The sequence below is a fragment of the Timaviella obliquedivisa GSE-PSE-MK23-08B genome (assembly GCA_019358855.1).
Lineage (GTDB): Bacteria > Cyanobacteriota > Cyanobacteriia > Elainellales > Elainellaceae > Timaviella > Timaviella obliquedivisa.
Genome location: JAHHII010000001.1, coordinates 1 through 115,343 on the forward strand (window position 1 = coordinate 1; position 115,343 = coordinate 115,343).

Below are 115,343 nucleotides of genomic sequence, written 5' to 3' on the forward strand. Positions count from 1 at the left end.
CCTGGCAGCGGGTGAGGCGGCTCCTGTGGCACTGACTGCTCCTGCTATCCAGGGCTAGAGTCTAGCTGGAAGTTAGTTCGAGACATTGGAAAAGCGCTCCTTCACAGGGGCGCTTTTTTAGGGCTTTGAGCTATTCTCTTACTTTTACATCTACATCAAAAAAGTACTGCCACTTCTTAAGTAGCAGTACTTTAATTTTTTAGGTACAAATGTCTTGTGTATTTTTTAACGCTGAGCAAGAGAGCCGTCCTATGGAGCAGCTACCTAGAGCTTTGCAGTATGGATTGATTTCTCAGTATCTTGATAGAGACATGGAGCAAATCGTATCTAGACGCTAAAGACTAATAAATTTCTAATCGAAATAGAACAGTGTCACGACTTTGCGCTGATCTTCTGCATCCCCACAGGTTTTAAGAAGAGTTGTGCTGTCATGAAAGGCAAAGCAGATCAACTGTTGACATCGAGTCACAATTTCCTGATTGCAAAGGGCGCTGGCTTCTCCCAAAGATAAGCTGTCATTCCCAGGGTTTTCGACTAAGTGTATAACTTGTTCTAACTGTTCGCGCGACTCGCGGGGTTGGCGCTCTAAACTCTGAGGCAGAATGACAGTTAACAAATTCGGGTCAGCTCGCATGGCTCCCCGAATTGCAGCCGAATTAGCTCCAGTTGCGCCCGATGTTAGAAGCTGGTTGCCAGCTAGAACTAGCGCGTAACTCATAAGCTCAATGAGATGTTGATGAGTGATAGGAACATGGCGCGTTCCTAGCAAAGCGATACGCTTTGAGCTAGTTTGCTGGATTGCAGCCAGTTCTTGCAAGAATTCATCAACTCTAGGCAGATCTACAGATTGACTCAAAGAAGGATAGTCTCTATTGCCACGACGACGATATTTTAGCAGGTGTTAGGGGTCGTAGATCAGCAAATATCGTGACATTGTCCTTTAGAGAGGTCTTGTTTATGATTAAACCTGCAAGTATCTTCGAGAAAATTAGTCTCGGAGCTATTTTCTTGTGAGGGGGTAGCGTCAATATCTTCTAGCAGTTCAACCTCGGTCTGCACTTGAGCAAGGGATTTTAAGGGAACGCAGATATCTGCGATCGCGGACGAATTGGAGTTGCTGAAATTAACAGGCTGAAAGCAGTGAGTGGACTGACAAAGGAAAAAAGTGAAGATAAGACTGCCTAGGCGGATGCGATCGCCATCTTTCAGTAAAGTGGCTCCTTGAATCAGTTCACCATTAACGAGAGAACCATTGCTGCTCCCCAGGTCTGTCAAATAAAACCCTTGCTCTTCCACATACTGCACTGAAGCATGACATCGTGACAGACGGCGATCGGGCAAGGCAATACTGACTTGGCAAGAGTCACGCCCAATGAGCCAGGTATTTTGGGGTTGTGTTGTCGCTTGAGTCCTACCGTGGAGCAGATTAGTAACAATTGAAATCTGATCACCAATGACCATACCTTGAATATAAGGAGTCGTAATTCGTCCAAATGAGCGAGTTCCAGAACTTTCTAAGCCTAAGATTTCGTCTAATAATCCTCGGTGATTTTCATATAGTCTGAGAAATATTTGATAAAGCCCCAGCCGATCCTGTAATCCTGAACGAATCGACGTATCCATGGAGCTAATACTAGAGGCAGAATCTGAAGAGGCGGAATCTAAGGAGTCTTGGGAGTTAATCAAGCCTGGGTGGGCACAACCGAAAGGCAGTCTATTTATATGGGTCATGTCTATCTAGATTTTTATTGATGCGTTCACTAGAAGCTAAGTACCCGCTAGGTACCCACACAAGAACTAGATTAGGTGTTTTCCGTATTAATTAAGAACCGCATGATTACGGGAAGACAACCAACAATCGGTCACAGCGCCTCAGATCCGTACAGCTTCTAGACATGGCGCAACAGCTTCTAGACATGGCGCAAGAAATCTAGTAACTCTCGGTTTACTGTTTGAGGTGCCTCTTGCTGAACCCAATGACCGCACTGAGGCAAGATCTTTAGCCGGAATGGGGCGGTTATTAGCCGATCGATTCCTTCAGTCAGCTTAGTACTGAGGAATTGATCTTCTTCTCCCCATAGAACAAGAGTAGGGGAAGTAATGAGGGTAGGCGATCGCCCCCAGCTACTCAACCAAGATTGAGGAGCCAACAGCGAGCGGTAATACTTGAGGGCAGCAGTCAGCGCTCCTGGTTTTTCTAAAGCCGCCTGATACATTTCTGTATCTTGTGTTGTAAATGCGCCCTTACGGACAGATTGTCCTTGCAGCAGATTCTTGATAAAACCGCTCAAGTTGCGCTGAATGAGCCATTCTGGGAGGACTGGAACCTGGAACGCTAGCATATACCAACTGCGTTGAATCTGATCAAAGTTACTGAGTACTTCTTGCCTAAACCGTTCTGGGTGGGGAGCGTTGAGGATGGCAAGGCGATCGAGTAGATTCGGAAATTTCTGGGCGAAATGCCAAGCGATCGCTCCACCCCAATCATGACCAACCACATGCGCTTTGAGATAGCCTAAGCTGTGAATCAATCCTTGAACATCGGTTGTCAGTGTATCAATGTCATAACCGCTTTCAGGCTTATCAGAATCGTTGTAGCCCCGCAGGTCAGGTACAACGACTTTGAAATGTTTGGCTAAAGCCGGAATTTGATGCCGCCAAGAGTACCAAAATTCGGGAAAGCCATGGAGGAGAACAACCAATTTGCCTTCACCTTGAATCACACAATGTAGACGGATATTGTTGGTTTCAATGAAGTGATGTTGCCAACCCAATTGATCTGCTGCGGTCATAGAATTAGGAAAAGTGAGAAAAATCTTCGCTACTAATACAAATCATAGATTAAGTTCATTAGCTGACAGGCTACTTGCTGGTGTAGATTCCACGCTGCCGGAGTTGTTGGACAAAGAAATCTTCTAGGGTAGGACGTGACAAATTCATGCCGATTAATTGCGCACCCATCAAGTCCAAACTAGCGATAAAGTCCTGAGGGTTGCCCTTAAGATGTCCCTGCCAGTGATTCTCTTGAAACTCTAGGTCAGGTATCCATTGGCGTAATACATCCGATTTTCCACCTTTAATTTTGACTTGGTACAGATCCGCGTTACCGAGAAGCTCTTGAAGTGAGCCGATGCAGAGCATTTCGCCCCTAGCAAGGATAGCAACCCGATCGCAAATTTTTTCGACATCCGATAGCACATGGCTATTAAAGAAAATTGTCTTTCCTTGCCCCTTTAGCGAAAGAATAATTTCTCGAATTTGGTAGCGTCCTAAGGGGTCAAGTCCAGACATCGGTTCATCAAGAAAAACCACTTCTGGATCATTAATTAATGCTTGCGCCATGCCGATTCGTTGCAACATCCCTTTAGAGTACTGGCGGAGTTGCTTTTTACGAGCAGCAGACTGCTCTAAGCCCACCAATTCTAGAAGCTCTGGAATTCTTTTTTTCTGAATAGATGCAGAAATTTGGAACAATCCCGCAACATACTGCAAAAACTCCCATCCGGTCAGATAATCGTAGAAGTAGGCATTTTCGGGTAAATAGCCCACCCGTTGTTTGACCGTTCGATCGCCCAAAGCTTGACCCAACAACAGCCCTTTACCTGAAGTCGGACGGGTAATTCCGAGCAAGCACTTCAGTAGAGTCGTCTTGCCAGCGCCGTTGGGACCCAGCAGCCCAAAAGTTTCACCTTGAAAGATTTGTAAGGTGCAGCCTTGCAATGACACCATTTTTTGATTCATCCAAAAGCCTGTGCGGTAAACCTTGCGCAGTTCGTAGGTTTCAACAACAGTAGGACGATCGCTCGTGGCAGGTAAAGCGGAGGAAGGGATAATGGCATTCATATCGTTGGAGGAAACAGACGGGTTATCCGAAGTTAATTATCCAGATTTTGCCCATTTTTTGTGTCAGGCTAAAACTATAAGAGTGAAGAAAATTAACAATGTAGTGCCTAAAAATATTATGGATCGTTCAAAAATTGTTGCAGTGTTGACTGGGGCGATCGCTATCATTCTAAGCCTTGCTTACCTCTTACTAGTTCAGCTTTTAGACTTTCGAGGCGAAATGGTACCTGCCCCAATGTCAGCCCAGCCTGCTTTATCCGAGGTAGCCCAAGTAGCTGACTCCGGAACCATTCTGCTTACGTTAGATTGAAAAAAACGCAAAGGATATTGATATGAGTGCCGCAACTATCTCTGCAAATCCGCTTCTAGTTGGTAAAGGCTTGCCACCGTTCGAGCAAATTCAAACCGAGCAAGTGATCCCAGCCATCACACAGCTTTTATCTGAATCTGAGGATAGCCTTTCTCAATTGGAAGCCAACTTCATGCCCACCTGGCAAGGATTAGTTGAGCCGTTAGAAGAAATTGTCGATCGCCTGAGCTGGAGTTGGGGCGTGGTTGGACACCTAATGAGCGTTAAAAACAGCCCAGAGTTGCGCGAAGCTTACGAAACTATGCAGCCCGCAGCGGTTCAGTTTTGGAACCGCATGAGCCAAAGTCAGCCCCTCTACGAAGGCTTTAAAGCACTCCGCCACAGCGAAGAATGGCACAAGTTGGAAGAAAGTCAGCAGCGCATCGTTGAAACTTCATTACGAGATGCCGAGCTTTCGGGCGTGGGCTTAACAGGCGATGCCAAGGATCGCTTTAATGCTATTCAGCTTGAACTCGCTGAGCTTTCTACTCGCTTCTCTAACCATGTTCTAGATGCAACTAAAGCCTTCAGCATGACCTTGACTCAACCCGACGACATTGCTGGATTACCTCCTAGTGCCGTTGGCTTGGCGGCACAGATGGCAAGGGCAGCGGGCGATGAGAATGCCACCCCCGATGCAGGGCCTTGGCGCATTACGCTCGATATGCCTAGCTATATGCCCTTCATGCAACACAGCCGTCGTCGCGACCTTCGCGAAAAGTTGTACAAAGCCTTTGTCAGTCGGGCTTCATCGGGTGAGTTCGACAATTCTCCTTTAATCGAGCAGATATTGACCTTACGTCAGGAAAAGGCGAAGCTTTTAGGCTTCAATAGCTTTGCAGAGGTTAGCTTGGCTGAGAAAATGGCTCCTAGTGTAACTGCTGTTGAAACGCTGCTAGAGCAACTGCGGCAAGCCAGTTATGAGGCAGCAAAGCAAGATTTGGCAGACCTTCGAGAGTATGCTCGGTCGAAAGGTGCAGCCGAGGGCAATGACCTCCAGCACTGGGATCTTGCCTTCTGGGCAGAGCGACAACGGGAAGAAAAGTTCGACTTTAATGCTGAAGAATTGCGTCCTTACTTTCCTTTAGATCAGGTTTTAGAGGGGTTGTTTGCGCTGTCCCAGAAAATCTTTGGCGTTGTGATTACCCCCAAAGATGGGCAAGTTCCAATCTGGCATCCTGATGTACGCTACTTTCAGGTGGCGAATCAGCAAGGAGAGGCGATCGCCTCTTTCTACCTCGACCCTTACAGTCGTCCTGCTGAAAAACGGGGTGGAGCCTGGATGAACGACTGCATCAGTCGCACCAAAATGACTGATGGTAGCGTGCGCCTGCCTGTAGCATACCTTGTCTGCAACCAAACTCCGCCCGTAGACGACAAACCGAGTCTAATGACCTTTGGCGAAGTCGAAACCTTGTTTCATGAGTTTGGGCATGGTTTGCACCATATGCTAACCCGCGTAGACTATTCCATGGCAGCCGGAACTCGCAATGTAGAATGGGATGCGATCGAGTTGCCCAGTCAGTTCATGGAAAACTGGTGCTATCATCGGGCGACGCTCTTGAGCTTGGGCAGACACCATCAAACAGGTGAGCCCTTGCCTGATCATTACTACCAGAAGCTGCTAGCAGCCCGAACTTACATGAGCGGCAGTGGGATGCTCCGTCAAATTCACTTAAGCTGGGTAGATTTGGAACTGCACTCTGGTTATCAGCCTGGAGGCAAAGAAACGGCAGCAGACGTGCGGCGGCGATTAGCTCAAACTACTATGGTGCTTGATCCGCTGCCCGAAGATGCGTTCCTGTGTGCCTTTGGTCATATTTTTGCTGGTGGATATGCAGCAGGCTATTACAGCTACAAGTGGGCTGAGGTGTTAAGTGCCGATGCTTTTGCAGCATTTGAAGAAGCAGGGCTGGAAGATGAGGGGGCGATCGCTCAAGTGGGGCAGCGCTACCGGGATACGGTTCTGGCTTGGGGCGGCGGTAAGCACCCCATGGAAGTTTTCAAAGCTTTTAGAGGGCGCGAACCTGATACTCAAGCTTTACTCCGGCATAATGGGCTGGTCGCTGCATAGGAGCATCAAGAAGCCATCGTGAACGCATCAACCGTCGTTGTCCTGGGTGCAGGAGCCTGGGGATCTGTTTTAGCTACCCTTGTGACCCAGGCAGGGCACCAGTCGAGGCTGTGGTCGCGTCGTGGTGAATTGAGTCTAGCAGAAGCGTTGATGGATGTTGATGTCGTAGTGTCTGCCATTTCCATGAAAGGGGTGGCAGAGTTGGCAGGGCAAGTCCAGGAGATTGGCTTGCCCGCCCATACCATTCTGCTGAGTGCAACTAAAGGGCTTGATCCGGCGAGCGGTCGAACCCCCTCGCAAATTTGGCAAGCGACGTTTCCCCATCATGCGATCGCGGTTCTGTCGGGTCCTAATCTCTCTAAAGAAATTGAGCAGGGATTGCCCACCGCAACAGTAGTTTCGAGCCGAGATATCGCTGCGGCTGAGCAGGTGCAAGCCGTTTTTTCATCAGAAAAATTTCGGGTGTACACCAATCAAGACCCTCTAGGGACAGAACTAGGCGGAACCCTAAAAAATGTGATTGCGATCGCCGCTGGAGTCTGCGATGGTCTGAACCTGGGCACCAACGCCAAATCTGCTCTGCTTACCCGTGCCCTAGCTGAAGTGATCCGTATTGGCACACACTTGGGCGCACAGCCCGAAACCTTCTTTGGATTATCTGGCATGGGCGACCTGCTAGCCACTTGTAGCAGCCCCCTCAGCCGTAACTATCAAGTTGGCTTTGGACTTGCTCAAGGCAAGTCTCTGGAACAAACTCTTGCCACACTCCAAGGCACAGCAGAGGGAGTCAGCACAACGAATGTTCTGATTAACCTCGCAGAACATCAGGGTATTGCAGTCCCAATTTCTTGGCAGGTTTACCAGCTTCTAAACGGAAAAATTACTGCACAACAGGCAGTCGAAGCCCTAATGGAGCGGGAATTGAAGCCAGAGGTCAGAGGTTAAGCCAATTCAGCTAACTTTGCTTTCACGGTCTGAATGTCTTGCCACATCAGCCATTTTGGCTGCCCCTTCTCCCGTGACTGGTTTCGCAATAAATAAGCCGGGTGGAATACGGGCATACAAAGGCGACCTTCCCACTCAATCCATTCTCCCCGAATTTTAGTAATGCCTCGCTTATCGCCCAAAAGTCCTTTTACTGACGATGCACCCGATAGCAAGATCACCTTCGGATTGACCATGCGGATTTGCTCCATTAAGTAAGGACGACAGGTATTCATCTCTGCATCCGACGGAGCACGATTGGCAGGCGGACGGCACTTAACAATATTGGCGATGAACACGTCTGCCTCAGTTAATTCTACTGCAGCCAAGATTTTGTCTAAAAGTTGCCCTGACTTGCCTACAAAAGGAATGCCCGTCTCATCCTCATTCTGCCCAGGTCCTTCACCAATAATCATTAAATTTGCATCGGGATTCCCTCTCCCAATCACTGCGTTAGTGCGCGTTGCACCCAAATCGCAGCGCTGACAGCGGTTGCAGTGCACTTTAATCTCATCCATTGAGGTGTAGGTGCCTGCTAGAATAGGCAATTTTGCGTTAATGGGAATGAGGTCAGGGTCAAAATCTTTTCCTGGCACAAGGGCGGGCAAATCTGCCGCGCCGAATAAAGCCATTTGGTCTTCGGTAGACATGAGGCAAATAGAGAGTTGGGATTGTATCTTAAAGCATCTGGTGGGCTGAGTCCAACTGCCCACAGGAGATATCCTAAGCTAGACCTGCGAGAGAGGCTAGGATAATCAGCGATGTTGTATTGCACTCAATAAAAAACCGACAGATTCCAAAAGGTTTCTGTCGGCAAGTCGTGTGTTCCCTGTTGATGACTCGGCTAGAGTTGAGTCTCTTACATTATGTGGTTCTAACTTAAGAGAAGTGGCGATCTTGATCAGAGTTTTCTGTGATTATGATCACAGGCTCTAATTAAACAGTACCAATGCTTTCAGGAAACGAACGACCCAACTTAAGATATGACCTAAGATGACTGATGTTCGGTTGTTTGGCGCGATCGCCAGTGGGGCTGTTAAGAGGCAGCTACCTCGTCTGATAGGACGTTTGCAGGGAGTTCTAAGCAGTATCCTGCCCCATAGACCGTTTTGATATATCGAGGATGGCGCGGGTCTGGCTCTAACTTAGTCCGGAGATGCCTGACGTGAACACGAATAGTCTCAATATCATCATTGGGATCATATCCCCAGACTTCCTTTAAGATTTCGCTGGGAGAAACGGTCTGCCCATGGCGTTGAAGAAGACAATGGAGTAGCTCAAACTCTAAGTGAGTCAGCTTAACCGTATTAGAAAACCAGATTGCCTCAAGGCGTTCGGGCACCAAAGTTAAGGGGCCAAAGCTCAAGATTTCGGAGTGCTTAGCGGCTTGGGGAATGCGATCGGTGCGTCGGAGCAGAGCCCGAATTCTTGCAAGCAGCTCTTCAACTTCAAAAGGTTTAGTTAGGTAATCATCCGCTCCTGCGTTAAAGCCTTCTACTTTGTCCTTCGTTTGACCCAAAGCAGTCAGCATCAGGACAGGAATTTCAGAAGTGCGCTCGTCTCGTCGGAGTCTTTGGCAGACCGTAAAGCCATCGACCTTTGGCAGCATTAAATCTAGCATGATCAGATCTGGTAAAAGCTGGAGCGCTAATGCTTGTCCCTTGATGCCATCCTCGGCTTGGCTGACATCGTACCCAGCCATTTCTAGGTTTACGGCAACAAGTTCTGAAATTGCTGAGTCATCGTCGATGACAAGAATACGAGGCATCTTTTAATTCTTAGATTGAGTGATGGAATGAATGACAAATCGCAGTAGGGAGCTAAAATTTGCGGGCTATGAGGCTTTTGTGCCGTTTGGTTAAGAAGAGACAACAAATATTTAGATTTCTTGAACGATTGGAACTGATTGTAAATCTAAATTCTTTATATAGGAATGGCGATAGGATAAATTCGGGAGCACTTTTAAAGATTTTATTTAAGATTGATTAGTAATAGCTATGAGTCCTATACTCGCCAATTTAAGTATTTATTAGTCATCACTATTTAATGGAACCTTGGAGAAATGGACTATCTCAAGCATTCAGCGCGTTTATTTTTTAGAATGAGGCGTTGTAGGACATTTTTTTACACAGCAGATGAGGTAAGGTTTTTAAGGATTGAGAAATCTTTTTAGTTCTTTTGAGCAATGGTAAAGAAACGAGGCGATCGACATAAGATTATCTAATAGTACTATTCACTTAATAAAAATTTACAATGCTTTATCTTTTAGGATGATAGGGAGAGTAGAGCGCAAGAATCAGAATCTGTTGTTTACAGAATTAGGAGGGTGGATATGGTAGCACTTGCAGAACGTTCCCAGACTCGGTTGACCCTGCAAACCGTGGGCATTGCGGAAGAAACGCTTGCCATTCGATCGCTGGACTGGGATCGCGATCGCTTCGACATTGAATTTGAGCTACAAAACGGTACCACCTACAATTCCTTTTTAATCCGGGGCGAGAAAGTTGCACTGATCGATACTTCCCACGAAAAGTTTCGTCAGCTTTATTTGGACACCCTGACCGGGCTAATTGACTTAACTCAAGTTGACTATCTTGTTGTGAGTCACACTGAGCCTGACCACAGTGGCTTAATTAAAGACATTTTGCAGCGATCGCCCCAAATTACTCTAGTTGGCACTAAAGTTGCGATTCAGTTTTTGGAAGATTTGTTGCACCAATCATTTGAACGAATGGTAGTGAAAAATGGCGATCGCATCGACCTAGGCAACGGTCACGAGCTAGAGTTTGTCGCTGCGCCCAATCTTCACTGGCCCGACACGATGCTCACCTACGACCACAAAACCCAGGTGCTTTACACCTGTGATGTTTTTGGGTTGCACTTTTGCGATGATCAGCTTTACGACGAAAATTTAGCCCTCATTAATGCCGACTATCAGCTTTACTACGACTGCTTAATGGGGCCTAACGCTCGTTCGGTGCTGGCTGCCCTGAAGCGTATGGGAGACTTGCCCTCTTACTGTACGATCGCCACAGGGCATGGTCCGCTCTTGCATCACCATATTCCCGAACTGGTGGAGCGTTACCGCGATTGGAGCCAAGCCCAGGCAAAGGCTGAAACGATGGTAGCGCTGTTTTATGCAGCAGATTATGGGTACGGCGACGAGTTGGCACAGGCGATCGCCCATGGAATTGCTAAGACTGGGGTTGCTGTTGAGCTTATTGACCTCAAAGCCACTGATCCACAAGAGGTGATCGAAATGGTGGGTTTGGCAAGTGGCATTGTCATTGGAATGCCTCCTCAATCGGCGGCGAGAGCTGCCCTGAGTACGCTCTTAGCAGCAGTTAATCCTAAGCAAGTTGTGGGTTTGTTTGAGTCGGGCGGTGGCGATGATGAGTCGGTGTATCCGTTGCGGAACAAGTTTCAAGAAATTGGCGTGCGGGAAGCATTTGCACCTATTTTGATCAAGGAAACGCCGGGGAACGCAACTTATCAATTATGTGACGAAGCAGGTACGGACTTGGGGCAGTGGTTAACGCGCGATCGCACGGTCAAGCAAATGAAAGCGCTAGACAATGAGTTGGACAAAGCATTAGGACGATTAAGCGGCGGTTTATACATTATTACGGCTGAAAAGGGCGGTGTATCGAGCGCAATGCTTGCGTCTTGGGTATCCCAGGCAAGCACAAAGCCTCTGGGTTTGAGTATTGCTGTGGCAAAAGATCGGGCGATCGAGTCGTTTATGCATGTGGGCGATCGCTTTATCCTCAACGTTTTAGAGGAAGGCAACTATCAACTGCTAATGCGGCATTTCCTCAAGCGGTTTGCCCCAGGAGCCGATCGCTTTATGGGCATCAAAACCTATCCTGCTGCCAACGGTTCGCCTATCCTTGCCGATGCTTTAGCGTATGTAGAATGCGAGGTCGTGAGCCGGATGGAATGCCCTGATCATTGGATTGTTTACAGCACAGTAGATGCGGGGCGAGTCTCTAAAGCAGATGGGTTAACGGCTGTTCATCATCGTAAGGTAGGCAACCATTACTAATTAAACTAGAAGAGATCTTTAAGCTAGAAGAGATTTCGGTGGTGCTGAATTGCGACGTAACAAGCTAGTTCCTCCACAGTCTTAGAGTAGAGGCTAGGAGTAAGGTTGATTGGTAAAGCTGGATAGACTTCTCCCCAATCCCTCTCCCAAAAAAAGGGCTTTAAACTAGTTCATCCCTCATCTAGTAGCGCCGGAATTTATATGTCTTGATGTGACCATTGGGTTGTTTTTTCACCCTCCTTATCTTTTGATTTTTTTATGGCAGATACTCAGCCTCGTGACGTACAAGTTGCTTCCATCGGCACCCAGACGATGGTATTGCGATCGCGCACCTGGGAACGGCTCAAGTTTGAGGTGGAGTACGCTCAGCAACGAGGCACAACCGCCAATTCTTACCTCATCCAGGCAGATAAGATTGCTTTAATTGACCCGCCGGGAGAATCGTTTACTGACATTTATTTAGACGAGCTTTATCATCACGTCTATTTTCAACAAATTGACTATGTAATTTTAGGACACGCTAATCCCAACCGTTTTGCCACCCTAGAAGCGTTATTGGGAGTGGAAGTTGCGCCTCAAATTTGCTTTATCTGCACCCGTGCAGCAGAAATTGCTCTGAAGGCAGCATTTCCCGATCGCCTCTTAGATATTCAGGTGGTAACGGGCGGCGACACGGTTGATTTGGGGCAAGGTCATCAGTTGCAGTTTATCGCTGTGCCGACTCCTCGCCATCCTGATGGACTTTGCACCTACGATGCGGCAACACAAATTTTATACACCGACAAGCTTTTTGGCACTCATGTTTGCGATCAGCCAGTGCTAGATGAGGATTGGAAGCAGCTAGATGGCGATCGCCGCTACTATTTTGATTGTCTTCACGCCAGTCAATTTCGGCAGGTTGAAACCGCTCTCGATCGACTAGCTCCCTTTGCGGCAAAAATGTACGCGCCAGGGCATGGCCCTATGGTCAGTTACAGCCTCAGCCGTTTAACCTACGACTATCGCCAGTGGTGCGAGCAGCAGAAATCACAAGAACTCAATGTGGCGCTGTTGTTTACTTCGGCTTATGGCAATACGGCTGCTATGGCACGGGCGATCGCCCATGGTGTGGTGCAAGCCGGCGCAACTGTGCAGTCGATCAACTGCGAATTTGCCGAACCCGCCGAAATTGCGGATGCCTTAGAGCACTGTGGCGGCTTCATTATGGGCACACCGACTTTGGCAGGTCATCCACCCACCCAAATGCAAACGGCGTTAGGGATTGCCCTCTCAACTACAGAGCGGACTAAGCTAGTAGGCGTATTTGGCTCTTACGGTTGGAGCGGAGAAGCGGTTGATTTGCTGCAAAGCAAGCTTCAAGATGCAGGCTACAGTTTTGGCTTTGCGCCCATTCGGATTAAGTTTAAGCCGACTGAAGAGATTGTGAATCAATGTGCAGCAGCAGGGACAGAGTTTGTGCAAGCACTCAAAAAATCCCAGAAGAATCGGGCACCCCGCCAGGTGGGCATAGAAGCAAAAACTGCCGATCGCACCGAGCAAGCCATCAGCCGCATTACTGGATCGCTGTGTGTCATTACCACCAACCGTTTCGATGCTCACCAAGCCCTGCTGACTTCCTGGGTATCGCAAGCCACCTTCAGTCCACCGGGAGTAACGATCGCAGTTCCCATGAGCCATGCCGAGGCAACGCTTCCGACTTTGGGCAGTCAATTTACCTTAAATATTTTGAAGGAAGGACGAAACCTGCGGCGACACTTTTTGAAGCCCATTGCCCCTGGAGAAAATCGGTTTGCTACTATTTCCACCCATGCTGCTAACAATGGATGCCTCATCCTTGATGAAGCCCTTGCTTACCTGGAGTGCACCGTGCAAAACCGCATGGAGTGCGGCGACCATTGGCTGATCTATGCCACCGTAGACAACGGTAAGGTCATGGAGGCAGTTGGGGTGACTGCTGTTCAACACCGCAAGTCAGGAACTTACTATTAAAGCTCCCGCTGATAATCTTCCAATACGTCCATTAAATGCACCTGAGACTGCATAGGCAGCAAATCGGCAAGAGAAACCTCCATCTTGCCCCCGCCTAGCTTGACAGAAATTCCTTTCAAGATAGCTTGAACCTGGCTTTCTGTGACCGCTTTCTGGGCAAGCAGCGGATAAAGCTGCTCTGCCAAAGGTTTACTAAGGTGAGCATCACGCAGGTAAAGATGCCACTTGGCGACATCAATATAAACGTTGTCGCCAATGGACGCGGCAAGGGATTCAATTGCTTCGGTCGAGTTGCTGTAAGCCATGGTGAAGTCTCCGTTTATCCTTGATCAGGTTTAGACTCGTTGTAACTGGCGATCGCAAAAATAAATACCCCATGCGCCACCAATGCTAGCGCCCATGCACCTGTCACCCAAACTGACCAAGTCCAGTCAGATGCTTTAATGGTGCGGACAAACCAAATTCCAGAGTTGATTGCCGAAAAAACAGCAACATGAGTAGCAAAATTCATGCGATCGTCGAGACGACGAAAGGCGGGGTCATTGCGATCGGGTTGGCGGGGCCAGCGTGGAGGCATAAATTTTGTTGAGTAGTGAATCGAAAGATGGTGATGAGATTTACAGATTTCCAAAAGGTTTTGATCTCATGGATTTCATTGTAAAGCTTATCGCTTATTGAATCATGGGGTAATGCGACCTCTCAGAAGGAAGACTCCTGGGAATCGGCTCTGATGATTGGAGAGGATTACTGAGGATTAACTGTTACTGAGGATTACTATAGTCTCCCGATTTGCCGCCCGTTTTCTGCACCAGATAAATGGCTTCGATTTGAATCGATTTTTCTAAAGCTTTTGCCATGTCATAAAGCGTTAAAGCCGCCACCGAAACTGCTGTCAGTGCCTCCATTTCCACCCCTGTTTCTGCCTTGGTTTTGACTTCTGCCCGAATCTGATATCCCGGCAAATTAGAGTCTGGGATAATTTGTACTTCCACCTTTTGCAACGGCAAAGGATGACAAAGCGGAATTAAAATTGCCGTTTGTTTTGCCCCCATGATGCCTGCCAGCCTTGCAGTCCCTAGCACATCTCCCTTGGGGGCATTTCCAGCTTGAATGGCAGTAAAGGTCGTCGCTAGCATTCGGACGCGCCCTACAGCGACTGCATGGCGATCGGTTTGGGTTTTAGCAGAAACATCTACCATGTGTGCCTGACCTTCAGCATCGAGGTGCGTCAGGATTTGAGGCTCAGAGGCAGGAAAATTTTGAAAGGAGTTTTGTGTCATTGGATTTTGTATGGTAGTATTTGTATTGATGGTTAAGGGCATGTAGCTCAGTGGACTAGAGCACGTGGCTACGGACTACGGTGTCGGGGGTTCGAATCCCTCCTTGCCCGTTACAACACTTTACTAAGGAAAGGTTAGCATTTGAAAATGCTGACCTTTTTTAAGTAAGGGCTGAAACGGCTTGAAATTCAAGAATTTAAGCGCATTGCTTCCTGTACAGATAGTATTTCTAACGGTTTCAACGATTTGTGCAAGCTTGTTTGTGCCTTAAATCACAGGGTAGGATATCGAGTTTTTTCAGGCTGAGGTATCAACTTAAACCCTTCCTAAAAACATCAAAAGCCTCGAACCCACGTCTGATCAAAGCTTTACACCAATACCACTGAGATGAACGGTTTAAAGAGCAGGTCAGTTATCTCAGTAAGGGGAGTGGGGTCTGGGTGGGAAAAGTGTTGCTCTTTACGCGATCGAGCCAAAATCCCTCGGTTGTGAAGGTTGGGTAAATTCCTTTAGGGTAAGGGCTGAATTAAGCGCCTACTTCTTCTTCCTTCAGAGACTTGTCTAAATTATGCAATCTACTCAGTCAAATCAAGCTTTCCCCCAAGTTTACTCTGATTCGTCTGTTACCTCTAAAGCAGCCTCTACAGGGTTGAGCGAGGGTAAGGGAATGGAGCGATCGTTTGCGATTGCTTGTGGTCTTGGTGCGGTCACAGTGGTCTTTGGGATCACTGCTTTGATCTACCAATTTGCGCCAGAGTTCAACAGGCTTAGAAATGCCAGTGGTCAGGGTGAGGTGCCTAAGTTTTCTACTTTTCAGGGCTGAAGGTGCGGTTGAGCGCGTTGGTCAGCGCGATCGATTCTGGTTCCCCTTCTCAACTTCACCATCTTCTCGCCCCAATGCCGATAGAATGAAGCTTGTCAAATTATCTTGAGCTTTCCTCGTTCTATGACAGAGGCTTCCGCCATAGCAACCGCGCCTTTCTCCTTAGGAGAAATTACCTCAGAAGGGCTTAAACCTGAAGAATACGAAGAAATTTTTCGGAGATTAGGGCGACACCCCAACAAAGCTGAACTCGGCATGTTTGGGGTCATGTGGTCAGAGCATTGCTGCTACAAGAACTCTCGCCCTTTATTGAAACAATTTCCGACGACGGGCAGCCGTGTTTTGGTTGGACCTGGCGAAAATGCGGGGGTTGTAGATGTTGGCGATGGCTTACGACTAGCATTTAAGATAGAGTCCCATAACCATCCTTCAGCGGTGGAGCCTTTTCAAGGTGCTGCAACAGGCGTGGGCGGGATTTTGCGAGATATTTTTACTATGGGAGCACGCCCGATCGCCATTCTCAATTCGCTGCGGTTTGGTGACCTCAACGATGCCCGCACGAAGCGATTACTAAGTGGCGTGGTCGCAGGAATTTCTCACTATGGCAATTGTGTAGGCGTACCGACCGTGGGCGGCGAAGTTTATTTTGACCCAGCGTACTCTGGTAATCCGCTGGTCAATGCCATGGCAATGGGGTTGATGGAAACGCCAGATATTGTCAAGTCAGGGGCGATCGGTATTGGCAATCCAGTCCTATATGTGGGTTCGACGACGGGACGAGACGGCATGGGGGGAGCCAGCTTCGCCAGTTCAGAGCTAAGTGATACGTCGATGGACGATCGCCCTGCGGTTCAAGTCGGTGATCCATTTTTAGAAAAGTCTTTGATCGAAGCTTGTTTAGAAGCCTTTAAAACAGGAGCCGTGGTTGCTGCCCAAGATATGGGTGCTGCCGGAATTACTTGCTCAACATCTGAAATGGCGGCTAAAGGCGGTGTTGGCATTGAGTTAGATTTGGATCTGATTCCTGTGCGAGAAACTGGAATGGTTCCTTACGAGTATTTGCTGTCAGAATCGCAAGAGCGAATGCTGTTTGTAGCTGACAAGGGGCGCGAACAGGAGCTAATTGATATTTTTGAACGATGGGGACTGCACGCGGTCGTTGCCGGTGTGGTCATTGTCGAGCCGATTGTGCGAATTCTCTTTCAGGGCAGCGTTGCGGCTGAAATTCCGGCAACCGCTTTAGCAGACAATACGCCAATTTATCACCGCGAGTTACCCCCAGAGCCGCCGAAGTACGCACAGCAAGCATGGGCATGGAATGTTTCTGCTCTGCCAACCGCCACAGATGAGGGCATTGTGATCGCCGGCAAGGCGCAAAGCTGGAATGATGTCTTGCTGACCTTGCTAGATGTCCCGACGATCGCCTCTAAACGCTGGATTTATCGCCAGTATGATCATCAGGTGCAGAATAACACTGTCCTGTTTCCCGGTGGGGCAGATGCCGCGATCGTTCGTCTTCGCTCTCAAACAGAGGCAGGTGCCGCTTCTAACCGAGGCGTTGCTGCAACCGTAGACTGCAACGCCCGTTATGTCTATCTTCACCCTTACGAAGGCTCAAAAGCCGCCGTTGCTGAAGCCGCCCGCAACCTAAGCTGCGTTGGAGCCGAGCCGATCGCAGTCACCGACAACCTTAACTTTGGCAGCCCCGAAAATTCCACGGGCTATTGGCAACTCTCCGAAGCTTGTCGAGGACTGGCAGAAGCGTGTCAAGAATTTTCAACGCCCGTCACCGGGGGCAATGTATCGCTGTACAACGAAACCTTAGACTCGCAAGGCAAGCCCCAAGCCATCTATCCTACGCCCGTCGTGGGCATGGTGGGATTAGTGGCTGACTTAACAAAAATCTGTGGTCAGGGTTGGAAGGAAGAGGGCGATCGCATCTATCTTTTAGGGCTACCCCTCGAAACCGTCAGCCCCAGCATTACTTTTGGCGGCTCTGAATATCTCGCAACTATCCACAGCACGATCGCTGGAATGCCCCCTATTGTTGACTTTAACTTAGAGCGGCAAGTCCAAGCGGTCTGTCGGGAAGGCATTTGCCAAGGCTGGGTCAAGTCGGCGCATGATTGTGCCGAAGGTGGACTAGGAGTTGCCCTGGCTGAAGCTTGCATCAGTGGCGATCGAGGGGCAACGCTGACCGTTCCCTCAGGCGAGCGTTTTGACCATTTATTATTTGCTGAAGGTGGCGCTAGGATCTTGGTTTCTATTGCACCTGCTCAAGCGGCGGACTGGGAAACTTATCTGCACGTCCACTTAGCTGAAAATTGGCAGGCGTTAGGAGAGGTTAGTGCGATCGGGGGAAGATTAGAGATTTTAACAACTGATAATCTGTCGTTAATAAACGTTAAGATCGAAGCAATGGACGATCGCTGGTCTAAAGCCATTGAACGCCGCCTTTTAGAGCAGTAACAGTCCTGCCCACTCTGTATTTCTGTAGCGTTTTGTTTACACCATACGTTACTGTAATAAAGCAAAAAAGTAACAATTAACACACGCCCCCCACTGAGTTTTTGTGGGGTCAATACATCGTTGGTCTTGCTCAAATAACTACCGAATACAGGAGTCCATCTCTCCCATGATGCCTAGTTCCGATCATTCTTTTGACAATCAACGTGCTCTTGGATCTCTCCCAGATGTGCAACCCGACCCTAGCGGTATCTGCGAAGCAGCGCGCCCCGATAAACCCGAAGAAGCGTGTGGTGTTTTTGGCATTTATGCACCTCAAGAAGATGTTGCCAAATTGACCTATTTTGGTCTATACGGACTACAGCATCGGGGGCAGGAATCGGCTGGTATTGCCGTTTTTGAAGGCAACCAAGTTCACCTTCATAAAGAGATGGGGCTGGTCGCTCAGGTCTTCAGCGAACAGATTTTGGCAGAAATGACTGGCACGTTGGCAGTTGGACATACGCGCTACTCCACTACTGGGTCGAGCCGGGTTGTTAATGCCCAACCTGCTTTGGTCGAAACCCGACTTGGGAAACTAGCATTGGCACATAATGGCAATTTGGTTAACACTCCGGCGTTACGGGAAGAGTTGTTGGAAACTGGGGTGCAGCTTAACACCACGACTGATTCAGAAATGATTGCGATCGCCATTGCACAGGCTATTAACACTGGTAAAGGCTGGCTAGATGGAGCAATCAGTGCGTTCCGTCGCTGTCAAGGGGCATTCAGCTTGGCGATCGCAACTCCCGAAGGCATCATGGGCGTGCGTGATCCAAATGGCATTCGTCCGCTCGTCATTGGCACCCTTAAAAGCGAACTTCCTAACGAGCCATTGCGCTACGTCCTTTCCTCAGAAACCTGCGCCCTAGATATCATTGGCGCAGACTATCTGCGCGATGTTGCCCCTGGCGAAATGGTGTGGATCACCGAAACAGGCATGGAATCTTTTCAATGGGCAACGCCCGAAACGCGCAAGCTTTGCATTTTTGAAATGATTTATTTTGCCCGTCCTGACAGCATCATGCATGATGAAAGCCTTTACAGCTATCGAATGCGCATTGGACGACAATTGGCACTCGAAGCCCCCGCTGAGGTTGATCTGATCATTGGTGTTCCTGATTCGGGCATTCCAGCGGCGATCGGCTTTTCCCAAACCTCAGGCATTCCCTACGCTGAAGGATTGATCAAAAATCGCTATGTCGGGCGCACCTTTATTCAACCGACTCAGCACATGCGTGAATCAGGGATTCGGATGAAGCTTAACCCGCTGAAAGATGTGCTCTTCGGCAAACGCATTGTAGTCGTTGATGATTCTATCGTCAGAGGCACGACTAGCCGCAAGCTCGTTAAAGCCCTACGCGATGCTGGCGCGACAGAAGTTCACATGCGCATTTCTTCGCCCCCTGTCACCCATCCATGCTTCTACGGCATCGATACCGATAGCCAAGACCAACTTATTGGTGCAACTAAGACCGTCGAAGAAATTGGTCAGCAAATTGGCGTAGATTCTTTGGCATACCTTAGCTTGGAAGGGATGTTAAAGACCACCCAAGATGACATTGAAAGCTTCTGCTCAGCTTGCTTCACGGGTGATTATCCTGTGCCCGTGCCAGAGTTAGTGAAGCGATCGAAGCTAATGTTGGAGAAGCTAGTCCCGACCGTAACCGCATAGCTTGGGCATAGGCTGAACTGAACCTGTTGTAGATTGCAAATAAAAGGGCAATCTATACCTGTTTGGTCAGCCTTTAGCAATGAGCAGCGAGATGATGATGAACTGGAAACGAATGCAGCAAAGAATTGGGTTGGGATTAGGGCGCATTATTGTGGCGATCGTCCTCCTCACCCTCAGCATTTCGCCCAGCATTGCCGCAGAATCTCCCCAGACTCAAGCCGATGCCAGAACCCTCCTTAAAACCGCCTACGAAAACCGCTACACCTGGGACACAGCCTTCCCTGGCTACCAAGCAGAAGTTGCAGTTCGCTATCAAGACACCTATGTTCAAGGCGCTGTGATGCTTAACGCCGAGCTACAAGTAGCCACCCAGAACGTAATTGATCAAGATATTCGCCAAGTCATCATGGCGCAACTACAAATGGTAGCTACCCAGTTACACTCCACGACATTTGACGAAATGCACGGACAATATCAGTTTGCGCTAGTCAATAACGAAGGCAGTACTGCCGAAATTGAGGAAACTAAGGATGAAAACAGCGCTCGGTACATTGTTAAAGACCAGGCAATAGTTCAGGTTAACCGCAACATTGGTGAGTTTACCGTCGAAATTAAAACCTTAGATTCATCGAAAACCAATGAAGGCTATCTACAAACCCACTTTCAAGCTATTTTCCGAGGTGCTAAGACCGCAGAACTAATAGAGCAGGACGACATTCGCGACTCTTACGAAAAAGTAGGAAATTACTACCTTCTTGCCAAGCGTGAAATCCGCCGAGGCAATGCTGAAGGCTGGCTCAGTCAGCTTTATCCCGATACAACGCTACGGTTTAGTAATTTTCAGTTATTGCCGACAGCGTTATAAATCTATCGATTGTTGAAGAGAAAGCTCCAATTGAACAAGGTCTTGCTGAAGCATTTGCCAAATAATGGATAGATTGACCTGGAAATATTCATGAATCACAATATTTCGCATTCCGCGCACGTCAATCTAGGGAATTTCAGAGTGTGAAGCTTCTATCTCAGGCGAAATACCACCAACTGCTTCACCAATAATTGCAAGGTTATACAAGACTGCCCTGATCGTGTTCCGATCATCTTGGAACTCTTTAAACGTTATTCCATTTGTAAACCCTCGGATTTCTGCGATCGCAGCTAGCATATCTTTTACCCTATTTTGCCAATTTCTAGAAGGCACGAATAGCCTCCCGAAAAACAGGTTCTCGCAGATAAGGTTTGAGTGAATCGGGCGTGCCCAAATCAACCGAACTCTCTAGGATCTCTTCAAGGTATCGTTTCAGGCGTATAAACGTGAACAACCCAACCGGACGGTTAAACTCTACTAGCAAATCAATATCACTATCTATTCGCGCTTCATCCCTTACCACTGAGCCAAAAATCATCAGAGACTCAACGCCAAGATCCTTTAGCGTGTTCTGATGGTTAGCCAAAATTTTGAGGGCTTCCTGCCGTCGCATTATCTGACCTAAAATGAGTAACAAATTGACTAAAGATTCTATCTCAACTCCAAGGTCAATCATGCCTAAATGCTCTCACATGGTGCTTACTACTAAGCCGCATGACAAATAATTTTCTCTCCTAGATCACTCAACATTCCAAGCCGCCTGAAAAAAATCTAACTCACACTGCATGGCATAGCGATAAACCGGGCTGCTTTGCAGATACCGCAAGGGTCGCCCCTCCTCATCCCCCCTTAAGTACTGCTCCACTAACTGTGCTAATTGCTCTGCCAACGGCTCAAACTCCGCACTGCCATAGGTACTAATCCAATCAGCGTAATCATGAGCAGGAATACCATTTGCCGCTAACGATCGCCCCAAAAATGCATAAAGCTTCATGCAGGGCAACATTGCCGCTGCCGTTACACCCACGGTTTGGCTCCAAGCAGTTGCCAGCAGAAAATCGGTATAGCGCCGAGTGGCGGCTCCAGGGTCAACCATTTTGAGGTTAACGCCCCACTGGGAGGCATAGGTTTGGTGCAGGTTAAGTTCTTGTAGCACACCACTAGCTAAGTCGTGAAATACGTTGAACTCTTGCCAGTCAGGAGCTTTGGCAGCGGCAATGCTGTAGGCGCGGGCGAACGCTTCTAAGAAGAAAGTATCTTGTCCAACATAGTAGGCGAACTTGGCTTTGGGTAAGGAGCCGTTTGCAATGCCCTGCACGAAGGGGTTTTGTAGACAGGCGATCGCCAAATCTTGATTTTCCTGCCACAGGTCTTCAGCAATACTCATAAAAAAAATTCCTAAAAAATATAGGGGCATGGCACTGCCACACCCCCCATATCAAGATGGTGAACAAGATTACAGAACAATTAGTTGGCGATCGCCTTCGCCGCCATTTTTGCTTCACCGCCCACCAAGCGTTCGTAAGCGGCTCGCATTTTCAAACCAACTAACACCTGAAACAAGCCGCTGCCGTTGTCAGAGCCAGGGTACTCTTTGTGCTTTAGCAATAGCTCGGTCATTTCGCCGTAGAACTTGGTAGAGAGGTTGCTGAGGTGGCTTTCGAGGTAAATCATTTCTTCGAGGCGATCGAAGCGTCCATCAACTTCTAGCACCGAAACGCTGTGACCATAGTAGCTGTCAGGGCCATAGAACATGCGAATACCAGGATAAGAGCAGGTCAGCTTCCGTCCACAGGGAATCCAGTCGATGCTGGAGCCTTCGTCGAACAGATAAACTGGCTCGAAGCCCTCAACGCCATCTTTTTGGATGAGGCGGACGCGCAGGACTTTGCGCTCTTTGTCATCTTTAATTAACTTGGTTGGCAAGATTTGAATGACTACATCAGCGTGGGCTTTTTGAGGATCAATATAGCTTTCAAAGTCGGGGCGACGGGAGTTGATCGCTGCCAATACGTCTTCATAAGTGTGACCCCGCTCTGCCATATCGCGCTGAATTTTCCAGGCGATTTTAACTTCGTCGTCAATGTCGAGGTAGACGCTGAAGTCAAGGAGCGATCGCACCCGTTCGTCGTACATGGGGTGCAAACCCTCTATCACAACGATGGGAGTCGGTTTAATAGACTCAGGAGGATCAATTAAGCCCGTCTCATGATTATAGATCGGCTTCATAATTTGGTGACCTTCCTTCAGCGCCTTAATCTGCTCGTACATCAGATCAAAATTGTTGGCAGCTGGGTTCAGGGCTGTAATCCCTGTTTCTTTACGCTGGTAGCGATCCAGACTGTGGTAGTCGTCTAGGCAGATCACAGTCATTGAGTCTTCGCCAAATAAATCTGCCAAGCGGCGCAGGAAGGTGGATTTACCGCATCCTGAATCTCCGGCGACACCAATTAGAACCACACGGTCTGGCGTACTGATCATAAGTTTCCTCTAGAGAAATAAACGCTTTATCAACTTTGGATATTTTGAGCCAGCCTGCTCTTTTGGATATTTTGAGCCAGCCTGCTCTTACAGTCAGGATATTGCTGACTTCCCTAACTAGGCTGGAAGACAAGGCAAGTTATTAGTACTATCTCGGTATTTGGATTCTACCAAAAGGGGATCATCACTACAAGGGAAGACTAGAGACTTTTGTGAGGTATGTCGAATCTTTAATTAGCCTAAAATGATGCGATCGCCACATTCATTTACTAAATTGCCTTCTATGGTAATGAAGAGGAGTGTTTTTTTAATCGCTCCATGAGTTCGTGTCTCTGGAGACTGCCACAATGCTACGCTATTACCAATCAGCTTTTGACGAGCAAGATTCTCTATGAATTTGCCTTAGAAGCTTGACGGTAATTTTTTTAGACGGGTTAGGAGATAGGTTAACAAGCAATGTACAATCCCAGCGCAGTAGGCAGTGCTTCCAATACAGCTTATGGCAGCCGCCTTTTTATCTACGAAGTTGAAGGGTTACGGCAAACCCCACAAAGCGACAAGATGGATTATCCAATTCGGCGGAGTGGCAGCGTGTTGATCACTGTGCCCTACTCCCGCATGAATCAGGAAATGCAAAAGATTCTGCGCATGGGGGGTCGCATTGTCAGCATTCAGCCTGTCTCTACCGATAGCGTAGCGACTAATGGCAAAGTCTCTTCTGGCACTGATGTTTCTGGCACTAATATTTCTGGCACTGATATTTCTGGCACCAATGTTCAGCCCAAGTCAACAGAAGGAGCAAAGCCTGTGACCCAAGCCAAAGAAAAAGTATCTAAGGCAGATATTCCGGTTAATATCTATCGTCCCAATAGTCCTTATATTGGCAAATGTCTCTCGACTCAAGAAATGGTTCAAGAGGGCGGTATTGGGACTGTTAAGCACGTCAAGTTTGATATTTCTCAAGGAGATTTGACCTATCTTGAAGGTCAAAGTATTGGGATTATTCCCGATGGCGTTGATAGCAAAGGTAAGCCTAACAAAATTCGCCTTTACTCCATTGCTTCGACTCGCCACGGAGATGATGTTGACGACAAAACGGTGTCGCTATGCGTGCGTCAGTTGGAATATAAGAACGAAGCTGGAGAAACAATCTATGGCGTTTGTTCAACGTTCTTAACGCAGATGAAGCCTGGTGACGAAGTGAAAATCACAGGTCCAGTGGGTAAGGAAATGCTCTTGCCTGCTGATGAAGATGCCAACGTGATTATGATGGCAACGGGCACCGGGATTGCACCGTTCCGCGCTTATCTATGGCGGATGTTTAAGGAAAATGAGAGAGCGGCGAATCCTGATTATCAATTCAAAGGGTTTGCCTGGCTGATCTTTGGGGTAGCAACTACACCTAACCTTTTGTACAAGCAGGAGTTGGAAGAGTTGCAGGCTCAGTATCCTGACCACTTCCGGGTCACTTACGCGATTAGTCGTGAGCAGAAGAACCCTGAGGGCGGCAGGATGTATATTCAGCACCGAGTTGCCGAACATGCCCAAGAGATCTGGAATTTGGTGAAGAATGAGAAAACTCATACTTACATCTGCGGATTGAAGGGAATGGAGGATGGCATTGATGCGGCAATGGCGGGTGCTGCTGAGCCGGAAGGAGTTGTTTGGAAAGAGTATCAGCGATCGATTAAAGAGCGCTGGCACGTTGAGACTTACTAAACGTTCTGGCTTTTAGTCGGAAGAGTTCAAGTAAAAAAGGGAGGAGAGCGATCGGCTTTGCCGTTACCGTAAGGGTCGCTTTTCCTCTTTTTTTTCAATGATTTATTTGATGTGATGAAAACTTCAGAGCGTATAATCTGAACAGATTCTTTCGATGACTTGTTCAGCAGTGATCAATCGTTTGAGGACGACTTGCCCAATAGTGCTGTTAGTGGCGCTTTCGGTAGCAGGTTTGACTTCCAGCATGATAACTTCTTCTTCGACCTGATAGAGCCAAAGTTTTTCGTTGTTTTCGCTGATGTGGAGGTTGAGGCGATCGATCTCGGGTTTGCGTCTCCAAGAGGCTTCGTTCCAGAGTCCACCAAATTCCCAAACCCGACCCACATTCCAGCCTTCAGATAGGAAAAAATATTTCACAGATGATGTCTCGGTTGACTTCAATGATTATTATCTATTTTGATGTCATTAAGTGACTGGTTTAGGGTGAGGCGATCGGGAATGTTTAGGCTAACTTCAAAATTCACAGCAATTTCTTAAAAATGTTTAGTTGTTCCTCAGGATCAAACTGACCTACTCCATTCACAGGCTTCTCTTTTACAGACGAGTTGCCCTTACGAAGACCTACTGCAATATGCGAATGCTTTTCAATTTGACTCATCACTTGTTTAGCGCGTTGGATCACAGTAGCAGGCAATCCTGCTAAGCGTCCTGCTTCAATGCCATAGGATCGATCGGCACCGCCAGGGCGAACCTGGTGCAGAAAAATAATTTGATCAGGAAGTTCTTTAACCGTGACCTGATAGTTAGCAATATTGGGCTGAAGCGAAGCAAGCTCGTTGAGTTCGTGGTAATGGGTGGCAAAAATAGTTCGGGCAACAATGATCGTGGCAAGATGTTCTGCAACTGCCCAAGCGATCGATAATCCATCAAATGTGGCAGTTCCTCGACCAATTTCATCGAGCAGAACTAAGGATTGGGGCGTGGCGTGATTGAGGATATTAGCGGTTTCATTCATTTCTACCATAAAGGTGGATTGCCCAGTCGCCAGATCATCGACTGCACCCACGCGAGTAAAAATGCGATCGCACACCCCCAATTTCGCCGCTTTTGCAGGCACAAAGCTGCCGACTTGTGCCATTAGCTGAATTAAACCGACCTGCCGTAAATAGCAGCTTTTACCGCTAGCATTCGGCCCTGTAAGAATAATTAGATCAGGATTCTTCTGTTCACCTTCTCCTAACGCCGCCGAGTTAGGTACAAAGAAGCCAGCAGGAAGAGATTTCTCGACCACCGGATGCCGTCCATCAGTAATGCTGACCTCACGGGTTGAAGTTATTTGAGGACAGCAATAGCCTTGATAGATGGCAATTTCAGCAAAGGAGCAGAGGACATCAAGGGCAGCGATCGCCCCTGCCACCGCTCGAATTTGGTCGGCTTGTTCTGCCACTTCCAAACGGAGCGCCACAAAAATGTCATACTCTATTTTTCCTAAGTCATTGCGAGCAGTAAAGATTGCCGCCTCTCGCTCTTTTAGCTCTGTGGTCACATATCGCTCTTCATTGGTCAGCGTTTGTTTACGAGTATATCCGTCTGGAATTGTCTCTCCTGATTTGGCACGGGAAATGCTGATGAAGTAACCAAAAGTTTTGCTATAGCCGACTTTCAGACTCGGAATGCCCGTTCTTTGGCGCTCGGTAACTTCGAGTTGGGCAATCCATTGTTCATCAGTTTGGATTTGTTGGCGGAGGTCGTCTAGCTGGGAATTAACGCCAGGACGAATCAGGTTACCCTCGCTGAGGGTAAGGGGCGGCTCATCAACCAAGTGAGCTTTGAGACGTTTGCCCAAGTGCTCTAAAATCTCTGGAAAGGTTTGGAGAGCTTGAAGATAGGGCGACCCTTGCGGTATCTGCGAAGCAGCGCGCCCCGCAGCCGCCAATCCTGCTAATTCAGGTAGCTTGCTTAATGAGTCTGCCAATGCCACTAAATCACGAGCATTTGCCGTGCCCGACCCGGCTCGTCCTGTCAACCGCTCTAGATCATAAATCCGCTTCAGCAACTGCTGAAAATTTTGCCGCAAAGCCCCGTTTGTCACTAGTTCTTCGACAGTGTTTTGCCGCGCCTCAATACCCGAAATATCTAACAGCGGTTGTAACAGCCAGCGGCGCAATGCCCGTCCGCCCATTGCCGTGACGGTTTTATCTAACGACCACAGTAAGGAACCGTGATAAGTACCATCTCGCACCGTTTGCGTAATTTCTAAGTTGCGGCGGCTTTGGTGATCCAGTACTAAATATTCGCTCAGAGCGTAAGTAGAGAGCGGCTTGAGCAGAATTTTTCCATCTCGATGAGAGTCCTCCAAATACTCTAGCAATCCGCCAGCCGCCCGAACGGCAAGCGATAAATGCTCGCAGCCCAACCCTTCCAGCGATCGCACCTTAAACTTTTCCAACAATCGCGGACGAGCTTCGGACAAGGCAAAGGGCAGGTGCGATCGCAATGTATAGCAAAACTGGGTGGGCAAGCAGTCTGGAAAATCAGCAGAGCCGCGCATACCCTTGCTTTCACCGGGGCGCAACAATCCACCCAAATCAGGCGCGTTAGTCGGTATCAGGACTTCCGAAGGCTGAAGCCGCATGAGTTCTTGAGTTAGTAAATCCAGATCGCCAGATTGAGTGGTGAGAAATTCGCCCGTTGAGATATCCGCGATCGCCAATCCCCACTGATTCCCAGTAATCACAACTGCCGCCAAAAAGTTATTCCGACGGGCGTTCAACATTCCTTCTTCTAAGATTGTTCCTGGCGTAATGACTCGTGTAATTTCCCGTTGCACCAGCCGTCCCTGCGCATCTGCCGCATCTTCTACTTGGTCGCAAATTGCCACTGCGTAGCCCTTTTCCACCAGCAATGCACAGTAGCGATCGAGGGCATGGTGCGGAACACCTGCCAAAGGAACTTTACCCACTTCTTTACCGCCATCCTTTGCCGTTAAAACTAGCTCTAATTCCCGCGCTACTGTGATTGCATCTTGAAAAAATGTCTCGAAAAAATCTCCAACACGGTACAGCAGCAGGGCATGGGGATATTGATCCTTCATTTCGGCATAGTGCCGCAGCATCGGGGTCAGATCGTCGCGGTTGACCGAGCGATGATTAGCGTAGCGAACGGCGTGCTTAACAAGGCGATCGGGCAGATCGTTGGTCGGGGCTTGGAAATCCGTCATGGGAATAGGAAAGTGTTTTGCAGGCTGAATTAACTATTTTACTGCTCTAGGATGGTTGCTGTTGTCAAAGCATAGGGTGAGATTGCGATCGCCTTAGACTTTCAGACATCCTTTAAACCTAAGGCTGTTGCCGTTCCTGTAGTTGTATTCTCAACCGAGCTAACTCTTGCTCTGCCGCGTCCGCTCGTTGGCGCTCTTGCCCTGCTCGCTGGCGCTCCTCAACCACTTGTTCAGAACTCCAAAGCAGCAGATTTCCTGATTCATCCCACCACCGCAACCAGTGGGTTGTGATGCCTAGACGAGTCCCTTGCCAGCGCCCCAAGAACAACTTGACTTCAGGAATCCAGTAATGTCCTTGCGCATTAGGCGTTTGTCTAACGTACTGTCCGTTCTGAAGTTGCCGGACATCCAACAGTAATTCTTGAGGATCAAAAAGTACGTAAGTTGGAACCTTGAGGATGTGTTCGTAGAAATAGAGCTTGCCATAGGGAGGAGTCGATCGCACCGAATATTCTCCTCCATCGGTTTCCGACAAAAACTCCATGACAACTGCAACAGGTTCGCCTTCTAACGTTGGTGTGTAGCTGCGTCGCACCAAGTTTTGGGCGATCGGCAGCACTGTAGGCACAAACAGCCAATCGGGAGCTTTGACAACAGTTTTTTGATTAACAGTAGCAACCAAAGCAAAGTTAGAGGCTATGAGCATTTCGGGTTGAACTAATCCTGCTGAATCCAACGCATCAGTTAGAGCAGCCGCCAAGAAGGGTTGTTGAATATTTTCTGCGGGAAAATCGGACAATTTGTAATTTTTTGGAAAGGTTTCCCAAGTAATTTTTAGGGCGCTTGGCGTTGTTTGTAAAACCATTGGGGATTCCTCACGAACAGCCGTCAACTATAGTTCATCATAAGCCTTAGGAATGTAGCTAGAACATTTTTGGGCAGTATAGGGGGGAAAGTTAGCTATCCCAAAAAATCACAGAAGAAAGAGAGAATATTAAGAATCCAAGTATTGTTTAAGAGGTTTGTTTGGACATGAATTTAACGAGACTTATTATTCATGAATTTTTTGTCCGCTTATCACTTTATCTCTCAGGATAAAGTGTAAGTTCAATGTTAAGCAGAACAAGCCAATTCTGGCAAAAAATTTAGCTACTTATCACTCTAGTTAAAATTGCAAACCCTAAAATCTCTGGAGTTATCTTATCTATATGAACTATGCGACATATATCAAAAACTTCAAGAACAGAAAGATACCAGAAGCCATGGAAAGATTGCTTCAGTTAAGCAATAATCTGGATAATTTGTCAGAAGATTTGTGCTATGCGGGCATATACTTCAGCTTTGTAGAAGATTCTGATGAGTATCTAACGCTTTTGCTTGGCTACGAAAGTCAGCTTGTTGAATCTATACTTGGAATCGCCACAAACGGCGCAGGAGATTTGCTTGCCTTCTGGGTTTACGACGATCGAGATCTTGAAGATGCTCCAATTGTATTTGTTGGACATGAGGGAGATGCTTGTGTTATGGCAAACAATTTTAGTGAACTGCTTCCACTTCTGGTAAGTAGCGGAGATCTTCACCCTGATAATATTCCAGAACACCTAAACGAATTTAACGAATTTGACGGTGATAGCATCCTGGGTAAAATTACACTCAAAATGGAGGAAGATGGCTTTTATTCTCCTGGTACTCTTCAGGAGTTAATAGAGAGGAGGGAGGAGACAAAAATAGAACAAGCAGATTTTGCTACAAGGCTTGGTATTCAATTGCCCGAGAATCCTGCTGAGTTGATGCGAACTGCAATTGAAGCTCATCCCAATTTTGAGGAGTGGTTAAATCATCAAATATCAATCGAGAATCCTGATTATTTTAATTGATTAGTTATCCACTCATTATGCTTACTCGCTCGCAGGAATTGTCATCCTACGAGGCTCCTGCTTCCACTTCTGCTCAAGTTCAATGATTTACTTAAGCGATCGCCTTTACCCCTCTCTGAAAAACGAGCGATCGCCCAGGTTAAAATAGAAGGATAGTGAAGGGACACTCAAATGGCAACCAATACTTCTTTAGAGGAGCGACTGGCAGCAGTAGAAGCGGCGATCGCCGAGTTGCAGCAAGTTATAACGCCTCAACCAACCAACTGGCTGCAACCAGTTACAGGGTCTTTTAAGGATGAGCCGGCCTTTGAGGAAGTGCTGGCGTATGGTCGAGCAATTCGTCAGGGCGATGAGTCCATCCTTGAAACGCCAGACGAGTCATGAAGTATTTGTTGGATACGGATCATCTGAGCATCCTTCAGCGACAAGCTGGGCAGGACTACACTAACCTTTCGACCCGCATGGCGCATCAACCCTTATCTGACTTTGCTATACCGATTGTGACGTTTCACGAGCAAATGCTGGGTAGTAGCCACACTTATATCAATTGCTCTCGTAACCCAGATGACATGGTGAAGGGGTATGAAATGATGGCGCGACTCGTTCGTGACTTCAAAATGCTGCCTCTTGTATCCTTTGACGCAGGTGCAGCAACTGCGTTGAGTCAACTACAGTTGCAAAGGATTCAACCGGGAAAGATGGATGCCAGGATCGCTGCGATCGCCCTATCCCACGAATTAATTTTGTTAACGCGTAATTATCAAGATTTTAGTAAGGTGACAGGATTAGTGATCGAAGATTGGACAGCTTGAAACATTTTCACTAGCGCGATCGCCCCATCTAAATTACAGATCACAATACGATCGCTTTCACCTCATCCCCTTAAAACAAGCGATCGCCCAACTAGCTTTCATCTTGATATGTCAAAAACTATCATTTAGCGATTTCCTGCGCAAACCAAGCTGCGGCGCTGGTATTAGTGCCTTCATTCAGTTTCTGTAGAGTTTGTTCCAACAGAGCGATCGCCAATCCTTTCAACGCTACAGAATGCGTACAATCCTGATACTGTCCGTTCTCGTCTAACAAAAACGCAAACACCTGTCGTCCGCGCACATCAATCACCCAATATTCTGGAATGCCCAGTGCCGCGTAAAGATGCTTTTGTTCATCTAAATCTGACGCAAGGCTAGTGTCAGAAATTTCACCCACCAAATTTGGAACACACCATTTTGTCAAGTCAACACGACGAGGTTCTCCTTCTTGCCATTGCGGATAGTCTGCACCCACATCAAGCACCAAGTCAGGAGCACAGGCTTGAGTTTTGGGCTTCTCTAATAAACAGCGACCGAGCGAACTGTACGCTTCCTCAGAATGCTGAACTGCCCAAAACGCAAATAGCATAGTCAGCAAATCGCTAAACCCTGAATGATTAATCCCTTCTCCACCCATGTCTACCCACTGCCTCCCTCGATCAAACGCCAACTTCATCCGTTCTCGAATGGGAGCATCTCGCAACAGTTCATACTCTTCCCAAGTCGCGTTGTGCCACTGGCGGAGTGGCGGAATTTCTACTGGTGAATCGGTTCTAGAGATGGAGAGTGTCATCAGGCTTTGGAGAACGCTATTGATCAATTATGCCTCTCTTTGCCAAATCTTGATCGTTTCGTCAGCGCTGCCGCTCACTAGCAAATCTCCATCCGGGCTAAAGGCGATCGCATTCACACCCCAAGCGTGTCGCGTGGTGCAAATTCGTTCACTTGTCCGTATATTCCAAACCGTTAACGAGCCATCTTCACAACCGCTTGCAAAGTATTCATCATGAGGATCGATCGCCAAGCAATTAACCTGATCTTTCTGTGTTTCTAAAGCTTGTAATTGCTCACCCCGCGCTAAGTTCCAAATCTTAATCGTTTTATCTGCACTACCACTAATTAAAGTTTGCCAATCAGAAGTTATAGCGATCGTCTTTACTCGTTCTATATGCCCTGATAAGGTGTTCAAAAGACTGTTACTTTTTAAGTCCCAAAGAAATATTTTTTTATCATAGCTACTGCTGATCAAAGTGCGTCCATCAGCGCTAACAACTAATCCACTAATCCAATCTTGATGCTTAGCTAAACTATTAATTAATGATTGTTTTTCTAAACTCCACAGATGTATCACACCATCCCCACCGCCACTAATCAGTGTCCTCGTATCGTTCGTAATGGTGAGTGCTGAAATTCCCCATCCTGGTTCCTGTAGCGTGTTAATCAGTTTGTACGTATTCATATCCCATTCTTTAATCGTGCCATCATCGCTGCCGCTAAACAGCGTTGCTCCATCAGAACTGAAGGTGAGAGTACTAATCCGATCGCGGTGCCCCACGCTAGAAAATAGCGATCGCCCGATAAAGGTATGCAGTAGTTTTCCTTGGTCTAAATCCCAGAGTTTAATGGTGCGATCGGTGCTACCGCTTGCCAAAATTTGCCCTGATGGATGAATGGCGATTGCAGTAATACCGCCATTGTGTCCTAGCAGCGTTTGCGCCAATCGCCAGGGTTGATCGGCAGCAGGCGAGGTTTTCGAGTTTTCCGAAAGCGATCGCCTACCCAAATCTTGCAGCACATCAGCCGCAGTGCGATATCTTTGGCTAGTTGCCTTGCACAGCATTTTATTTAAAACTTGCCGGAACTGAACGCTAACAGATTTAGGTAGATACTGCTCCCAAACCCAGGCATCTTCACTGACAGAATAGAGATCAAACGGATGAATTCCTGTTAGCAAGTGAATGCAAGTAACACCCAAACTATAGATATCACTGGAAAACTCGCCCCTTCCCATTGCCTGCTCAGGAGCCACATATCCGGCGCTACCAATGACTGTCGCAGTACGAGCAAGAGCAGTTCCGGTCGCAAACTTTGATGCGCCAAAATCAACCAGTACATACCGTTCATTGGCATAGGGACGAATGATATTTTCGGGTTTAATGTCGCGGTGAATGACTTGGAAGCTGTGAATAAAGCTCAGAACGGGCAGCAAATCTTCCAATAACTCCCGCACTTCTGCTTCGGTAAAAACGCCTTCTTTTAGATCTTCCTCCAGGTTTTGCCCGTCAATAAATTCTTGCACCAAGTACTGAGCAGTGGGGGATTCGTAATGTGCTAGGAGTGCCGGAATTTGAGGATGTTGTCCTAGCTCATCAAGGCGATCGGCTTCTTGCCGAAATAATTCTACGGCTTTGGGGTTGATATTAGGCTGACGCGGCAACAGCAGCTTGATTACGCAGTAGGGCTTTCTAGCCTGTGTCTCATCCACTGCTAAATAGGTGCGACCAAACCCGCCTCGCCCAATGATTTCGATCGCCTTGTAGCGATCGTCTAACAACAGATAGCTGCCACAGTTCTGACAGTACTTAGAGTCGTCAGGGTTCTGCGGCTTGGGGCAAGCTGGATTGAGGCAATAGAGCATTATTTAAGTAGGAACAAGCTCGCCGGGACGAAGTTTCGCCCATTTCCCGGTTTCTTGCTTAAAGCTTTGGCAAGCCACCACATCCCACTCCATTTCAATGCCCTCGTCATGGGTGCGAATGTTGACGTTAATGGTGGGTTCGACTGCCTCAAAATCGGGTGATTCAGTCAAATGAGGCTGCTGATGTTGGTGTTCAACGGCGTTGTAAGTGGTGCAGCGATCGACATAATGACAATTGATACAAACACACATGGAAGTGTCCTCCGCGTTTGCAAGCTCTAGTTAAAAATGAGGGGGTTCTGTTACTTTATCTCAACTTCCATGAAAACAGGGGTGAACTGTGGAAGGCTGTTGCAAAATGAAAAAGAGCCTGGTCTGCATTTTTCTCCCAGTGCCCGATCGTTAGCAGCCCATAGAGTAAGTGCCCATGAAACGACAAATGACAAATGACAGCAAGCCATCTATCCTGAATGAGGCTCCATATCGTTTCGCTACCCGGATTCAAGCAAGTTGTTATTGAAGTACATCTGTCCCGATAAGTTGGCGCAAGTGCCAGAACTACCCGCTTCTCTATTTTCGCCACAGACTTGGCCCTTCAACCTCGAATGGTTGCCACGGGCAGCCTACTTAGTGGGCGGCAATGTCAGAGACGCTTTACTAGGTAGACATGCCGAGTATTTAGACCTAGATTTTGTTTTGCCTGAAGGCGCGGTTAAAACAGCAAAGGCGATCGCCCAGCATTATCACGCGGGGTTCGTTTTGCTGGATGCCGAACGGCAGATTGCCCGCGTCGTTTTTGAACATGCCACAGTAGACTTTGCCCAGCAGGTCGGCGATAGCCTAGAGGAAGATCTGTGGCGGCGCGACTTTACCGTCAATGCGATCGCCTACAATCCTCACACCGATCAACTCATCGACCCCTTGCAAGGCTACCGAGACTTGCAGCAAAAAACCATTCGGATGATCGCGTCTGCCAACCTCAAGGAAGACCCCTTGCGGCTCCTGCGCGCCTACCGTCAATCGGCACAGCTTGGCTTTGCCCTAGAATCCAAAACCCAGTCCACTATTCACCAACTGGCAAGCTTATTACAAAACATTGCCGCCGAGCGGGTGCAAGGCGAACTGAGCTATCTGATCAATTCTGCAAAAGGCACGATCGCCCTCACAAGAGCATGGGAGGATGGATTGTTTGCCCACTGGTTGCCCCATGCCACCGCCAACAGCCTGGCGCAGGTCGCAGCAATTGACCGGGCAGCGATCGCCCTTAAAGACTCATGGCACGAGTTAAAGCTGACAGGCTGGACAAAAGATCAGCAAAAAGGCACCCGAAGCTGGGCAAAAATTGCCAAACTCGCTTGCTTAGTTGATCCCGATCCTCAAATTGCCGAGTCAGAGCTATGGCATCTCAAGTACAGCCGCAGCGAAGTACAGGCAGTTTTAACGGTGATGCGTGCTGCGCAGATACCGCAAGGGTCGCTGCCAACCCATCTAAACCTGGCAGACCTATCCCTGCGAGAGCAGTACTTTCTCTTCCGAGGAGTTGGGGCGGCTTTTCCAGCCTGGGTGTTGGTGGCGATCGCGGTTGGCATAGAACTGGAGACAATTGAACTTTTGATTCAGCGTTTTCTCACGCTCAATGATCCAGTGGCGCACCCCGTGCCGCCTCTAACGGGTCGAGATTTAATGACAACTCTAAAACTTTCGCCAGGGCCGCAAATTGGGCAGTTGCTAGAAGCAGTTCAGTTAGCACAGGCAGAAGGACAAATTAATTCTCATCAACAAGCGCTAGACTTTGCCGTTAATTTTGCGAGTGATAATTTCGCATCGAGTAAAGTGTGATAAAGTAGACCGTCTGTGGGGTATGTTGGATTAAAAAAATCCAGCCCTCTAATCTTTCGTCCATATTTTTACTCTGCTCAAATCTGCAAAGGGGTTCAGAATGGCTAAACGCCGCAATCAAAAGAAAGAAAAAGCACTTCGCAACCAAGCTTACGCCCGCAAGTTCCGCAAACGTACTAACGTTGGTCGTTTTGGCAGAAGGCGCTATGGTAGCGGCAATGCCCAAGATGGTGACGATATGGAGCAAGAGAATAACAGAGAAGGGGCTGAGGCAACTGATCCCCAGTAGCCTATTGTCTCAGGCTTATTAAACTGCACCCCAATTAATATTAGAAAAGGGCAGATTCATGAATCTGCCCTTTTTTATGGTTTTAATTTTACGGGTTTTAAAAGGACTTGTCGGGCAAGCACTGACCAATCCACAAAGCGATCGCCTTAAAACCTTTCTGAACCGTATGAGTCTGGCTCAGGTGTAGGCTGAATCTCGCTAGAGCGAAGGGAGCGATCGCCCTGCCTAACATTCTGCTCTAAGCAGACAATTTGATTGCGTCCTCGCTCTTTGGCAGTATAGAGGGCGCGATCGCTAAGTTCAGTTAACATCGCAGACGATAGTTCCTGACTAGGCACCACAGTCGCGACCCCAAAACTTAACGAAATGGATGTCCCCCCGTCCAAGCCAGCTTGGGACAATTGCAGTTGTGCCACCGCTTCTTGAATACTGTGGGCAACGACAATGCCGCCTGAAGTATTGGTGTTCGGGAGGATAATAGCAAACTCTTCGTCGCCATAGCGAGCCGCCAAATCTCCCGGTCGTTTAGCCGTACGATTGAGGACAAGTGCCAATTGCCGCAAGCACTCATCCCCTGCCTGATGACCGTAGGTTTCGTTATAAAGCCTAAAGTGATCAACATCGCACAGAATTAGAGTCAGACTATTCTTTTCGCGTACAGCCCTTGCCCACTCTTGTTGTAGATGTGCCTCAAAGCAACGACGATTGGCGATTTGAGTTAAACCATCTAAGTTGGCTAGCCGCTCTAGCTCTTGGGTTGCCAGCCGGAGGCGGTGATTATCTCGAATGGTTTTGTCCAGAAGCAAGCTAATGATTAAACCCAGAAACAACCCAACAATAAAAATTAAGGTTGTTAATTGATTAAGCAGCCGTTCAGCTTCCTGATAATTTAAGCGAGAGGTTTCATCCATCCTCCAAACAGGTTGCTGGGTCGAGTCGACATTGCCCAACGCCCCTTGACGATTGGAGGCTGGAGCGATCGCAGGTTGCCCCACATTGATTTGGGCGCTTACAGCAGGGAGGCGAGTGCCAATTCCTGTCATAAGCGCCAGCAGCAGAATATTACTGGATAAGAAAACAGTCAAACGCTGATTCATGAATTGGGGTTCTGGTAGCCTCAGTCCGACCTTACTGGGGATCCGACCTTACTGGGGATTTGTAGGGAAGATGCATCCTGCTAAATAAAGTTGAGACGAACCTGTGAAGATTGTACTCGTAACCGCACAAAATTTCGCTTTCAATATTTAGCTCTTCTGCTCTGACAGCCATGCTTCTGCTTTCTGGCTAATTTGCTGCTGTTCTGATATGGGTATTTTATCCAGGTTCTTCAAAATGAAACTCATGCGCCCCTGAGAGGTCAGGCGATCGCGATGCCGTGCTAAGAAATCCCAGTAAAAGAAATTAAAGGGACAAGCGCGATCGCCCGTTCTTTCCTTGTAGTTGTAGCAACATCCCTTACAGTAATCACTCATTTTATTAATGTAATTAGCAGAAGCAGCATAGGGTTTAGATGCCAAAATTCCGCCATCTGCAAACTGTCCCATGCCAATAACGTTCGTTTGCATCACCCAATCATAGGCATCAATAAAGGCTGAATGAAACCAGTTTTCGATTGCCTGAGGCACAACTCCAGCAATTAGGGCAAAGTTACTCAGCACCATCAGCCGCTGAATGTGATGCCCGTATGCCATTGATTCCACCTGCTTCAAAGTCTGATGAAGACAGTTCATGTCTGTCTTGTCAGCATCCCAGTAAAATTCAGGCAAGGGTTGAGTGTGGTTAAACCAGTTAAGCTGAGAGTAGTCTTCGGCGACGTAGTGATACAGCCCATGCATGTACTCTCGCCAGCCTAGTATTTGCCGAATAAAGCCTTCAACGCTGTTGATGCCAAGACTTTTGTCATAAAATGCTTGCTCTGCTGCTCGAATCACCTCCAGAGGTTGCAGTAAGCCCAAGTTTAGGTAAGCAGACAACATCGCGTGCCAGAGAGTTTCTTCTCCGGTCATCATGGCATCTTGATAGGTGCCAAACCTGGGTAAGCGGGTTTGGATGAAGTGAGCTAAGACTTGCTGGGCTTGCGATCGCGTTACACCCCAGCGAAATGGCTCAATTTCTCCATAGGTGGAAAAGCTGCCGTGCTTTACTTCGTGTATCACACTCTGAGTCAGGTCATCTGGCTCAAACCAAAGTGCTTCAGGGGTTTCCAACCCTGTCTTAGGCGGCTGCCGATTTTCTTTATCAAAATTCCACTGCCCGCCAACGGGCTGCCTACCCTCCATTAATATTTGAAATCGCTGCCGCCCTTCTCGATAGAAATACTCCATTACCAGGCTTTTGCGCCCTCCTGTCCATTGCCGAAATTCAGCGGTTGTCCAGAGAAAACGGTTATTGGCAGTCAGGATAATCTCACAGGGCAAATCGAGAGACTGAATGAGTTCGGCGAAAGGGCGATCGCTGGGTTCCATCACCCGCAGTTGTGTAATGCCTTCTGCTCTAACCCAGTCTTGCAGGGGTTGTTCAAAAGCTTCTGCCGTCTTGTAAGTTACTCTGCTGCCCTCATGTCGCAGTTCTTGAGCAAAATGCCGCATTGCCGACCATACCAGAACTAGCTTCTGCTGATGATAAGGGCGCTCCCGGACATGTTGCCATGACTCAATCAAAATGATGGGAGTTTGGCTTAAAGAGTTTGGGCAGCCCTGAATAGCTGATTGTCCCATCCAAAGCTGATCCCCTAGAATCCAAATGCCAGTTGTCATGGTGATTATGCCTTGAGAAAAACCGTAGCGCAGCTTGACGGCGATCGCTCTGCTCTACTGAACCACAGCTATGCCAAAAATGTAAGAGCTTCTTCTTTATTTACTCCAGGAAGTAAGGTAAGCCTTGACTCTACGTATAAATTCTTAAGTCTACGTATAAACTACATCTAAGCTCTATCGGTTCATGAAGATATTTCTATCCAACTAGACGCTCTAGATTGAAAGGGCGATCGCTCCTCTACAATCTTAAAAACCTTCTAATGGTTGGAGCGCAACGCTTTGTCAAAAGTATAGTTTACCTCTAGGCATTAAATCTCTAGGCATAAATTGGGTGTAAAAAATCAATATTTGCCTCAGTAAGCTCTCAGTGCTACCATGCAACAGTAAGAATTAAACATCTTCATGAATTTTTTATAAGTTCATCAAGAATCGTCAGGATCAGTCAAAATTTCATTGAATGAGTGGCTTTAGAGAGTTGTCAAAAGCGATCGGGCGAGTCTTCTAAGGCTTCTATTTAGAATAAGGTTCTAAATCCCGGTTGCATCTCGGTCTATTTATCGCAGAGGATCGGCTGAAGTCAATAAGCTTAAATTTCTTCCTCAGAGAACTTAGAGAAGCTATTCAAAACGACAGGGTGTTACTTTTCTTAATCTCTTTCTAAAATAGTTACCCATAATCGTAAATTTTTAGCCTTGATTTCAGACTCTTGTCTATTGCTATCTATGAGATGTACCCCTCAAAATATGAAGCAAGTATCTGTCATCATTCCGCTTTACGGCGTTGAGAAGTACGTTTCTGCAACTGTACAATCTGTTCTAGCCCAAACCCACGAAAACTTTGAGCTAATTTTGGTTGATGACGGTTCGCCCGATCGCAGCGTCGAAATTTGCCGTCGATTCACTGATCCTCGCGTCAAGATTTTACGGCAAGAAAACCAAGGACCCGCCGCTGCCCGCAACTTCGGCATTCGCCATGCTAAAGGCGACTACATCGCGTTTCTAGACGGGGATGATCTCTGGCTCCCCGATAAACTGATGAAGCATATTGAGCATCTAGAAAATAGCCCAGAGGTCGGCGTTAGCTTCTGCCGCTCGGCGTTGATTGATGAAGCAGGTGAACTGCTTGGCATTTATCAACTCTCTAACCTCGAAGACATTACCCTACTCGATTTACTTTGTCGTACTCCCATTGGCAACGGCTCGGTGCCTGTCATGCGTCGAGAATTGTTTGATGCGATCGAGTTCGACAGTCCCTTTGAGGCAGATCCCTCTTACTTCAACCCCGATCGCCGCCTCCACCCTTCTGAAGATGTAGAATGCTGGGTGCGCATTGCCCTGACGACCCACTGGCAAATCGCTGGCATTCCTGAAGCATTAACTTTGTATCGGGTCAACTCTAATGGATGTTCTGCCAAACTTTTGAAAAAGCTAAGCTCTTGGGAGCAAATGCTAGAGCAGGTTCATACCTATGCGGCTCAGCAAATTAAACCCTGCAAAGCAGCAGCGATGGCTTATCAATATCGCCACTTGGCGCGGCGGGCAGTCACGTTGAGAGATGGAGCGATCGCCCTAGACCTGGGTTTTCGGGCAATTGCCGCCTATCCTCAAATTCTCATTGAGCAACCTCGGCGCACCTTACTCACCCTAGCAGCAGCGGCTCTAGTACAAATCTTGCCCCTCAACTTCTATCGCCAGTTTGAAGCTCAAGCCCTCAAAATTGCGGGTGCCTCACAAAAACAGCAAATTTCTAAAGAGGCGTTCTAGCGATCGTTCTGCCCCGATGAGATAGGTACTGAGCCATCCTATCCCGTAAAATAATGAGGTCAACGACATGACTTCAATCTATGACTCATTCCACTGACATTACGACCCTTGCCCGCTGGATGGCATCGGATTTTAGCAACCAAGAGCAAGCGTTTGAAAACCCGCCATTTTTCGCTCACATTCGCGTTTGTATGCGCCCTTTGCCGCTGGAGTTGTTAGGAGGGGTGAGTTTGTTTTTAGAACAAGCCTATGATTACGAGCTTAATCATCCCTACCGGATGCGGATTTTGAAGCTAGTCGTCGTTGGCGACCCTAGCAGTAACGGCGAAGCAGCGCGCATTATTATTGAAAACTACACGGTCAAAAAAGAGGAAACCTACTACGGTTCATCTCGTGATATTTCTCGCCTACAAGCGCTAACGCCTGACCAAATTGAAAAAATGCCTGGTTGCGATATGTTGGTGGAATGGACAGGCAGCAGCTTTAAGGGCGTTGTAGAGCCGGGTAAAGCCTGTATGGTATTTCGCAAAGGGCAAGAGACTTATCTAGATAACGAATTTGAAATTACTGAGACAACCTTCATGAGCATGGATCGGGGACGCGATCCAAAAACCGATGAAGTGGTTTGGGGTTCAGTGGCAGGCCCTTTCCAGTTTTCTCGGTGGGCAAGTTTTGCCGATGAAGTGAAAGTCTAAAGAAGTGAAGCTTTAAAACGGAGAGGGGGGGATTCGAACCCCCGTTGAGTTACCCCAAACCTGATTTCGAGTCAAGCGCATTCAACCACTCTGCCACCTCTCCGTCAGCTATTGTACTCCATGAGGAGAAAGATACTTTAGCTAAATAAAGAAACCTCTCTAAGCCCGAGAGACGCGATACGCACAACGCCGATCGCCCGCCAAAATATGCTCTACTCGCTCTACAGTTACCTCTTTGCCCAAAACCGCCCGAAAAACCTCCAATTCTGCCCCACATAGCTTCTGACAAGTCTGCGCCGCCGCATAGATAGGGCAATGGTTTTCGACCAATAACAAATCGCCCTCAGGCAATTCAATGACTTCTGCCATATAGCCTTCCTGCGTTCGCAACTGAGCGATCGCCCAGACTCTCTGTTGCCACGTTGCAGTTTCTGCCACTTTTGCCCGATAGGTTTGCACCTGCCGCTGGCTGCGCTCTGCCACCAACCGATCTAGCCCAGCATCGCCAAAAACACTTTCTACACTTTTCAGCAAATCAACCATTAAGTCGGCATGGCTATTGGGAAAGCGATCGCCCGCTTGCTTTGTCAGTTGCCATAGCTTCACCGGACGACCCAACGGTCGCCGTTCCTCCTCATAGGTCACCCAGCGTTCGGCTTGCAAAGTTTGCAGATGTTGACGAATTGCCATAGGCGAGACCTGTACCTGTTCAGCAATCGCTGTAGCCGTCTGCGCGCCCTGCATTTTGAGCAAATGCAAAATCCGATCTTTAACTTTTTGTTTCGCATCCTCTATCAATTCTTACTGTTCCTGCTGCGTTGCTGCATTAAAATTCTGTGGCGCTAAAACTGATATCGTTTGTCCCTTAGCCAAATTGCTGTTGGAACTGCATTTCCGCCTACTCCTACTTTAGCCTCAACTACAAATGCTGGCTTAGAAGATTCTCCCTGTGCCTGATTAATTTGATTAATTTGCTGATTAATGTCATCTCGCTGATCTTCAGGAATAAAGTAAATCTCCAGCCCATAGCGGATGCGCCCTTGGCGATCGCTCCCGCGCAACGCCACTTGATTAGTAGGTAAATTATTAGGACGCTGGCTAGCAACTGCCACCGCCTTCCAAGCTTGCGGCGGACGACTGCTGGGATTAGCCGGAGCTTGTAAAACTACATAAAACTCGTTACTAACTGCATCACCACTTAACGGGTCACGTTTTGGTTGCTTCGCCTCAACGTTTTGCCATCCTGGTAATTTTGCCAGGTTTTGCACATTAGAAATATCATAGGCAAGCGTCACAGAATAACCCTGAAGGAGGCTGTACGGATCAACGGGAGCGGTTTGCAATACGAGCGATCGCCCATTCATTTGCGTGTAGAATGCCTGCGCCGGAACCGCCAAAATTAGAACAATTTGAAGTGCCAAAACGATCCAAAACCGTAAACTTAATGAGTTGCGCATGGCTTACTCCTCCGGAGCAATTCTAAGGATACGGACGTAGCGTTCAAACCAAAGCCCAATGACAATTACGCCAACGCCACAGAGCAGGAATACGACAGACTTGAGCAGCAACGCAGTTTCGTATTCCAACAAGCGGCTGAGAATTTGTAGCGTTACCAGCGTTAGTCCGCTCCAAAAAATGCGGCGTTGCCCGTCGGCTAAGCCATCTCGCATGAATGCTACAGCCAGGAGAAACAACAGAACGTTAGACAGAAATGTGGCGATCGCGACAATTGGGGCAACATGCCAATGCCAAAAAGTCATGGCGGCAATCACTCCCAAGAAACCTAGCATCATGCCATCACTTTGGCTCAACCCCCACCTGTCTGTACGCCGGGGACGCGCCAGATAAAGCCATTGCACCACCGTCAGACTCACAAAAAAGAGCAGGTTAGCATCCCACCATAATGACCATCCCTCCGTCATCAGACGATCTACTTGGGCTGGACGAGAGGTCAGATCTAGATTATGTTCCCAAGCGTAATGAAAGGATGAACTGTAAGTCAGTACCGTCAGGAACAGCAGTGATAAACCTTGGGCGATCGGGCGAAAATACTGCGTTTCTAAATCAACCTCTGACTGCGGAGTAAAGCGTGCAAAGAACCGTTGCCAGAGCCTATCGTCATAGCTCCAAAGAATCGCAGGCGGCAGTGTGAAGATCAAGACCCACCCAACTCCTATGGAATTAAAGTGAAAAGCTGTTTCACTAAACCGAGAAAGCGTTCCTTCCAACGCCGAGAGAAACGCGATCGCCCCCAACCCAAACACCCATTTTGAGCGACACCAATAAGCCAAAGGAACAAATGATAATCCTGCAATCAACGGCATGTAATGCATAACCCAACGCACCGTATCAGAAGGTGAATTATTCCAGTCCCAACCCGACACCCCAATCCAATAGCCAATCCCTGTCAGCAAAATTGCCAGCATCCCTAAAGAAGTCAATCGCAATCCATACGCCATTCCCAACACCGCCAAGCCCCAAATAATGCATAGGTCAGCGCTAGAGCCATTAATGTGAAACATCTGCCCCATCAGCGCCAGGTTTGCCCCCAAAATGAGTGCCCCTAACAGCAATAATCCTTGCCCTAACCGCTGTCGCCCGCTTTCCTGGCGATCGGGCAAAGGCGGCTGGTTCCAAAGGTAAAAGCCCGTCACATTTACGCCCACAAACAACAGCAGCAGCAGTAATAGCTTTAATTCACGCGGAATAGCCTGCCAGTTCGCTGCAACAAACGTGATTACTCCCAGCCCCAAAAGAACGCTACCAATTCCCAAAACGACCGTAACGAAGCGATCGCGCGCCATTCCATCCAACTGGGCGAACTCATACCGCTCTGCTAATTGCCGAGCCTGTTCTGCACTAATTATTCCTTGCGATCGCCACCGTTCAACCTCATCCCGCAACTGCTCCCGAAACTTATCTGAAGCCATCTTGACCTCCCCTCAGGGAACTGTTTTTAAACTATGGTGTCTTATGCTGGCAAAACTTTCAGACAAGAAATGTGACAGATCCCAAAGCGGCGATCTGACTTTTATCTCTATCCCTCTTGACCATTAAATCTTGCTCAGAACGTAGAGAAGCCAGAACAGAATAATGATGAAGTTTCTAGAGAATCTTGAATGCGTTGAAACAAAACTGTAGAAAGTGACGTTACCGTACTAAGGAACCAAAAACATCTGTTAGAAATTCTCAAGGCAGCCAGTGCGATGCTGCTAATCTAAGGTATCTCTCGCCAAGAATCTATCGATATTTAAAAAATTGCTATGAGAAAGTTAGAGCGCAGCAATACTAATAAACCTAATTCAGAGCAGATTAAGGCTCATAACCAAGGTCGCATCCAGGCGGAGAACGATCGCTTAAACCAACAGCACAATCAGCTTTGGCAGCAGATCGAAGAAAAAGATGTTGAAACCTTGAGGCTTCAGCAAGAGGTGGAACAGACCTCAGCTTTAGTCCGCCAAGAACAGCAAGAGAAAAAAGGAATTCTCCATAAGTTAATGGAAGCGATCGCTTCTAAAAAGGACGCGATCGCCTCTCGAAACTCGATGCGCGGCAGATTGGGCAACATGACAGCCCAACGCAACAAAGCCCAAGAGCAACTCAAACTCACAATGGACAAACTGGTAGAAGCCAATCAACAAGTCAGCGCCATCCAGCAAGAGTACGACCAAGACATGGAAGAAATGGCAAAGGCATACCAAGAAATGAGTCCAACCCAGCGCAGCAGCTTGTCACCCAAGCTAAAACATCTTCTAGATCAAGTCGCAAAAGATTATGAGGAATAAAGCCATGAGAACCAGAGCAGAACGAAATCGAGGGTTTGAATCGGTTAAACAAAACTTATTTGATGCTGGAGTTGCGGTTCTAAACGCAGCCGAAGCTCAGGAGCAATTATTTGATGCCTCGGTTAAGGCTTTAGCAGAGGCAGTCGGTATTGAGACAGAAGAGTCTCCTAAGGTTTTAGCAGAGGCGATCGGGGTTGAGGCAGAAGATTCTACTGAAATTGAGTCCAATACAGACAGCCCATCTAAGCATTCCATCGTTGAGAAACTGATGGTGCAACGGCAAAAAGCTGAAGCTGCCGGAGACTTTGATAGTTATATTGATGCCGAACAAAAGCTACAAACTCTGGATGAACTGGAGGTTGTGAGGTTAGAGCGAGAGGCGCGGAAGTTAGAGGCACAGATCAGGATTGAAAATGCTCAGAAGCAACTGAGCTTCCTTTCCCAAGCTCCACCTTCCTTTACTCCTAAGCCTATCTCTACACCCAAAACGCCAGAGGTTTGGACTGAAGGAAAACTGAAGGAAAAATTTAAGATGCTCGACAACGTGCGCAAAGAATTCAGCGTAAAAGCAAAAACTTGGAAAGAAGCAGTTGCTCTAGTCAATCAAAGAGAAAATTGAAGGCAGGATTGAGATCCTGATCATCCAACTGAAAAACAGCGGATTGTTGAAGGCTATTTCCGCAATGTGCCTTCAATGCTTATGATGATCTTCATGTCCCTGATTTTCTGCTGATACCAATGCCAAAATTTGCTAACACTCGCGCATGGGAACAGGCTGAACTGCTGATGCAGCCTACCTTTATCCGCGTGATTGATAACATCGGCAAGCAGCTCGAAACTTCCCATTGGAAAGGCACTTACCAAGAAGTCCAGATGTGGGCAGATGGTATTTCAGAAGCCACTAAAACCCAAGTGCTAGAGCTACGGCAACAGCTTGAAACTTCTGCTCCCGAAGACTTAGAAGAGATTCAAGAAGCCTTAGTTCGTCTCCCTAGCCCCCATCCTGGCTATCTGCTTTGCTTACAGTACCAGGGTCGCCAAATTACTGTAGATATTTGGCAACTCTGCTACCAAATTTGTTTTCGCAACTATAGCCCTGTCCTCAATGCCATGGACACGGATTTGATCGTCGAAATCGATACCACCCTAATTGATGAGACAGGCGATGTCGATTGGCAAAAGCTGGATGTTAAAACAAAGCAGTTGATTGGGCAAATCTTTAACAGTTTTTCCGGTGCAACCGCAACCGAAGAACCCTGAGAAAAGCTGCTCTTGGCGAAGATGCCTATCGCAGATGCTGTCGCAGTTTATAGAATTTGCTGCTCAAGCGTACCCAATTTGTTAGGGCGATCGCTTGCCCTGTTAGGGTTCGTTTTTCTGCTTGTGGCTGTACCAAAGGGGGCTGCATCTGGGGCATTTTGTACCGGCTTAACGCAAAGCTGGCCCCGTCAAACATCGAAACCATCACAAACGCAGTCATCAATAGGTAACTAATTTTCATATATGCCTAACAACGTTCTTGCCTAAGAATCTTGACTGAAGATGCTCTATCTCATTCATATCGGTTATCTCACTCTCTTTCATGCAAACTGTTCCACTGCCCCATGCGGCACATCGATCACGCTTGTAAGCCAGTAAAATGAACATACCTACCTTTTTTAAGCACCTATGACTCAGCCATTACAAGACCTCCAAGCAGAAGCAGGTGCAATCTTCATAAACAACATACCCGCTCATTTTGGTAATGATGCCGCAGTTATGGAGCAAATTACAGTTGGCAAAGTGGGTCTATGCGATCGCACCCATTGGGGCAGAATTCAAATGACTGGGGACGATCGCCTCCGCTTTCTCCATAATCAAACCACCAACGACTTTAATATTCTCAAGTCAGGTCAAGGCTGCGACACTGTATTTGTTACTTCCACAGGACGCACGATTGATCTTGCCACCGCCTACGTCACTGAAGATGCGGTTCTGCTCCTCGTATCACCCGGCTACAATCAGCGATTGATGGAATGGATGGATCGCTTTATCTTCTTTGCTGACAAGGTGGAGCTACAAGATATTACAGAATCGACCGTTGCTTTTAGCTTGCTAGGAGAGGGGCTGACGGACGCATTGGGCATGGGAGCGATCGCCCAGCAGCCTTATGCCAGTCATCAACTCATGGCGATCGGTGGGGTGGAAGTCCGAGTGGCAGTCGGCAGCGGTCTAACCACTCCTGGCTACACCCTCATTGCTGCTGTCAATGATGCTGCCCAACTCTGGCAAACCCTTGCAGCAGCAGGCGCACAGCCCTTTGGCACTCAAGCCTGGGAGGAACTCCGCATTCAGCAAGGTCGCCCCGCCGCTGGGCAAGAACTTACCGACGCTGTAAACCCTTTGGAAGCTGGCTTGTGGCAAACGATTTCCCTTAGCAAGGGCTGCTACATTGGTCAGGAAACGATCGCCCGGCTCCACTCCTATCGGGGCGTTAAACAACAGCTTTGGGGCATCAAAATGAACGCCGCTGCCGAAGTTGATAGCTCCATCACAGAGGGTGAAGAAAAAATTGGCAAACTCACAAGCTGCACCCAAACCGCCACCGGACACTTTGGACTGGCATACATCCGCACCAAAGCTGTCACACCTGGACTTAAAGTGACCATTGGCGCAGTTGAAGGCGAACTCGTAGCAGTGCCATTCGTCACTCATGAGTACCCTTAACTCGCCCGTCTGGCGCTTTATTCCGTGCCTTGAAGCACCAGGGAATATTCAAATGGCGCTAGATCTGTGGCTATTTAACCAGCACTGTTTAGGCTTGCATCCTCCCACACTAAGGTTCTACACCTGGTCACCTGTCGCTATTTCCCTGGGCTATCACCAGTCAAAATTTCCTAACTTCTGGCAGCAGTTGAGTTGGAATAACCAGCCTATTGAGATTATCCGTCGTCCGAGTGGCGGACGCGCAGTTCTTCATCAAGACGACTTAACTTATGCAGTAATTGCATCGGGGTTCGCGGCAAGTCGGGCAGAGGCTTACCGCGAGATTTGTCAGTTCTTGATTGAAGGATGGCGATCGCTCTCTATCTCGCTGGAATATGGTCAAGCTAAGCGCGGCTACATCCATAACCCTAACTGTTTTGGCACTGCCACAGCCGCCGATCTAATGACTTCTAACAATAGTAAGTTCATCGGGAGCGCCCAGCTTCGCCGCAATTCAGCCATTTTGCAGCATGGCTCTATGCGCCTTAACCCTGATCCTACACTTTTTCAACAAGTCTTTGAGCAACCTCTTGAACCTGTTCTCGACCTAAAAATTCCGACTCAAACTATCATCAATGTGCTCACAGCTTCAGCCTCTCAATGTTTTAGAATTCAATTAATTAATCAACCTTTATCTAATGAAGAATGGCACGAAGTCAACGCCTTAGCGCTACGCTCATGCCATTCTAATCGAACTTAAAGATGCACCCTAATCAAGCATAAAGTCTCTAGATAAACAAGAAGTCAGCCGCGTTGATCAGAGCCTTATTAACACCCTTTAAGGTTGCAATATCTTGATCGCCCACACTAATAATAGTGCTGCCATTCTTTTGAGAAATATCTAGATCGCTAAAGTCAACTTTGCCCAGAACTACGATGCGATCGAAGCTATTTTTGAAGTCCTTAATGATGTCGTTACCACCATTGATTTCAACCACAAAGCGATCGTTTCCAGCTCCACCAATTAACTCATCAATGCCTTTCCCACCGATAAGCGTATCATTACCTTTACCACCATCCAAAGTATCATCACCAAAAAGACCAGCGAGAACATCATTACCCACTAAACCTCTGAGTAAATCGCCACCGCCACCACCGTTTAGCAGGTCATCGCCCACTTGCCCTAGCAACTTGTCAACACCATCTCCGCCGCGCATGAAATCGTTGCTTGCCAAACCTTTCAGCACTGTTCCGGCAATCCCGCCAACACCGCCAAACAGCAAATTATTCACAACAAAGTCTTGCAAAAGACCCGAGCTACCCAAAGAATTTAGCACAGAGCCAATGCCACCGAGCAAATCAACATTGCCGGAATTGTCGACTGCATCAAAAGCGTCAATGACTTCGATAAAATCATCAACTTTTACACCAGTAAACATGGGGAATGCAGTATCACTCAGTCCTCTAAATAAGCTGCCCAGCTTAATCCCTTGCAATAAATCAACGTTGCCCACATCACTGAACAACTTATCGACCTTAAAATCTTTTCCAGTGACGTTGCTGAAAAAGCTGCTAACGCCTCTAAAGAAATCACCGAAGTCAATTTTATCCAGCTTGATGTTGCTAAAGTTAACTTTGCTAAGTCCGTTGAAGAAATCGCCTAAATCTGAATTTCCTACAACTTTGTTGCTATTAGTGCTCAGTCCAAAAATGTCACCTAAGTCCAACTGCCCAAAGGCTTTTTTATTGTTTAGGTCTGTGATCAAATCTTTAATATCAAGAGCCAAGCTAGAGCTAGATGCCATAATTTAATTCCTCAACTTCTCAAGTAACCGAGTTTTCTTTCGCAACGAGGTGCTGTTATTCCAAGTAAGACAGAAGGATCAAAGAATACGTTCCCGAAAGTATCCAGTTTTATGAGTGACACGCTTTTTCCGGAACATAAACAGCAGACATCCTGCCTTTAAGCCAAATAATTAGACTTAAAAAACCATCCACTTTTCCAACCGACCTTAAGGACTACGCTTGCAGGGACACTTTCTTACCGGGACACTTTACAGAAGAGACAATAGGCAACAGGGGCATCAGTCTTCGACTCGCCGCAGCGTCGGCAGCACATACCCCCCTAAGCCAATTAAAACTAGAGTCATAGAGGTCAGAATATATAGAAGTGAAATGCCTGCTCCTGCACCCGTCCCGACAATGGCGTGAAATAAGGAAGTAAGCCTGTTGTTTTGTTGTAAAGCGGGTTCAAATACACGATCGGCGAGCGGCCCAGCAATTAATAGGGCGATCGCACTGACACTCTGCACCACGAGCGCGTTTGCCGCAAACACTCGCCCCTGAATTTCTGGCGCAATTTTTTCCATCCAGATCGCGGTTTCCGAACTGCCCAACAGTGGAAAGTTTAAAGATGAGCAGAACTGAGCCGGAATCCAAACTAGCGGAACTTGCCCGAAACCAAAGACTGTTTTACTTAAACCCGCCCCCATAAACCCAGCCAGCATTCCGTGAATTCGTCGTTTGGTTCCACCCCAGGCGCTGAGAATAATTGCGCCAGTCACACCTCCAATTCCGGCGGCTGAAGCAACGCTTGCCAAAACTTGAGCACTGCCATTCGTGCGAGCCAGAATCATCGGGTCGTATACGGCTTCACCCAGGTCATGAGCAAACCAGAAGAGAGTGGTAATGATTAACAGAGAGCGCAAGCCAGGCTGGGTAAACACATAGCGAATGCCAAAAGTCAGCTTTTGCGTAATGGTTTCTGAATCTGTTTCTGGATTTGGCTGCGGCTGAGGAATATGAACGAGGAGGAGGGTGGCGATCGCCATTCCAAAGGTGACCAAATCAATCAGCAATATCCCCAAAAAACCAACGAATGGATACAGAACTCCAGCCAGGGCAGGGGCAACGATCGCAGACCCGTAATGAATCGCAGAATCCATGCTGTTGGCACGAGTGTAATGCTGCTTGGGTACAATAAGAGTAATGGAGGTAGAGTAGGCTAAGCTCTGAATTTGTCCGAATCCTCCGCTGATGGCTGCTAGAAGGTACAAATGCCAGATTTGCAGACTATCGGCAAGATAAAGTAATCCGATAACCAGGGTTGAGAGAGCGGCGATCGCATCGCCTAACATCATTAAGTGCTTGCGATTGTAGCGATCGACAATAAGTCCAGCAACGAGTGAAATGGGGATGCGGGGAAGCTGTGAAAAGAAGCCCACCAGAGCTAGAGCCGTTGCTGATTTAGTGAGATGCCATGCCCAGAGGATGAGGGCAAATTCGGTCATATAGCTGCCAATCGTAGATACTAATTGACCAAACCAGACAATGGTGAATGTACGCACAGATAAACTTTCTAATTCTCAATGTTGAAGTATTCGTGATTCGTTAGATTCGATGGAGCAATTGTGACTCATTAGCGTGCCGAGACTGATTTGGTATTCAGCAGCATCTCCCGAACCTGCGCAATAACTAGCTCGGCAGCGATCGCTCCCTGAATCCGGCTCCACAGATGATAATCGACAAAATAGACTTGATCGTTCTGATAGGCTGGAAGCGATCGTAAAACGGAATTGCCTTCCCATACCGATTTCACCTGGTCAACTTGGCTGTCTCCACTTGCCATCACAATGATCAAATCAGGTCTAAGTTGGGGCAGCGTTTCCAGGGAGATTACAATTTCTCCATTTGTTTCGCTTAACTCATTCGGAACTAAAAGTTCAAAGCCTAGATCTTCTAAAATTGCTCCTGCAAATGTTTTATGATTAAAAATACCAACATCATCTAACCCGGTCATTGACAACAGTAAAACGTTTTGGCGACCCGTTTGTATTAATTCATTTTTTGTAGAAATTACGTTTCTATTGTATGCGTCGATCGCCTGCTGAGCTTGCGTTTCCCGATCGAGAATTTGTCCTAAAAGCAGTAAGCTATCCTGCCATTGCTTGGGAGAAGTCCAGTCGTCAATTGGGATCAGCGTCGGTGCCAGTTGAGAAAAGTTTTTGTATTGTGATTCGTCTAAATACCCGCTAAGAATTAGATCAGGTTTTAGCCCTAGCATGGTTTCTAGAGACGGAGTTTGCCATGTACCTACATGAGTGGGTGAAGAACGCAGGCGATCGCCCAAATACTTTACGCCGTTGACCGATTGCCCTAATTTGGGGTTGCCCACTAAAGCGCGGCTGTCTTCAGAGTAGCCAATGGGTTGAATGTTTAGAGAGAGCAGTAAATCCAGGGCATGGGGATCAAGTGCAATGATGCGCTGAGGTTGTTCACATAGCTCAGTTTTTCCCCAGGCATGGTTCACGACTTTGCAAGCCGGATCGGTATTGCTAGCTTGAACGGACAAAGACGATGTCGGTTGATTAGTTTCAGGAATTTGAAAATGACAGGCAGAGAGTGTAGAGAATAGGAGAACGAGGAGCGATCGCCAACGAATTAAAGCGGGTGAGTTCATAAAGAAACATCAAGTAGGTTGACCGTCATTCACCAGATATTTAACTAAATCATCAATAACCGCGTCCGCAGCCAGAGGATTTCCGCCTCTCCAGGTTGGGTAATTGACGGGGTATACTTGATTCTGCTGAACGGCTCTCAGGTTCTTCCACAAAGGGTTCTGCTTTAGTTCTGCTAATTTCTGAATGGATTTTTCACCGTCTGTTGCAACAAACAGAATGTCTCCATCAATATCAATTAGCCGTTCTTCTGAAAGCAGCGTAATTCCTCCTTCAATCGGAACGGCTTGACTAGGCGGGCGACGTATCCCGGCATCGGCTAGAATGCCACCGTTAAATGAATTCTTCAAGTCAATGTCGATCGTGCCGCAGCAGATATGAACAAAAGAAACTTCTGAATCTTGAAGCCGATTTCCTAAAGATGTTTTTAGAGAGGCAATTCGCTGGTTATACTCTGCCCACACTTGCTTGGCTTCCTCATTTTTGTTTAGTACCTTAGCAACGAAATTGAAGTGGTTTCGCCAAGACGGATATCCCTCCCAGTTATCTACAACAGTTGGTGCAATTTTAGAAAGTTGATTGTAGGTCGCTTCACTAGAATATTTGGTGCCAATGATTAGGTCGGGCTTCAATGCCAATATTTTTTCGAGATTGGGCTGCCCTTCCTTGCCAAGACTCTGAATTGATTCCAGATGTTTTGCCAAATAGGGAGGCGGATCGTCAAAGTAGACAATTGAAGCGATCGGCTTAACGCCCAGTGCCATTGCATCACCCAGCGTTGGAATGCCCAAGACAATGACTCGCTGAGGTCGATTAGGGACACAGGTTTCCCCTAGAGCGTGCTGAATCATTCGACAGTCACCCTCAGAGGGAGAAGGAGCGACTTGAGCCGATCGCCCGCTACAGGCTGAGACAACGCTCAATGCCAGGACGAATAGCAGAATAAGTCTCAGCCAGCGTAAGATATTTGTCATGGCGTACACAGTATTGCTTGCCTCATCAAAACTCTACAGAGAAATTTGCCAATACGGTAAGCGGAGCCTGAGGCGTAATAAAAAATCCCTGCGTGTTGTAGTATTCAACGTTGAACAAATTCTTGATGTTCACAGCAGCTTGCCAGTTATCCCGTCGGTAGGAGAGACGGGCATCGGTGCGGAAATAGGAAGGTATCGTGACCCCTATGTTGGGGAGCCCTGCTTCGCGTTCATCGACGTACACCAGCCCTAAGCCAAATCCTAACCCCTGTAGACTACCGCTTTGAATTTCGTAGGTAGTCCATAGGCTAGCCGTGTGTTCTGGAATCCCGGCTAAGCGATCGTCCACTGGAATTGTGTTATCTTCGCTGACAAAGGCATCGGTGTAGGCATAGGTGGCAATCACATTCCAATCCGGCAAAATCTCGCCTGTCACATCCAGTTCAACACCGCGGCTGGTTTGCTCCCCAGTTTGGATGCTGAAGTCCGGGTCTTCAGGATCAGTCGTCGAAACGTTTTGGCGAGTAATGTTATAGAGTGCAAGGTTCGCAGAAAGGCGATCGTCAAAAAACTCTTGCTTTAAACCCAGTTCAAACTGCTGTGCCCGTTCCGGGTCAAAAGCATCTCCGGTGCGGGTTCTGCCGCCAAAGATATTAGGGGTAAACGCATTTGCCCAGTTGAAGTACAGCGAGGTATCCTCACCGGGTTGATAAACAATTCCCAATCGCGGCGAAAACCTGGTAGCCGATTCCTCGTTGTTGGTTGAGTTGTTCAGTGTGTCCCGGTAGTAGGAATCGTTAAAGTCCAGCCGTCCTCCAGCCAGCACAATTAAGTTGGGCGTGAGATAAATCAAGTCCTGTACGTAAACGCCTATATTCCGGGTTCCATATTCCTCCGCAAAACTGGGAGAATAATCTCCGGGTTTATCGCCGTATTCTGGGTCGAAGATGTCGATCGATCCCAGCGAAGCCCTAAAGAAATCGTAGGCAAAATTGAAGCGAGCGTATTCAACCCCGAACAGCAGGTTATGTTCAACCGAACCCGTGTTGAATTCACCAATAATCTCAGTTTGCAGAGAGAAGTTTTCCTGTAGCTCATCCGATCGCTGTGCTCCACGCTGTAATGTCCGACCATCTTCATCGGTAAAAGGGTCAGAGAAGTTCGTAAGAACAGCGGCTTCTGTATTTCCCTCTACTACGAGTCCACCAAATCCTTGCCGAATTTTCCACTGATCGTTAAATTCATGTTCAAAGTTGTAGCCGAAGTAATAGGACTCAAACTGTGCCCGGTTTAGATCGGGTTCAAACAGAAAGCGATCGCGCGGCAATCCTAAAAAGATTTCACCAGGCGGAAAACCGCGATCGAATACATAGTCATAGTTCTGATATTCAAATTCAGTCGTTAAGGTGGTTCGCGGGCCAATATTCCAGGTCAGCACCGGGGCAACAAAAATGCTCTCTCGCTCGTTAAAATCTCGGAAACTGTCGGCGTTGGTGTAGGCAACGTTGAGTCGATATAAAAGGCTGCCGTTTTCGGTCAGAGGGCCTGTGAAGTCGAGGGTGGGTTTGTAAAACTCGTAGCTTCCAACCGTAACACCAACCTCATAGCGGGGTTCAGGGAGAGGGCGTTCTGTAACCGTGTTAACCGCTCCTGTAAGGTTAAATCCTCCTCCATACAAGACGGAAGCTGGCCCTCTAAGAAATTCAACCCGCTCAATATTGGCAGGATCGCGCGGACTGATAAACGTGAAGTCTCGAAATCCATTGCGAAAGCTTTCCCCAGCATTGAAGCCCCGAATGTAGTAGTCATTTGATGGCAGCCCACCGTAGCCTGAAAAGGGTTCTACGCCCGGAACGTTGTCCGCCAGTTCGGTTAGATTTACGATCTGACGATCTTCAATCACCTGACGAGGAATGACCTGAAGTGTCAGAGGAACATCGCGTAAAGGAGCTTCAATTCGGGTTCCAGTGGTTGCGGTTGAGGGATTGTAGCCTTCGTCCTGCTCTCCCGTGACGACCACTTGAATTGCTTCTGTATCTGTCGCTCCGGCTGTTTCTGCTGCGTCTGCTGCGTCTGCTGCGTCTGCTGCGCCCGATTCCACGCTGAGAACTAAATTCTGGGCATCGGCTCTCACTGAGGCGATCGGCGGAGCTTCTACCCCGGTAATAGCGACTCGAACACCAGTCCCACGCGAGGTAACTGTGACTAGCGCGATTCCATCTACAGGATTAGCGGCTTGAAACTCAGCACCGTTGGGCAATACCAACTCCGCATTGGGGATATCTGCAATCAGCGCATTGCCGACCACAGAGGTATTCACGTCAGGCACTTGAGCGGTTGCTGTTTCCAGCAGAATTTCAAACCCTGCATCGGTGGAATTAATTCGCACCCCTGTAATTTGCACCCTCGATTGGGCTAACCATTCCTCTACCGTGCTAGCCGGACGGTCTGGTTCGCTGAGACGATCGATCGCTTCTTCTGGAGTAACGTTTGTTGAATTAGACTGCTGCGACTGACTGGCAATTGTTTCATCCGCTGCGATCGCCGATAAATCCTGTGCCCGTACAGGCTGAATTCCAGCGGCAGCAAGAACAATAAAGCATCGATAGACGAATTTCCACGACGCAAAACAAACTCCCTTCTGAAATGATCTCGTCTTACCATTATCCTGTGAACCCATTGCCATCACTCCTCACACAGCTTCTGCTAGCATACAGCCTACCGACTATCTACTAGATGAAAATTAATCTCAATAGGGAGAGATTAGAGGATTCAGGGGACAAGATTTTGTCGGAACGGGATCTTTTTTTGTCCGATCCGGATCTTTTGCAGTTCAGGAGCCTGTGCGGTAGGCGATCGGCGTAATTCCATATCGCCGCTTGAAGGCATGACAAAATCGGCTCTGGCTAGCGTACCCGACTACGTGGGCGATCGCCCCGATGCTTAATTGCCGTTCGGTTAGGAGATGTTTTGCTTGCTCCATGCGGCAGGCTTGTAAATAGCCAAAGACAGTCGTGCCAAAGATCTGACGAAATCCGTATTTCAGCTTATAGTCATTGATTCCCGCCTGTCGGGCTAAATCCATCAGCGAGGGTGGATTTTGGATATCGTGGATTAAGATATTTCTGGCGCAGTGAACCCGCTCTACATCATCGGCATGAAGGATGCGAGAGCGGGTGGAGTGCTTGGGTTGTTCTGCCCATTGATGCAGTTGTAAGGTTAGCAATTCTAGTGCTTTGCCTTCCAAAAAAATACGCTTTGTAATTCCCCGATACGGGCAGTTGATGATTTGCTGGAGTGCTGCCTGCATCGCCAGAGTTAACGCTCCGATAGAACAGTGAAAACGTTGAAGCGGTTTGTCTTCAAAGAATTGTTTGAGTTCGCCTGGAAGAACGTCAAAATCAACGCCAAATGAACGCAAATAACTTAAGTCACAGCAAATTTTGACCATCTGAAGGCGTTGATTCGCTGGGCACTGCTCGATTTCTTGCAGATCTGGGAGAAAAAACAGATAACTCTGACCTGCTTTTTCCTCGTACTCGCTTTTGACCTCCTTAACGTTAGGAGTGAGCACCTGATAGTTTCCAGACAAACAAAACTTGGAAACTATCGGCATCGACTCATCATGATTTATCAGAGTGCTGAGAGACTGGTGGTAATCCTCATCCATGAACTCCAGCCAGAATCCTGGACGCAATTCTACCTCCCAAAAATAATCCTGGCTATAGCGATGCTTGCATCTGCCGAGGCGATCGAACCCGCCCTCTCCATAGACAATTTCTCCGTTGCCCGCTGCAATACTTTCTTCCCACTGCTGCCAATAGGTTTCATCGGCGATCGTTTCTGTCATACACAGATCCATAGAAACTGCTTTGCTTTAGGGCTTGCGTTTGGTTCATGGTTCTTTTCCAGCTTTACTTTATCTTACGCTGGGTAGGGAGTATTTCTTATGCAGACGTGTTTTAACAGTTGAGCTTTAACATTGGGCAAAGTAGCAAATCCCGACATAGAATAATGCGTGACTAGGACTAACTTTTTCCCTCAAGTCTCCTGAACTGCCCGACTCAAAAAAGTCTAAGAACCTGGGCAAGTTAGATTGCTTGGAGCAAGTTAAATTGTATCTACAGGCTTAACCCCTCCTGCATCCCGGCATGACTCCCCAACCTCCCCCTCCTCCGTCCAATCAGCCGCCCAATCAGCCGCCCAATCAGCCGCCCAGGACGATTCTAGGGGCAATTACTCAGGCTGTGCGAACGGTTCAAGCTAAAGTCAATTTCTCGCAGCTCGTCCTTAAGCCTAATGCCAAAGTGCCAGAGCTATGGGTGCAAGATGCTGATGCAGAAAAAGCCGAAATTTATCCGTTGCTCGGCGAACACTACTTGCTAGGACGAAGTTCTAAGTCTTGCGATATTGTGGTGCGCAATCCAGTTGTGAGCCAAGTCCATATTTCCCTCACACGCGACAAGCGCCAGGGCGAGTCATCTTTTGTCTTGAAAGATGAAAAATCTACTAATGGCGTTTATCGGGGCAAACGGCGACTGGCAAAACTAGCGCTGCGTCATGGCGATGTTCTGACTCTGGGCCCACCAGAACTTGCAGCGGCTGTCCGGGTTCAGTTCCACAATCCACCCCCCTGGTACATCAAAACCCTGAGATACGGGCTATACGGCTTTACAGGGCTAACGGCACTGACTGCGCTTTATATTGGCTACGAATGGCAGAAATTCTCTGTTAAACCTTTACCTGTCTCTGTTCAAGGCCCTATCGTGGTTTACTCAGGCGACGGTGTAACGCCTTTGCGCCCCATTGAAAACCGCACCCACGTCGAGAAAAAACAACTCTCCGAATATTCTTCTTATCTGCCCAAAGCGGTGATTGCTTCGGAAGATATTCGTTACAACTGGCACTTTGGCGTTGACCCGCTGGGCATTTTGCGAGCTTTAGTAACTAACCTGCGCGAGGGTGAAATTCGGGAAGGTGGCAGTACCGTTACTCAACAGCTAGCCCGTAGCATTTTCAGAGACTATGTAGGCACTGATGATTCATCGGGGCGGAAGCTACGGGAAGCGATCGCCGCTCTTAAACTAGAAGCCTTCTACAGCAAAGATTTCTTAATGCTGACGTACCTCAATCGTGTCTATTTAGGCAATAGCCTTTATGGTTTTGAAGATGCGTCCCAATTCTACTTTGGCAAGTCTGCTAAGGAATTGACTCTTTCAGAAGCAGCAACCCTAGTCGGCATTTTACCTGCACCCAACCGCTTTAACCCGGTGCAAGACTATGATGCAGCGGTACAGTACCGCGATCGCGTCATTAATAACATGGCGCAACAAGGCTCGATTAGTTTAGAAGAAGCACAACGGGCAAGGCGATCGCGCATCGATATTAATCCCGCTGCCATTCAAGAGCTACAAAGTACGATCGCTCCTTACTTCTATAGCAATATCTTCACCGAACTCGAAACCCTCCTCGGCACCCAACTGGCACAAGAAGGTAACTTCATTGTTGAAAGTAGCCTTGATGCCAAAATTCAAGCCCAAGCCGAAGCCTCTCTTCGGAATGGGGTGAACACATTTGGCGGTTCAGGCGGCTTTTCCCAAGGCGCGGTGGTCACCCTTAATGCCAGCACAGGCGCAGTACTTGCCATGGTCGGCGGCGTTGATTACAAAGAGAGCCAGTTCAATCGTGCCACTCAAGCCTTCAGGCAACCCGGATCAACATTCAAAGTCTTTGCCTACACCACCGCTTTGGAACAAGGCATTTCTCCTGGTAGCGCCTACTCCTGCGCTCCCCTAGACTGGGGCGGACAAACCTATGAGGGTTGTCGCTCTGGCGGCGGTAGCCTGGATATGTACAGCGGTATGGCGACCTCCGAAAACGCGATCGCCCTTCGCATTGCCCAAGCAGTTGGACTCGGCAACGTTGAACGAACTGCCCAGCGGATGGGCATTACTGCCAAGCTTAACCCTGTTCCTGGAATGATTTTAGGGCAAAGCGAAGTTACGCCCCTAGAACTGACCAGCGCGTTCGGCGTTCTTGCGAATCAGGGCGTTCGCAATCCTGCCCACTCCATTAACCGCATCCTTGATGGCAGCGAATGCACCGACATCAACGATCGCAACACCTGCCGCCTGATCTATGACTACACCAAAGATGCCAAAGCCAACGTTTCCATTCTTGATCCCCAGATCGCAGGCACCATGACCTCAATGCTCCAAGGCGTTGTAGAATCGGGCACTGGACGCGCCGCCGCTTTAGGTCTGGGCGAGGCTGGCAAAACAGGAACCACCAATGACAATGTCGATCTATGGTTTGTTGGCTATATCCCTAGTCAAACCTTAGTTACCGGAATTTGGTTGGGAAATGATGACAATACGCCCACTGGGGGCAGTAGTGGAGATGCTGCGCGAATATGGGGAGATTACATGGGAAAGATCGTTCGTTAGTCTGGCTTTCATTCGTTTTAACAATTTTTAATTGGCAGTATTAAAAAAGAGAAAGACGTTCCAAAACTTGAAAAATATGTTAGCTGCTTGCTGCGTTTTTTAGGCAAATCGGATATGATTGCGTACAAATCAGCAGTGGTGAGTATCAGCGGAGTAATTCGTTCCTCGAAACTTGTCCTTAAGCTGTGTCCTGTATTTCAAATGGTTTGGAGAGGATCGTGACTATTTACGTTGGCAACCTGTCTTTTCAGGCTACCGAAGACGATTTGAAGGAAGTTTTTGCAGAGTACGGCGAAGTCAGTCGAGTTAGCCTACCGACAGACCGAGAGACAGGCAGAAAACGCGGTTTTGCATTTGTAGAAATGTCAAGCGAAGCCCAAGAAGATGCAGCGATCGCTGAGCTAGACGGCGCAGAGTGGCTGGGTCGAGAAATTAGAGTCAATAAGGCAAAGCCCCGCGAAGAAAGTGGCGGTGGCAACCGCAGAAGCGGCAGTTTTTCCAGAGAAAGAGAATAAGCTAGGAAATTAGGATCGTCTCCTGCGCAAAGCTTTTAGAGACTTCTGATGATGTACCGCCAGTGGCAGTTCAAGAGTCTTTCAAGTTCTTGAACTGCTTTTAGGCTTTCCGGTTTACGATCAGAAGCATCTTATTCTTGAGACTGGAGCCATAAATGTCTCGATCGCGCCTTCTGACCCTCATTGTCGGCATCATCCTGACCTTAGGCTTGATGATTTGGCTGATCGACTCACTGTCGCGCATCTATGTCAGCGTTGCGACTGCTTCTCCCCTATTGGCAAATGCCCTGTTTGGCTTGCTACTATTGTTGGTTCTAGCCTTGCTGGGCGCGATCACCTACTATTTCTCCCTATTCCTTCGCCCCAAACGACAGCGTTCTATTCCCAAAGCTCCGGTAGAAAAGACCGAAGCAGCAACGGTAAATCTGCAAGCCATTCGGCAGCAAGTTGACCAAATTCAGGACGAAATTACTCGGCAAGCTTTATTAGAACGCACCCGCGAGATTGAGGAAAACTTATCTCGACGAGAGCTACGAGTTGTTGTATTTGGGACAGGCTCGGCAGGCAAAACCTCGATCGTGAATGCCATTATGGGTCGAATTGTAGGACAGGTTGGCGCGTCCATGGGCACCACCCTGATCGGAGAAGCCTATCAGTTTCGGCTGAAGGGCTTGAATCGGGAAGTTCAAATTACCGATACTCCAGGAATTTTAGAAGCAGGCATTGCCGGGACGGAGCGCGATCGCATAGCTCGACAACTGGCTGCCGAAGCCGACTTACTCCTCTTCGTGCTAGACAACGACCTGCGCCAATCGGAATATGATCCCCTCCGCACGCTGGTAGAAATTGGCAAGCGATCGCTGATCCTTTTCAACAAAACTGATCTTTACCCTCTAGATGAACAGGCGGCAATTTTAGAGCGACTTCAGCAACGAGTTAGAAGCTTTACTCAACCTGTCGATGTTGTCGCGATCGCTGCCCATCCCCAACCCGTTCGACTCGACAACGGTGATTTTTTTCAGCCCGAACCTAACATTGTGCCGCTCCTCCGCCGCATGGCAGCCGTTCTCCGAGCAGAAGGCGAAGACCTCGTGGCAGATAACATTTTGCTGCAATCTCAACGCTTGGGCGAAGAAACTCGACAGCTGATTGATGCCCAAAGGCTACGACAGGCAGAAAAAATTGTCGATCGTTACCAATGGATCGGTGCTGGAGTCGTATCCGCGACTCCGCCCGTCGTGGATCTTTTGGCAACCGCCGCAGTTAATGCCCAAATGGTCGTAGAGCTAGGACAAGTCTACGGCTGTGATATTAACTTAGAGCGCGGCAAAGAACTGGCTATTTCCTTAGCAAAAACTTTAGTGAGCTTAGGGATTGTGCGCGGGGCGATCGAAATTTTCTCCATTGCGCTCCAAACCAACGTCGGCACCTTTCTGGTGGGCAGGGCAATTCAAGGCGCAACTGCTGCCTACCTCATTCGGATTGCCGGAAAGAGCTTCATTGAGTACTTCCGCCGTGACCAAGAGTGGGGCGACGGCGGCATGAGCCAGGTCGTGCAAGAGCAGTTTCGGCTCAATCAACGGGATGAATTTGCCAAAGTCTTTGTCAAAGAGGCGATCGATCGTCTCAGATTTAGCCAGTAGTTGATTATATCTTCAGCAACGCCGCAGATAGTTTTGTATGGCTTTGTATAGGAGTCAGCCTTGAAAGCACTAGAAGGACTCTGACCGCGATAGAATCATAAAGCTCATACAACCGCTAGAGTTAAGTGAGCCGTTGCCTAACGATCGCGTGAACCGAGCAGTTTATTAATGCAGCCTTTGTCCCATGCATGACGTGCAGCCTATCTTGAATACGCCTTCAGAACTCTCCCAACCAGAGACTCCTCCCTTCATTAACGAGTTACTGACCCGTCTTAAGGCTGAGGCTGTCCGTAACCCGTTGCAATTGGTTCATGAGTTTGCGCAAGCTGGCGAATCAGGGTTAGACGCGCTTATGAAATTTCTTCTAGAGCGTCAATCTCAGCCCATGGGAGTTTTAGAGGGCACGACCTATCAAATTTTGGTCAAAGCCAATACGCAAAAAACTCAAGAGTTTCTGCAAACTCACTTTCCCCAGGGTGTGGTTCCCCTCAAGTCCAGCAAAGGGATCGATTATGCCCCGTTGCAAGCGCTTTTGGCTCAGCAAGATTTCCAAACTGCCGATCGCCTCACTCTTGAAAAAATGTGCGAACTGGCAGGTGCAGCGACTCAAAAGTGGTTTTATTTCACCGCCGTTCAAAGCTTTCCCATCGCTGATTTGCAAACTATCAATAGCCTTTGGTTGGTACATTCTGAGGGGAAGTTTGGTTTCTCGGTACAGCGCGAACTTTGGCTAGGGTTGGGAAAAGATTGGGAAAAGCTGTGGACGCAAATCGACTGGAAAAACGGCAATAATTGGACGCGCTATCCTCAAGGTTTTACCTGGGATTTGAGTGCGCCGCGAGGACATTTGCCCCTTTCTAATCAGCTTCGAGGCGTGCGAGTGATGGCGGCATTGTTGGCGCATCCTGCCTGGAGCAGCCCAATTTAACTCAAAATTGAACTAATCAACATCTCGCTGTTCGTCATCATCAGATTGGCAGTCAATGCTCTCAGCAGCTTGGTATCACTGGCGCTTGAATCATGGGCGATCGCCTTCCCCGAATTTTAATAACTCACAGACTCACATCGATCGGATTCCATCAATAGAAACGTATTTACCGACAAAACCCGGATGCTTTGAAAGGCTACATCCATATCCTCAGCAGTGAATGCACGAAGATTGATATCAAAGTCGTGGTTTTCACGCAAGCTCCGATGCTCATTGTTATCGCGGACAAACTGGTAAGGTTCCCACGTTACGATCGCATCGACATTATGGCTACTTGCACAGGCAAGACGAATAGCATTGCAGCGGTCAATCATGTGAAATTCTTCGGCGTGTTCCAGAATTGCCTCATCCACATGGCAAATTTTAATCACTTGCTGGATGCCAGCATACGCTGCCTGACAATCGCGATCGCTCCCAATGCCGTACAAGCTGGGCAACTCGACGGCCGAATCTCGATCGAACGATGACATGTATAACCCTACAGCCTGCTGAGCCAGTCGCCTGAGCAAGTCGCCATATAGCAGACATGACTTTGAATTCTGTGCCAATAAATTTTGAAGAACGTTTGCCGTAACTAAAACATTATCAAGTGCAAGTGTCGATGAGGGCATGGACAACACCCATAAAGAGTTGAGAAATACCGATTTACCGGGGTTACAGGGAGGGATGTCCTCTCTGACTCAACAATCCGACAATTCAAGACATTGCAGCATGATAAAAAGTCTTGAAATTGTCGCGTTTTTGGCAAGCATTCCTCCTATCGCTCCATAGTTTTGAAGACTAATCCTTGGCTTGAGCAATCAGCCGTTCCACCATTTGCTCAATTTGGGCAATATGAGTTTTCATCTCAAGATTAGTCTCATGCACTTTCTCTAATTGTGTCAAGCGCAATTCAAGTTCTGTTGTGTCAGGTGCGACTAGGCTTTGAGCCAAAAGTGCCTGAAGTGGAGTTAGAGCGCCAGATTGGGCAGGCTGCTTAGACAACTTTAAACTTTGAAGTTCTTCTTCCAAAGATGCAATTCGTTGGTTAACTCGAGCATGGACACGCTCTTCCTCATTCTGCTTGACTTCTCCCTGGCTATGCAACCCTTGGCGGAGCAATCGGCTTACTAACTCGGTAACGGAAATACCATCATGGTCAGACTGTGCTCTTAGGTCTTGCATTAGGTCATCTGGCAACCTGAAACTGACCAGTTTTTTATTGCTCATGTCACACTTAAACACTACAGAACACTACAAGTGATGTACATTTTTGCAGGAGTCTCAACGCACATCCGACCACTGTATATAAGATGATATACAAAGTCAATGCTGATTTTAATCTAGATTTAGTGTTTTATTTAACCAGTATTGTCAATCCTCTGCATTTCTCTGAATAGCTGGTGTTTTGTAAAAATAGCCATGCTTTGACAAAACTTCTAGAGGGCGATCGCTCTCTGGAAGCATATGCGCGTAGCTTACTTGTACTGCGAATGTATAAACGTATAATCAATTAATTGATTCTGTAATACGTATAACATACGTACTCTCCTGAGTTTCTCCATAAATGTATGTACAAAAGATTAATTATGTGATACAGTAATGCCCATACTTCCTGGAGTTTCTGTATGTCACATCCTCGTCGCCCAGATCACCAAAGCAGAATTGCCAAGTCTACGATTGCAGCCATCTTCACTCTATCCATTTCAAGCGCTTTTTTGGGAGTCAGCATTATCTCTTACACGGTCATGCGCTCTGGGGAAAATTTGGAGATTGAGCAAATACACATGCATAACCTCTCTACTGCACAGCAGCTTTGGGTTACGGGTAATTTCCTCGGTTGCATTGCCGAAGCTAATAAAATTCTTGATGGCTCTTCCTACACCAAGGCTCAATCTATTAAGAAAGACTGCGAAAAGGGTCTTGCTTGGAAAGAATTAAACCTTGTTCAGCAACTCAGGAGGGAAGGCAAACAGGAAGAGGCAATTAAGCGGGTTGCTCCGCTAGTCACGATCGATGCTGAAGCAAAAAAAATAATGGAAGAGATTGCATCTGGGCTTTTGAGGGCAGGTCAACTGCATTATCAAAAGCGATCGCCCGATTACTACAACCATGCTATCTACCCAATCTTTGCAATTCCTTCAGTCAGCGACTCCTACAACACAGCCCAAACTTTGCTTAAACAATGGCATCAGGAATACCACAATAACAGCGAACATATTCTGGCTGCTGAAGCGGCTTTAGCTCAGGAAAATGTTTCTCAAACGCAACAAGCTTTGCAACAAGTGACGACTCATCCCTATTGGCAAGACCAAGCCGCAGCCATTCGCCAAGAAATGGAGATTTTAGTGATTTACCAGACCGCAGAAACGTTCATGGAGCGCCGGGAATGGGAAAATGCGATCGCTGAAGCCACCAAGCTACCGAATACTCCACCTTGGGCAGAACGCAGATCTAATCTGATTAGTCGAGCCGAGGCGACCATACAACGGAAAGAAATCTGCAAAACAGCGACTTTGGGACTTTGGCAAAAGTGCTATTTGTAGTACGTCCTGGGTGCAGATTCCTAAGGTTCCATTCCTTGCCCTGCCAGCCATCCCGTTGTCCAGGCACTCTGAAAATTGAATCCGCCTGTAACTCCGTCAATGTCCAATATTTCTCCTGCAAAATGTAGCCCTGGACTAAGGCGGCTTTCCATCGTTTTGAAATCTACATCTTTAAGACGAACGCCTCCACAAGTGACAAATTCGTCTTTAAATGCGCCTTTGCCCTGAACCTTGTAGCTGCCTTGAGTGAGTTCTAAAACCAGTTGCGTCAAGTCTTTTTTAGGTAAGTCTGCCCAGCGGGTTTCGGCGGCGATGCTGGCACGGGTTAGCAAGTATTGCCAGAGCCGACGGGAAAGGGGGGGAAATGGACAATATGTGGCGATCGCCTTCTTGCCTTCCCTCTCTTTTACTACCCCCAACTTTTGCCGCACGCTCTCTAAGCCTTCTTCCGGCAACCAGTTTACCTGAATCTCTGCTCGATACTGCTGCTCCTGCAAGATCCTGGCTCCCCATGCCGATAACTTCAGCACCGCAGGGCCACTCATGCCCCAATGAGTAATTAAAAGCGCACCCGTCTGCTCTAAGGGCTTTTGGGTTGAGACTAAGAGCCGCACTTGGGCAGTTTCTACGGCTACTCCTGCCAATTCTCGAAGCTGTGGGTCTGGAATTGTGAACGTAAACAATGAGGGGACAGGCAGTTCAACAGTATGTCCTAAAGCTTGAGCAAAGCGATACCCTTGAGGACTGCTGCCTGTGCTAAGGAGTAGACGACGGCAAAGCAGAACTTCTCCCGATTTTAGCTCTAGCTCAAATCCTTGGGGTGAGCGTGGTGATCTCTGCGAAGCAGCCCGCACCACGCTCACTACCGCAGACTTCGTGAGTACCTCAACCCCTGCTTGCCGAGCCGACTGCATCAAGCAATTTACAATCGTCTCGGAGTCATCAGTACTGGGAAACATGCGCCCATCTACTTCTGTCTTCAACTTCACGCCCCGTTGCTGAAACCAAGCTACCGTGTCTCGTGGCTGAAACCGACTGAATGCTCCGCGTAGCGCCCGTCCACCTCGCGGATAATGCTGTACCAGTAGTGCAGGATCAAAACAAGCGTGAGTTACATTGCAGCGCCCGCCGCCAGAGATTCTAACTTTGGCAAGAGGTTGGTGACTGGCTTCTAGCAAAAGCACACGGGCATAGGGATAAGCTTCTGCACAGGCGATCGCCCCAAAAAAACCAGCGGCTCCCCCGCCTACTACAATCTGTGAATAATCACGCATACGCTAGACTTCGCTAAGTTTCCCATGAATGAAATGTCAAGGCAGTTGCAAGGGAACAATAGCTGCGGATATCTCCCGTGCTCCTCAAAATATCCCTCAAAAACCATCCTACTCATCATCAGCGGAATCAAGGAATCTGAGTATGTCTCTCGAAACTCTCCAGCCAGCTAACCCTCGTGATGTCAACGTCTATGCGCCTTACTACCAAGGACGCAAGAAAAGCGCGTTGCCGCTCGCTATCAGCCTCTACCAAACTGGCAGTTTAGAGGGCATTCGCAGCATTGAAGGGGGAGAGAGCATCCCGTTTGTTGCCAGCTGGAGCATTTCTTCACTGCCCGCCGACTTAGTGCGCTGTCGGCTGCAATTTGATGGTAACGCCGATTTGAGCTATGAAGTGATGTTGGCAAACTTCGAGTTTGTAGATTTCCTAATTGATGTGTTATTTACCTTCAAAAGCGTCCGCATTGCCGACTTTTCTCAAACCTTTTACCGCAAGCTACTGCGGCTAGATGATTAGATTTTACTTTGCAGGCTCTTACGGAAGTAAAGCCTAAAAGATATGCCCTGTTTTACAATAAGCGGCACTGTATTATTCCAAAGTGTTCCCATTAGGTTCAATTTTTGTGGCAAATGCAAACTCTGTAACTTCAAGCCCTACAACGCCATATTCGGTCAGCATTTGGGAGGCGATCGCCATCTTTGCGGGAGCTATTTTTCTGATTTCTGTGGGCGTTGTGGGGCTAGGGCTGAAAACCCTAAATAATGCTTTTGATCCTAAACGCGCAGAGGCGATCGCTCAAAGCCTGATTGCCTACAAAATTCCGGGTGGCTCTGAAGGCACCTTCGGAACTAATCTAGGCGGCGCAAAAGTTGCCGTGGTCGCCTCTGCCCGCAAACTTCCTGGTTTACAGTCCCAAGTTCTACCCCCTCCAGAAATCGAACTTTTCATTGCCCGTATTCCTATCAACGAAGTGACTACCGAAGATGCTGAAGAAGAGCTTAACAACGAATTCTTTCCAGGATTTTCGTTCTCTTCTCAAGTTGAAGCGGCATTCAAACCCATTACGTCTCGCACTGAGAACCAAGCATTTTGTGGGGTTCTGACTCAGGTAACTATTCAAGAAGGATCTCTCGTTCTTTCTGAGCAAATGCCTATTCCGGCTGTGCAATATCAGGTCAGGGTTGTTAAAAATGCCGAACGTAACATAGCTGTCCTCTCAGCAGCAGGACAGAACGCCAAGGGAAATGCCGCCATGGTCTTTCGATCGCTTAAATGTAAGCCCTAGGCTGTAGATTTTGAAAGGCTCAAAGTTCTCTTACTGCTTCCACAATCTGCTGAGAAACAAATGGCAGAATTGCATCATTTGTACTGTGGGGCTTTCCTTCTGTAAAAACCACGAGAAGGTAAGGGCGTTGCTCAGGAATTTCAATATAGGCAGCATCGTGGCGAACTTGGCTAGTCAGTCCAGCTTTTGACCAAAGCTGGGCATTGGCAGGAACTCCGCCTCCTAAAAATCCAGTAACTTGGTTTTCGGGGTTAGCTGCTAAATCTCTGGGCTCTAGGCTGCGCTTCATGAGTCCCATCATGATCTGCGATCGCTTTGCCGAAACTGCCACTCCACCCATGATGCTATGCAACAGCTTTGCCGTGGCATCGGTCGTTAACAGGTTTTGGTTTTCCCGCCCCTTGCCCAGAAATGCCTGCTCTCGACCATACGCGCCATCACACCAAGTCTTATGGTTAACGTTGATGCCCTCTAACTCCACCCAGCCTAAAGACTGAAAATAGCGATTGATAATATTTCGTTGAGTCTTCCAACTTTCAAAGGGTTCACTAGGTAATTCGGGACCGCTGGTTGTTCCAGTCAGCATATCTATGACTAAACTCGTCGCATCATTGCTGGAATCGACAATCATGTCGCGCACTGCTCGTTCCAGTTCGGCTGACGACGAAAGCATCGCTTTTTCTAGCCATTCATGAACTGCGACAAGATAGAACAACTTAACCACGCTAGCCGGATAAATCCGTTCTACGCCCCGGTACGTAAAACCCCGTACTGAGTGCTGCCAAAACTCTTGAGGTGTGAGCGCTCCACCTGTGTTGACGGGTACAGGGGCATCGTATACCAACCAAGTTAGGGCAATTTGAGTACGTGCTAAGGCTGGGAATTGTGCCCAAGTTGCCGATAAAATGCGATCGCCCCAGTGCTCTAATTGTTGATCTCGCCGGAAAAAAGCCATAAACCGAACCCTGAAGGTATTAAAACACTCTAGATAAAATAATAAGTTAACTAATTATGGTCACCCTGCCCCAACTTCAAGCTGCCTTTGATACAGGTCATCCTCTCGAATATGAGTGTTTAGCAAATCTTAATCTCTATGATTCGCCTGAACTTCAGAGTCTTGCTACTCAGGCGATCGCTGGACGACAACTGCGCTTGCATCCATTACCCCCTGAACAAGCCAGAAAAATTCAAGGGCAAGCCATCCAAGTTTGCTTGTGCGAAGACGATTATCCGGGCTGGCTACCGTTAGAAGATATTGATTTGATCGAAGTCGCAGAAGCAGCGTATCAGCCAACGCCAACGCTTTCAGCATCCGAAATTCAAGCTCGCATCCCCCAAATTATTGCCTACACTCAGGCTGCTATGTCTCAGCCCAATTTCTATCTTTGGGGCGGTACTGTAGGCGCAAACTACGACTGTTCAGGGTTGATTCAAGCTGCATTTATGGTCAATGGCATTTGGTTGCCCAGAGATGCGTATCAGCAAGAAGATTTTGTCCAAAAGGTTACTCTTGAGATGATTCAGCCAGGAGACTTAATTTTTTTTGGAACACCTCTAAAAGCAACCCACGTTGCCCTTCACGTCGGCGAAAGGTGCTACATTCACAGTTCAGGAAAAGCTCAGGGGCGAAACGGCATTGGCATTGATGTTTTGTCGGCTCAAGGTGATGAAGTGAGCCGAGCCTATTACCAACAGTTTCGGAGTGTAGGGCGGGTTGTTGAGTGCTATTTGCCCAGAAACGTTCCTGCTTAAAAAAGAGTTGAGCTTTAAAGTCAGAAAGAGTGCCGACGACTGACCGTGTTTCGTCTCGGCACTCTGACTGGTTCGCTCCTCACACCCCTCAACATTAGCACATCTTCCTGAGGTATGTCGTATTTTTGCCACCCTTGTTACATCAATGTGTCGATAGCTGCAAAAATTTATAGTTCTGGGGGAGCCAGAATGCCAAGACCGTCTTCTAAAAGGAGGTGTAGAAGCGATCGCACTAGATCTACTATCCCTAGCCGTACCTGAGCCAGTGCTAGGTTATTCACCTCAACCTTATTGAAAATAAGACAATCGGCGTAAAAACGGTGAAAGGCTTGACTCAATTTACTCAGTTGCTTTAGCGTCCTTTGTGGGTCAGAAAAACTACTGATTAAAGAAATCTCATCTAAGTTTTGGCAGATTTGCCTAATTAATTGATGCTCAGATGAATGATGGCATCGAAGTAATGCGGCTTCTCCTAACCAAGGTACTGGCTCGACAATGCTCTGCCCCCTAGGGAAAGCCGCTAGTTGGATCAAGCCTTGCTGCATTCCCATCCGCAGCAGTGAGCAACATCGGGCATGGGCATGTTGAGCTAGTAAAACATCCGTAGAATTACGGAATAGGTCTTTATTATACGTAATTCCACTTAAGGGAGAGAGAGTAACAGTGGAATCACGCAGATGAATTCGAGAAGTTTCGTCCCAGTTATTTATCTCATAAGATGAATCTTTTAAATTCTGAAAGAAATAAATCAGAATTTCTAACCATTTAGCTAATCCTTGATCCGAGAGTTTGAGAGTAATCCAACCTGTCGAATTCGTATCAAATGAAAAGCTTTTCCAAACTGATCGAAGCGGAGAAGGTAGCTCTTCAAAATTTCTTAAATTGGAAGCCTGAAGCAGGCTTTCTGTAAGCTTCTGAGCTATTTCTGTAGCAGGTTGACCCCAGGATTTTTCTAAAAGGAAAGCGATCGCAGATACGTAGGAAATTTGAGTCTGATTTATAGCAAGCTTTACCGGGATTTCACGAGCAAGAACAATTCGCGACTGCGCAGAGCGAATTGACTCTAGTACAAGGTTTCTAGGCAAATCGAGGTGCTGATTCTGTGCTTGAATGTTAATAGACTCGTGTAGCCGATGCTTCACGAAGAGTTGTAGTCCAGGATAACTTGAAGAAAAGATGTTTAAACTCACAGAAACACCACTTTGAATCTCCTAGAAACTACTGATTTTAGAGTGATCTACTGAGGGGAAATGAATATTTGTTTGAAGGTAAAGTAAAGACAAAGGGAGTCAAAATAAAAAAGACGTTAGGAAATTGCCATTACGTAGATGTTTCCGTAGTTTCTCTCTACTCTATAAAAAAAATACAAAGCTAAACTTGTCTTATCCCTAATGAATTGCTCCGAGCATAGGGGTTAAGCCGAGCTTATCGCAAACAGTATCTCTCACCCTCAGTTCAGAATTTCCCCGTCTCAACTGACTTCTATGGCTCCCTTCTTATGTATTCAGTATCATCTCAACCTGAGAATTCTCGCCCTTTTCTAACCTGGCAACGGATTTTAGATTGGGCACAGGAACATTACCGCTGTCGCACTTTTAACAAAGATGAGCGAATTCCCGCCCGTGCTGGTTTGCTTTATCTCGTTCAAAGAGGCTCTGTTCGTCTCGTTGGAGAGGCACAAGTTACGGCTAATACCAGTAGTTCTCGCGTTCCTCGGATTAATTCAGAAGAAGCTTTTTTAGGCTTTGTTGGCGCTGGTCAACCCTTTGAAATTGTGGCGCAGTCGCCCTTCAATCTTCAAAGCTTTGCCCATGTTGACCAAACTTCAGTGATCTGGCTCTACTGGCACGATTTAGACAATTGGCCTCATTTTCGTCGGGAAGTGTTGGATGCGTTTCGCTACCAACATCAGCGTAAGCTCCTGTGGCTGAGCACGTTAGGTCAACGGCGAACGATCGATCGCCTCCTTGGATTTCTCACTCTTTTGATTGAAGAATTCGGTGAGCCTTGTGAGGCAGGGTACTGTCTACCTTGGACGTTGACTCATGCTCAGATTGGGAGTGCGATCGGTTCGACCCGCGTAACGGTAACTCGCTTAATGGGTAAGCTCCGTCAGCGAGGGCTGATCCGTACATACGGAGATAACTTGCTCTGCTTACCTGCCGAATCAGTTGTGCCACAACGCCCGCAGCAGCAATAGGTTTTACAATAGAGGACTTAAATCTGGACTTTGAATGTTGATGCCCCTGCATGAATATCCAAAGTCCAAATTGTTTTTTGGAATAGTTGTCAGGAGAGTCAGGTTTAACCTGTACTTAGGTGTTCTCAGTGATCCTACGGTGCCGGTACAAAATCGTAGCCGTAGCCCGATCGCCCTCCAGCTTGAATGACAACAAGCTGCATTGGCTGATTCCGATCGCCCGATGGTAAAAACTTGACTGTACCCGTTGCGCCTTGGAACGAGAAACCGGGTCGGGCAATGGTTTGCAAGACGGCTTGGCGATCGCCGCCACTCTTTAACCCCTCCACTAGCGTCATCGCTGCATCGTATGCCATTGCCGTTCGCCAGTTCACATCACCCCCCCAAAGCTGCCGCGACTCCTGGGCAAAAGGCGCGTTAGGATTCGACAATAAAATCCACGGAACCGCCACAACCATACCCGCTGCCGATTCACCCGTTTGCAACACCTTGGGAGTATATAAACTGTCTCCCCCCAAAACTTGCAGCCGCTGCCGGTTCGCCGCAATCACCTCTAGCGCTGGAGTGAGCGTGGCGGTGTTGGCTGCCAGTACTAACACCTGTGCGCCCTGCTGGAGAGCTTGCTCGACGGACTCAGCCGCTCTAAATGCTGGACTTGCCAAGTCATATTCAGCCGCGATCGCCCCCCCGTCGCTAGTCAATGCTGTCGTAAATTCTTCTTTAAGAGACTTGCTGTAAGAGCTTGCAGAATTGTAATAAACTGCCGCATTTTGCTTTTGCAGGGTGTTGAGCATATAGCGCGAAAGTGCTGATGCCGTAAAGCGATCGCTGGGTACTGTCCGGTATACTGCATTCCCCAGACTCGAAATTTGTACCGAGGTACTGGTCGGTGAAATCATCACCAGTCCTCCTTTTTGATAAATCGCTCCGGCGGCTAGAGTGGCATCACTGCCAAAATGCCCAATCACACCTAACACTGAAGCATCCTGAACTAACGCTGTTGCGACCTCCTTAGACGTGTTAGGGTCATTATCATCGTTAACAATCAGCACCTTTAACGGTGTGCCGTTGATGCCGCCCGCCTGATTCACTTGGGACTGGGCTTGAGCCACCCCCCGCAAGATTTCCAATGCTGGGTTGATAGATTCAGTGGCAGGAACAGAAACCGCAATGGTATAAGCCGTCTGAGCGCCAATTTTGGCATTGTTCAGGTAAATCAAAGATTCTGGGTCATTGCGATCGCTTTGCAAGGCAGCTTGGAAAGAGGCAATCGCCCCTGACCAGTTCTGAGCCGCGATCGCCGCCACTCCATTTTTCTTATCAGTCGAAGCTCCCTCTACTACGAGCAGCTTCTCGCCTAAACTCAGGCGATCTTTCAGAGATAAAGAATTATTAGGATCAGAGTTAGCGTTAGGCGCTTGGGCGGGATTAGTAGGCAGGGGTTGCCCTGCTCCGAAGCGATTGGCAAACCACCATAACCCGCCTCCAATTAAAGCTAAGGTAACCAACAGAGACAAAATGAGCGCAGGAGTATCGTTTTTCTGAGACATGGAAGGTTCAGGAGCAACAGAATCATACAAGCTCAGATTAGCGCCTAAAACAACCGAGAGAGCAGATTGTAAATTAGACGAAATACCGTTGCCACTGCCACTGATATTAATGCTGAAAATACGGACACCAGTAAAATCACCGCAGTTGGCGTTCCTATACCTCCTAATGTGCCCAAAATCCCGCTTAAGAAAGGAACAAATAGGACTAATGCCAGCGTAATTGCAGCAATAATCATCAAATCAACCTTCTCAATCCAGCGCCGCGATTGGGCAAACACCATGACTCCCAAAACTCCTGCTAAAACTAGCCAAAAGCTAGGATTAAAGGCAGTTCCAAAGAGGCTGGCAAGGGCGATCGCCAACAGTCCTCCCTCAAACCCCGTAAACGCAGCGCCACCCAAAATTTCTAACGTTGAAAAAGAACGGCGTTTACCTAAGGCAGCAGGCGCAGGCGCGATCGGGGCAGGAGGCAGTGTTGAAGCTGATGGCGCTGGAGGCAGTGGCGCTGGAGGTGATTTAGGCGCGATCGCGGCAGGAGCCGGAATAGGTGCAGGGGCAGGCTTAGGTGCGATCGGGGCAGGAGAATTTGTTGGCTTCAGTGCAGCAACTACATCATCTGCTGATTGAAATCGCTGACTGGGAGTGGGCAGCAGCATTCGGTCAAATACTTTGGCGAGGCGATCGCTAACTTTTACTTCGGATTGCCATTTCCAGCTATTGCTGTAGGCATCGTAAAGTTCGCTAGGGTCTTTTGCCGTCAGTAACATCAGGCAAGTCACTGCCAACGCATATAAATCAGTGGCTGGATAGACCATACTGCCCTGCATCTGCTCTGGCGGTGCAAACCCCATTGAGTAAATACCTGTAGAGGCTCTCCCGGCTTGTCCTGCCAGCGGAGCCGTTGTGACCTGCTTGACTGCTCCAAAATCGAGTAGGTAAAATCGCCCATCCCGCCGACGCATAATGTTTGAGGGCTTAATATCTCGGTGAATGGAGCCGTTCTCGTGGACAAACTTCAGCACCTTAAGGATTTCTTCTAGCAGTTCAGTCACACCTGACTCAGAAAACTTACCCTTTTGAGCCAGTTCTTCTTCCATATTCTGCCCGTCAATGAACTCTTGGACGAGGTAAAAAAAGCGATCGGGCTTACTAGCATTGCGGTTCGGCACATCCAAGTCGAAAAAGGCCAAAAGATCAGGAATTTGGGGGTGGTTGCCCAGTTGCTCTAAAACCTGCCCTTCCCGCTCAAATAAGCTGTGTGCGAGTTGCAGTTGATCGGCAGATAAATCACCTGAAGGCTGGAATTGCTTGACTACGCATTGGCGCATGGCAGGCGTATAGCGATCGCGCGCTAAATACGCTGCTCCAAAGCCACCCCGACCCAATAGGCGCACAGGCAAGTACCGCCCCAATAGCATCAGCGGCATTCCACAAGTCGTACAAAACTTCTGCTGAATAGTTTTTAGGGTAGTTAAATCATCTAAATCCGCGAAATGATTAACAGGACGAGGACAACTAGGACGAGTGCAGCAAATTTCCATAGGAGTGCATACAGGCGAAGAGGAGAGCTTCAATTCAGTCCACCTAGCTCAAGATTGCACCTTCAGGTGCATCGCCTAACAGTGTATCGTCTAAGGAGTTGCGTGAAAATAAAACCCAGTGAGACGCATTGACTTTTAAGATAATCGCTAAATCCCCCATTCTGAGGCGACTTCCGAACCTTTCAAAGTCCACCAGAATGGGGGATTTAGGGGGCGATTCAAGGTGTTATTTAACTGCAACTCCTAAGTTGTTTCCAGCGTCAGGGGAGCCAGGGTTTCGAGCTTAGCACCGTTTTCTTCGGGCGGAGCAGGCTTATACGTTGCAAACTGGGGCAAAATCTCGGCGGTAAATGCTTCAGCTGCCTTAGACCGATAGCGATTAGGATTAACGATGACGGATAAAGTCCGGTTGACGACTACACCTTCAATTCGAGAGCGATGCAGCACACCCATCTGCAATTCCTTCTCAATGGCAGAAATAGAAACAAAGGCAGCGCCCAGCCCCGCTTGAACCGCATTCTTAATCGCTTCAATTGTGTTTAATTCCATCTCAATTTTCAGCCGTCGCGTGTCAATGCCACAGCGAGTTAACACTTGGTCAATCACCTTGCGAATAGTCGATTGAGAGTCCAGAGCAATGAACTGAAGTTTGTACAAATCGTCTTTTTCAATATGTCCTGCCCTTGCCAACGGATGAAACACAGGCAGAATCAGTGCCATTTCATCTTCGGCGTAGGGAATAATGTCGAGGGAGTCATGGAGTTCAGGCGGAATCTCGCCGCCAATAATTGCCAAATCAATTTGCCCGTTGGCAACGCTCCAGGCAGTGCGTCGAGTGGAGTGAACGTGAAGTTGTACGGCTACATCGGGATACTTTTGGCGAAACAGCCCAAGCATTCGGGGCAATAGATAGGTGCCTGTGGTTTGACTAGCGCCGACAATCAGCGTGCCGCCTTGCAGATTTTGTAAATCTTCGATCGCCCGACAGGTTTCTTGACAAAGGCTGAGAATGCGATCGCCATAACTGAGCAGGAGATGCCCGGCTTCTGTTAGCTGTGCCCGTCTACCACCTCGGTCAAACAGCGGGACATCAAGCTGTCGTTCCAGGTTTTGCACCTGGAGACTAACGGCTGGTTGAGACACGTAAAGACTATCAGCAGCCCGCTTAAAACTTCCTTCAGCGGCGATCGCCTTAAGAATGCGTAACTGATCCAAAGTAAAAGGAAGATCAGACATATCTAATTTAATCTGAAACGAAACGGAAGCCCGACAACAAAACAGATAAACGGTGCTTGACAGATCACAGCATGACCGACAACAGGCTGACTCAAACATCTTGCCCGATTGGAGGGAATCACTGATGACCTTATCACTTTACCTCCCTTGAGGCTTCTGACGAACTAACAGACATATTGATAAGGCTAATATTTACTTTTATTCAGGCATAGTACAAAATCAGCGGCTGAAGTTAGGGCAAGGAGCAGTCAATCGAATCCAGCAATTGTATCTGAAACTCTTAGTAGATTTGGTTTTTCCAAATTTTTCCTGTGCAGTTTTATGAAGCGCGATCGCTATACTTTTGCGGGTATTATCCGTACCTATGCCGTGACCTACGCAGTGGAGAGTTTTTAAGGCATCTCTATGAAGCAAGAAGCGATCCAAAATTTCTTGAACTTGCCGGGTCTGGGAGGAGTTGCCTTGTTAAATGGGCGATCGCGCCCGTATTTTCATGGATTCTGTCAGGCTCTTAACGATAATCAACGCAAAGCCCTTGCCCAAGGCATTCAGCAAGTAGTCGATACGACTCCTGCCGACTTTGAAAGTTTCGAGTTTTGCTTCAGCGATCATCAGATTCATGTCTATAAGCTTGACTATGGAGTGACGCTGTTAGTCGTTATGCATCCTAGCCAGGTTCAAGCCGACTACTATGTCCGGATTGAAGAGGTCAAAAACATTTTGAAAGCTGAGGAAGACCGAGCGATCGCCACCTTCCAAACCCTGGCTGCTCAGTCCATTCCCTCTAAGCCTGCCGCTCTCAGCCAAAGTCTTGTCACCTTCATCCAGCCGCCTAAGCCGACTATCAGCCTTAAAGAAGCCCTGACCGCAATTAATCATTTCAGTAAGCTTGCGGTTCAGTATCTGGGCACTATAGTAGTCACAAATTATTGGAAAACGAGCCGTCCTGAAGCAGACTGGATGCAGCTATTTCAGGTCGAGCGATCGGCTGAAGTAGTTTTTTTAGGGCAAGCTATCGCTGATTCTCTGGCGCTTACCCTAGAGCAACATGAGTTGCTGCAAACCTGGGTTTCTGCTTTTATCAAACGATGCTCTAAAGTCATTCGTGACTTTCCTAAAAGGGCTAGACAGATGCCCCTGAGCGATCGCCAAAAAACTATCCTGCCGCCTGAATAAACCTTGTCCTAAATATCCGTGGAGAATTTGACTGAATGGCTAAAACTGTCAGATTAGAACCGATCGCCCAAGACACTTCTGTTACAACTAACGACAACCTGCTGTCAGTTTTGCTCAACAAAGACCTAGACGTATTGCGAGAGTGCGGCGGACGCGGCATGTGCGCCACCTGCCATATTTATGTACGCGAGGGCATGGAAGGGCTTTCTCCTATTAACCGCCGCGAACAACGGACGCTGGAAGTCATTACCTCCTGCAAAACTAATTCGCGTCTCGCTTGCCAGGCCTGTGTCTTGAGCAATGGGGTGGTAGTGGAGTTGCCTGCGGGAATGTACATTAACTCCATTAAAGACATTGAGGATTTAATTGGGCGACGGGCTGAGCAAAACTTATTGCACTCGGTGACAGGACAAGTGTTAGTAGAACAAGGAAAATTGATCACGCGATCGATGCTCAAGCAAATTGAGACCACCACAAACTTTCAGTTCTCAGAGTTTTTTAACAAGAGTAACGATATCTAGGATAGAAAGCGACTCTTCTGGAATTATGGTGAAAACCGTAGGGCAGGCATCTTGCTTATCACCTAAAAATCAGAAGAGCCGAAACGCTAAAAAAGCAGGGTTTACTAGAAACCCCGCCCCATTAGGAATGATTCAATTTGCCTTAAGTCAGGGCTTCTAGATAATCTCTGACTCGGTTGCGCCGCTTAGGTTGGCGCAGCTTTTGCAATGCCTTTGCCTCAATTTGGCGAACTCGTTCGCGCGATAGGTCAAGAGCGCGTCCAATCTCGGCTAACGAGTAAGGCTGACCATCGCCCAAACCAAATCGCATTTTAATTACATCTTGCTCCCGGCTGGTCAGGTCGGTTAGAAGCTGCTGTAAGTCTCGGTGGAGTGCTTCCCGCATCAACATGTCTTCAGGGGAAATCCCATCAGTTTCTAATAGGTCGCCTAGCTCGGTGTCGCGATCTTTGCCGACTTTCGTTTCTAGGGAAACTGCACGAGGAACGCGTAGTAGCACCTCGCGGACTTGGGTAGCAGTCATGTCTAGCTCAACTGCAATATCTTCTAGGGTGGGCACTCTTCCCTTTTCTTGAGAAATTTTGCGCTGTGCCTTTTTAATTTTGTTTAACTTTTCAGTAATGTGAACGGGAAGGCGGATGGTGCGACTTTGCGTGGCGATCGCCCGGGTAATGCCCTGACGAATCCACCAGTAAGCATAGGTGCTGAACCGATAGCCTTTAGTAGGATCAAACTTTTCAACTGCTCGCTCTAAGCCCAAAGTTCCTTCTTGAATCAGGTCAAGGAGCTCTAAACCTCGGTTCTGATATTTTTTGGCAACAGAGACGACCAGACGCAGGTTAGCTTTGATCATGTGATCTTTGGCGCGAGTGCCTTCTGCTTTAATGCGGTCTAGCTCTTCAACTGCGACCTCGACAATTTCTGCCCAGCGGCGTTTGCCTGCTGCCAAAATGGGCTTAAGTTCAGTTACCGAAACGCCCCCTTCAGATGCCCAACGCTCCCAGGATGGGCGATGACCTAATGTGGAAGCAAGGCGATCGTGTGCCTCGATAAGCTGAACATATTGCTTGATTTGCGGATCACCTTCAGCAGCAACGTTGCGGCGCTCGACTAGACCCATGTAACGCTGAACATTTTGTGCTTCAGAAACTTCTTCGTCTCTGCCCAGAAGGTGGACGCGACCAATTTCTTGAAGATAAAGACGCACAAGATCGGTGGTGCGGCGACCTGCGTTTTTGTTCAGACCTGCCGAGTCAGAATACTCAAGTTCGAGACTGACCACATCTTGCTCAAGCTGGTCAACATCAGGTTCGAGTTCATCGTCGTCGCGTCGTTGAAAGTGAACGACGCTAGGTGATTCGTAGTCTGCATCAGCGTAACTGTTTTGTGCTGTCATAGCGTTCGTCTCAACTGCTCCAGATGATAGGGGCGTTTCTACTGTTAGTAAATATTGTTCCCAATAGGAGGGGTTAATGATCTAGGACTCTAAAAGGATGCCCAGAGTTTCCTTGTCCCATACTTTTTTGATGGTCATTTATTAATTTGAATGAGGAACCTAGATTAAAGACCCATTTTGGTGGGCTGATATAGAGGATCTAGGGGTTAGTGTCGCAGGGTCACACAACAGAATACAGTCCCCGTTAGGGTACTTCCTGACGGAGTTGGTGAAGGGTAGATGAAGATGTCATGTTGCTACCCTTATTTATTAAAAGTATTAAAAGATTAGACATTACTGAATGGAAATATGAAGCGATGCAAAGCTGAAGGAAAGGGGCTGAGATTTAGATTCATCCTCAGATTCATCCTTTCATCTAGCAATGCTCAATCTGCCCATGATCTGCGAGACGATCGCCAAAAATGTCAGTCAAGAGCGGGGACGCTGCTCAGTTTGTGGTACAACCAATCTGACGTAAGGACTTACTGCACGATAGGAGCTATTAGCCACCATGTACGAAAAAATCACACCCCCCGCGATCGGCTCTCGCATTACCTTTAAAGAGGGTGAACCTATTGTTCCAGATGATCCCATTATTCCTTTTATTCGAGGCGATGGGACAGGGGTAGATATTTGGCCTGCCTCGCAGCGCGTATTTGATGCAGCAGTAGAAAAAGCCTATGGGGGCGATCGCAAGCTGGTTTGGTTTAAGGTTTATGCTGGAGATGAAGCCTGTGATGTCTATGGCACCTATCAGTATTTGCCAGAAGATACTTTGACAGCAATCCGAGAATTTGGTGTGGCGATCAAGGGGCCCTTGACTACACCGATTGGCGGAGGGATTCGATCGCTCAACGTAGCGCTTCGCCAGATCCACGATCTTTATACCTGCGTTCGCCCTTGTAAGTATTATGCTGGAACGCCTTCGCCTCACAAAACGCCAGAAAAGCTAGACGTGATTGTTTACCGGGAAAATACTGAAGATATCTATCTAGGCATTGAGTGGAAGCAGGGCAGCGAATTGGGCGATCGCCTGATCAAGCTCCTCAACACCGACTTTATTCCTGCTACGCCTGAACACGGCAAAAAACAAATTCCCCTCGATTCTGGTATTGGCATTAAGCCCATCAGCAAAACAGGCTCCCAGCGATTAGTGCGACGCGCCATGAAACATGCTCTGCGGTTACCCAAAGCCAAGCAAATGGTGACTCTAGTCCACAAGGGCAACATTATGAAGTACACCGAAGGGGCATTCCGCGACTGGGGCTACGAACTGGCAACGACTGAATTTCGCAATGAATGTGTTACGGAGCAAGAATCGTGGATTTTGGATAACCAGGCGCAAAACCCTGATTTAAGTGTGGAAGACAATGCCCGCAAAATTGAACCGGGTTACGATTCCCTGACTCCTGAAAAGAAGGAAAAGATCTGCCAAGAAGTCCAGGCAGTTTTGACGGCTATTGGGAAAACCCACGGCAACGGGCAATGGAAAGACAAAATTATGGTCAACGATCGCATCGCCGACAGCATCTTTCAACAAATTCAAACTCGCCCCGATGAATACTCTATTCTGGCAACCATGAACCTGAACGGCGATTACTTGTCGGATGCAGCAGCAGCGATCGTCGGAGGCTTGGGCATGGGCCCTGGCGCAAACATTGGTGATGCCTGTGCCATTTTTGAAGCCACCCACGGCACCGCGCCTAAGCACGCAGGACTAGACCGGATTAATCCGGGTTCAGTAATTCTTTCGGGCGTGATGATGCTGGAGTATCTGGGCTGGCAAGAAGCAGCGGATTTAATTAAGCAGGGCTTAGGAAAGGCGATCGCGGCTGGAGAAGTCACGTATGATTTGGCGCGCATGATGGAGCCTCCAGTACAACCGTTGAAGTGTTCGGAGTTCGCAGAGGCGATCGTTAAGTATTTTTAGGGGCGATCGAACGTAATGGGGCGTATGCCCCACTATGCCTTAAAAGCTAGCGTACTGAGCGATCGCTCCGGTCACCCGCTCCATGACTTCTGCCACCGAAATTGCCCCCAGTTCACCAGAAGCGCGAGTGCGGATATTCAGAGTACTTGCCTCCATTTCCTTAACTCCCACCACTGCCATAACTGGAATCTTTTCCTTCTCAGCGTTGCGAATCATTTTGCCAAGCCGCTCCCCGCTCCCATCGACCTCGGCGCGGATATTGAGCGATCGCATTTGCTCTACAACTTGGGTGACAAATGGCAACACCTCCTCAGTCACAGGCAGCAGCCGCACTTGTATGGGAGACAGCCACAGCGGAAAATCGCCCGCATACTCTTCAATCAAAATCCCGACTAATCGCTCTAAAGAGCCAAAGGGGGCACGGTGGATCATGATAGGACGCTTGCGCATTCCATCTTCTGCAACGTACTCCAGGTTAAACCGTTCAGGCAAGTTATAGTCCACTTGCACCGTGCCCAACTGCCACTCCCGGTCTAGGGCATCTGTAAAAATGAAGTCGAGCTTAGGGCCATAGAAAGCAGCTTCGCCAATGCCCTCAAAAAACTTCATATCTAAAGTTTCGACGGCTCTACGAATAGCGTTTTGAGATTTTTCCCAGTTCTCATCTGAGCCAATGTATTTGTCCGAATCTGGATCACGGAAACTCAGCCTTGCTCTAAACGAGTTCCCCATGTTTAGAACGCCAAATACTCGCTTAATCAGATCAACAACTTTAAGAAACTCACTATCCAACTGTTCGGGCGTAACGAATAGGTGAGCATCATCTTGAGTAAAGCCGCGTACACGGGTTAGTCCGCCTAGCTCTCCAGATTGCTCGTAGCGGTACACCGTACCAAATTCTGCCAAACGCAGCGGCAATTCTCGGTAAGAACGCAGGCTAGATTTGTAAATTTGAATGTGGAAAGGGCAGTTCATCGCCTTCAGCACAAAGCCTTCATCCTCAGACTCGCCCATCATGGGGAACAGGTCATCTTTATATTTTTGCCAGTGCCCCGATGCCTTAAACAGATCAACCCGACCAATGTGCGGTGTCACAACCTGTTGATAGCCTCCTTTGATTTGCTCCTGTTTGAGGAAATCCTCTAGGGTCGATCGCAAAATTGTGCCCTTCGGAGTCCACAGAGGCAGCCCAGGGCCAACTTGATCAGAAAAAATGAATAAGCCTAGTTCCTTGCCCAGTTTGCGGTGATCGCGGCGGAGCGCCTCTTCTTTGCGGCGACGATACTCCTCTAGCTGCTCTGGAGTTTCCCAGGCGGTGCCATAAATGCGCTGAAGCTGTGCCTTGGTTTCATCGCCGCGCCAATAGGCTCCGGCAAGGCTTTCCAGGGCGATCGCATCGGGGTTCAACTCCGCCGTACTCTCGACATGAGGCCCTGCGCATAAATCCCACCACTGGTCACCCAAATGATAAAGGGTAATCGGTGCCTCCAATCCCTCCAAAATTTCCAACTTGTAAGGTTCTTGAATTGCCTCAATTCGACGCTTTGCCTCTTCTCGGGTCACTTCCTCACGAATGACAGGCAGCTTCCGGTTGATGATCTTGGTCATCTCCTTCTTAATTGCCTTAAGATCCTTCTCGGTAAAGGGTTCTGGGCTATCAAAGTCGTAGTAAAAGCCGTTTTCAATGGAAGGACCGATCGTTACCTGCGCCTTGGGAAACAGCTTCTGCACCGCCATTGCCATGACGTGCGACGCAGTATGGCGAATCTTTTGGAGGGTTTCGGACTCGCTAGTTTTCGGCAAATAGATTTTTTCAGTTTGGGGCAAAGCAGCGTCTGAGTTAGGCATTAGGTCTAAGCGATACGTCGATAATTTGGAAATTAGGGGCTGGCGGCGATCGCTTGCAGATACTTGAAAGCAACCCCTTGCAGGTATCTCGAAGAGTACGCCCTGCCATACCTTATCTATTGTATTCAGCCAACTGAACCTCGAATACACAATTTTTTGTATCTTGCCGAAGAACAGTTGCCTTAACTATGCCTTCGGCAATCTTTTCTAAGCCCGCTCAATTCTGAGTAACTCATCAACATTTGTTAAGAAACGTAAACTACGTTAAGCTAGTTGCTATTCTAAAGACAGACTTTTAAGATCAATGCTTAACTCCAACTTGCCCGATTCTGATTTCTTGAAAAACCTTCTAGAACCCTTGCTAGATGACTTCCAATACTGGTTTGACAAATCGCGATCGCTTCTTGAACTTCAAGAACATAAATTTTTAGGCAGCGAATGCCAGGCTGACTTATTGAGTCGGGTTAAACAAGCCCAGCAGGAGGTTTCAGTCGCCAAAATGCTTCTGTTAGCAACTGAGGGACAGGTCGGAGTCGATACAGCAGTCATGATGCCTTGGCATCAACTTGTAGCAGAATGCTGGAAAGTAGGAAAGCAGTCTCGTTCAGAGGCTTCGGGTCTAGAGTAATAGCTTGAAGGCATAGATTCAAAGATGTAGATAAACTCAGATTTCTTTGGTAATCTGAGAGTCTAGGTAAACAATTTATTAAGAAAATACGTCCAACAGGTCTGAATAAGTCTGAACAGAACGAGAATAGTTTCATAAAAAAAGTTGTAGTTTCAGAGTCTTGGGGCATGAGAGCCACAGTCCATCTGCTCTACTTGCGGATTATCTGCTTGGAGGAAAAAGAATTATGTTGCACCTAATTTATATTTTAGCTTTCACAGTCTTAGCTTTCCTGGCGGTTGGCAATCTGATCCGCAACCTTATGGTTTTGGGCACAGATTCTCAGCGCACTTATGGTTACAAAGGTCAGTTTTCTCCTAACTCATCAAATTCCTTGGTGGGTCCGGGCGCACACATTCGCTCGGTTTCTCATCCCGAGTTGCTAGATAGACACGGTAACATCGTCAATGAGCCGTTCTTGGTGATGCGTTCAATGACGATTGAAGATGCGCGCGATCGATTGGATGCTCTTTACAATGCCTCTTCTACCTATAGCGAAGATGAAGCACGAAACAATACTCCTGAGTAGAGTGCTGAGTAGTCGTTGAAGTGGGTCAACTCTAAAATTATTACTCTTGTTGCCTGCAAAAGGTTATGTCTCGTTACATTGGAGGGTCAAGCACTTTTTAGCTGACCCTTTCCTCTTTGGATTGCAGAGATTGCTAGAAATTGCATTGATAATGCTAGATTCTTTGCTGGTAAAGGTTTCAGGAGGTACGGGACTGGCGCGATTCGAACGCGCGACCTACCGCTTAGGAGGCGGTCGCTCTATCCTGCTGAGCTACAGCCCCAGGGCACAAAATCATGATAGCAGTTGTCTCGTCAACAGACTTAGTGAACCCAAGTTTCTGCCCAAGGAGCGCCGCCTGTCTCTAGTCCACAAAGGGTGCTGTGTGCCTCTAAAATAATTTGCTTAGACTGGCGATCGCGCAAGGTCACAGTCAGTTCGCCGCTCATCGTGTCTCGGCAGCAAAAGATCAGTCCTTGGGCAGTGGGAGCGCGCAAAGGAGTACCCGGACGAGTTGTTTTGCCCGATAAGGTGACCTGATAGCGATCGCTTTGCGCCACCATCTGCCAATATCCCCAAGGGTCAATTTCCCAGTGAACTGAGCCATTCCAAGGCACAAATTCATAAAACTTGCCTTTGTAATGAATCCCCACCATTGCCACTGATTCCATTAGCCCCAAAACGCTGCGTTTACCGCCACCCGCAGTGAGAGCCAAGTCGGGCTCTGAGTCAAAAGCGTTGCAGTTAAGCCAAAACCATTTTTGCGGGAAGGAACCGCCCCAGTTTTTTTCGCTGTAGGCTGGAGCATTGGTAAAAGTGTAGCGATTGCCGTTCCACTCAACCCATCCGGTTGCCCAGCCATGCGCCATCAAAATTTGCCAGCCTGGTTCAAAAATTTGCAACTGCGACAGCCAACCAGCGGTAGATTGTTGCACCCGATCGCCCCAGCCATATACAGGCTGAATTGCATATTGCCAGCGCGCAGTCTGTCCACTACCCGGATCGTAGAGACTGCCCTGATTCCAAGTCGCAGTTGCCTGATAGCCTTCTGTAATGTGGCGATCGAAGTCTTCAGGCTCCAGGTAAGCGGGTTGGGATAGATCTGTCTTTCGCCAGTGCCCCAAGCCTAGCGCCTGCCGCCACGCCCAAAACTGGGCAACATCAGGAAAGGTGCGACAGAGGTATTCATCGTTCGCGCCCAAAATTTGGGCGGCACCACCGCTGTAGGGGCTGCCGCCGCTGGGGTCTTCGATGGAGTACATGAAGGCGAAGGTTTGCGGGTTGCCAGGCGAACAGCGATCGGGCAGCGTCACGCGGTAGTACCAGCCTTCAAAAAAGCGGCGCTTGCTCCCGTCCCAGTGGTAGCCGCTGTGGGGCGTTTGGAGTCTGTGAGCCAAGTCGTTTAGGTTTACCATAGACAAAGCATGACGGTTTTTAGGCAGGTTCTTAGACAGAACTTTGGAAAACTTATGGAACTCCCCGATTTAGATTCTGAAACCCTCGATCGCATTGCCGAAATGGCATGGGAAGATCGAACGACGTTTGAGGCGATCGAACTACAGTTTGGACTGCAAGAGAAACAGGTAATTGCCTTAATGCGCCGCGAAATGAGAGCTTCGAGTTTTAGAATGTGGCGATCGCGGGTAACAGGTCGGCAAACAAAACACGCCATTAAGAGAGATTTTATTGCCGGACGGTTCAAATCTCAGAATCAAAAGACCTAAGGTTTAAAGCAGCATGTTCCAGACGACTCGCCGCCGCCTTGCCCTATGGTACACCACTGTTACAGCAGTGCTGTTGCTGCTGTTCGCCACTGGTTTCTATACCTACGTTCGCACCACGTTAGTTGAACGTATTGATGACACCTTAAGCCATGTTGTGGAAGTTGTAGAGCGATCGCTGGTGATTCAATCTGCTCCCAATGATTCCCTGCAAGTTAATTTGGATGCCAGCTTCCGCAGTAATGCCGAGGCGGTAGAAGACGATCACATTGATTTGGAATGGTTTAGCGCGGCAGGCGAGTTGCAGTGGTCTACTTTTTTTATTTCACCCAGCATTCCGCTGCGTCCTGAAAATATTGAAGAAACGGTGTCGGTTACGAGTGAGCAGTTATTACGACAGGCAACGCGGCAAATTGTCAGCGCAGGGCAAGTTCTAGGCTATTTGCGGGTCAGCCATCCTTGGTTTGAGGTAACGAAACCGACTCGGCAGTTAATTCGAGATTTGGGGCTGGGGCTAGGGTTAATGACTGGAGTAGTGGGGGCGATCGGTTGGTTTTTGTCGGGGTTGGCAATGGCTCCGGTGCGGGATTCGTATCAACGGCTGCGGCAGTTTACAGCAGATGCATCCCATGAGTTGCGGAACCCGATCGCAGTCATTCAAACCAATGTGCAGGTCGCACTCGCCGATCCTGATCCACATTTGCAACAAGATCAGCTACGGGTGATTGAACGGCTGACAAGACGACTAGGGCAACTGGTGGATGACCTTTTATTTTTAGCAAGACAAGATAGCGGCATAACGCCACTGCAACTGGAAGGAGTCCACTTAGATGAATTGCTAAAGGACGTAGTAGAAGAACAGAAATTGATCGCCACTGAGAAAGGTTTAACTCTCTCGCTACAATTACCCAATACTTTGGGAGAAATGGTACAAGGCGATCGCAATCAGTTAATACGCCTGCTGACCAATCTTATTAGTAACGCCGTGCAATATACATCTACAGGGGGAAAGGTTGAGGTGACGCTTCAGCGGAAGATTCAGAATATCGCGCAGTGGCAAATCCAAATCAAAGATACGGGTATTGGCATTCCGGCAGAAGCATTGCCCCAAGTATTCGATCGCTTTTATCGAGTTGATCCGGCACGCTCTGGAGGCAAAGGGCGATCGGAAACGGGGTTGGGGCTGGCGATCGCTAAAGTCATTGCCGAAAGCCACCATGGACAGATTCAGGTTGAGAGCATTCCTCAACAGGGCACGACTTTTACAGTCGTTTTACCTTGTTATCGTCCTGACGCAGTTTAGGGTAATAGTTCAATATAATTAGGCAATTAATTTCTAATTTCGGCTTTGAGCGCGATTCTGAAAATACTAGATTCCAGACTAAATTAAACGTGAGGAGACTGCCCGTGGAAACTTTTGCTTACCTTCATGCCGCTCAAGAGTACGAATATCCTGAAGAGAAGGAAATTAACTTCAACTGGGTCAATTCCGCTGCCATAACCTTGCTGGGCATTGCCTGCTCAACTTTAGGCAGCAACTTTGCTGGAGCCGCTCAGGCTTTAACAACCTTTAGAGGGAACAGCGGGGCTGATGTGATTCGTCTGCAAGACCTATTGCGGAATGCTGGGTATTTTCCGAGCGCCTCAACTGGATTCTTCGGCGAGTTTACCGAAGCAGCCGTGCATGACTTCCAGCGATCGAAAGGATTAGCAGTTGATGGCGTGGCAGGCTACCATACCCTCAAAGCCTTAGAAACTTCCGTTGCGCCCGTTACGCCTGTTGCTCCTATCGAGCCTGTTGCGCTCGTTACGTCCGTTGCTCCTGTTGCTCCTGTGACTCCTTCTAATCCTGGACTTGTAGGCAGTGCAACACTAGGCTTTGGCGACAGCGGCACACGTGTAACGCGATTGCAAGACTTACTGCGACGGGCAGGATATTTGACAGGGCCCTCGACGGGCTTCTTCGGCGCGGTGACACAGGAATCAGTCAAGCGTTTTCAACAGGCAAATCGGCTCCCTGTCGATGGATTCGTAGGATCAACAACCCTCGCGGCTTTGGAAAGTGCCCCCGCCGCAACTCCTCCTTCCTCAGGTAGCCCAACCATTCGTCCGGCTGCAATCACTCGGCTGCTGCAACCTGGCGATAGTGGCGAGGATGTCAGAGCCTTACAACAAAGGTTGATTGACCGGAAATACTACACAGGTCCCGTAACTGGGTTTTATGCTGAACGAACCGAAACCGCGGTTCGAAATTTGCAGAGGTCTAATAACTTGCCCATTGATGGAATTTTTGGGGCTAAGTCGGCTGCGGTACTGCGTTAAGTAATGCCAAGAGCAGACGGTTAGTAAAGTTTTTACCCTGATCCAGGGCAAATGATCTAAGCTAGCTGTCAGCCCTTTGTATTTTGCGAAACCTAAACTGTGTCCAAACGTTTTTCCCTGTTTTCTCTCATGGCGATCGCCAGTCTGTGGAGTGTCGCTCAACCCGTTCATGCCCAGGCACTCATCCCGCACGTTTTACAGCTTGATCAAGATCAGCTAGAGCAACAGGGTTTAGGTTTGGCACAGGAAGCGCTTCAGTTGGCACAATTTCAACAGTTTGATTTGGCACTGGCTAGGGCTGAACTAGCGTCTCAACTGGTTCCAGGCAATGCCCAGATTTGGGCGTTGTTGGGTGGGCTTTACCTCCAGCTTAGACAGGTTGATGCAGGCATTCAAGCTTTACTCAAGGCAGATTCATTAGAGAAAAACAATGCCGAAATTATGTTTAACCTCGGTTCGGCATACTTTCGCAAACAAGATTACGAAACTGCCATTCGCTACATTCAGGCAGGTTTGAAACTTAAGCCTGATACCTCAGGGGCACTGTTTGACTTAGGTAATGCGTACTACCAGCTAACTCGCTACAACGATGCGATCGCTCAGTACGAAAAGGCTGTCAAAATTGATGCTAAGTTCTGGCCTGCCATTAATAACATTGGCTTGGTGCTGTTTGAACAAGGCAAAATTGATGAGGCAGTGAAAAAGTGGAAAGAAGCGATCGTCATTGATGAAACCCAGCCAGAGTCTAAATTAGCGATCGCAGTTGCCCTCAACGCCAAAGGCAACACAAACCAGGCTTTAAGCTTTGGCGAGTCGGCGCTCAGAATTGACTACCGCTACGGCGATATTGAATATTTGCAAGAAAATTTGTGGGGCGATCGAATGATTGCCCAAGCCAGAACTTTCCTGGCTCTTCCCCAAATCCGTAGCCTGATCTCTCAACTCCGCTCCGCTCCGCCGCAGATTCAGCAAGAAGTAGAACCCGGAGCGCCACCCTTAACTCCGGCTCCCATGCCCCCATCCCCTATCACTCCAGCGCCATAACTCCAGCCCTGCGCTATGCTACCAATCCACCCGTCCACCCTGCGCTTCGATGTAGTCTTGCAATTCGGGTAGGCGCTTGCGGGTAGCGATCGTAGCAGGCGTCAGACCTGGCTCCTTCGTCATGAGCCAACCCGCAGTCGCACCCGCCGCCGAACCAATCACCCACTCGCCATAGTGAACGCGAGTAGCAGCATTAACAATGTGGCTTGCTGCAATGCCCTTACCACCCACCAACAAATTATCAACCCCTTGGGGCACCAAGCTTTCAATTGGAATAAAAATAGGCTTAATTTTCGAGTCGTCTCCTACAGGAGCGCTACTGGCTTCCCAAGACGAATCAGAGTTGCGGTAACGGCAGCCATGTATATCGATCGGATAATGAGTGACTGCTACGGCTGTGGGGCTTAAGTCGCGGCTGCCCCGCATATCTTTCCGGAGGTCAGGCTCACGCATCATAAATTGGTCTTGCCCATATGCCGATCGCCCCAAAATCCGCCTTCCTTCCCGAATGTAGGGCATAATGCTGAGTCCAGAAATCGTTCCCATGGGCTCATCCGCTCCATAGAGGTACGCCAGCGGCAATTTAGGCTGAGAATATTTTTCCATCAGCCATTCGGCAAACAAGAAGGACTGGTTCTCAGCATGGCGTAACGATTCCATCGACAGTCCACCCATCCAGTTCTGGTGCTGCCCCGTTTTAGAAATTTTTTGCTCATTCAAAATCAACGGTGGATCCATCCAAATCCAGTCGTTGCCCTGGTTCCAGTTAACCAACGTCATGTCGCCCCAAGCCGGCAAGCCAACGCCCCAGTTATTTTGCTGAGTGCTAACAATTTGGCGATAGCGAAAAAAACTGCCGCCCTCAAACATTGGAAATCTGCCTAAGTTGAACTCGCGGCGATGCTCTTCTTTAGGAAAGTCAGGCTGAATCTTAGAAAGTGCCTTTTGGCTAACCTTCTGGTCGTCCTTAATTGCCAACACAAAAGGGAAGGTGTACGCCTGAGTACAGTCAGGATTGTCTTGCCGAGAAGCAAAGGATTCGCTGGTGGTGGTGCGTGCCTCTGAACCCAGGCGATATGGAATACCCGCCCAGCCCACTAGCTCGCCTGTATCTGTGGCATCAATGACGATCATTTTTTTGCCAGGAGGGGCTTGTAGCTTAATAGGGACTTTATTGAAGGTTTCGTCAGAGTCCCAACTGTACCAACGGGGTAGCTCGACGGATGGTCGACCTTCGGGCACATAGTTGGGGTTGAGCGGCGCACGGTGAACGGCGTAAATGGCGGTAATTTGCTTGCCTGTTTTGTCAAATTCTGCGCCCTTAAATGCTGTTGAAGTTTGCCAGCGGCTGCCCGGTGCAGTCTCTGCTGCTGTTTCCAGAAGTTGGGAAGAGGCTTTGGCTCCGGCTTTAGGTGGAAAGCAAAGGCCACCCACCCAGCAGTTATTGATTTCTGAAACTCTTAAAGGCTCAGAGATGTTAGTCCAGGCTGGCAGCTTAATTTCTTGATCTTCAATGAGTTGCTTAAAGTCTTTCCAGCTTCTTGAAGCATTCCCTTGTCGCTGCATAGTGATTGACTCATCTAGCGCCGATACGCCTTGGGAGCTAATTTGTCCGCCGAGCCAAGGGGACAACTCAATGAGGCAAGTTTTTGCCCCAGACTGCATGGCTTGGGAGGCTGCTGCTACGCCGCCCAATGTTCCACCGACGATCGCCACTTCACATTCCCAGGTTTCTTGGGCAGTCGGCAAGGGTGAGATCTGGGGTCTACCATTCAGCTTGTTTGCCAAATAATCAACTTTTGGTTCAGTTTTTGGCGCAATGTGGATCGTGTCAGCCTGGGCTGGGGCGATCGCTCCTGATGTTGCCCCTTTTCCGCCCACCCAAACCTGAATGATGCCCAGGAGGGCAGCGGCTCCTACGGGCAGTAAGAAGGCAATGGAAGCTAACTGAGTTAGCTGAAGCTTGGAGAGGGGTTGATTCACAACGGGAAAGCTATAGATAGTTGAGAGTTTGAACAAGGACTAAGATAGCGCTTCTTTAGGGTAGGAGCCTAGTCTCTAGCCGCGATCGGTAGCCTTGATTTTAGCTAGCGGAATTATAAGCTCTAAATACTACATTAGCTTCTGCAAATCAATCACTTTGTAATGATGAAGTTAGTGTTGCTGATAGATAGACTTTCCATCAATCTTTTTTTGAAGAGGTTTAATTTTTATTCAACAATGACTCCAGGTTTATGAGTCGGGCGATCGCTTTTCAAGAAACGACTCACCCAATCCTGCCACTGTTCCGTATCATCTGCCGTTAGGGAGCCGTGTCCATTGGCAGAGGAAAATACCTGCCAATGTTTTTGCCCAGGCAAGCGTTCAAAAATCTGGGCAGCCTCTGCCACCGTAACCCGTTGATCTCGCTCACCGTGCAGCAGCAGCACGGGACAGGGAATAGAGCGAGCATAATCTACAGGATTGTGGCTAAAACCATCAATGCCTTGCTGCACACCGCCCCAAAACACAATCAGTTCAGCACTAGGAAAGGACGGAATCCCCATGACTTCAAAGCGATGGCGAACGGTGTTGAGAAGGCGATCGAACGGACTCTCTAAAATTAGGGCGGCAGGTTCAATCTTTTCGATCGCCACTGCTCGCATTACTGCCACCGCACCCATGGAAGCGCCATAAAGAATCATCGGTTTGTCAGCCCACTGCTTCTGACTGTAAGTGAAGGCGATCGCCACATCTTTTGCCTCCCGCACTCCCAAAGTGGTGTCGTTGCCAGTAGACCCGCCTGCTCCCCGAAAATCGACCAGCAACGCATCATAGCCCAAGTCATGGAAAACTTTTGTAGGAGCTAAAAGCGCGGCTTTGCTGCTGCCGTAAGGTGGAAAGAGTAATACTAAACCACGAGATTTTTGAGTTGGAATATACCAAGCCTCTAGATTTTCTTTGCCTTCTTGCCCAATGGCGATGCGATGGGTTTCGTAACCAAGCTGAATTTCCTGCGGCGTAGTCTGGTTCTTAGGGCGAGGGATTTCCACACCTGTGAGAATGACGCGAATTTTATCGATGAGAGCAAGCTGCTCAGGTTTTGCCGTCCGTTGCCGGACGCTAACAAAGTGGGTCATGGAACGGGCTTGCATGAAAGCAATGCCATTCAGCACTAGAAACGGCAGGGCAATAAGGATGGTGAAGAGGAGGCGTGCTCTCCAAGATACCCGCAAGGGGGCGCTTCGAGATACCCGCAGGGAGTCGCGCCATTTTTTACGAATCATGCCGCCCATCGTAGCCTAGAACGCTATCTCCCCAGTCCCTTCCCCAAGTAAGATTTTACTGAGCGTCCCACCGTCCTTTCTCTAAAATATCTGATGAACATCACTACCCGTAACACGACTCCCTACACAGACCAGAAACCTGGCACTTCTGGACTCCGCAAAAAAGTAACAGTGTTTCAACAACCTAATTATTTAGAAAACTTTGTTCAAGCGCTCTTCGACAACCTGGAAGGCTACTCTGGTCAAACTTTAGTGGTAGGCGGCGATGGACGCTACTACAATCGCCAAGCCACCCAGATCATCCTCAAAATGGCAGCGGCGAATGGCTTTGGGCGAGTACTCGTGGGGCAAGGCGGCATTCTATCGACTCCAGCCGTTTCCTGCATTATTCGCAAAAATCAGGCGTTTGGTGGCATTGTCCTGTCGGCAAGCCACAATCCGGGCGGCCCAACCGAAGATTTTGGAATTAAGTACAACATTGGCAATGGCGGCCCCGCGCCTGAAAAGGTGACCGAGGCAATCTATGCCGGAACTTTAACGATCGCCCAATACAAAATTTTAGAAGTTCCAGACATCAACCTCGACCTCATCGGCACTGCTCAACTGGGCGAAATGACCGTGCAAGTGATCGACTCAGTGGTGGACTATGCCGAGCTAATGGAATCGCTCTTCGACTTCAATAAAATTCGGCAACTCCTCGCCGGAGATTTTCGGATGAAGATGGACTCCATGCATGCTGTCACTGGGGCTTATGCGACTGCGTTGTTTGAGGGACGGTTGGGTGCGCCTGCGGGCACCGTCATGAACGGTACGCCCCTAGAAGACTTTGGCGGCGGACATCCTGACCCTAACCTGGTCTATGCCCATGAGCTAGTAGAGATCCTGTTTGGGGAGAACGCGCCAGATTTTGGGGCAGCTTCCGATGGGGATGGCGATCGCAATATGATTCTGGGTCGTAATTTCTTCGTCACTCCTAGCGACAGCCTTGCTATTCTTGCCGCCAATGCTCACTTGGTTCCAGGCTATAGCACTGGATTAGCAGGTATCGCCCGTTCCATGCCCACTAGCCAAGCTGCCGACTTAGTGGCAAAGCGGCTCGGCATCGACTGCTACGAAACGCCAACGGGCTGGAAGTTTTTTGGCAATTTGTTAGATGCAGACAAAGCCACCCTTTGTGGCGAGGAAAGCTTCGGCACTGGCTCAAACCACATCCGCGAAAAAGACGGACTGTGGGCAGTACTGTTCTGGCTCAACATTTTGGCGGTGCGTCAAGAGTCGGTGGAACAAATTGCCCAGAGCCACTGGCAACTCTACGGACGTAACTATTACTCGCGGCACGACTACGAAGGCGTGGACAGCGATCGCGCTCAGCAATTAGTCGATCGCCTTCGTCAACTTGATCTGAAGGGCAAGCAATATGGACGCTACGAAGTCGAATTTGCTGATGACTTCAGCTACATCGATCCCATTGATGGCAGCATCAGCCAGAAGCAGGGCATTCGGGTCGGCTTTACCGACGGCTCTAGAATTGTCTACCGCCTATCGGGAACAGGCACCCAGGGCGCAACCCTGCGGCTTTACGTCGAGAGCTATGAGCCAAATGTGGCAAAGCAGAACCAAGATACACAGTTGGCGCTAGGAGAATTAATCTCGATCGCCAATGAAATTGCCCAAGTGCGAGAATTGACGGGGCGCGAACAACCCACGGTAATTACATAAAGGCTCTATTCGTTGAGTCCCCAATCTGTACGTTGATAGATTGGGGATTTAACTCCCAAATGACCTAACGTTGATTAGGGTAATTAGGTGACAAGACGGCAGATTTCGGCGATAGTGCTCAACCATTTGTCCCGTGTCCATCAGTTGTTTACTAATAATTATGAATCGTCAAAACTTATGCCCATAAGCGCTGAATTGGGTAGGCATCAAGTACTACATCTTGACTCACTAACGTATAGGAGTGGTAAATGGCTTGGGCAACAAGCATTCGGTCGAACGGATCTCGATGATGTAGAGGCAAGGCAAGATAACACTCTGTAGGCGCAAATGCGATCGGCAGAATTTTGATATCAAAACTCATCAAAAGATTGGGCAAGTGGTGAAATGGAAACTCAAGCTCCGACTTGCCTAGTCCATGCTTAATGGCAATTTCCCATAAACTAGCAATGCTCAAGTACAGATTGTTCCCTGTTACTTCAAGTATTTCTCCCACTGCCGGACTGAGGTTTGGGCTATCTTGCAAATACCAAAGAGCAGCATGAGTATCTAAAAGTAAATTCATCGTTACATGTAGTCTTTTAGATCCTCTAATGGTTCGTCAAAGTCATCTGCAATCTTAATCTTACCCTTCAAAATGCCAAGGGCGCCCCGTCTCGCTGGTTTTTCTGTTGCGGCAAGTGTCTTTGAATGCTGCGCAACGAGAGCCTCTACATAATGCAGAACATCTTCTTTGAGAGATTCGGGTAGTTTCTCCAGGTTGTCAAGGATTGCAGTTTCTAACATAGGTGTTGCTTCCATGCGAGTACCACCAACATTATCGTAGATGAGAATACTGCTGATTTCAGCACAGATTTCTCCTATGTTCAACTTCTGGCGCAACCCCGCGCCTGAGCCAGTGCCCCAATCTCCTGCCCGATCGCCAAACGGCTTAAGTTTCCTAACCTAGCAGTGCCTGAAATGCTTTACTTTCTCGAATGCCATCAAAACTAGCATCGGTGTGTGCCATGACGCGGCAAAGGTGGGGGCTAAGGACGATCGCGCGGTGAATACTCTTTACTGCCATCTCGCCATTCTGTTGCAGCGCATAGGAACATGCCTTCCCATACCAGGCATTCGGATTGTCAGTTTTGTGCTGGAGCGAGGTGTCAAAACTGGCGATCGCCTCTGGGTGGCGATTCAGCTTTGTCAATACTACCCCTCGATAGTTCCAGGCATAGTGGCAGGTAGGCTTATTCTTCAGAGCTTGCTCTAAACTTTCCAGCGCCTCTTCATACTGCCGCAAAGTCGCTAGCGCTACTGCTCGGCTAAACCACCCCCGATAATAGGTTGGGTTCAGTGCCGTGGCTTTATCAAAGCAAGGTAAAGCTTCCTTGTAGCGGTAGAGGGTAGAGAGCGTATGACCTTTGTTGTACCAGGCTTTTGCATCGTGGGGGTCAAATTTAAGCACCTTATTAAAACTGGCGATCGCTCCCTCTGGATCACCGAGTTTTGCTTGGGCTGTCCCTTTACCCAGCCAAGCTAGGCTGTACTTAGGCTGAAGCTTCAAAGCTTGTTCAAAACTGGCGATCGCCTCTTCATGAAACCCCATCTCATACTGCGCGCATCCCCGCCAGCACCAGGCTTGGAAATGCTGAGGCTCACAGGCAAGTAACTTGTCAAAGCGATCGATCGCGCTGTCATAGCGCCTGATGCTAAAGAGTGTATTGCCCTGAGAAAACCAGGTTTGCAGATCTTGCGGTTGAACCATCGCCAATATTAAAGTTGGGGATAAATTTTGGGATTGAATTTCGAGATAAATGCGACTATGACATCAAGTATTCCCGATTTTATTCTGGCTGTCTCACCTTACGCCCTCTCACACCGCCCTACTGCTTCAATGGCTGCTTCCAGGGCGATCGCCACATGCGTCCAATGTGTTCCCCCCTGGCAAAACACAATGTACGGCTCCCGCAATGGTCCATCTGCCGAAAATTCTGAAGTACTGCCATCAATAAACGTGCCTCCCGCCATGACTAGCTCACTCTCATATCCCGGCATATTGGCAGGCACAGGGCTGAGGTACGAGCCGATCGGCGAATACTGCTGAATTGCATGGCAAAAAGCAATTACTTTCTCTGGAGAACCCAGCTTAATGGCTTGAATCACGTCGCGGCGGGGAGCTATGGGCAATGGATTGACTGGATAGCCCAATGTTTGAAAGACTTGAGCCACTAGATGATTCCCTTTCATGGCTTCGCCCACCATCTGAGGAGCCAGAAAAAGCCCCTGGAACAGCAGACGATTCTGGTCAAAGGTCGCTCCCCCCTCGCTGCCAATTCCAGGAGCCGTGAGGCGACACGCTGCCATCTCAACTAAATCCGATCGCCCTGCCACATAGCCACCCGCCGTAACAATCGTGCCTCCCGGATTCTTGATTAGCGATCCGGCAATTAAATCTGCTCCAACTGCTGGGGGTTCTCGGTCTTCAACAAATTCGCCGTAGCAGTTATCGACAAAGCAAACGGTGTTAGGGTTCTGTTGCTTGACCAGGTAGACAATTTTTTCAATATCCGCGATCGCCAAGCTCGATCGCCAAGCATACCCACACGATCGCTGGATCAAAACTAGGCGAGTTTCTGGGCGCACCGCTGTTGCCAAAGCCTGCCAATCGATCGCCCCAGCTGCCGTGAGTTCCAACTGCCGATAAGTGATACCAAAGTCCTTTAAAGAACCTTGATTGGTTCCCCGCAAACCAATCACTTCTTCTAATGTGTCGTAGGGGGCACCTGCCACCGCCAGCATTTCATCGCCAGGACGCAGCACACCATAAAGCGCAGCCGCGATCGCATGGGTACCTGAAACAAACTGCACCCGTACCGCCGCCGCCTCAGATCCCATCACTTCAGCAAAAATGCGATCGAGAACCTCGCGCCCCAAATCATCGTGCCCATAGCCCGAAACTCCAGCAAAATGCTGCACTCCCACCTGATGCCGCCGAAAGGCTGTTAAAACTCGTCGAAGATTTTCCTTGACCTGCGCGTCAATACCAGAAAAAATCTGTGATAGTCCCTGTTCTGCTTGTTGAAGCTGCTCAAAGCTGCTCATCATACTCGACTCTCTATCTCCCGGATGGTTTACAGCATTTAGAAACCCGGTAATTTTAGACCTTTGGACGGATATTACCCTCCTACTCTGCTATTTCACGTAGCAAATCTAAAATCTACCCTCTAGAATCTAAAATGGGTCTCACCTGCGGGGTCTATTGTCGCGCGGATCGGGGTTCACATTCACATTAGAGATTAATGCATGACGACAACTGCGACTACAACAAAACTTCCCTACGATTGGGCGGTCATCATCTTTATGGCGATCATTCACTTCGTGGCACTCTTTGCCTTACTGCCCGCGAATTTTAGCTGGGTTGGAATTGGGCTGGCTGTTTTTTTGCACTGGGTTACGGGTGGCTTAGGCGTGACATTGGGCTGGCATCGGCTGGTAACCCATCGCAGCTTTCAGGCTCCCAAGTGGCTAGAGTACTTTCTAGTGTTTTGTGGAACTCTGTCAGTGCAGGGCGGACCAATCTGGTGGGTCGGTTTACACCGCCATCACCATGTTTTCTCTGACCAAAACCCTGATCATCATGATTCTACCAAGGGCTTTTGGTGGAGCCACATGGGGTGGATGTTCCACGATGTGCCCGTAGAGAATGAAATCCCTCGGTTTACAAAAGATATTGCTGACGATCGCTTCTACCAGTTCCTCGACAAGTATTTCTTCCCTATTCAGCTTGTCTTTGCCGCTTTCCTCTTTGGAATTGGCACGCTATCAGGCAACGGCTGGACGTTCTTGCTGTGGGGTGTCTTTGTCCGTCTAGTGCTGGTTTATCACACCACCTGGCTGGTCAACAGTGCTACTCACAAGTTTGGTTACCGCACCTACGACTCTGACGACGCTTCTACCAACTGTTGGTGGGTGGCGCTTCTGGCGTATGGCGAAGGCTGGCACAACAACCACCACACTTACCAATACTCGGCACGGCACGGCATGAAATGGTGGGAAATTGATGCAACCTGGATGATGATTCGCCTCCTCCAACTGGTGGGCTTGGCGAAAAAAGTGAAATTGGTTGAAAACTCGCAACCATCTGTGTAGAAATCTGTTTCTTTAAAATCTAGTTATCAAACGAGAGGGCTAAGTTAGAATTCTGACTCTGCCCTCTCTCTTTTTGCACCATCATGCTCTAAGCTCTATTACAAGATTTGAGCTAGCTTCAAAACAAACCCGGGCAGCACAGTTTCGCCCGACAACTGCATTGGAGCGTCAAGCACGTCCTTTTCGCACCCTTGCCGATAAACCTCAACTTGTTTTCCGTAAGGGTTGAGTAAAAAGCCTAGTCGGACACCATTATTGATGTACTCTTGCATTTTGTCTTGAAGCGATCGCAGGCTATCAGTCTTAAAGCGCAACTCAATCACAAAATCAGGACAAATAGGTGGAAAGGTTTCTTGCTGTTCAGACGAAAGCTGATTCCAGCGCTCTAGAAGAATCCAAGCAGCATCGGGCGATCGAAATGCGCCGTTAGGCAGCTTAAACATTGTCGAAGAGTCAAACGCAACGCCTGTGCCATCTGCATCGGCCCAGCTTTCTACCCTGTGAGAAATTTTTATGTTGCGATTTCCACTCATTCCACCTGTTGGCGACATAACAACCAGTTCTCCCACCGAGGTCATTTCTAACTTAGTTTCTGGATTGGACTCACAGAGTCGACAAAACTGCTCAGGCGTGAGTTTTACAACCGATTCAAGATTCAAAGTAATCGGAATCATGGCTTAACTTGCTCCACCTTCGCTATCACTATTCTCAATCCTAGACAATCCCATTGCCCTGCACAATATGTCTCACAGTCGTCAAGGTTTCCAGGCTAATTAACCCTCGCCGATGCCCCTTCTGGTTCGACATCCCTAAAGCTACAGCACTTCCCCGCTTAGGACTTCGGTAAAACCTTGGCGTTGCGTTGATATATGTCATAGCACTATTGATTCCTAGGGCAAACTGGCGGCTTTCTTGGTACGACTCCGTGGCGAGACAGTCGGCATGACCGCTGCTGTATTGATTAATCCAGGTGATCGCGGTTTCCAAACCGTCTACACTTTTGAAGGCGATCGCCCTATTTAAACGGGGCTGTCCCCAGTCTGCCTGACTCACCGTACCTGTCAATATTTCTGGAAACTCTGCCGCCAGAATCTCATCGCCTCGCAGTTCAAACCCCTGTTCTTTCAGACTGTTCCACAGCATTGTTAAAGAAGTCGGGCTGTGATAACGACTAATCAGCACTTTTTCAATAGCATTGACGGGTTCAGGCTCACTTTTATAGCTATCTAAAATCATCCAGCGGGCAATATCCAAGCTGCCTGTGGGCGACCAATACAGATAACAATTGCCGATCGCCGTTTGCAAGACTGGAGCCGTAGCTTGCCGCATCACCTGCTGCACTAACTGAGGGCGACCGTAGGGAATCACTAGGTTAATATGTTGGTCTTGAGTGACCAGTTCTCGAATCAAATCGCCCTGTTCTGAGGGCAAAAGCTGCACGCAATCAATGGGCAAGTCTGTGTCTTCAAGGGCAGCTTGAATAATATTAGCGATCGCTTGGTTGGAGTGACTGGCTTCAGGGCTGCCCCGCAAAATTAGGCTATTGCCCGTACGGATGCAAAGTCCAGCCGCGATCGCCCCCAACTCAGGTAACGCCTCATAAATCAGTGCAATCACTCCCAAAGGCATTAGCTGGCAATAGGTCTGGCATTGATCGACCTGATAAGACGGAATATTCAGCACCTGCTGAATGGGGTCAGACGTTTCGCTGAGACGATGAAGCGCCCGTCCGACAATTTGAAGCCGCTCAGGGGTAAGCCTCAGCCAATCTAAAATCAAATCAGGCACCGCCATCTCGCGGCTGGCTTCCAAATCGAGGGTATTTGCTTCTAAAATGTCGTCCTGTCGCTTCAACAATGCCTCAGCCATCAGTTGCAGGGCACGACTTCGGTCTGTCCCCTTTTTAGCTGCCAGTTCTAAGGAGGACTGATGGGAACGGTAGGTATTAACAGTTAAATTAGGTGAGGCGTTCAAGGCAGTTTTGGCGGTGTTTATCGTCTACAGGCTAACCACAGCATTAAGCCTAGCATTACGCATAGCACCAATGTTGCTGCTGCCACCCGAAAGGCAATGTTGGCGCTCAACGGCGATTGTAATAGGGTTAATAAAATTAAGAACCCTATTACAAAAACACTGACTAGCATCAGAGGCAAATAATCTCTGCCTAAACTCGATCGCGCGACTGTCCACTGATGTCCTGTCCAACGCCAAGTGCGCTTGTAGGGATAATTGGTCGAAAGCTGCTCAATAATATAGCCATTTTCCTGAACCACAAAAATTTGCTGACAGCGATCGCATCCAAACGCATCGGTTAACGCAATCGGAGTCAGTCGACCCCGCCGACGGCAAGGACAGGGATATTCGGCTTTAAGGTCAATCTTCTGAACTTTTTGAGATTGCACGGGCATCTATAAATAAGGTTTTATTCAGTAGCGATCGAAGCCATGACGATGAGATAGGCAATGAGCGAGGCACGATTATTTTCTACACCCTAGCGAGATTCTGTTGACTTTGCCAGGCTGCTGGTGGGGACAGAAAGGATGTTTAAAATCTAGCTTAAGACGGCTAGCTAAAGGGGATTTTATACTGTTTCTACGATGGGGTGAAACTTTGCCTTGTCATTAAGGCTGGGGATCATGAGCGGCTCTAGCTGACTCAGCAAATTGAGCAAAAATGATTTCGCTCAGGCTTCAGAAAGTTTATGATTCGGATCGGGCAATTTATAGTAAAAAATTAATGTTCAGAGTTGCAACTCGTGGTTTTTCTCAAGAATTTGAGCGATGGACTGACGCCCTAGAAGCAGGCAAGGCGCTCATTCCTCAATGCAAAAGTTTATTGCAAGATATCCGGATTTTTGATGGGGATCAATTGGTCTGGGTTTATAGTCGATCGCACACCTTCCCACAATTCGTAGGTGCAGGCAATTACAATCGATTGGCGCGGATGTTTATCGCTGAAGCGATCGCCGAACAAGAAGCAAGCGAGGATTGAATTTAAAGTTTTCCTTTAACTTAATTTCTTTACACTTCTTTACGCAATGTCACTTTTAAGAAGATTGTATGAATTTAATCTGAGGCAAGTGAATCAACTGTCAGTGTAACTAAAGCATCTTTTTATACAATGCTTGTTTGGACTTTATAAAGATAGGTCGTCTCAGTCGAGCGATCGCCCGATTCAGTCACACTTCTAGAATTTTCATCTATCTTTCGTAGCCGTCTTCTCTAGTAGCATTTGTAATCTAGCCAAATAAATCTACTGTTTCATTCCATAAAGTGATTGCGCCATTACTCAACTGATAAAGCTATAACAGTTTAGAAACGGGTGCTATCAAACCTTGTCTAAGTGACCATACTTAAAACCTGAATCGCCTTAATCAACGCAGTAGGTTATGTCCATAGTGGAAAGCTTCTCCATGAAAAAGCCATTGGCTCCCGTTTGGATTAATTTTTGGTTTTGGTCTGGTTTATCTAGCGTTACTCTGGCAATTTGCGGCTCAGGATTATTGATCCAACCTGCTGCGGCTCAAGACGTACAGAACCCTACCCAAAACCCTAGCCCAGGGCAGAATATCCAGAACCCCATTATTAACGCCATCATTGATGTTGGGGTGGTGCAGCGGTTTGGGTCTGCTACCGATGATGTGATTACTCTTAAGCCTGTAGAAGGCGATCGCCTCACCCTAAAATTTGCCGATCAAGGGGTTCCTAAAAAGATCGTCACTGCCAACGAGGTCACGTTAAATGTTACTTTGCAGCCTTTGCCTGAACCGCAGGTCAAAGAGCGGGTCGTTTTAAGCAGTCATCGCAGCTTTGAAAGTGCCGAAGATAGCGCGAATCAATGGAAGTCTAAGGGGATTGACGTAGAGCTAGCTCAACCCCGACAGTGGCAAGTTTGGGCAAAGCGAGAAACCTACAAAACCCCGCTACTGCGTCGATTATTGATGCAGAACTTGCGCGCTAATGGCGCAACGATCGCTTTTATTGACTCGAAGTTGGAGACACAAGCCCCCAAAGCAACCTTCACAACAGGCGGCAATCGCTACCAGCGGGACGATTTGGTGATTGATGCGGGGAGCGATCGCGTGGAAGTGACCTTCAACCACGAAGACCATGGGCGGCGGGTATACGGCGGCGACCTCAAGCTTCAGCCCAACGCTTACGGCACCTATACCCTGGTCAACCAAGTCCCGATCGAAACTTATCTGCGAGGCGTTGTTCCTAACGAAATTGGAGCCAGCGCCCCTCCCACTGCCATTGAGGCACAGGCAATTTTGGCTCGAACCTATGCGCTGCGAAACCTGCGCCGCTTTGCCATTGATAACTACCAAATGTGTGCCGACACTCAGTGTCAGGTTTACTACGGACTTTCTGGCTCAGCGCCTGAGTCAGACCGGGCGATCGCGGCTACGGCTGGGCAAGTATTGACCTACCAGAATGAATTGGTTGATGCCCTCTACTCCTCGACTACGGGCGGCGTTACTGCGCCCTTTAGCAATGTCTGGAACGGTGCCGATCGTCCCTACCTTCAAGCCGTTGTGGACTCGGCAGAAAACGTTTGGGATCTCTCAGCTAAGCCCCTGACCGATGAAGCCAACTTCCGGGCATTTATAGCCGAAAAGAAAGGCTTTAACGAGGCAAGCTGGGATTATTTCCGTTGGCGAACCAATAGCACTTTGGCAGAACTCTCCCAAGACCTAAGAAGTTATCTGCAAAGCAAGCAGAGTCCGCTGGAAGACTTCACAAAAATTCAGGATATTAAAGTACTAGAGCGATCGCCTGCCGGACGAGTTCAGCAGATGTCTGTCACCACCGATAAAGGTGTCATTCAACTTGAGAAAGACGAGATTCTACGCGCATTCTACGCGCCTAGCAGCACCCTCTTTTACCTCGATCCAATCTACGAGGTATCTACGAAAGCGCTGAAAGCACCTAAAATCATTGGGACAGCCCCTCAAAAGCAAGTATCCCGTCCTGCCATCCAAGCGGCTCCCAAAGTTTTGAAGGGCTATGCTTTTGTCGGTGGCGGTTTTGGGCATGGTGTGGGCATGAGCCAGACTGGGGCTTACCACTTAGGCGATTTAGGCTGGTCGAGCAGCCGCATTCTTAGCTTCTATTATCCGGGCACTCAACTTCAGAACCTTAATCCCTCCATTGTCTTTTGGCAAAACCCATAGGTTTATAAGCTGAACTTGTTTATAGGCTGAATTTATTTACAAGCTCAACTTGTTCATAAGCGGAACTTAATGGAACTTCGGAAAATTCCTGTGACAAGGGTGTGGTACGCTACTGGCGATCGCGCTGGAAATCGTTGTCACTCGACAAAAAATGCCAGGGGTGATTGTTGTCGAAAAAAGTGATTGTTGTAGAAAAAGCAGGGCATCAGGAAAGGCTATGGCAAAGCAGAAGGTGGGGTTACTGTTTGGAGGCTGCTCAGGAGAACACGAAGTCTCCATTAAATCAGCCAAGGCGATCGCCCAAGCCCTCACCACGCCGCTCAACACTGCCCGATACGACCTGGCTCTTTTCTACATTCAAAAAGACGGCGTTTGGCAAGGCAGCAAAGTTGCAGAACAAGTTCTTGCCTCTGGTCAGGCGTTTCAGCCAATCTTTGACTCTTCTCAACCGCCCTCTTTCCGTCAACAGCGCTGGACATTTCCGCCCGAAGTTGCTGAAATCGATGTTTGGTTCCCTATTCTTCATGGCCCCAACGGTGAAGACGGTACGGTTCAAGGCTTGCTGAAGTTGATGCAGGTGCCCTGTGTTGGTTCGGGTGTTTTAGCATCGTCGGTGGGCATGGATAAACTGGCGATGAAAGATATTTTTGCTCAAGCTGGGCTGCCCCAGGTTAAGTATTTACCTGTGACTCGTCGGCAGGTTGGAGATGCAGGGGAATCTGCCAAAATCTGCGATCGCATCGAAGCCGAGTTAGGCTACCCGTGTTTTGTTAAACCTGCCAACCTGGGTTCTTCTGTGGGGATTGCTAAGGTTCGCACCCGTCCTGAACTGGAAGCTGCGTTAAATCATGCTGCCACGCTCGATCGCCGCCTGATTGTCGAAGCCGGGGTGATTGCCCGCGAGATTGAATGTGCGGTTTTGGGCAACGATCAGCCGCAAGCCTCTGTGGTGGGTGAAATTACCTTTAAGAGCGACTTTTACGACTATGAAACCAAATACACTCCGGGCAAAGCCGACTGGTTTATTCCGGCTCCTCTTCCTGCCGCGATCGCCACTCAAATTCAAGAAATGGCAATTCAAGCCTTCACTGCCCTAGATGGCGCAGGCATCAGCCGCGTAGATTTCTTTTACGTAGAAGCGACGGGAGCGGTGCTGATTAACGAAGTCAATACAATGCCTGGTTTTACAGCTACTAGCATGTATCCCCAACTGTGGGCAGCGAGTGGAATTCCTTTTTCAGATTTGGTCGATCGGCTGGTGCAATTGGCGATCGAACGAGGCAAGACTTGATAAAACTCTTTGTCTGGCGGCGGGGAAGCCTGCCTGGTGGATGATTTTGTGCTTGGTTCTCTTTGGTTAACCTAGTGGTGTCGATTATTCTCTGGGTGTCTGTGACAAAGCGGTTAGGTAAGTCTCCTTGGTTGCTTCTACGGTTCCTCGTGCCGCTTGTCAATATGGCGCTGATTGGCTATTTGGCGTTTGCTTAAACCACTGCCCTTGATTTTAAAGGTATATAGACCTAAAGACGATCGCCTCCCATAAGTTGAGAGGCGATCGTCTTTTCATCCCTGCTAAAATTGGAGAGAACGGTAAATTGCTCTCTCCCAGTGCCCAGGGTTTGATATGAAACAGTCTAAGAACGTTCATAGAAAAAAGCTTTTCCTGGGGTTGGTGCGCCGCTACCCTGTTGCCTCTGTTGTTGGTTTATGGATGACTTTATTGTTCTTGGCAGGGCTTTCTACGGCTGCACTCATGAACGTAAATCATAGCCAAACAACCCAAACAACCCAGATTTCTGCAACGGAGCCTTCGACCTCTCTACTCACGCAGCCTGCCACAGTAGAACAACCCAAACAGGTATTGCCGTGGTTGTCGTTTGGGGCGATCGCTTTAAGCTGCACTTTAGGTTGCCTCATGCTTTCCCAAAGCTTTCGTTCGGCTGGCTATCAACCCGTTCAACGTAAACCTTTTAAGGCTAGAAGCTTTACGCCTCTAAAATCAGCCGAAGCAGATCGCCAAGATGCCCCTGTTGCTGCCGAGCGATCGCAGCCCAACGAATCATCTAGTACGCCATTCGCGACTTCAGTTACAGTTGTGCCTACCCAACAAAATCATCCGCTCGATTGGGACGAACCTAGCCTTGCAGACAGTCTTGATATGCGCCAACGACGACCTTTGTCTCACTGGCTTTAATCTCAGATAGCTCGCTCCCCTAAGGGAGTTGCGTGAAAATAAAACACTAGTGAGATGCATTGGCTTTTTAGCCCCCTAAATCCCCCATTCTGGGGGACTTTGACAGGTTCGGAAGTCCCCCAGAATGGGGGATTTAGGGGGCGGTTCGGGGCGTTATTTAATCGCAACTCCCTAAGGTCTTGCATACAGAAAGTCAGGGTTGGATTACTTTTGATTGTAGCCAATGACTACGGAATTAAATTTTGAGATGCGCGATCGCTGACTTTACAAAGGTTTCTGCTCGTTGCTGACTCTGACGCAAACTTTCCTCAAGGCGATCGCACATCTGCATCAGTTCATCTACTTTAGTTACAATGCGCTTTTGTTCAGCAAGAGGTGGGAGGGGAATCGGCAAATTACGAATCTGCTCTCTAGTAATATTTTTCATCGAATCACTAGTCCCCGTGCCTTCTCCCCCATAGTATTGACGTGCTAAATCACTGTTGTTGCAAAGATTAAAAAATCTCTTTTCCAAGCAATCAGGAAACAGAACTCTAAGAGTTTTATCATTTAGCAAAAGTTGAGGTGGTGTATGTTCGACAACTACACTTTTCCCTACAAGCTCGCTTGTGTTAGCTCGTGACATAATAAAATCATTAGCCTTAATTTCAGACTCTTTTCTTGGCTCTATACTGGCAGGTAAAGCTTTATTTTCACTGGGGTTAAATCTATTCCAGGACACAGCACTGATTTTTATCACTCCCCATTCAGATTTATTTTTAGGACGTTTCTCACATTGAGGACTTGCTCCTGCTTCAATGTCCAGAATTAGATTACCAAATCTTTTCCAAGCCCAAGTGTTTGGAATTTCATAGGGCAAATCGCCATCTTCAATAGGAAGTGTTAAAGCATCTCGAATTTTCTTTGCTTCGATTAAAGTTTTCTTCTCGTCTGTAACTCTTACTAGTAAATCAAGAACAGATTCATCAGTGAAATCTTGAGGAAGGAGTTTACCTCTCACCGCCAACTGCAAAACCGATCGCCTCAAATCATCCACATCTTTAGGATCTTGGCTAAGCTCACACCAGTTATCACGAACGATCGCCCATCCTTGCTCCAATTTCTCATCTGTTTCGGCACTCATGAGAGCAGCGATCGCGCTTTTCCTCAGCTTTTGCCGTAGGTTTTCTTGCGTTTGATTGGCGAGGTGAAGGCGATCGCATAGCGCCATCAATTCATCTACTTTTGCAACAATTCGTTTCTGTTCAGCTAAAGGTGGAAGAGGATAAATAAAGTTTTGAATCGATTGAAGTCCTACGTTAGGTTGGGTTGTTTTGTTAATATATCTGTCAATCTCGGACTTAACCAGTTTGGATAGAGAGTAATAATAAGAGTATTTTGGTTCTACATAACCATGAAAATTCTTGATGGTAGCGCAAGAGTAAGAAGCTAAAAAATCAATATCAACCTCAACTAGCCTATTCTCTCCAATGGTTCCATATCTCGGAAAAATAATATCCCACTTAGTAGGCTGTACTTTTTTTCTTAATCGCTCAAAATCCTCAACGGCAATCTTCTTAGCTCTTTCAAAGTCAATGACATTATCCTTTTTAAAGTCTCTAGGTGAGACATAGGGTATTCCTTCAGAAACTTCTGTAGGCATCTTATGATCAATATCACCTATGTGCAAAGCTATATCATTCCACCGACACCAACACCAATTATCAGGTAAAGAATAAGGCTGCTCATCTTCTTGAACTGGAGTGAGAGGACGTTGCTTTGCAAGCTTTTTAGATTTCTCAAGCTTTTGCTTCTCAATCACTATTTGATTTCTTAATAGTTCAGCAGGTTCATCTTCGGGATTTTGGGGAACTAATTTTCCTCGGACTGCCAAATCGAGGATGAGCGATCGCAATTTTGCAATACCGTTGGGCGATTGGGCGATCGTGTTGAAGTTTTCGAGGAAGGTTTTGAGATTCATTAAGTCATTAATCTATTAAGGTTCTGCTACAGCAGCTTTAGAAAATCATCTACACTGATTCGAGCTTGTTTCAAAATTTGAGATAGTGTCGATCTTTTGACAGGTCGATGAGCAGGAACAGTAATCTTCAATGTTTCATCGGATATTCTTTTCTCCAGGCGAATGTGGCTACCTCGCTGCCGTACAACCTCCCATCCATCTCTCGTAAATGCTGCAAGAATTTCACGATAAGAGAGACTCGGAACTTTACTCATACCACCAGTTCCCTAACAATTATTCCTTCTGAAAAGTTTTCTTCAATAGGCTCTAAATAAAGCGCGATCGCCTCTTGAATATTTGCCAATGCCCCATCTATGCTTTCACCTTCACTAATGCAACCCGGTAACGAGGGCACATAGATTGTGTATCCCCCCTCATCACTTGGTTCTAGAACAACTTGTAGTTTCATAATTGCCTCCAATAATAAAATTACTTAATTAAATTATTCACCCCAATCAAACTTGCGTTGTTCTGTAAGCCGAGCATCGATTTCATCCAGGCTCAAATTTCCCCAACTTCCTTTTGTCTCTTTCAAAATCTTCTCAACCTCAGCAACTCTTTTCTCATAGTTAACATCACCGTTCTGATCTTTAGATCCTTGTGAAATTAAATCAATAAAGTCACTAACCTGCTGTAAAGTCGATTCTGGAAGGTTATGTAATTTTGTAATAATAGTGTCTCGCATTGTCATAATAATCATCTCCTTTTTTTTCATGAGTGAAGAATAAGGCGATCGCAATTTTGCAATACCGTTAGGCGATTGGGCGATCGGGTTGAAGTTTTCGAGGAAGGTTTTGAGATTCATCAAATAATTTTATGACTAGGATTTATTGATGAACAATCAGAGTATCGCGGCTTAGTTCGAGATAGCTGTGTTGCTCAAATAGCTCAATAATTTGCATCAGATTGTTTAGAAATAATGTCTCCAATTCAAAGTTCCTGATATTGCCCTTTGTTACCAACAGCAGCTTATACGGTTGTTGCCGAATCAAAAATGATTCCAGAAAATCTGCATCCTTTGTAATCACAATCCGCTCCTCAGCCATTGAAAGCTGGTTAATCACAGCATCAGGTGTTGAATTCTGATCAGGTAATTCCCTTGTATGCACAACATCCTGCCCCGCTTTCTGCAAACACCATGCCAGCCGTAACGGTAACTGGGCATCTACTAAAAATTTCATGAAGCAATCTTATAAATACTCTTTACCTGGCTTAACCGTGCTGCGTATAGCAGCGAAGCTAAAATATCATCTGCTTCCAAATCTTCATAGTCTGCCAAAATTTCCTCAGTAGTCATACCCGAACTCAGCAATTCCAGCAAAAACTCAACCGGATACCTAAGATTTCGGACACAAGGCTTACCGTGACAAATTTCTGAGTTGAGCGTAATGCGTTGTAAAAGACCTTCCCTCATTGTTTAGCTCCCGCTGAATGCTTCAAACACAGATGCCAGGACTGAGTTACCGCTCATAGAATCATCTCTTCTTAGCGGAGTAAATTCTTCAATATGAATCGGATTCTTAAGTAGATGTAGTAAAAAGTTACTGGCTTGCGCATCCTCGACTTGCTTAATCAAAATCACTTTCACATTCCTGCGCTGTTCAAAATCCTGTCTATACTGCTCAGGGATCTCAGAGGATGTCTGAGCAGTATCAAAGATTCTTACACTTGCCCCCTAAATCCCCCATTCTGGGGGACTTCCGAACCAGCCCTTCTTCAAAGTCCCCCAGAATGGGGGATTTAGGGGGCGGATCGGATAGTAATCTAGACTTTTCAGACATCCTCTCAATTTTCCCATCTTTAATCGTTGCCTGAAATTCAACTGCTTTCATAAAGAATCCCACTTACTTAACTTTATTTATTTGACCTTGTAAAACCTTCAAGATTCCCAATTGTCCCGTTCCTGTCAAATAAATGCATCTACTTCATTAACATTGGCAAAACTTTGCTTAGCCGTACCTATCATATTTTGCAAATGTCGCTTGCTCTTGGAAGAAGATTCTACTAAAACAATTACCTCTACCCTAGCTCCTACTGGCAGTTCAACAGACTGTCACTCAATTACACCACCGGGTTTAACAATTACCTGTTGTCGGATTGCATCAATCATGGAGAGCCCCTAAATCAAAATATCGTTATTATCAATCCTATGTTTTTTCTAAGCAGATTTGCAAGGCAGTCTTCAAAGCCATTCGCGCCTCGTCTGCCGCCGCTGCCGCCTCCTGATATTGCTGAAGTAGGGCGATCGGGTTGAAGTTTTCTAGGAAATCTTTCAGATTTATTTGCCCTGTTTACCAATTTTTAGTCATCAAGGTACTTCATAAGGATTCACCATAAGCAATCCATCAATTTGTGTAAAGTCACGGATGTTTCTCGTCACCAATCTCAACCCATCGACAAGTGCTGTTGCAGCAACTATTGCATCAGGAAGCTTAATTTTATGTGCTTTTCTAATTTTAATCGCCTGTTCCGCAACCTCTAAACTAAGCGATATCTCTATCAAACTAGCAAGTAACTCTCTTGCTTGAGCTTCAGCCAATTTGGGCTGTTGAAAGCCTAAAAGCTCAATCTTGGAAACAATAGAATATGCACCCTCTCCCACCAGACCATCTTCCAAAAACGTATTCCCTCTCTCATTTAAAGACCCATTTAATTGATAAATCAAAATATTGCTATCGAAAAGATACTGCATGGCACTCCTATTCACCCCAATCTTCTCGACGCTGGCGATCGAGTTCAGCATCTATTTCATCCGGTGTTCGACTGCCCCAGCTTCCACGAGTAGATATTAATACCTTCCTCGCTCGCTCTCTTGCTTCAGTCAAAGTCTGAGGTGCCGAATGGTTTTCTGGCTGGGTTGCTTCAGGCTTAAGCTGATCCATCACATGACTCATCACCTGCCATTGTTCTTCAGGCGTTAATTGATCGATGTTATTCAAAACCTGCTGGAGTAAAGCGTTCATATCACTTTCTCGGTGTAGTAGATTGCTCTAAACACAATTGTAAGGCAGTCTTCAAAGCCATTCGCGCCTCGTCTGCCGCCGCCGCCGCCGCCTGATATTGCTTCAACAGAGCAATCGGGTCTTCATGAACATTCTCCGGCGTATTCGGGTTTTTAATATCCAGGTTGTAGCCATTAGCAGCGATCGCTTCAACCGACACTTTCCAAGCAAACTCAGTTTCCTCCCGGTGATCCCACCAGGCTTTCTCCACCTCAAACTCCTCAATTCGCATCGGCTTCGTCTTGTTATAAGACTTCGCCCCCGGCGGGTAAGGATGCTCGTAATACCAAACCTCAGCCGTTGGCGTGCCCTTCGTAAAAAACAAAATATTAGTCCGAATGATAGTGTACGGACTAAACACCCCATTCGGCAGCCGCACGATCGTATGCAAATTACAGTCCCGCAGCAGCTTCTCCTTAATCCGCGTCTTAATCCCTTCGCCAAACAACGTCCCATCTGGCAGCACGATCGCCGCCCGACCTCCCGGCTTCAGCAACTCCATCACCAGCACCAAAAACAAATCCGCCGTCTCCCGCGTCTGAAACTCCGTCGGAAAACCCCGCTCAATGCCATCCTCCTCCATGCCCCCAAACGGCGGATTCGTCACCACAATATCCACCTGATCCTCGCGCCCATAGTCTCGCAGCGGCTTCCGCAGCGTATTATCATGGCGCACATTCGTTGGCACTTCAATGCCATGCACCATCATATTGGTCACACAAAGCAGATGCGGTAGCTGCTTTTTCTCCACCCCCAAAACGCTCCGCTTCACCTGCTCCAAATCTTTCGGTGATTTGATTTGCTGCTTCAAATGCTCGTAGGCATAGGTCAAAAAGCCGCCCGTTCCACACGCCGGATCAAGCACTTTCTCGCCCAACTGTGGGTTCACCCGATCGATCGCAAACTGAGTCAGCGCCCTGGGCGTATAAAACTCTCCCGCATTGCCTGCACTTTGGAGATCCTTCAGAATCTGCTCATACAGATCGCCAAACAAATGCAGCGTTTTCGACTGGTTAAAATCAATGCTTGCATTAATCTTGTCTACCACCTGACGCAGCAACGTCCCCGACTTCATGTAGTTGTAGGCATCCTCAAACACACTGCGCAGCAGGAGCGATCGCTGCTGTGCCACACCCTCCAAATCCTTCCCATCTAGTGCCTTAAGCTGAGGAAACAATCGCCCATCAATCACTTCTAGCAGATCCGTTCCAGTGGGCGTATCCTTTCCTAACTTAGTGCTATCTGCCCAATCATTCCACCGCAACCCAACTGGAATTGGCGACTCATACTCATCTACATCCAGTTCCAACTGCGCATCCTGGTCGCTAAAAATCTTATAAAACAGCATCCAGCCCAACTGTCCAATCCGCTGGGCATCGCCATCCACCCCCACATCCTTCCGCATGATGTCTTGAATAGATTTGATAGTGGCGCTCAGTGACATACAAATGTTCTCTTTAGTAAGACCAAGAGGATGTCTGAGAAGTCTAGATTGCTATCCGATCCGCTCCCTAAATCCCCCATTCTGGGGGACTTTGAAGGAGCATTGGTTCGGAAGTGCCCCAGAATGGGGGGTTGGGGGGCGAGTGTAAGAATCTTTGATACTTCTCAGACATCCTCTAAGAAACAGTTGTACCTTAATCATGACCCAGCATCAAGCACCCGGATCTTCGTAAAGCAGTTGCTCTAGCTCTCGAATTGCTGCCTGATACTGCTTCTTACCTCCAAAACTTCCGACCAGTTCCACCGGAGTTCCCAGCGTTGTAAACGGATCAAGCTGCAATACCCTGACATTCTCGATCGCCACTACTCCTTGATCGGCATATTTCTCTAGCAGCGCCACCAAAACCGCCCGCGCCATTTCACCATACTTAGCAAACACATCTCGCTTCTGCACTTGTTTAACCCGTTCTCTGCGCGTCAGCGGCGGGCGATCGAACGCCACATGGCAAATCAAATCAAAAAGGTCATAATCCTTGCCCACCATGTCCTCCAGCGCTTCTAAAATTACGCCCTGCTCTCTCAACTCATCCAAAATTGCTTGCTTGCGATCGGCAATCTGCCACTGATGTAAGAAGCGATCGAGAGACTGATACGCCTCATTGACCGTGCGGCGAGTGTAGTCTTTTAAGGATTCCGTCGTCAGCTTGCCATCCTTGTCGTAATAGCTCACCCGCTCCTTTGCCACCACAAACTCTTGACGGCTCACCTGATATTTAAAACTTACTCCTGTGCCATTCTCACGTCCGGGTTCACCCTCATCTCCGCCTTCAGTTCCCTCGCGTCCCGGATCAGCAGGCTTCTTCTCTTTGCCAAAATCCTCATCCTGAAGCGGCGTTCCATCCCAATCTGGGTCATCAAAAAGCAGAGTCGCCCCCCGAAAATCAATAATTGTAAAAAAGTTTTTGCCATAATCGGGGCGCAACCGAGTTCCCCGCCCAATAATTTGCTTAAACTCCGTCATCGACTGAATGCGCTGATCCAACACAATGACCTGACAAGTCTGAGCATCTACTCCCGTCGTCATTAGCTTAGAAGTCGTCGCAATCACCGGATAGGTTTCTTTAGGATTAATGAAATTATCAAGCTGTGCCTTACCCTCCTTCTCATCTCCGGTAATTCGCATTACATAGCGATGATCTTTTAGCACTAACTCTCGATTCAGATCCACCTGAGTCAAAGCTTCCCGCATCCGTTCCGCATGGTCAATGTTCTCGCAGAAAATAATAGTTTTCCGCATCGGATCGCCGTCATGAAGAAATTGGCTGACATACTCCGCCACCTGCTGAGTCCGTTGGTCGAACACAATGTTGCGATCGTAGTCTCGCAGGTTGTAGTCGCGTTCCTCAATCCGTTGCCCCCGATCATCAGATTCCCCTGCCTCTGGAGTCCAGCCCTCTAGATCTTTATCTAAACCGACCTGAATTCGTCGGAACGGAGCCAGAAAACCATCCTCAATTCCTTGTTTAAGCGAGTACTGAAAAATTGGCTTACCAAAGTAATCAATATTCGAGACGTATTTCGTTTCTTTGGGCGTAGCCGTCAGACCGACCTGCACCGCCGTTGAAAAGTAATCCAGCACCTGCCGCCAATTAGAATCATCTGCCGCACTGCCCCGGTGACACTCATCAATCACGACCAAATCAAAGAAATCGCGATCGAACTTTTCGTAAAGATTATCTCGCTCGTCATTGCCAATGATTGCCTGATACAGCCCCAGATAGATTTCGTAGGAAGTATTGATCCGTCCCATTTCATCAACAAGTTTGCGATCGAGCTTGCTCATGACCTCGCCAAACGGACGAAAATCATTAATGATCGTTTGATCTACCAAGGAATTGCGATCGGCAAGAAACAAGACCCGTTTTGCCACCTTTGTCTTCCACAACCGCCAGATAATATTGAACACTGTAAAAGTTTTACCCGCTCCCGTCGCCATCACCAACAAACAACGCTTCTGTCCACGGGCGATCGCCTCAACGGTACGATTTACTGCAAGCTGCTGATAATAACGAGGTTCCTTCCCACCAATCTCAATAAAATAAGAAGAAGTCAACAAATCCTCATTAGCATTTTGTAGATCTTGCCACTGCTTATACCGTTCCCACAGTTCATCCGGCGATGGAAACGCATCCAAACTAATCTGCTGTTCCACTGGGCTGTAGGTGCCGCTTCGGTCATGGAACACAAACGCATCTCCATTAGAAGAAAAGACAAACGGCACTTGCAAAGCCGCCGCATAGCCTAAAGCCTGTTGAATTCCTGCCCCAACGCTGTGGCAATTGTCTTTTGCTTCAATGACCGCGATCGGTTGATTGGGCTGATAGAACAGCAAATAATCTGCAAACTTCTTTTTTCCTCGACCCGTTAACTGACCTCGAACCAGCATTTGACCATCGGTGAAATAGTACTCCCGACGCACCTGGCTCTTTTTCCAACCTGCATCATAGATTGCAGGCGTAACGTAGCGATCGCAGATATCAGATTCGCTGAGGTCTTTCTTGCTCATTCTCTAGGGCTAAAACTTAGGGGCATGTCTCTAGAGTATGCCCTTCAACCTAACCGCCTAGTCGAACTACTCAAGACTTCACGGTTTAGAGAGAGAACATCAAGGGCAATTACAAGGGCAATTCATTGGAATGCATCCAAATCATTACGAACAGAGTACTTCTGATGAGCAGACTTCACCAGACTGCTGAGTGACGAGTCAAAATAAATCACAATCAAGGACGTAATTATGCATAACGAGAAGATGCGGAGCGCAAACAAACTCATGCGTCGTTTCCTGATGGGAGCTTTGACGTGTCTGTTATTAGCCACTCTATCTACGCCTGCGTTGAGTCAGTTTACATCTAAGGTGCCAACGCAGCAGAGCCAAACGGTGACTGATTCCATGTCTGTAGGAAAAATGCTGGATATTAGTCTAGAGTCAGCTAAATCTACACTCGTGGCACAAGGAATGACTGAGAGTAAGATGAAGTCGTATGTGGCGGTATTAAGTAAGCAAAATGTCGTGCCGACTTCGCCGATGACCAATGCCCAGGGAGCAGTTGGCGGAGTTTTAGTGGGCGATCGCTTTGTTGTGCGCGGCAACTTTAGCAGCTTATCGAGCGCTATGCGAGACTATGGCACTGACCCCATTACTCCACCTAATCCCAACATTACCTCTGCCTTTCATATCCATCAAGGCGAACCCACTGAGAATGGACCCTTTCAGTACGCGCTCAATGTAACAACAGATGAAACAGGACGAAAGGGCAGCGCCATGGGAGAATACGCGCTGACAGCGGAGCAGGTTCAAGCGCTTTCTGAGGGCAAGCTGTATGTAGATTTGCACACGACGATGAACCGGGCTGGAGAACTGCGCGGTATACTCATGCCGTATTAATGGGTGATGTCGGGTTGGAGTTTTAGAGCCAACACCGATATTATTGATATTAAAAATTGGCGTTAATCAGCAGTATTATCGGTACACGCAGACGCTAACGTGATCGTTTAAAGGTTGATGTACAGTGTCAAGTTAAACGACATGGGGACAAATTCGGCGTTGCTGAACAATAGTATGAACCTATTCAAAGTCCCTTTCCTTTAGGAGAGGGATTTAGGGAGAGGTCTACCTAGCTGCGTTGTCGACTCGACCTAACCCCTAGCCCCTTCCCTAAGAGGGCAGGGGAACAGGATTTCATACTTGCATTCAGCAATGCCACAAATTCATTTCATCAAGTAAATCTGACTGTTGCGTACTTTCAAAATTGAGGTTGATGCAATTTGTCCTTGCCACTGTTATTAATTCACTGGTGAAGACGGAA

The 115,343-nt window shown here is 48.0% G+C and carries 109 protein-coding genes, 3 tRNA genes and 1 pseudogene (1 of these 113 running past the window's edge); 48 read left to right on the top strand and 65 right to left on the bottom strand.

The features are described from left to right. Window positions 1-352: 352 nt before the first annotated feature. The 4 genes from KME11_00005 to KME11_00020 form a co-directional block, all read right to left on the bottom strand. Window positions 353-856 (bottom strand): DNA recombination-mediator protein A, encoded by a 504-nt coding sequence (locus KME11_00005; GenBank protein MBW4513591.1) that lies wholly within the window; start codon window positions 854-856, stop codon window positions 353-355. A gap of 59 nt (window positions 857-915) precedes the next feature. After that, a complete protein-coding gene (locus KME11_00010; GenBank protein ID MBW4513592.1) occupies window positions 916-1,461 on the bottom strand; it encodes an FHA domain-containing protein in 546 nt (181 codons plus the stop codon). 449 nt (window positions 1,462-1,910) lie between these two features. Beyond that, window positions 1,911-2,792 (bottom strand): alpha/beta hydrolase, encoded by an 882-nt coding sequence (locus KME11_00015; protein MBW4513593.1) that lies wholly within the window; start codon window positions 2,790-2,792, stop codon window positions 1,911-1,913. A gap of 70 nt (window positions 2,793-2,862) precedes the next feature. Continuing rightward, the gene (locus tag KME11_00020) at window positions 2,863-3,843 is read right to left on the bottom strand and encodes an ABC transporter ATP-binding protein (protein ID MBW4513594.1); all 981 of its coding nucleotides are present in this window, start codon (window positions 3,841-3,843) and stop codon (window positions 2,863-2,865) included. Window positions 3,844-3,961: 118 nt separating this feature from the next. Between KME11_00020 and KME11_00025 the strand changes: the two are divergent. From KME11_00025 to KME11_00035, 3 genes and pseudogenes are all read left to right on the top strand, one after another. Next, window positions 3,962-4,081, top strand: a pseudogene (locus KME11_00025) (glucose-inhibited division protein A). A gap of 94 nt (window positions 4,082-4,175) precedes the next feature. Then, the gene (locus KME11_00030; protein ID MBW4513595.1) at window positions 4,176-6,266 is read left to right on the top strand and encodes a M3 family metallopeptidase; all 2,091 of its coding nucleotides are present in this window, start codon (window positions 4,176-4,178) and stop codon (window positions 6,264-6,266) included. 18 nt (window positions 6,267-6,284) lie between these two features. Beyond that, window positions 6,285-7,211, top strand: coding sequence for an NAD(P)H-dependent glycerol-3-phosphate dehydrogenase (locus tag KME11_00035; protein ID MBW4513596.1), 927 nt, complete (start codon window positions 6,285-6,287; stop codon window positions 7,209-7,211). Here the strand turns inward: KME11_00035 and KME11_00040 are convergent. Both KME11_00040 and KME11_00045 read right to left on the bottom strand, forming a co-directional pair. Beyond that, entirely contained in the window at window positions 7,208-7,900 is a 693-nt protein-coding gene (locus KME11_00040) for a uracil-DNA glycosylase (GenBank protein ID MBW4513597.1), read from the bottom strand. The genes KME11_00035 and KME11_00040 overlap by 4 nt on opposite strands. Before the next feature lie 386 nt (window positions 7,901-8,286). Beyond that, window positions 8,287-9,018 (bottom strand): response regulator transcription factor, encoded by a 732-nt coding sequence (locus KME11_00045; protein MBW4513598.1) that lies wholly within the window; start codon window positions 9,016-9,018, stop codon window positions 8,287-8,289. 564 nt (window positions 9,019-9,582) lie between these two features. On the opposite strand from KME11_00045, the gene KME11_00050 reads away from it, so the two are divergent. Together KME11_00050 and KME11_00055 are read left to right on the top strand one after the other, a co-directional pair. Continuing rightward, complete coding sequence (locus KME11_00050) at window positions 9,583-11,295, top strand: diflavin flavoprotein (protein MBW4513599.1); 1,713 nt, start codon at window positions 9,583-9,585, stop codon at window positions 11,293-11,295. A 258-nt stretch (window positions 11,296-11,553) separates the two neighbouring features. Beyond that, window positions 11,554-13,284, top strand: a complete 1,731-nt coding sequence (locus KME11_00055; GenBank protein MBW4513600.1) for a diflavin flavoprotein — start codon at window positions 11,554-11,556, stop codon at window positions 13,282-13,284. Here KME11_00055 and KME11_00060 read toward each other — a convergent pair. From KME11_00060 to moaC, 3 genes are all read right to left on the bottom strand, one after another. After that, a complete protein-coding gene (locus KME11_00060) occupies window positions 13,281-13,589 on the bottom strand; it encodes a DUF3181 family protein (GenBank protein MBW4513601.1) in 309 nt (102 codons plus the stop codon). The genes KME11_00055 and KME11_00060 overlap by 4 nt on opposite strands. 14 nt (window positions 13,590-13,603) lie before the next feature. Continuing rightward, a complete protein-coding gene (locus tag KME11_00065; GenBank protein MBW4513602.1) occupies window positions 13,604-13,861 on the bottom strand; it encodes a 2TM domain-containing protein in 258 nt (85 codons plus the stop codon). Window positions 13,862-14,045: 184 nt separating this feature from the next. After that, complete coding sequence (gene moaC / locus KME11_00070; protein MBW4513603.1) at window positions 14,046-14,564, bottom strand: cyclic pyranopterin monophosphate synthase MoaC; 519 nt, start codon at window positions 14,562-14,564, stop codon at window positions 14,046-14,048. Window positions 14,565-14,600: 36 nt separating this feature from the next. Between moaC and KME11_00075 the strand changes: the two genes are divergently transcribed. From KME11_00075 to KME11_00095, 5 genes are all read left to right on the top strand, one after another. Beyond that, window positions 14,601-14,674, top strand: a tRNA-Arg gene (locus KME11_00075). A gap of 458 nt (window positions 14,675-15,132) precedes the next feature. Further along, complete coding sequence (locus KME11_00080; GenBank protein ID MBW4513604.1) at window positions 15,133-15,387, top strand: hypothetical protein; 255 nt, start codon at window positions 15,133-15,135, stop codon at window positions 15,385-15,387. Between the two features lie 123 nt (window positions 15,388-15,510). Beyond that, on the top strand, window positions 15,511-17,856 hold the full coding sequence (gene purL / locus KME11_00085) for a phosphoribosylformylglycinamidine synthase subunit PurL (protein MBW4513605.1): 2,346 nt from the start codon (window positions 15,511-15,513) through the stop codon (window positions 17,854-17,856). Window positions 17,857-18,025: 169 nt separating this feature from the next. Beyond that, the gene (locus KME11_00090; protein MBW4513606.1) at window positions 18,026-19,567 is read left to right on the top strand and encodes an amidophosphoribosyltransferase; all 1,542 of its coding nucleotides are present in this window, start codon (window positions 18,026-18,028) and stop codon (window positions 19,565-19,567) included. Window positions 19,568-19,646: 79 nt separating this feature from the next. Then, window positions 19,647-20,432 carry a DUF3386 domain-containing protein gene (locus KME11_00095; GenBank protein ID MBW4513607.1) on the top strand — a complete coding sequence of 262 codons (786 nt, stop codon included), beginning with the start codon at window positions 19,647-19,649 and terminating at the stop codon, window positions 20,430-20,432. Here KME11_00095 and KME11_00100 read toward each other — a convergent pair. The 5 genes from KME11_00100 to KME11_00120 all read right to left on the bottom strand — a co-directional run bounded on the left by KME11_00100 (window position 20,427) and on the right by KME11_00120 (window position 22,913). After that, entirely contained in the window at window positions 20,427-20,543 is a 117-nt protein-coding gene (locus tag KME11_00100) for a DUF86 domain-containing protein (protein MBW4513608.1), read from the bottom strand. The genes KME11_00095 and KME11_00100 overlap by 6 nt on opposite strands. Before the next feature lie 15 nt (window positions 20,544-20,558). Then, entirely contained in the window at window positions 20,559-20,765 is a 207-nt protein-coding gene (locus KME11_00105) for a DUF86 domain-containing protein (protein ID MBW4513609.1), read from the bottom strand. Further along, window positions 20,755-21,045 (bottom strand): nucleotidyltransferase family protein, encoded by a 291-nt coding sequence (locus tag KME11_00110; protein ID MBW4513610.1) that lies wholly within the window; start codon window positions 21,043-21,045, stop codon window positions 20,755-20,757. Before KME11_00110 ends, KME11_00105 begins: the two co-directional genes overlap by 11 nt. A gap of 126 nt (window positions 21,046-21,171) precedes the next feature. After that, window positions 21,172-21,819 (bottom strand): TenA family protein, encoded by a 648-nt coding sequence (locus KME11_00115; protein MBW4513611.1) that lies wholly within the window; start codon window positions 21,817-21,819, stop codon window positions 21,172-21,174. Window positions 21,820-21,899: 80 nt separating this feature from the next. Further along, a complete protein-coding gene (locus KME11_00120) occupies window positions 21,900-22,913 on the bottom strand; it encodes a phosphoribulokinase (GenBank protein ID MBW4513612.1) in 1,014 nt (337 codons plus the stop codon). 456 nt (window positions 22,914-23,369) lie between these two features. Between KME11_00120 and KME11_00125 the strand changes: the two genes are divergently transcribed. Next, window positions 23,370-24,632, top strand: coding sequence for a ferredoxin-NADP reductase (locus KME11_00125; protein MBW4513613.1), 1,263 nt, complete (start codon window positions 23,370-23,372; stop codon window positions 24,630-24,632). 123 nt (window positions 24,633-24,755) lie between these two features. On the opposite strand, the gene KME11_00130 is transcribed toward KME11_00125, so the two are convergent. From KME11_00130 to KME11_00140, 3 genes are all read right to left on the bottom strand, one after another. After that, window positions 24,756-25,049 (bottom strand): hypothetical protein, encoded by a 294-nt coding sequence (locus tag KME11_00130; GenBank protein MBW4513614.1) that lies wholly within the window; start codon window positions 25,047-25,049, stop codon window positions 24,756-24,758. Window positions 25,050-25,152: 103 nt separating this feature from the next. Then, window positions 25,153-27,852, bottom strand: a complete 2,700-nt coding sequence (mutS, locus tag KME11_00135; GenBank protein MBW4513615.1) for a DNA mismatch repair protein MutS — start codon at window positions 27,850-27,852, stop codon at window positions 25,153-25,155. 118 nt (window positions 27,853-27,970) lie between these two features. Further along, window positions 27,971-28,717, bottom strand: a complete 747-nt coding sequence (locus KME11_00140) for a Uma2 family endonuclease (GenBank protein ID MBW4513616.1) — start codon at window positions 28,715-28,717, stop codon at window positions 27,971-27,973. 343 nt (window positions 28,718-29,060) lie between these two features. On the opposite strand from KME11_00140, the gene KME11_00145 reads away from it, so the two are divergent. The 3 genes from KME11_00145 to KME11_00155 all read left to right on the top strand — a co-directional run bounded on the left by KME11_00145 (window position 29,061) and on the right by KME11_00155 (window position 30,541). Next, window positions 29,061-29,729: an SMI1/KNR4 family protein gene (locus KME11_00145; GenBank protein MBW4513617.1), complete on the top strand. Its 669-nt coding sequence runs from the start codon at window positions 29,061-29,063 to the stop codon at window positions 29,727-29,729. A gap of 171 nt (window positions 29,730-29,900) precedes the next feature. Continuing rightward, window positions 29,901-30,113, top strand: coding sequence for a hypothetical protein (locus KME11_00150; GenBank protein MBW4513618.1), 213 nt, complete (start codon window positions 29,901-29,903; stop codon window positions 30,111-30,113). Continuing rightward, entirely contained in the window at window positions 30,110-30,541 is a 432-nt protein-coding gene (locus tag KME11_00155; protein ID MBW4513619.1) for a type II toxin-antitoxin system VapC family toxin, read from the top strand. The genes KME11_00150 and KME11_00155 overlap by 4 nt, the downstream gene beginning before the upstream one ends. Window positions 30,542-30,662: 121 nt before the next feature. On the opposite strand, the gene KME11_00160 is transcribed toward KME11_00155, so the two are convergent. The 3 genes from KME11_00160 to KME11_00170 are packed head-to-tail and all read right to left on the bottom strand — an operon-like array spanning window position 30,663 to window position 33,431. Then, window positions 30,663-31,334, bottom strand: coding sequence for a Uma2 family endonuclease (locus tag KME11_00160; GenBank protein ID MBW4513620.1), 672 nt, complete (start codon window positions 31,332-31,334; stop codon window positions 30,663-30,665). 27 nt (window positions 31,335-31,361) lie between these two features. Continuing rightward, complete coding sequence (locus KME11_00165; protein MBW4513621.1) at window positions 31,362-33,179, bottom strand: serine/threonine protein kinase; 1,818 nt, start codon at window positions 33,177-33,179, stop codon at window positions 31,362-31,364. Between the two features lie 3 nt (window positions 33,180-33,182). Next, on the bottom strand, window positions 33,183-33,431 hold the full coding sequence (locus KME11_00170; GenBank protein MBW4513622.1) for a Ycf34 family protein: 249 nt from the start codon (window positions 33,429-33,431) through the stop codon (window positions 33,183-33,185). A 297-nt stretch (window positions 33,432-33,728) separates the two neighbouring features. Here KME11_00170 and KME11_00175 point away from each other — a divergent pair, with 297 nt between their 5' ends. After that, complete coding sequence (locus tag KME11_00175) at window positions 33,729-35,018, top strand: CCA tRNA nucleotidyltransferase (protein MBW4513623.1); 1,290 nt, start codon at window positions 33,729-33,731, stop codon at window positions 35,016-35,018. 100 nt (window positions 35,019-35,118) lie between these two features. Continuing rightward, window positions 35,119-35,307: a hypothetical protein gene (locus KME11_00180; GenBank protein MBW4513624.1), complete on the top strand. Its 189-nt coding sequence runs from the start codon at window positions 35,119-35,121 to the stop codon at window positions 35,305-35,307. Window positions 35,308-35,453: 146 nt separating this feature from the next. Here KME11_00180 and KME11_00185 read toward each other — a convergent pair whose 3' ends face one another. Further along, a complete protein-coding gene (locus KME11_00185; protein MBW4513625.1) occupies window positions 35,454-36,404 on the bottom strand; it encodes a diguanylate cyclase in 951 nt (316 codons plus the stop codon). Between the two features lie 147 nt (window positions 36,405-36,551). Next, window positions 36,552-38,063, bottom strand: a complete 1,512-nt coding sequence (locus KME11_00190; GenBank protein ID MBW4513626.1) for a cryptochrome/photolyase family protein — start codon at window positions 38,061-38,063, stop codon at window positions 36,552-36,554. 743 nt (window positions 38,064-38,806) lie between these two features. Here KME11_00190 and KME11_00195 point away from each other — a divergent pair. Beyond that, window positions 38,807-39,826 (top strand): glycosyltransferase family 2 protein, encoded by a 1,020-nt coding sequence (locus KME11_00195; GenBank protein ID MBW4513627.1) that lies wholly within the window; start codon window positions 38,807-38,809, stop codon window positions 39,824-39,826. Window positions 39,827-39,906: 80 nt separating this feature from the next. Continuing rightward, entirely contained in the window at window positions 39,907-40,521 is a 615-nt protein-coding gene (locus tag KME11_00200; protein ID MBW4513628.1) for a chromophore lyase CpcT/CpeT, read from the top strand. A gap of 18 nt (window positions 40,522-40,539) precedes the next feature. Here KME11_00200 and KME11_00205 read toward each other — a convergent pair. The 4 genes from KME11_00205 to KME11_00220 form a co-directional block, all read right to left on the bottom strand. Beyond that, window positions 40,540-40,624 (bottom strand) — tRNA-Ser (locus tag KME11_00205). 56 nt (window positions 40,625-40,680) lie between these two features. Continuing rightward, window positions 40,681-41,265, bottom strand: coding sequence for a transcriptional regulator (locus tag KME11_00210; protein MBW4513629.1), 585 nt, complete (start codon window positions 41,263-41,265; stop codon window positions 40,681-40,683). Window positions 41,266-41,363: 98 nt separating this feature from the next. Continuing rightward, entirely contained in the window at window positions 41,364-41,978 is a 615-nt protein-coding gene (locus KME11_00215) for a GDYXXLXY domain-containing protein (GenBank protein ID MBW4513630.1), read from the bottom strand. 3 nt (window positions 41,979-41,981) lie between these two features. Continuing rightward, the gene (locus KME11_00220; protein MBW4513631.1) at window positions 41,982-43,451 is read right to left on the bottom strand and encodes a DUF2157 domain-containing protein; all 1,470 of its coding nucleotides are present in this window, start codon (window positions 43,449-43,451) and stop codon (window positions 41,982-41,984) included. 333 nt (window positions 43,452-43,784) lie between these two features. Between KME11_00220 and KME11_00225 the strand changes: the two genes are divergently transcribed. The 3 genes from KME11_00225 (at window position 43,785) to KME11_00235 (ending at window position 45,566) form a co-directional block, all read left to right on the top strand. Next, complete coding sequence (locus KME11_00225) at window positions 43,785-44,306, top strand: hypothetical protein (protein ID MBW4513632.1); 522 nt, start codon at window positions 43,785-43,787, stop codon at window positions 44,304-44,306. 4 nt (window positions 44,307-44,310) lie between these two features. Next, window positions 44,311-44,925, top strand: a complete 615-nt coding sequence (locus KME11_00230) for a hypothetical protein (GenBank protein ID MBW4513633.1) — start codon at window positions 44,311-44,313, stop codon at window positions 44,923-44,925. Between the two features lie 119 nt (window positions 44,926-45,044). Beyond that, a complete protein-coding gene (locus KME11_00235) occupies window positions 45,045-45,566 on the top strand; it encodes a hypothetical protein (protein ID MBW4513634.1) in 522 nt (173 codons plus the stop codon). Window positions 45,567-45,591: 25 nt separating this feature from the next. Here KME11_00235 and KME11_00240 read toward each other — a convergent pair whose 3' ends face one another. Then, a complete protein-coding gene (locus KME11_00240) occupies window positions 45,592-45,807 on the bottom strand; it encodes a hypothetical protein (GenBank protein MBW4513635.1) in 216 nt (71 codons plus the stop codon). Window positions 45,808-45,974: 167 nt separating this feature from the next. On the opposite strand from KME11_00240, the gene KME11_00245 reads away from it, so the two are divergent. Continuing rightward, window positions 45,975-47,012: a folate-binding protein gene (locus KME11_00245; GenBank protein ID MBW4513636.1), complete on the top strand. Its 1,038-nt coding sequence runs from the start codon at window positions 45,975-45,977 to the stop codon at window positions 47,010-47,012. After that, on the top strand, window positions 46,999-47,751 hold the full coding sequence (locus KME11_00250) for a lipoate--protein ligase family protein (protein ID MBW4513637.1): 753 nt from the start codon (window positions 46,999-47,001) through the stop codon (window positions 47,749-47,751). Before KME11_00245 ends, KME11_00250 begins: the two co-directional genes overlap by 14 nt. A gap of 28 nt (window positions 47,752-47,779) precedes the next feature. Here the strand turns inward: KME11_00250 and KME11_00255 are convergent, their stop codons facing one another. The 6 genes from KME11_00255 to KME11_00280 form a co-directional block, all read right to left on the bottom strand. Further along, window positions 47,780-48,796, bottom strand: a complete 1,017-nt coding sequence (locus KME11_00255) for a hypothetical protein (protein MBW4513638.1) — start codon at window positions 48,794-48,796, stop codon at window positions 47,780-47,782. 279 nt (window positions 48,797-49,075) lie between these two features. Continuing rightward, a complete protein-coding gene (locus tag KME11_00260) occupies window positions 49,076-50,338 on the bottom strand; it encodes an MFS transporter (protein MBW4513639.1) in 1,263 nt (420 codons plus the stop codon). A 71-nt stretch (window positions 50,339-50,409) separates the two neighbouring features. Next, window positions 50,410-51,450 carry an iron-siderophore ABC transporter substrate-binding protein gene (locus tag KME11_00265; protein MBW4513640.1) on the bottom strand — a complete coding sequence of 347 codons (1,041 nt, stop codon included), beginning with the start codon at window positions 51,448-51,450 and terminating at the stop codon, window positions 50,410-50,412. A 9-nt stretch (window positions 51,451-51,459) separates the two neighbouring features. Then, window positions 51,460-52,422, bottom strand: coding sequence for an iron-siderophore ABC transporter substrate-binding protein (locus KME11_00270; protein ID MBW4513641.1), 963 nt, complete (start codon window positions 52,420-52,422; stop codon window positions 51,460-51,462). Window positions 52,423-52,447: 25 nt separating this feature from the next. After that, window positions 52,448-55,108, bottom strand: a complete 2,661-nt coding sequence (locus KME11_00275; GenBank protein ID MBW4513642.1) for a TonB-dependent siderophore receptor — start codon at window positions 55,106-55,108, stop codon at window positions 52,448-52,450. Between the two features lie 147 nt (window positions 55,109-55,255). Continuing rightward, window positions 55,256-56,284: an AraC family transcriptional regulator gene (locus tag KME11_00280; protein MBW4513643.1), complete on the bottom strand. Its 1,029-nt coding sequence runs from the start codon at window positions 56,282-56,284 to the stop codon at window positions 55,256-55,258. Window positions 56,285-56,573: 289 nt separating this feature from the next. Here KME11_00280 and KME11_00285 point away from each other — a divergent pair, with 289 nt between their 5' ends. The 4 genes from KME11_00285 (at window position 56,574) to KME11_00300 (ending at window position 61,954) form a co-directional block, all read left to right on the top strand. Then, window positions 56,574-58,868, top strand: coding sequence for a transglycosylase domain-containing protein (locus KME11_00285; GenBank protein ID MBW4513644.1), 2,295 nt, complete (start codon window positions 56,574-56,576; stop codon window positions 58,866-58,868). A gap of 218 nt (window positions 58,869-59,086) precedes the next feature. Further along, entirely contained in the window at window positions 59,087-59,383 is a 297-nt protein-coding gene (locus KME11_00290; GenBank protein ID MBW4513645.1) for an RNA-binding protein, read from the top strand. Window positions 59,384-59,538: 155 nt separating this feature from the next. Then, a complete protein-coding gene (locus tag KME11_00295; protein MBW4513646.1) occupies window positions 59,539-61,026 on the top strand; it encodes a DUF697 domain-containing protein in 1,488 nt (495 codons plus the stop codon). Between the two features lie 184 nt (window positions 61,027-61,210). Beyond that, complete coding sequence (locus KME11_00300; protein ID MBW4513647.1) at window positions 61,211-61,954, top strand: GUN4 domain-containing protein; 744 nt, start codon at window positions 61,211-61,213, stop codon at window positions 61,952-61,954. A 116-nt stretch (window positions 61,955-62,070) separates the two neighbouring features. Here the strand turns inward: KME11_00300 and KME11_00305 are convergent, their stop codons facing one another. Together KME11_00305 and KME11_00310 are read right to left on the bottom strand one after the other, a co-directional pair. Next, window positions 62,071-62,625 (bottom strand): hypothetical protein, encoded by a 555-nt coding sequence (locus KME11_00305; protein MBW4513648.1) that lies wholly within the window; start codon window positions 62,623-62,625, stop codon window positions 62,071-62,073. 169 nt (window positions 62,626-62,794) lie between these two features. Next, window positions 62,795-63,223, bottom strand: coding sequence for a hypothetical protein (locus KME11_00310; protein MBW4513649.1), 429 nt, complete (start codon window positions 63,221-63,223; stop codon window positions 62,795-62,797). Between the two features lie 398 nt (window positions 63,224-63,621). On the opposite strand from KME11_00310, the gene KME11_00315 reads away from it, so the two are divergent. Continuing rightward, window positions 63,622-64,539, top strand: a complete 918-nt coding sequence (locus KME11_00315) for a hypothetical protein (protein MBW4513650.1) — start codon at window positions 63,622-63,624, stop codon at window positions 64,537-64,539. A gap of 20 nt (window positions 64,540-64,559) precedes the next feature. On the opposite strand, the gene KME11_00320 is transcribed toward KME11_00315, so the two are convergent. Next, window positions 64,560-65,813: an NAD(P)/FAD-dependent oxidoreductase gene (locus KME11_00320; protein MBW4513651.1), complete on the bottom strand. Its 1,254-nt coding sequence runs from the start codon at window positions 65,811-65,813 to the stop codon at window positions 64,560-64,562. 142 nt (window positions 65,814-65,955) lie between these two features. Here KME11_00320 and KME11_00325 point away from each other — a divergent pair, with 142 nt between their 5' ends. Next, a complete protein-coding gene (locus KME11_00325; protein ID MBW4513652.1) occupies window positions 65,956-66,330 on the top strand; it encodes a hypothetical protein in 375 nt (124 codons plus the stop codon). 106 nt (window positions 66,331-66,436) lie between these two features. Then, a complete protein-coding gene (locus tag KME11_00330) occupies window positions 66,437-67,099 on the top strand; it encodes a hypothetical protein (GenBank protein MBW4513653.1) in 663 nt (220 codons plus the stop codon). A gap of 19 nt (window positions 67,100-67,118) precedes the next feature. Here KME11_00330 and KME11_00335 read toward each other — a convergent pair whose 3' ends face one another. After that, window positions 67,119-68,054, bottom strand: coding sequence for a class A beta-lactamase-related serine hydrolase (locus tag KME11_00335; protein MBW4513654.1), 936 nt, complete (start codon window positions 68,052-68,054; stop codon window positions 67,119-67,121). Between the two features lie 56 nt (window positions 68,055-68,110). Here KME11_00335 and KME11_00340 point away from each other — a divergent pair, with 56 nt between their 5' ends. Continuing rightward, on the top strand, window positions 68,111-68,851 hold the full coding sequence (locus KME11_00340) for a C40 family peptidase (protein ID MBW4513655.1): 741 nt from the start codon (window positions 68,111-68,113) through the stop codon (window positions 68,849-68,851). Window positions 68,852-69,018: 167 nt separating this feature from the next. Here the strand turns inward: KME11_00340 and KME11_00345 are convergent, their stop codons facing one another. Next, entirely contained in the window at window positions 69,019-70,041 is a 1,023-nt protein-coding gene (locus KME11_00345) for a hypothetical protein (protein MBW4513656.1), read from the bottom strand. Between the two features lie 308 nt (window positions 70,042-70,349). Here KME11_00345 and KME11_00350 point away from each other — a divergent pair, with 308 nt between their 5' ends. Further along, window positions 70,350-71,051 (top strand): Crp/Fnr family transcriptional regulator, encoded by a 702-nt coding sequence (locus KME11_00350; GenBank protein ID MBW4513657.1) that lies wholly within the window; start codon window positions 70,350-70,352, stop codon window positions 71,049-71,051. Window positions 71,052-71,185: 134 nt separating this feature from the next. Here the strand turns inward: KME11_00350 and KME11_00355 are convergent, their stop codons facing one another. From KME11_00355 to KME11_00365, 3 genes are all read right to left on the bottom strand, one after another. After that, complete coding sequence (locus tag KME11_00355) at window positions 71,186-72,601, bottom strand: ABC transporter substrate-binding protein (GenBank protein ID MBW4513658.1); 1,416 nt, start codon at window positions 72,599-72,601, stop codon at window positions 71,186-71,188. Between the two features lie 44 nt (window positions 72,602-72,645). Continuing rightward, the gene (locus KME11_00360; GenBank protein MBW4513659.1) at window positions 72,646-74,142 is read right to left on the bottom strand and encodes a serine/threonine protein kinase; all 1,497 of its coding nucleotides are present in this window, start codon (window positions 74,140-74,142) and stop codon (window positions 72,646-72,648) included. Between the two features lie 243 nt (window positions 74,143-74,385). Continuing rightward, window positions 74,386-75,378, bottom strand: a complete 993-nt coding sequence (locus KME11_00365; protein ID MBW4513660.1) for a LysR family transcriptional regulator — start codon at window positions 75,376-75,378, stop codon at window positions 74,386-74,388. Between the two features lie 405 nt (window positions 75,379-75,783). Between KME11_00365 and KME11_00370 the strand changes: the two genes are divergently transcribed. Both KME11_00370 and KME11_00375 read left to right on the top strand, forming a co-directional pair. Then, window positions 75,784-76,554 carry a hypothetical protein gene (locus KME11_00370; GenBank protein ID MBW4513661.1) on the top strand — a complete coding sequence of 257 codons (771 nt, stop codon included), beginning with the start codon at window positions 75,784-75,786 and terminating at the stop codon, window positions 76,552-76,554. A 35-nt stretch (window positions 76,555-76,589) separates the two neighbouring features. After that, a complete protein-coding gene (locus tag KME11_00375) occupies window positions 76,590-77,075 on the top strand; it encodes a (2Fe-2S)-binding protein (protein ID MBW4513662.1) in 486 nt (161 codons plus the stop codon). A 142-nt stretch (window positions 77,076-77,217) separates the two neighbouring features. On the opposite strand, the gene sigC is transcribed toward KME11_00375, so the two are convergent. Further along, the gene (sigC, locus tag KME11_00380) at window positions 77,218-78,471 is read right to left on the bottom strand and encodes an RNA polymerase sigma factor SigC (GenBank protein ID MBW4513663.1); all 1,254 of its coding nucleotides are present in this window, start codon (window positions 78,469-78,471) and stop codon (window positions 77,218-77,220) included. A gap of 550 nt (window positions 78,472-79,021) precedes the next feature. Here sigC and KME11_00385 point away from each other — a divergent pair. Continuing rightward, on the top strand, window positions 79,022-80,440 hold the full coding sequence (locus KME11_00385; GenBank protein MBW4513664.1) for an NADP-dependent isocitrate dehydrogenase: 1,419 nt from the start codon (window positions 79,022-79,024) through the stop codon (window positions 80,438-80,440). Between the two features lie 39 nt (window positions 80,441-80,479). Here KME11_00385 and thrS read toward each other — a convergent pair whose 3' ends face one another. After that, window positions 80,480-82,288 carry a threonine--tRNA ligase gene (gene thrS, locus KME11_00390; protein MBW4513665.1) on the bottom strand — a complete coding sequence of 603 codons (1,809 nt, stop codon included), beginning with the start codon at window positions 82,286-82,288 and terminating at the stop codon, window positions 80,480-80,482. A gap of 304 nt (window positions 82,289-82,592) precedes the next feature. Here thrS and KME11_00395 point away from each other — a divergent pair, with 304 nt between their 5' ends. Next, on the top strand, window positions 82,593-82,916 hold the full coding sequence (locus KME11_00395; protein ID MBW4513666.1) for a DUF2605 domain-containing protein: 324 nt from the start codon (window positions 82,593-82,595) through the stop codon (window positions 82,914-82,916). A gap of 226 nt (window positions 82,917-83,142) precedes the next feature. Further along, complete coding sequence (locus KME11_00400; protein ID MBW4513667.1) at window positions 83,143-83,484, top strand: DUF2973 domain-containing protein; 342 nt, start codon at window positions 83,143-83,145, stop codon at window positions 83,482-83,484. Window positions 83,485-83,672: 188 nt separating this feature from the next. Here KME11_00400 and KME11_00405 read toward each other — a convergent pair. Together KME11_00405 and KME11_00410 are read right to left on the bottom strand one after the other, a co-directional pair. After that, window positions 83,673-83,746, bottom strand: a tRNA-Arg gene (locus KME11_00405). 40 nt (window positions 83,747-83,786) lie between these two features. Beyond that, complete coding sequence (locus KME11_00410) at window positions 83,787-84,878, bottom strand: tocopherol cyclase family protein (protein MBW4513668.1); 1,092 nt, start codon at window positions 84,876-84,878, stop codon at window positions 83,787-83,789. Window positions 84,879-84,932: 54 nt separating this feature from the next. On the opposite strand from KME11_00410, the gene KME11_00415 reads away from it, so the two are divergent. The 4 genes from KME11_00415 to KME11_00430 all read left to right on the top strand — a co-directional run bounded on the left by KME11_00415 (window position 84,933) and on the right by KME11_00430 (window position 88,550). Then, window positions 84,933-85,187, top strand: a complete 255-nt coding sequence (locus KME11_00415) for a TIGR03643 family protein (protein ID MBW4513669.1) — start codon at window positions 84,933-84,935, stop codon at window positions 85,185-85,187. 13 nt (window positions 85,188-85,200) lie between these two features. Continuing rightward, a complete protein-coding gene (locus KME11_00420; GenBank protein ID MBW4513670.1) occupies window positions 85,201-86,487 on the top strand; it encodes a HAMP domain-containing histidine kinase in 1,287 nt (428 codons plus the stop codon). 104 nt (window positions 86,488-86,591) lie between these two features. After that, entirely contained in the window at window positions 86,592-87,506 is a 915-nt protein-coding gene (locus KME11_00425; protein MBW4513671.1) for a peptidoglycan-binding protein, read from the top strand. A gap of 99 nt (window positions 87,507-87,605) precedes the next feature. Then, entirely contained in the window at window positions 87,606-88,550 is a 945-nt protein-coding gene (locus KME11_00430) for a tetratricopeptide repeat protein (protein MBW4513672.1), read from the top strand. A gap of 18 nt (window positions 88,551-88,568) precedes the next feature. On the opposite strand, the gene KME11_00435 is transcribed toward KME11_00430, so the two are convergent. Continuing rightward, the gene (locus KME11_00435) at window positions 88,569-90,488 is read right to left on the bottom strand and encodes an FAD-dependent oxidoreductase (GenBank protein MBW4513673.1); all 1,920 of its coding nucleotides are present in this window, start codon (window positions 90,486-90,488) and stop codon (window positions 88,569-88,571) included. 272 nt (window positions 90,489-90,760) lie between these two features. Further along, window positions 90,761-91,816 carry an alpha/beta hydrolase gene (locus KME11_00440; protein MBW4513674.1) on the bottom strand — a complete coding sequence of 352 codons (1,056 nt, stop codon included), beginning with the start codon at window positions 91,814-91,816 and terminating at the stop codon, window positions 90,761-90,763. A gap of 93 nt (window positions 91,817-91,909) precedes the next feature. Between KME11_00440 and KME11_00445 the strand changes: the two genes are divergently transcribed. Then, window positions 91,910-93,535 carry an alpha-D-glucose phosphate-specific phosphoglucomutase gene (locus tag KME11_00445; GenBank protein ID MBW4513675.1) on the top strand — a complete coding sequence of 542 codons (1,626 nt, stop codon included), beginning with the start codon at window positions 91,910-91,912 and terminating at the stop codon, window positions 93,533-93,535. Between the two features lie 175 nt (window positions 93,536-93,710). Here the strand turns inward: KME11_00445 and KME11_00450 are convergent, their stop codons facing one another. The 4 genes from KME11_00450 to KME11_00465 form a co-directional block, all read right to left on the bottom strand. Further along, complete coding sequence (locus KME11_00450; GenBank protein ID MBW4513676.1) at window positions 93,711-94,097, bottom strand: type II toxin-antitoxin system VapC family toxin; 387 nt, start codon at window positions 94,095-94,097, stop codon at window positions 93,711-93,713. A 2-nt stretch (window positions 94,098-94,099) separates the two neighbouring features. Then, window positions 94,100-94,318, bottom strand: coding sequence for a DUF2281 domain-containing protein (locus KME11_00455; GenBank protein MBW4513677.1), 219 nt, complete (start codon window positions 94,316-94,318; stop codon window positions 94,100-94,102). Between the two features lie 154 nt (window positions 94,319-94,472). Then, window positions 94,473-95,282, bottom strand: a complete 810-nt coding sequence (locus tag KME11_00460; GenBank protein MBW4513678.1) for a tetratricopeptide repeat protein — start codon at window positions 95,280-95,282, stop codon at window positions 94,473-94,475. Window positions 95,283-95,380: 98 nt separating this feature from the next. Next, on the bottom strand, window positions 95,381-96,619 hold the full coding sequence (locus tag KME11_00465) for a methionine gamma-lyase family protein (protein ID MBW4513679.1): 1,239 nt from the start codon (window positions 96,617-96,619) through the stop codon (window positions 95,381-95,383). Window positions 96,620-96,820: 201 nt separating this feature from the next. On the opposite strand from KME11_00465, the gene KME11_00470 reads away from it, so the two are divergent. Then, window positions 96,821-97,666, top strand: a complete 846-nt coding sequence (locus tag KME11_00470) for a fatty acid desaturase (GenBank protein ID MBW4513680.1) — start codon at window positions 96,821-96,823, stop codon at window positions 97,664-97,666. Window positions 97,667-97,764: 98 nt separating this feature from the next. Here KME11_00470 and KME11_00475 read toward each other — a convergent pair whose 3' ends face one another. The 3 genes from KME11_00475 to KME11_00485 are packed head-to-tail and all read right to left on the bottom strand — an operon-like array spanning window position 97,765 to window position 100,074. Then, on the bottom strand, window positions 97,765-98,340 hold the full coding sequence (locus KME11_00475) for a Uma2 family endonuclease (protein ID MBW4513681.1): 576 nt from the start codon (window positions 98,338-98,340) through the stop codon (window positions 97,765-97,767). Between the two features lie 40 nt (window positions 98,341-98,380). Next, entirely contained in the window at window positions 98,381-99,640 is a 1,260-nt protein-coding gene (locus KME11_00480; GenBank protein ID MBW4513682.1) for a glutamate-5-semialdehyde dehydrogenase, read from the bottom strand. Window positions 99,641-99,657: 17 nt separating this feature from the next. Further along, window positions 99,658-100,074 (bottom strand): hypothetical protein, encoded by a 417-nt coding sequence (locus KME11_00485; protein MBW4513683.1) that lies wholly within the window; start codon window positions 100,072-100,074, stop codon window positions 99,658-99,660. A 328-nt stretch (window positions 100,075-100,402) separates the two neighbouring features. On the opposite strand from KME11_00485, the gene KME11_00490 reads away from it, so the two are divergent. The 4 genes from KME11_00490 (at window position 100,403) to KME11_00505 (ending at window position 105,033) form a co-directional block, all read left to right on the top strand. Next, entirely contained in the window at window positions 100,403-100,657 is a 255-nt protein-coding gene (locus KME11_00490) for a hypothetical protein (protein ID MBW4513684.1), read from the top strand. 421 nt (window positions 100,658-101,078) lie between these two features. Beyond that, on the top strand, window positions 101,079-102,839 hold the full coding sequence (locus KME11_00495) for a SpoIID/LytB domain-containing protein (protein MBW4513685.1): 1,761 nt from the start codon (window positions 101,079-101,081) through the stop codon (window positions 102,837-102,839). A 217-nt stretch (window positions 102,840-103,056) separates the two neighbouring features. Then, a complete protein-coding gene (locus KME11_00500; protein MBW4513686.1) occupies window positions 103,057-104,130 on the top strand; it encodes a D-alanine--D-alanine ligase in 1,074 nt (357 codons plus the stop codon). A gap of 333 nt (window positions 104,131-104,463) precedes the next feature. Then, window positions 104,464-105,033, top strand: a complete 570-nt coding sequence (locus KME11_00505) for a hypothetical protein (protein MBW4513687.1) — start codon at window positions 104,464-104,466, stop codon at window positions 105,031-105,033. Window positions 105,034-105,268: 235 nt separating this feature from the next. Here KME11_00505 and KME11_00510 read toward each other — a convergent pair whose 3' ends face one another. The 10 genes from KME11_00510 to KME11_00555 form a co-directional block, all read right to left on the bottom strand. Then, entirely contained in the window at window positions 105,269-106,906 is a 1,638-nt protein-coding gene (locus tag KME11_00510; protein MBW4513688.1) for a restriction endonuclease subunit S, read from the bottom strand. Between the two features lie 113 nt (window positions 106,907-107,019). Then, the gene (locus KME11_00515; protein ID MBW4513689.1) at window positions 107,020-107,247 is read right to left on the bottom strand and encodes a type II toxin-antitoxin system HicA family toxin; all 228 of its coding nucleotides are present in this window, start codon (window positions 107,245-107,247) and stop codon (window positions 107,020-107,022) included. Beyond that, window positions 107,244-107,441 (bottom strand): type II toxin-antitoxin system HicB family antitoxin, encoded by a 198-nt coding sequence (locus KME11_00520; protein MBW4513690.1) that lies wholly within the window; start codon window positions 107,439-107,441, stop codon window positions 107,244-107,246. Before KME11_00520 ends, KME11_00515 begins: the two co-directional genes overlap by 4 nt. 33 nt (window positions 107,442-107,474) lie before the next feature. Beyond that, window positions 107,475-107,837: a hypothetical protein gene (locus KME11_00525; GenBank protein ID MBW4513691.1), complete on the bottom strand. Its 363-nt coding sequence runs from the start codon at window positions 107,835-107,837 to the stop codon at window positions 107,475-107,477. A gap of 22 nt (window positions 107,838-107,859) precedes the next feature. Beyond that, window positions 107,860-108,213, bottom strand: a complete 354-nt coding sequence (locus KME11_00530; protein ID MBW4513692.1) for a DUF5615 family PIN-like protein — start codon at window positions 108,211-108,213, stop codon at window positions 107,860-107,862. Then, window positions 108,210-108,446, bottom strand: a complete 237-nt coding sequence (locus KME11_00535; protein ID MBW4513693.1) for a DUF433 domain-containing protein — start codon at window positions 108,444-108,446, stop codon at window positions 108,210-108,212. The genes KME11_00530 and KME11_00535 overlap by 4 nt, the downstream gene beginning before the upstream one ends. A gap of 894 nt (window positions 108,447-109,340) precedes the next feature. Then, window positions 109,341-109,724 carry a type II toxin-antitoxin system VapC family toxin gene (locus KME11_00540; protein MBW4513694.1) on the bottom strand — a complete coding sequence of 128 codons (384 nt, stop codon included), beginning with the start codon at window positions 109,722-109,724 and terminating at the stop codon, window positions 109,341-109,343. Window positions 109,725-109,731: 7 nt separating this feature from the next. Next, entirely contained in the window at window positions 109,732-109,995 is a 264-nt protein-coding gene (locus KME11_00545) for a hypothetical protein (protein ID MBW4513695.1), read from the bottom strand. 1 nt (window position 109,996) lies between these two features. After that, on the bottom strand, window positions 109,997-111,478 hold the full coding sequence (locus tag KME11_00550) for a type I restriction-modification system subunit M (protein ID MBW4513696.1): 1,482 nt from the start codon (window positions 111,476-111,478) through the stop codon (window positions 109,997-109,999). Between the two features lie 210 nt (window positions 111,479-111,688). Continuing rightward, window positions 111,689-114,043 carry a DEAD/DEAH box helicase family protein gene (locus KME11_00555; protein MBW4513697.1) on the bottom strand — a complete coding sequence of 785 codons (2,355 nt, stop codon included), beginning with the start codon at window positions 114,041-114,043 and terminating at the stop codon, window positions 111,689-111,691. A 243-nt stretch (window positions 114,044-114,286) separates the two neighbouring features. Here KME11_00555 and KME11_00560 point away from each other — a divergent pair, with 243 nt between their 5' ends. Then, a complete protein-coding gene (locus KME11_00560; protein ID MBW4513698.1) occupies window positions 114,287-114,922 on the top strand; it encodes a CHRD domain-containing protein in 636 nt (211 codons plus the stop codon). Between the two features lie 398 nt (window positions 114,923-115,320). Here KME11_00560 and KME11_00565 read toward each other — a convergent pair whose 3' ends face one another. Next, window positions 115,321-115,343: the 3' end of a hypothetical protein gene (locus tag KME11_00565; protein ID MBW4513699.1), read on the bottom strand. The gene runs 1,000 nt beyond the window's last position; the window shows 23 of its 1,023 coding nt (coding positions 1,001-1,023); its start codon lies off the right edge, out of view; the stop codon is at window positions 115,321-115,323.

What these genes read in the sequence shown, in the direction of transcription:
- KME11_00120 (MBW4513612.1), bottom strand. Translation starts at nt 22,913, where the DNA reads ATGATCAGTACGCCAGACCGTGTGGTTCTAATTGGTGTCGCCGGAGAT.
- KME11_00350 (MBW4513657.1), top strand. Translation starts at nt 70,350, where the DNA reads ATGTATTCAGTATCATCTCAACCTGAGAATTCTCGCCCTTTTCTAACC.
- KME11_00530 (MBW4513692.1), bottom strand. Translation starts at nt 108,213, where the DNA reads ATGAAATTTTTAGTAGATGCCCAGTTACCGTTACGGCTGGCATGGTGT.
- KME11_00050 (MBW4513599.1), top strand. Translation starts at nt 9,583, where the DNA reads ATGGTAGCACTTGCAGAACGTTCCCAGACTCGGTTGACCCTGCAAACC.
- KME11_00215 (MBW4513630.1), bottom strand. Translation starts at nt 41,978, where the DNA reads ATGCGCAACTCATTAAGTTTACGGTTTTGGATCGTTTTGGCACTTCAA.
- KME11_00340 (MBW4513655.1), top strand. Translation starts at nt 68,111, where the DNA reads ATGGTCACCCTGCCCCAACTTCAAGCTGCCTTTGATACAGGTCATCCT.
- KME11_00165 (MBW4513621.1), bottom strand. Translation starts at nt 33,179, where the DNA reads ATGCTCTATTGCCTCAATCCAGCTTGCCCCAAGCCGCAGAACCCTGAC.
- KME11_00355 (MBW4513658.1), bottom strand. Translation starts at nt 72,601, where the DNA reads ATGTCTCAGAAAAACGATACTCCTGCGCTCATTTTGTCTCTGTTGGTT.
- KME11_00100 (MBW4513608.1), bottom strand. Translation starts at nt 20,543, where the DNA reads ATGCGAAATATTGTGATTCATGAATATTTCCAGGTCAATCTATCCATT.
- KME11_00065 (MBW4513602.1), bottom strand. Translation starts at nt 13,861, where the DNA reads ATGCCTCCACGCTGGCCCCGCCAACCCGATCGCAATGACCCCGCCTTT.
- KME11_00560 (MBW4513698.1), top strand. Translation starts at nt 114,287, where the DNA reads ATGCGGAGCGCAAACAAACTCATGCGTCGTTTCCTGATGGGAGCTTTG.
- KME11_00305 (MBW4513648.1), bottom strand. Translation starts at nt 62,625, where the DNA reads ATGCCCTCATCGACACTTGCACTTGATAATGTTTTAGTTACGGCAAAC.
- KME11_00015 (MBW4513593.1), bottom strand. Translation starts at nt 2,792, where the DNA reads ATGACCGCAGCAGATCAATTGGGTTGGCAACATCACTTCATTGAAACC.
- KME11_00395 (MBW4513666.1), top strand. Translation starts at nt 82,593, where the DNA reads ATGCTTAACTCCAACTTGCCCGATTCTGATTTCTTGAAAAACCTTCTA.
- KME11_00055 (MBW4513600.1), top strand. Translation starts at nt 11,554, where the DNA reads ATGGCAGATACTCAGCCTCGTGACGTACAAGTTGCTTCCATCGGCACC.
- KME11_00280 (MBW4513643.1), bottom strand. Translation starts at nt 56,284, where the DNA reads ATGGATCTGTGTATGACAGAAACGATCGCCGATGAAACCTATTGGCAG.
- KME11_00140 (MBW4513616.1), bottom strand. Translation starts at nt 28,717, where the DNA reads ATGGTTTTACAAACAACGCCAAGCGCCCTAAAAATTACTTGGGAAACC.
- KME11_00255 (MBW4513638.1), bottom strand. Translation starts at nt 48,796, where the DNA reads ATGGCATCTAGCTCTAGCTTGGCTCTTGATATTAAAGATTTGATCACA.
- KME11_00200 (MBW4513628.1), top strand. Translation starts at nt 39,907, where the DNA reads ATGACTCATTCCACTGACATTACGACCCTTGCCCGCTGGATGGCATCG.
- KME11_00230 (MBW4513633.1), top strand. Translation starts at nt 44,311, where the DNA reads ATGAGAACCAGAGCAGAACGAAATCGAGGGTTTGAATCGGTTAAACAA.
- KME11_00155 (MBW4513619.1), top strand. Translation starts at nt 30,110, where the DNA reads ATGAAGTATTTGTTGGATACGGATCATCTGAGCATCCTTCAGCGACAA.
- KME11_00485 (MBW4513683.1), bottom strand. Translation starts at nt 100,074, where the DNA reads ATGCCCGTGCAATCTCAAAAAGTTCAGAAGATTGACCTTAAAGCCGAA.
- KME11_00385 (MBW4513664.1), top strand. Translation starts at nt 79,022, where the DNA reads ATGTACGAAAAAATCACACCCCCCGCGATCGGCTCTCGCATTACCTTT.
- KME11_00450 (MBW4513676.1), bottom strand. Translation starts at nt 94,097, where the DNA reads ATGAATTTACTTTTAGATACTCATGCTGCTCTTTGGTATTTGCAAGAT.
- KME11_00495 (MBW4513685.1), top strand. Translation starts at nt 101,079, where the DNA reads ATGAAAAAGCCATTGGCTCCCGTTTGGATTAATTTTTGGTTTTGGTCT.
- KME11_00160 (MBW4513620.1), bottom strand. Translation starts at nt 31,334, where the DNA reads ATGACACTCTCCATCTCTAGAACCGATTCACCAGTAGAAATTCCGCCA.
- KME11_00045 (MBW4513598.1), bottom strand. Translation starts at nt 9,018, where the DNA reads ATGCCTCGTATTCTTGTCATCGACGATGACTCAGCAATTTCAGAACTT.
- KME11_00275 (MBW4513642.1), bottom strand. Translation starts at nt 55,108, where the DNA reads ATGGCAATGGGTTCACAGGATAATGGTAAGACGAGATCATTTCAGAAG.
- thrS (MBW4513665.1), bottom strand. Translation starts at nt 82,288, where the DNA reads ATGCCTAACTCAGACGCTGCTTTGCCCCAAACTGAAAAAATCTATTTG.
- KME11_00445 (MBW4513675.1), top strand. Translation starts at nt 91,910, where the DNA reads ATGAACATCACTACCCGTAACACGACTCCCTACACAGACCAGAAACCT.
- KME11_00440 (MBW4513674.1), bottom strand. Translation starts at nt 91,816, where the DNA reads ATGATTCGTAAAAAATGGCGCGACTCCCTGCGGGTATCTCGAAGCGCC.
- KME11_00525 (MBW4513691.1), bottom strand. Translation starts at nt 107,837, where the DNA reads ATGAATCTCAAAACCTTCCTCGAAAACTTCAACCCGATCGCCCAATCG.
- KME11_00540 (MBW4513694.1), bottom strand. Translation starts at nt 109,724, where the DNA reads ATGCAGTATCTTTTCGATAGCAATATTTTGATTTATCAATTAAATGGG.
- KME11_00470 (MBW4513680.1), top strand. Translation starts at nt 96,821, where the DNA reads ATGACGACAACTGCGACTACAACAAAACTTCCCTACGATTGGGCGGTC.
- KME11_00125 (MBW4513613.1), top strand. Translation starts at nt 23,370, where the DNA reads ATGTACAATCCCAGCGCAGTAGGCAGTGCTTCCAATACAGCTTATGGC.
- KME11_00270 (MBW4513641.1), bottom strand. Translation starts at nt 52,422, where the DNA reads ATGACAAATATCTTACGCTGGCTGAGACTTATTCTGCTATTCGTCCTG.
- KME11_00080 (MBW4513604.1), top strand. Translation starts at nt 15,133, where the DNA reads ATGCAATCTACTCAGTCAAATCAAGCTTTCCCCCAAGTTTACTCTGAT.
- KME11_00115 (MBW4513611.1), bottom strand. Translation starts at nt 21,819, where the DNA reads ATGAGTATTGCTGAAGACCTGTGGCAGGAAAATCAAGATTTGGCGATC.
- KME11_00325 (MBW4513652.1), top strand. Translation starts at nt 65,956, where the DNA reads ATGTCTCTCGAAACTCTCCAGCCAGCTAACCCTCGTGATGTCAACGTC.
- KME11_00235 (MBW4513634.1), top strand. Translation starts at nt 45,045, where the DNA reads ATGCCAAAATTTGCTAACACTCGCGCATGGGAACAGGCTGAACTGCTG.
- KME11_00145 (MBW4513617.1), top strand. Translation starts at nt 29,061, where the DNA reads ATGAACTATGCGACATATATCAAAAACTTCAAGAACAGAAAGATACCA.
- KME11_00300 (MBW4513647.1), top strand. Translation starts at nt 61,211, where the DNA reads ATGCATGACGTGCAGCCTATCTTGAATACGCCTTCAGAACTCTCCCAA.
- KME11_00315 (MBW4513650.1), top strand. Translation starts at nt 63,622, where the DNA reads ATGTCACATCCTCGTCGCCCAGATCACCAAAGCAGAATTGCCAAGTCT.
- KME11_00490 (MBW4513684.1), top strand. Translation starts at nt 100,403, where the DNA reads ATGTTCAGAGTTGCAACTCGTGGTTTTTCTCAAGAATTTGAGCGATGG.
- KME11_00040 (MBW4513597.1), bottom strand. Translation starts at nt 7,900, where the DNA reads ATGTCTACCGAAGACCAAATGGCTTTATTCGGCGCGGCAGATTTGCCC.
- KME11_00505 (MBW4513687.1), top strand. Translation starts at nt 104,464, where the DNA reads ATGAAACAGTCTAAGAACGTTCATAGAAAAAAGCTTTTCCTGGGGTTG.
- KME11_00400 (MBW4513667.1), top strand. Translation starts at nt 83,143, where the DNA reads ATGTTGCACCTAATTTATATTTTAGCTTTCACAGTCTTAGCTTTCCTG.
- KME11_00265 (MBW4513640.1), bottom strand. Translation starts at nt 51,450, where the DNA reads ATGAACTCACCCGCTTTAATTCGTTGGCGATCGCTCCTCGTTCTCCTA.
- KME11_00170 (MBW4513622.1), bottom strand. Translation starts at nt 33,431, where the DNA reads ATGTGTGTTTGTATCAATTGTCATTATGTCGATCGCTGCACCACTTAC.
- KME11_00420 (MBW4513670.1), top strand. Translation starts at nt 85,201, where the DNA reads ATGTTCCAGACGACTCGCCGCCGCCTTGCCCTATGGTACACCACTGTT.
- KME11_00210 (MBW4513629.1), bottom strand. Translation starts at nt 41,265, where the DNA reads ATGCAGGGCGCGCAGACGGCTACAGCGATTGCTGAACAGGTACAGGTC.
- KME11_00550 (MBW4513696.1), bottom strand. Translation starts at nt 111,478, where the DNA reads ATGTCACTGAGCGCCACTATCAAATCTATTCAAGACATCATGCGGAAG.
- KME11_00535 (MBW4513693.1), bottom strand. Translation starts at nt 108,446, where the DNA reads ATGAGGGAAGGTCTTTTACAACGCATTACGCTCAACTCAGAAATTTGT.
- sigC (MBW4513663.1), bottom strand. Translation starts at nt 78,471, where the DNA reads ATGACAGCACAAAACAGTTACGCTGATGCAGACTACGAATCACCTAGC.
- KME11_00285 (MBW4513644.1), top strand. Translation starts at nt 56,574, where the DNA reads ATGACTCCCCAACCTCCCCCTCCTCCGTCCAATCAGCCGCCCAATCAG.
- KME11_00225 (MBW4513632.1), top strand. Translation starts at nt 43,785, where the DNA reads ATGAGAAAGTTAGAGCGCAGCAATACTAATAAACCTAATTCAGAGCAG.
- KME11_00250 (MBW4513637.1), top strand. Translation starts at nt 46,999, where the DNA reads ATGAGTACCCTTAACTCGCCCGTCTGGCGCTTTATTCCGTGCCTTGAA.
- KME11_00090 (MBW4513606.1), top strand. Translation starts at nt 18,026, where the DNA reads ATGCCTAGTTCCGATCATTCTTTTGACAATCAACGTGCTCTTGGATCT.
- KME11_00190 (MBW4513626.1), bottom strand. Translation starts at nt 38,063, where the DNA reads ATGACAACTGGCATTTGGATTCTAGGGGATCAGCTTTGGATGGGACAA.
- KME11_00370 (MBW4513661.1), top strand. Translation starts at nt 75,784, where the DNA reads ATGAAGCAAGAAGCGATCCAAAATTTCTTGAACTTGCCGGGTCTGGGA.
- KME11_00030 (MBW4513595.1), top strand. Translation starts at nt 4,176, where the DNA reads ATGAGTGCCGCAACTATCTCTGCAAATCCGCTTCTAGTTGGTAAAGGC.
- KME11_00520 (MBW4513690.1), bottom strand. Translation starts at nt 107,441, where the DNA reads ATGAAACTACAAGTTGTTCTAGAACCAAGTGATGAGGGGGGATACACA.
- KME11_00110 (MBW4513610.1), bottom strand. Translation starts at nt 21,045, where the DNA reads ATGCGACGGCAGGAAGCCCTCAAAATTTTGGCTAACCATCAGAACACG.
- KME11_00095 (MBW4513607.1), top strand. Translation starts at nt 19,647, where the DNA reads ATGAGCAGCGAGATGATGATGAACTGGAAACGAATGCAGCAAAGAATT.
- KME11_00180 (MBW4513624.1), top strand. Translation starts at nt 35,119, where the DNA reads ATGGCTAAACGCCGCAATCAAAAGAAAGAAAAAGCACTTCGCAACCAA.
- KME11_00465 (MBW4513679.1), bottom strand. Translation starts at nt 96,619, where the DNA reads ATGAGCAGCTTTGAGCAGCTTCAACAAGCAGAACAGGGACTATCACAG.
- KME11_00320 (MBW4513651.1), bottom strand. Translation starts at nt 65,813, where the DNA reads ATGCGTGATTATTCACAGATTGTAGTAGGCGGGGGAGCCGCTGGTTTT.
- KME11_00415 (MBW4513669.1), top strand. Translation starts at nt 84,933, where the DNA reads ATGGAACTCCCCGATTTAGATTCTGAAACCCTCGATCGCATTGCCGAA.
- KME11_00335 (MBW4513654.1), bottom strand. Translation starts at nt 68,054, where the DNA reads ATGGCTTTTTTCCGGCGAGATCAACAATTAGAGCACTGGGGCGATCGC.
- KME11_00410 (MBW4513668.1), bottom strand. Translation starts at nt 84,878, where the DNA reads ATGGTAAACCTAAACGACTTGGCTCACAGACTCCAAACGCCCCACAGC.
- KME11_00150 (MBW4513618.1), top strand. Translation starts at nt 29,901, where the DNA reads ATGGCAACCAATACTTCTTTAGAGGAGCGACTGGCAGCAGTAGAAGCG.
- KME11_00240 (MBW4513635.1), bottom strand. Translation starts at nt 45,807, where the DNA reads ATGAAAATTAGTTACCTATTGATGACTGCGTTTGTGATGGTTTCGATG.
- KME11_00555 (MBW4513697.1), bottom strand. Translation starts at nt 114,043, where the DNA reads ATGAGCAAGAAAGACCTCAGCGAATCTGATATCTGCGATCGCTACGTT.
- moaC (MBW4513603.1), bottom strand. Translation starts at nt 14,564, where the DNA reads ATGACACAAAACTCCTTTCAAAATTTTCCTGCCTCTGAGCCTCAAATC.
- KME11_00360 (MBW4513659.1), bottom strand. Translation starts at nt 74,142, where the DNA reads ATGGAAATTTGCTGCACTCGTCCTAGTTGTCCTCGTCCTGTTAATCAT.
- KME11_00545 (MBW4513695.1), bottom strand. Translation starts at nt 109,995, where the DNA reads ATGAACGCTTTACTCCAGCAGGTTTTGAATAACATCGATCAATTAACG.
- mutS (MBW4513615.1), bottom strand. Translation starts at nt 27,852, where the DNA reads ATGACGGATTTCCAAGCCCCGACCAACGATCTGCCCGATCGCCTTGTT.
- KME11_00460 (MBW4513678.1), bottom strand. Translation starts at nt 95,282, where the DNA reads ATGGTTCAACCGCAAGATCTGCAAACCTGGTTTTCTCAGGGCAATACA.
- KME11_00475 (MBW4513681.1), bottom strand. Translation starts at nt 98,340, where the DNA reads ATGATTCCGATTACTTTGAATCTTGAATCGGTTGTAAAACTCACGCCT.
- KME11_00310 (MBW4513649.1), bottom strand. Translation starts at nt 63,223, where the DNA reads ATGAGCAATAAAAAACTGGTCAGTTTCAGGTTGCCAGATGACCTAATG.
- KME11_00060 (MBW4513601.1), bottom strand. Translation starts at nt 13,589, where the DNA reads ATGGCTTACAGCAACTCGACCGAAGCAATTGAATCCCTTGCCGCGTCC.
- KME11_00295 (MBW4513646.1), top strand. Translation starts at nt 59,539, where the DNA reads ATGTCTCGATCGCGCCTTCTGACCCTCATTGTCGGCATCATCCTGACC.
- KME11_00020 (MBW4513594.1), bottom strand. Translation starts at nt 3,843, where the DNA reads ATGAATGCCATTATCCCTTCCTCCGCTTTACCTGCCACGAGCGATCGT.
- KME11_00245 (MBW4513636.1), top strand. Translation starts at nt 45,975, where the DNA reads ATGACTCAGCCATTACAAGACCTCCAAGCAGAAGCAGGTGCAATCTTC.
- KME11_00455 (MBW4513677.1), bottom strand. Translation starts at nt 94,318, where the DNA reads ATGTTAGAAACTGCAATCCTTGACAACCTGGAGAAACTACCCGAATCT.
- KME11_00500 (MBW4513686.1), top strand. Translation starts at nt 103,057, where the DNA reads ATGGCAAAGCAGAAGGTGGGGTTACTGTTTGGAGGCTGCTCAGGAGAA.
- KME11_00010 (MBW4513592.1), bottom strand. Translation starts at nt 1,461, where the DNA reads ATGGTCATTGGTGATCAGATTTCAATTGTTACTAATCTGCTCCACGGT.
- KME11_00515 (MBW4513689.1), bottom strand. Translation starts at nt 107,247, where the DNA reads ATGAGTAAAGTTCCGAGTCTCTCTTATCGTGAAATTCTTGCAGCATTT.
- KME11_00375 (MBW4513662.1), top strand. Translation starts at nt 76,590, where the DNA reads ATGGCTAAAACTGTCAGATTAGAACCGATCGCCCAAGACACTTCTGTT.
- purL (MBW4513605.1), top strand. Translation starts at nt 15,511, where the DNA reads ATGACAGAGGCTTCCGCCATAGCAACCGCGCCTTTCTCCTTAGGAGAA.
- KME11_00185 (MBW4513625.1), bottom strand. Translation starts at nt 36,404, where the DNA reads ATGAATCAGCGTTTGACTGTTTTCTTATCCAGTAATATTCTGCTGCTG.
- KME11_00220 (MBW4513631.1), bottom strand. Translation starts at nt 43,451, where the DNA reads ATGGCTTCAGATAAGTTTCGGGAGCAGTTGCGGGATGAGGTTGAACGG.
- KME11_00365 (MBW4513660.1), bottom strand. Translation starts at nt 75,378, where the DNA reads ATGTCTGATCTTCCTTTTACTTTGGATCAGTTACGCATTCTTAAGGCG.
- KME11_00195 (MBW4513627.1), top strand. Translation starts at nt 38,807, where the DNA reads ATGAAGCAAGTATCTGTCATCATTCCGCTTTACGGCGTTGAGAAGTAC.